Below are 115343 nucleotides of genomic sequence, written 5' to 3'. Positions count from 1 at the left end.
GGGAAAGTCGACATAGAGCTCGGCCTTCGGATGGCGGTCGAGGAACCGCTCACGCAGTTCCGCGAACTCCGGTGCATCTCGTGGCACGGCCCGGGCGGTTGCGAAGATCGTCATCCGGGGATGGGCGAGGGGATCGCCCTTCCCGGTTCGCCCGACGAGGATCGAGCATCGCGCGTCCGCCTCCAGTGCCTGGCTGTGCAGGGACAGGCCCGAAATCAGGATCACGGGGCGGCCCAGGAAGTCCGTCGCCAAAAGCGTCCGGCTCGCGGCCGGAACGCCGTCGGATGGTCGCTTGACGGCCAGCGCACCATCCCGTGCGGCGCGTAGCAACGATCTTGCCAATTCTCTGCTGTGCTCGTCGACGGGCTGCAAGAGCCCCGGAGCTGCTGCAGGCCCGGGGGAGCCGTCTTTCGCGCCTTCGGAACCGGCGGGGCCTCGCGGCGCGGCCTGCGGTTCACTCGCTTGATCGGATTTCATCATCACACTCACGCGGGTCGGCGAACATTCGGTCTCATGCAATGGCCTGTCTGGTGCAACGTAGTCTAGGCGACAGGCGGCTGTCGGAAACGGTGGGCGTAAAAATTGCCGTCTCTTTGCTTGCGTCGATACCCATGTGGCTGAAATCCTCGGCAGGATGGCCATATCTGGCGCAGCATTTGCAGACGGCCACTGCGACGATGGCCGCAAGATCCAGATGATCGTGGAGTTCCCGCTTTGGCAGACGAATTGAAGACGCGCATTCTCGAAATCCTGAAGACCATGGAGGCCCCGGACGGCAAGCAGGACGTCGTCTCGCGCGGAATCGTCTCCGACATCTTCATTGCCGATGGCAAGGCGTTCTTCTCGCTGACCGTTCCCGCTGATCAGGCTCAGCTCTTCGAGCCCTTCTGTCGTCGCATCGAACAGCAGGTCGCCACGCTCGACGGCGTCACCAAGGCGATGGTTGCGTTGACGGCTGAGAAGACCGCCGGCAGTTCGGCCCCGCGGCAGAGCGCGCCTCGTCCCTCCGCACCCCCGCAGGGGCAGGGGCCCGCCGCCCCGCAGGGTCGCCGACAGGGGCCGGGCAAGGCCGGCGTCCCGGGCATCGAGAAGATCATCGCCGTGGCATCGGGCAAGGGCGGCGTCGGCAAGTCGACCACGGCCGTCAATCTGGCGCTCGGCCTGTCGGCTCTCGGTCTGAAGGTCGGCATCCTCGACGCGGACATTTACGGCCCTTCCATCCCCAAGCTTCTGGCGCTCCGGGACAAGCCGAGTTCGGCGGGCGGCCGCACGATCATTCCGCTCGAAGCCTACGGCCTCAAGGCCATGTCCATGGGACTTCTGGTCGACGAGGAAACGCCGATGATCTGGCGCGGACCGATGGTCATGTCGGCGCTCACCCAGATGCTGCGCGAGGTCGAATGGGGCGAGCTCGACATTCTCGTCGTCGACATGCCGCCGGGAACGGGCGACGCGCAGCTGACCATGGCACAGCAGGTGCCGCTTGCAGGCGCCGTGATCGTTTCGACGCCGCAGGACCTGGCCTTGATCGACGCCCGCAAGGGCCTCGCCATGTTCCGCAAGGTGGACGTGCCGGTTCTCGGTATCGTCGAAAACATGAGCTATTTCGTGGCTCCCGATACCGGCAAGCGCTATGACATTTTCGGCCATGGCGGCGCGAAATCCGAGGCCGAACGGCTTGGCGTCCCATTCTTGGGCGAGGTGCCGATCGAAATGGCGATTCGCGAGAGTTCCGATTCCGGGCGTCCTGTCGTGGCCGTGGAGCCGGATGGTCCCCATGCGAAATCCTACCGCGACATCGCGGCGCAGGTTCTCGCCGAACTCGATTCCGCCGGGGCGAAGACGGAGGCGCCCCGAATTGTTTTTGAATGACTGGTCAAAAATCGACTTGCCATGAAGGCCCAAACACGCTCCGATGGGATCATTCAGCGGACGGAAGACCCGCTAACATCCTGACAGGAGGCACCCTTCATGAAATCAATGACCCGGCTTCTCGCCGCGACGGCGCTGACGCTTGCTCTGGGCGGCGCGGCGTCGGCCAAGACGCTCGTGTATTGCTCGGAGGGCTCGCCTGAAGGCTTCGACCCGGCGCTCTACACCGCCGGCACGACCTTCGACGCTTCGTCCAAGCCGGTCTACAACCGCCTCGTCCAGTTCGTTCCAGGCACGACGGAACTCGAGCCGGGGCTGGCGGAAAGCTGGGAGGTCTCCGACGACGGCCTCGAGTACACCTTCAAGCTCCGGCCGGACGTCCAGTTTCATTCGACGGACTTCTTCACGCCCTCGCGGCCGTTGAATGCCGACGACGTCCTGTTCTCTTTCAATCGGCAGTGGAAGGACGACAATCCGTTCCACTCGTATGTGGACGGTGCGAGCTGGGAGTACTTCAACGGCATGTCGATGCCGGATCTGTTGAAGTCGATCGAGAAGGTCGACGATCTGACAGTGAAGTTCACCCTGAACCGTCCGGAGGCTCCCTTCGTCGCCAATCTTGCGATGGACTTCGCTTCGATCATGTCGAAGGAGTATGCTGATCAGCTCGCCGAGGCCGGGAATGAATCGGCGCTCAACCAGCAGCCGGTCGGCACAGGCCCGTTCAAGTTCGTCGCCTATCAGCCGGACGCCGTGATCCGCTATCAGGCCCATCCCGAATACTGGAAGGGCCAGCAGGCGATCGATGATCTCGTCTTCGCGATCACGCCGGAGACTTCGGTTCGCCAGCAGCGGCTTCTCGCCGGCGAATGCCAGATCATGCCTTATCCGAACCCGGCCGACGTCGAAAGCCTCAAGTCGAACGACAGTCTCGAGGTCATGGAGCAGGAGGGACTGAACGTCGGCTATCTCGCCTATAACACCAAGGTCGAGCCTTTTGACGATCCGAAGGTCCGCAAGGCCTTGAACATGGCGATCAACAAGGAGGCGATCATCGACGCCGTGTTCCAGGGCGCCGGACAGGTGGCCAAGAACCCGATCCCGCCGACGATGTGGTCCTACAACGAAGCCGTCGAAGACGATCCGTACGATCCCGAAGCGGCGAAGCAGATGCTGGACGAGGCGGGCGTCGAGGATCTCTCGATGAAGATCTGGGCGATGCCCGTTGCGCGGCCCTACAATCCGAATGCCCGGCGCATGGCTGAGCTGATCCAGAACGACCTTTCGCAGGTCGGCGTGACCGCCGAGGTCGTCTCCTACGAATGGGGCGAGTATCTCGAGCGCTCCAAGGCCGAGGATCGCGACGGCGCCGTGCTGCTGGGCTGGACCGGCGACAATGGCGACCCGGACAACTTCCTCGCCGTTCTTCTCGGTTGCGACGGCGTCGGCGGCTCCAATCGCGCCCAGTGGTGCAATGAGGAGTTCAACGACCTGATCATGAAGGCGAAGAGCGGTTCGCAGGAAGAGCGTGCCGAGCTCTACGAGGAGGCTCAGGTCGTCTTCAAGCGTGAAGCGCCTTGGGCGACGATCGCCCATTCGGTCGTCCACATGCCGATGTCCGAGAATGTCACCGGCTACAAGATGGATCCGCTCGGCGGCCACAGCTTCGAGGGTGTCGACCTCTCCGAGTGAGGTTGCAAGCCTGTTGATGAGGCGGGCGGGGGGCGATGGCCCTCCGCCTCTCATTGCATTTGGGCCGCCGCATGAAATGTTCGGCGGCTTTCAGGGCGAGAGAGTAGCGCGGTCCCATGGGCCGCGGCCTCCGAACGCGGCTGTGCCGCTCGTGTTCTCGCGCTCTGGCGCAGTTTCGACTTTGCTCTGACGACGGTCTGGTCTCCTCGCGTCATGCTTCGTTTCTTCTTTTCCCGCGTCCTCGTTCTCGTGCCGACCTTCATCGGCGTGTCGATCGTGGCCTTCGCCTTCATTCGGCTGCTGCCTGGCGATCCGATCACGCTGATTGCCGGCGAGCGCGGCGTCTCAGCCGAGCGCTATGCCGAGCTTCAGGCCGAATTCGGCTATGACCGGTCGATCGTCGTCCAGTATCTCGATTACCTTTTCGGTCTCGTCACCGGCGATTTCGGCACGTCGATCACCACCAAGCGCCCGGTTCTCCAGGAGTTCTTCACACTCTTTCCGGCGACGCTGGAGCTCGCCTTCTGCGCCATGGTCATCGCCATCGTGCTCGGCATTCCCGCCGGCGTCTTCGCGGCGGTCAAGCGGGGTTCCTGGTTCGACCAGACGGTGATGGGTGCAGCGCTCGTCGGCTATTCGATGCCGATTTTCTGGTGGGGGCTTCTCCTCATCATCTTCTTCTCCGGCGTCCTTCAGTGGACTCCGGTCTCCGGGCGCATCTCGCTCCTCTACTTCTTTCCGCAGGTGACCGGTTTCATGCTGATCGACAGTCTCCTGTCGGGCCAGGACGGGGCCTTCACCTCGGCGCTGTCGCACCTGATCCTGCCATCCGTCGTGCTCGCAACCATCCCACTGGCCGTCATCGCGCGGCAGACCCGTTCGGCCATGCTCGAAGTGCTCGGCGAGGATTACGTCCGCACCTCTCGCGCCAAGGGCCTCGCGCCGCGCCGTGTGATCGGCATCCATGCATTGCGTAACGCCCTGATCCCGGTGGTAACGACCATCGGCTTGCAGGTGGGCGTGCTTATGGCCGGCGCCATCCTGACGGAGACCATCTTTTCCTGGCCGGGCATCGGCAAGTGGATGGTCGACAGCGTGTTCCGGCGCGACTACCCGGTGGTCCAGGGCGGGCTGTTGCTGATCGCGATGATCATCATGTTCGTCAATCTCGTGGTCGATCTCCTGTACGGGGTGATCAATCCGCGCGTCCGGACGCGGTAAGGAGCGGCGCCATGAGTCATATTTCCGCACAGGAATCCGAAGAGGGCGTGGGCGCCGACATTCCGGATCGTGGCCCGAAAAAGAGCGTCCGCCGACAGATGCTCGAGGAGTTCTGGTTCTATTTCTCCGAGAACAAGGGTGCCGTTCTCGGCCTGATCGTCTTCGCTCTGATCGTGCTGACGGCGATCGCGGCGCCCCTGATCGCTCCCTATTCGCCTATCCTGCAGAACCGCGACGCGCTGCTGGTTCCCCCCGTATGGCAGGACGGCGGCAACTGGGCCTATCTGCTGGGCACCGATGCCGTCGGTCGCGACGTCCTCTCGCGGCTTCTCTTCGGCGCGCGATATTCGCTCTTCATCGGTATTGTCGTCGTGGTCATTGCGGTCACCGTCGGCATCTCGATCGGGCTTGTCGCCGGCTATTTCGGCGGCTGGCTGGACACGGTGATCATGCGGGTGATGGACGTGATCCTCGCCTTTCCGTCGCTGCTTCTGGCCCTGGTGCTCGTCGCCATCCTAGGGCCGGGCCTGACCAACGCGATGATCGCGATCGCGCTCGTCCTTCAGCCGCATTTTGTCCGACTGACTCGCGCGTCAGTCATGGCGGAAAAGCGCCGGGAATATGTGACCGCGGCCCAGGTCGTCGGCGCGAGCCCGCTCCGGCTGATGGTCGTCACCATCCTGCCGAATTGCTTGGGCCCGCTGATTGTCCAGGCAACGCTGTCGTTCTCGAACGCCATTCTCGACGCAGCCGCCCTCGGCTTTCTCGGCATGGGCGCACAGCCGCCCACGCCGGAATGGGGAACCATGCTGGCCGAAGCCCGCGAGTTCATCCTCGGCGCCTGGTGGGTGGTGACCTTTCCCGGACTGGCGATCCTGGTGACGGTGCTTGCCATCAATCTGATCGGCGACGGACTGCGCGACGCACTCGACCCGAAGATGAAGCGGAGTTGAAGGCGGTGTTTTCAGACCACTTCATTATTGGACGCGTCAGGGATCGCTCAGCTTGACCGTCTTCATCCTGAAACCTGACGATACGGATTTTGCGGTCAACCGCCAGGCGGCCTATGTCGGCTTTTCGCAAAAGGGTGATGAGGTTCGCCTTTTCGAACAGCCGGAGTTCGAGGCCCTCGAGCTTGATCAGGACAGTATCGTGATCGGCGGTATCGGCATTGTTCAGGCCGCCCTGCAGCGTATGGGACTCCCTGTGCCGGTCATCCAGACGATCCCCGAAGAACTGGCGGCTTTCGGGCGACGATCGATCTGGCGAGCGTCGATGGCGGAAGCGCGCGCTGCAGTCGAGCGGGGCGAAAGCCTGTTTATCAAGCCGCTGCCCACCGCGACCAAACTCTTTAATGGTCAGGTTCTTCGAACCTTCCAGGATCTGATCGCGACGGCTCACCTTGCGGACGATCTCATCGTCGAATGCGCGGAGGTAACTCCGTTCGTCTCGGAGTATCGGGCCTTTGTCCTGAGGGGCGATCTCGTCGGCTTTCGTCACTATAAAGGCGACCCGCTATGCTTCCCGGACAGCGGATTCGTTCGCGCAACCATCGCGGCGTACCGGTCGGCACCAGCCGGGTGTGCAATGGACTTCGGTGTCTGCGATGACGGCTGTACGCGGCTCGTCGAGGTCAATGACGGATACGCCACCGGCGCCTATGGCCTGTCCCCGCTGCGCTACGCTTCCGTTATCGAAGCCCGATGGGGCGAACTGCGTCGGAGCGTCCTATGACATCGTCCGATACGACCGTCCGGCAGCCATGCCCCCTTTGTCCCGACCCGTGGCTCAAGGCCTCCCAAAAGCTCGAAGGTTGAACGTCAACGAATCATGGCCCTTCTTTCCCTCCACAATCTCTCGGTGACCTTCGAGACCGCCTCCGGCCCGTTCAAGGCAGTGGATGGCGTCGACATCACTGTCGAACCTGGCGAAGTGCTCGGCATCGTCGGCGAATCCGGCTCCGGCAAGTCGGTTGCGATGCTGGGACTCATGGGTCTCCTGCCGCCGACGGCGACGGTGACCGCCGACGAGATGAGCTTCGAGGGCCGGGACATGCGCACGATGTCCGGCCGTGAGCGGCGCAAGATCATCGGCCGGGAGATCGCCATGATCTTTCAGGAGCCGGTGGCGAGCCTCAATCCGTGTTTCACCGTCGGCTTCCAGATCAAGGAAGCGCTGCGCGCCCATACCGACCTCGATCGCAAGGCGCGGCAGCGCCGGGCCGTGGAGCTTCTGGAACTGGTGGGGATGCCGGAGCCCGAGCGACGGCTCTCGGCCTTTCCGCACCAGCTTTCCGGCGGCATGAGCCAGCGCGTGATGATCGCCATGGCGACCGCCTGCAATCCCAAGCTCCTGATCGCCGACGAGCCGACGACGGCGCTTGATGTCACCATTCAGGCGCAGATCCTCGACCTTCTCCTGTCGCTCCAGAAGGATCACGGCATGGCGATGATCCTCATCACCCACGACATGGGCGTCATCGCCGAAACGGCCGAGCGGGTCATCGTGCAATATGCCGGCCAGCAGGTGGAGCGGCAGCCGGTCTCGACCCTCTTCGACGCGCCGCACCATCCCTACACGTCGGCGCTTCTCTCAGCGATCCCCGAACGCTCGACTGGGGGGCGTCTGCCGACGATCCCGGGTGTGGTGCCGGGGCAGGGCGACCGGCCCGACGGCTGCCTGTTCAACCCGCGCTGTCCGAAGGCCGATGACCGCTGCCGCACGATCGTGCCGCCCCGGCAGTCGCCGGCGCTGGGCGAGGCGCTCTGCCACTATCCCATGAACGACCCGGCCAGTGTGAGTGCTGCCTGATGAACGCCATCGTCACCGCCAAGGATGTCAGTCAGGTCTACGAGGTGCGCCGGGGGCTGTTTCAGAAGCCGCTCGGCCTGCGCGCCGTCAAAGATGCGAGCTTCGTTGTCGAGAAAGGCGAGACGCTCGCGATCGTTGGCGAGTCGGGCTGCGGAAAGTCGACGCTCGCGCGCATGCTGACCATGATCGAGACGCCCAGCGAGGGGCATCTGACGATCGACGGTGTCGAGATTTCGGCCGACAGCGCGAGCGATGCGAAGAAGCTGCGCTCGACGGTGCAGATCGTCTTCCAGAATCCCTATGGCGCGCTCAATCCACGCCAGAAGGTCGGCTCGATCATCGAGGAGCCGCTGAAGATCAACACGAAGCTCTCGGCCGCGGAACGGCGGCAGAAAGCCGAGCAGGCTCTCGCCGAAGTGGGCCTGCGTCCGGAGCATTACGGCCGCTATCCTCACATGTTCTCCGGCGGTCAGCGCCAGCGCATCGCGATCGCCCGCGCGATCATCATGGAGCCGAAGATCCTCGTCCTCGACGAGCCGGTTTCGGCCCTCGACGTGTCGATCCAGGCCCAGATCCTGAACCTCCTCGCCGATCTGCAGGAGCGGCTTGGCCTGACCTACATCTTTATCAGCCACGATTTGTCGGTCGTGAAGCACGTCGCGGACCGGGTCATGGTCATGTATCTCGGACGCCCCGTCGAGATCGCGCCGGTCGAGGCGCTCTACGCCAATCCGCTGCATCCCTACACGCGCGCACTTCTTTCGGCGACCCCGGCCACCGACCCGAAATCGAAGGGTCAGCGGATCCGTCTGACGGGTGAACTGCCGTCTCCCTTCGCGCCGCCGCCGGGCTGCTCCTTCAACCCCCGCTGCCCGTACGCCAACGAGCGCTGTCGCACCGAGCGGCCGGAACTGACCCGGCACGGCCCGACCATGGTCGCCTGCTTCGCCGTCGAAGAGGGGCGCATCGAAATACAGCCAGCTTGAGCTGGCGCAGCACTAAGCTCATGGCGGAATGAAATAACCAAGCGCCGCTCAGCAACACCGCATCCGATCCGATGCGCGATCAAAATAATTCGTTCGCTGCACACTGAGTTTTTGCGGAACGAAACGTCCCAAACCTTCTTGCGCCCAACAAGAGATGCGCACCGTTCCGTGTCGAGCGTTGCGCGCCAATTAAGGTCAGACAGGAAGGACGCCCACAATGAGACCTCTTTTCCTTGCAGCTTCGGTTGCTACAGCTCTCACCCTTACCGCCTGCGGCGATGACAATGCTGCGCGCGTGACCGAACTGGAGGGTCAGCTCCAGACCGCGCAGACCGAGAACGAGGCGCTGCAGACTCAGGTCCAGGATCTCGAAGCGGCTCAGCAGGAGGCGGCGGAGGCCTTCGACCCGGAGACACTGCGCGAGCCCTTGACGACGGCGTTCACCGCGCTGGGCGAGACCGAGCAGCAGCTCAACCGCTTCGCCGATGCGCTGGCGCAGGAAGGCTACCAGGACGTCTCGCTCGAGCCGCTGCGCGCGAACGTTCGTGAAGCAAGTCAGGCCGTCGCGGGTGCCGCGCGGGATGTCGGCGTCGACGTCGATGCCATCCTCGCCCAGGCACAGTCCGCGGTCGAGGGAGACAGCGAATCCGCCGCCGATACTGCCCAGCCGGAAGGCGGCGAGGCGGTCACTGGTGCCACGGACTCGGCAGCCGAGGGCAATGCAGGCGACAGTTCCACCGAAGATGCGGGGACTGCCGAGACATCGGGCGACGAAGAGACACAGTCGTCGCAGTAAGGGACGGCTCCGCAGCTAGGCACGCGGATTGGTTTTGAAGCGAAGGGCCGGAGAGACGCAAACTCTCCGGCCCTTCGCATTTCTATGCCAACCCACGGTGCCTGTGGCTGCCCGCCTGAGTGACGTGACCGCAAGCGATGCCACTGGCCAATCGTCGCGGCGAATGTTGGGACCGAGAGTATCGGGGATTGCCTGTGGAAAGCGGCAACCGCGTTCTCCAGGGCGCAATCGAAAATGCTAAGGCTTCAAGTCGAGCGCGGCTGGCGGACCCTGCGCTGCATGAACCAACGAGGCCTGTTTCCATGACCGTTGCCGTCGACCTCGGCACGACCCAGACCGGTGAGCCCGCTCATCTCGATCTGGAGGAGCTTCTTTCCACGCGCCTGCTTGTCCAGGGCAATTCCGGCTCGGGCAAGTCGCATCTCCTGCGCCGGCTTCTCGAGCGCAGCGCCGGCCATGTGCAGCAGGCGATCATCGATCCGGAAGGCGACTTCGTGACGCTGGCCGAGCGCTACGGCCATGTGGTCGTGGACGCCAACCGTACCCCGGCTGAACTTGCCCGCATCGCATCGCGCATCCGCCAGCATCGCGCCTCCGTCGTGCTCGATCTCGAAGGGCTCGACGCCGAGGTGCAGATGATGTGCGCGGCCGCCTTCCTCAACGGTCTGTTCGATGCCGACCGGGCCTTCTGGTATCCGATGTTGATCGCCGTCGACGAGGCGCATCTGTTCGCCCCGGCCATGTCCGGCGAGCACTCCGAAGAGGCGCGCAAGGCATCGCTCGGCGCGATGACTAACCTCATGTGCCGAGGGCGAAAACGCGGGCTTGCTGGCGTCATCGCAACCCAGCGCCTGGCGAAGCTCGCCAAGAACGTGGCGGCCGAGGCGACGAACTTCCTGATGGGCCGCACCTTCCTCGATATCGACATGGCCCGCGCGGCCGATCTTCTCGGGCTCGACCGCCGCGCGGCGGAGCGCTTTCGCGACCTCAACACCGGCGAGTTCGTGGCTCTTGGACCTGCGCTCTTCCGGCGTCCCGTGCCGATCCGGATCGGCCCGACCGAGACAGTGTCGAAGGCGGGACGGCCCACCCTCACGCCGCTGCCTGAAATGCCGCCGGAAGACCTCGCCGATCTCGTCTTCACCGCGAGCGAGGAGGAGCGGGAGGCTGAGCGCCGTCAGACCCGCCCATCCTTTGGGGCAGCTTCACCCTCCCGGCCGGAGCCTGCCGCGGGTGTGCCGACGCGGGCACTGCTCGAACGCGTCGAAAAGGCCCCCTCGATCAGCGAGCCGGTCGTCGATGACGACCCGCGCAGCGGGGAGGAGCGGGCGGCTGCGGTCGATGCGATCTTCGCGGAAATGCTCGAAGACCCCGAGGCCGCGTTCCGTCCGGTGCCGGTGCTCTATCAGGAATTCCTGACCCACTGCCGGCTGAAGCGAATTTCGGGCGCCGCAACCGACATGACGGCGTTTCGCCGCCGGCTGTCCCTGGCTCGTGCCGGGATTGGCGAGGCGGCCGACGACCCCGAGTGGCAGGACGTCATCGCGCGAGCCGGTGAACTTCCGGAGGAGATGCAGGGCGTTTTCATGATGCTCGCCCGCGCCGCCAAGGACGAGGCGGCGTGCCCGTCCGACGAGGCGCTGGCCCGGGCCTATGGCAGCCACTCGCCTTCACGAGGCCGATTTCTTCTCTCCTTCATGGCCGAGCGGGGTTTCATCACGGCCGATCAGGACTTTCGCGGCAATCGCGTGGTGACCGTCACGGGCACCGATTGGCGCACGAAACTGCCCGAAGTGAAGCTCGATGCGCTCGACGAGGCACGCGCAAGGCGCGCAGCGCGGATGTCGAGAAACGCGAGCTGACGAGGGTTGTCCCTCAGAAGAGGGAACCGAGCAGCGTGAGCACGCCGATGAGGAAGCCATCGCCGATCGCGAGGCTGACCGTGGCCTCGAGCCCCACCGCAACCGCGACGGCGGCCCAGGCCGGCAACCAATGGGCGAGGGTCAAACCGGCCACGACGAAGATCGTGTCGCCGGCGGCGTTCAACACGGAGTCGCCGGAATAGTTCTGGCCCATCTCATTGCTGAAGAGGGAAATCAGAGCCGGCATGTTTTCCATCGCTTCCCACGCGACGCTTGAAGCGACGGCCGTCACCATGAGAACTGCGAGCGACCAGCCGGGCTTCATCCAGGAGACGAAGCCATAGATGGCCATGCCGAAAATGACATGAAGCGCCGAATACCAGTCGGAGAATTGCTGGCTGTTCTCGGACGCGTTCAAATCACCCTGCCAGAATTCAACGACTCCGCAGGGGCAGGTCCAGGGGCGGCCCAGCAATCGCAGCCAGATGATCATCCCCGTCACCAGAGCGAGACTGGCGACCAGTGCGGACAGCGGCGAGAGGCGCGTCGGACGCGCATTTGTCTGCGGCAATGCGCAACCCGTCTCGCTCACGACTGTCGTCCTGGCAATTCGCAAAAATGGTCGGGGCGAGGAGGGCGGGGATCGGAGAGCATCAACGCAACATGTTCAGACGCGGCAAAGCATCTATGGTCAAAGTCGTGGCCTGCTGCCATTCTTGAGGCATAAGAATGCGTCGCAGCGCCCGCGATTCAAGCGGACAATTCTCAAAGCATTTCATCCATGACCCGTTTCGCATGCGTCTGTCCGCCCTTCTTCAGCCATCTCCGGCTGTTCGAGGCATTGGGCACGGAACTGCAACGGCGTGGTCACGGGATACACTTCATCGTCAATGCCGGCGCCTTTTCGATGTTTGCGGCGGGCGGCCCCGGTTTCCCTGTTCACGAGGTCGGTCGTCGATCGCGCGCGGAACTCGACCGGATCGTGGGGCGCGCTGCAGGCGGTGGAGGGCCGCTTTCCATCCTGCGGACCGTCGCCGATACGGCAAAACTCAGCGATGATCTCTGCCGGGAAGGTCCGACGCTTCTTCACGATCTCGGGGTGGAGGCCGTGGTCGGCGACCAGATGGAGCCTGCCAGTGGTCTCCTTGCCGAATTCATGGACCTGCCGCTGATCTCGGTCGCTTCGGCTCTGCCGGTGCACGATGATCCGACTGTGCCGCTGCCCTTCCTGCCCTGGTCTTACGACCCCTCCGAAGCGGGCATGAAGCGCAATCGTGGGGGCGAGATGGTCGCGCGCAAGCTTCTCACCCGGCAACGGCGCACGATCGCCCATTGGGCGGCGCGGTTCGGTCTGCCGGAGCGGGACTCCCTGTCGGCCTGCCTGTCCTCCCGCTACCAGATCAGCCAACTCGTGGAGAGCTTCGACTTTCCGCGTGTGCCGTCCCCCATCCGCCACGGAGTCGGTCCCATTCGCCCTGCAGTCGCGCAGGAGGCCGGTTCCGCGCCGATCTCCCGCCAGCCCGGTCGGCCGCTGGTGTTCGCCTCCTTCGGAACGTTGCAGGGGCACCGATTTAGATTGTTCAAGAAGATCGCCCGAGCCTGTCGGGACGTCGGCGCCGATTGCGTGATCGCCCATTGCGGCGGCTTGACCGCCGAACAGGCCGCCTCCCTCGACGCGCGGATCGTGACCGACTTCCTGCCGCAACGGCTCATCCTGAAGGAGGCCGATGTCTGCATCACCCATGCCGGCATGAACACCGTGCTCGATGCGCTTGAAGCGAATGTGCCGATGCTGGCGATCCCCATGGCCTTCGATCAGCCGGGGATCGCGGCGCGAATCGCCCATCACGGGGTGGGCCTTCGCCTTGGCCGCGGCCAATTGTCCAGCCGCTCGATCGCAGACTGTCTTGCGCGTTTGTTGGGGGAGGCTACTTTCAAGGAAAGTGCAAGTGTTATCGGGCGCGATATCAGGGCGTCCGGCGGGGTGAAATTGGCGGCCAAAATCATTGAGGAGGCGACGCGCAGTCCAGCGGGTCGGATCAAGGAAGGGCAGCCCGTATGAGTGGGTCAGGTCGCAGCGAGCCGATCGATATCGCTCTCGTGGGCGGTGGGCTGGCCAACGGCCTGATTGCCTGGCGCCTTGCCGAGCGTCGGCCCGAGTTGCGTGTCGAGCTCTTCGAGGCCGGGCCGAGGCTCGGCGGCAATCACACATGGTCCTTTCACGATGGCGACCTCACGCCGCAAGAGCATGACTGGTTCCAGCCGTTCGTGACCTATCGCTGGTCCGATAACGAAGTGAGATTTCCCAATCGGTTCAAGAGTCTTGGGACCGGTTATTGCAGCGTCACTTCAGAGCGGTTTCGTGGCCTGATCGAAAACCGGCTCGGGGAGCGGGTTCACTGCGGGTGCCCGGTCCGGGCCCTGACGCCAAAGTCCCTGGTGCTTGCCGACGGCCAGGAGGTCGCCGCTGGTGCCGTGATCGACGGACGCGGACATGCGGCGAGCAGGCACATGCGCATCGGTTTCCAGAAATTCCTCGGCCTCGAGGTCGAGATGACCGCGCCGCACGGGGTGACGCGCCCTGTCATCATGGACGCGACCGTGCCGCAGGCCGACGGATACCGCTTCGTCTATCTTCTACCGATGACTGACACCCGGCTGTTGATCGAGGACACCTATTACGCCGATGGCAGCGAACTCGATCAGGCCCGGCTGGAACGCTCCATTGCCGATTATGTCGCGGCGCATGGCTGGGAGATCGATCATGTCTGTCGCAAGGAGGAGGGGATTCTGCCGATCGCGATCGATGGGGATATCGAGGCGTTCTGGGATGAAAAATCCGGCGTCGCGGCAAGCGGTCTCGCGGCGGCCCTGTTTCATCCCACCACGGGCTACTCGCTACCCGATGCCGCCAAGCTGGCCGATCTCATCGCCGGATTGCCAAGCCTCGACGCGCCGTCGCTCTATCAGGCGACCCGCCATCACGCCGTTTCGACCTGGCAGGCACGCGGCTTCTTCCGCATGCTCAATCGGCTTCTCTACTTCGCAGGCAATGCCTCGGAGCGTTATCGGATACTGGAACATTTCTACCGGCTCGACGCCCGCCTCGTAGCGCGCTTCTATGCGGCTCGACTCAAGACCCGCGACAAGCTGCGCATTCTCACCGGCAAACCGCCGGTCCCCTTCGGCAACGCGATCAGGGTTCTGGCGAGACATCGCCTGACGGGAGAACTGGCATGAGCGCGACCCTCGATCGGGACGGGACGCGACCCTCAGAGGGGGCGCCGGCCAGAAAGCGAGCCGTTGTCATTGGCGCCGGGTTTGGCGGGATCGCATTGGCGATCCGGCTGCAGGCGGCAGGCATTGCCACCACGCTTCTGGAGAAACGCGACCGGCCGGGCGGACGGGCTTACGTCTATGAAGATGCGGGCTATACCTTCGATGCCGGACCGACGGTGATCACCGATCCGAGCGCTCTGGAAGAGCTATTCGAGGCGGCAGGTCGGAGCATGAGCGACTATGTCGAGCTTCTGCCGGTTTCGCCCTTCTATCGCCTGTGCTGGGAGGACGGCCGCGCTTTCGACTATGTCAACGACCAGGCCGAACTCGATCGGCAGATCGAACGTTTCAATCCGAAGGATGTCGAAGGCTATCGTCGCTTCCTCGCCTATTCGAAGGACGTTTTCCGGGAAGGATACGAGAAGCTCGGCACGGTGCCGTTCCTCAGCTTTCGCGACATGGTACGCGCGGGGCCGCAGCTCGCCCGGCTTGAAGCCTGGCGCAGCGTCTATTCCAAGGTCGCCCAGTTCATCGAGGACGACCATCTGCGGCAGGCCTTTTCCTTTCACTCCCTGCTGGTGGGCGGCAATCCCTTCGCTACCTCATCGATCTATGCGCTGATCCATGCGCTGGAGCGGCAATGGGGCGTCTGGTTTCCCCGCGGCGGCACGGGCGCGCTGGTGAGCGGCCTCGTCAGGCTCTTCACCGATATCGGGGGTCGCGTCGAAGTCTCCGCCGAGGTCGCAGAGATCACCATGGACGGGCAGCGGGCGACGGGCGTTCGTCTGAAGGATGGCCGAGCCTTCCCGGCGGACGTCGTTGCGTCCAACGCCGACGTGGTCCACACCTATGGCAACCTGCTCGGCGGTTCGGATCGCGGCGCCGAAGAGGCGAAGCGGCTCAAGGCCAAGCGCTGGTCGATGTCGCTCTTCGTCATCTATTTCGGCCTGAAGACGCACCGGCCGGACATCCAGCATCACACGGTCTGCTTCGGGGCCCGCTACCGCGAGCTTGTCAGCGAGATCTTCAAGGGACGGTCGCTGCCCGGCGATTTCTCGCTCTACCTCCACAATCCCTGCGTCACCGACCCGTCGCTCGCCCCGCCCGGGGCCGGGGCGTTCTACGTGCTGTCGCCGGTGCCGCATCTCGGCAATGCCGATATCGACTGGGAGCGCGAGGGACCGCTCTATCGCGACAGGATCCTCGACTATCTGGAGGCGCGTTACATTCCTGGCCTCAAGGCGGACCTCGCAACCTGCCGGATCTTCACGCCGGCCGATTTCAAGAGCGAACTCAACGCCCATCTCGGTTCAGCCTTTTCGCTTGATCCGGTGCTGACCCAGAGCGCCTGGTTCCGCCCGCACAATCGCGATGCGAAGGTTCCGAACCTATATCTTGTGGGGGCGGGCACGCATCCGGGGGCCGGCGTTCCGGGCGTCGTCGGGTCTGCCAAGGCGACGGCGGGGCTGATGATCGCGGACGTGAAGGCGAACTGAGCGCCCATGTCTCTCGCCACCGACCCGCTCCGTCTGCCTCTCGCTCCCGCCGACCGGGCCGATCTCGCCGCTCATGCCCGCGATACGATCGCCAAGGGCTCGAAGAGCTTCGCGGCCGCTGCGCGTCTTTTCGACCGCGACGTGCGTCAAAGCGCGATGATGCTCTACGCCTGGTGCCGGCATTGCGACGACGCGATCGACGGGCAGGTGCTGGGCTTCTCCCGTCGCTCCGCGGTCGAGGATGCGACACCGGCCGAACAGCTCGCCGCGCTCGAAGCGCAGACGCTGGCGGCCCTTGAAGGCGATCTGACGCTCGGACCGGCCTTTCGTTCCGTGGCCGACGTCGCCGCGCGCCATGGCATCGACCGGCAGCTCTTCATCGAGCATCTCGAAGGCTATCGCATGGACGTCGAGGGACGTCGCTACGCAACGATCGGCGATACGCTCGATTATTGCTACCGTGTCGCGGGGGTCGTCGGCGTGATGATGGCTCTCGTCATGGAAGCGAGAGGCGAGGATGCCCTCGACCGGGCCTGCGATCTGGGGATCGCCTTCCAACTGACCAACATTGCCCGTGACATCGTCGACGATGCGCGTGTCGGCCGGATCTACGTGCCGCGGGATTGGCTGCAGGAGGCGGGTCTGTCAGATGCCGACCTGCTCGACCCGAGACATCGCGGTGCTGTCGCTGGACTCGCGGCCCGTTTGGCCGACCTTGCGGAGCCCTATTACGCCTCGGCGCTTCAAGGCCTGCCGGCGCTATCTTGGCGTTCGGGCTGGGCGGTCGCGACCGCCCACGGTGTCTATCGGGAAATCGGTACCGATATCAGACGCTACGGGGCCGCGGCTTTCGATGGTCGGGTTTCCACCGGGCGCCTCGCCAAGCTGCGTCATGTCGGGCTCGGTTTCGCCAAGGTTGCCGTGAGCCGGATGAGACCGCGCGAGCCGCGTCCGCAGGAGCTTTGGACACGGCCTCGCCCCTTGCACGCTGCCTGACGACCCACGAGCCGCGGCTCACGCGCTCAGTGAGTTGCGCTTTGGGCAGTGTCCGTGCCCGCTCGGCGCCGTTCGGCCGCGACGGTCCCTTGGCTGCGAAGCTGCTTCGACAGGTCTTCGACCGGCGGCGCGTACAGGAATCCGAACGACACGCAGCCATCCTTGCCTTCGACGGCATGGTGAAGCCGGTGCGCCTGCACGAGCCGCTTGGCATAGCCGCGATGGGGAATATGGCGGAACGGCCAGCGCTGATGCACGAGCCCGTCATGGACGACGAAGTAGAAGACGCCGTAAAGCGTGATGCCAACGGCGATCGCACCGACCACCGGATAGCCCTGCGAGGCGACGATGAAGAGGGTGATGGCGATCACCGAAAACACCACGGCGTAGAGATCGTTCTTTTCGAAGATGCCCTCGCGTTCCTCGTGGTGGGACTTGTGCCAGCCCCAGCCGAAGCCATGCATGATGTATTTGTGCGCGGCCCAGGCGACGCCCTCCATGATCAGGAAGACGACGAGGGCAATCGCCGCCAGACCGAGATATGTCATCAGCGTCATGTCATTCTCCTGCCGGGACACCTCCCGGCTCGTCGTGACGGGCCTTATTTGGCGTGAGCGCCGGACTGGCTCAGGACGTCCGACGCCTTCTGCCAGGAGAGCGCTTCACCGAAGATGAAGTCGACGCAGGCATGCATCAAGCTCTCGCGTCCGACAGAGACGTTGAGTCGCTGGTGTGCCTCGGCCACATGCCGCGCGATCTCTTCGACGACGGAGTCCTGCCCGATCATCGAAACGATCGTCGACTTGCCGACATCCTTGTTGACGTCCTTGCCGGTCAGGCCGGCATTGTCGTCGCCGTCGAGGAGGTCGTCGAGAAGCTGAAAGGCATGGCCCAACTCTGCGGCGAAGGCCCTGAGTTCGGCCCGGACCGCATCGCTCGCACCGGCGACGACGGCGCCGATCTCGACGGCGGCGGAAAACAGCGAACCGGTCTTCAGGCCGTTGGTCTCGGCGATTTCGTTGAGGCCGCGCTTGTGTTGACCCTCGCGGAGATCGGCAAACTGACCGGCGACAAGTCCCCGGACGCCAACGGCCTGGGTGAGGATCGCCACGCACTCGGCGCGGGCACCGTCGTTCGCGCCGGGCAGTCGCGCCAGCGTCTCGAAGGCTGCCGACAGCGAGGCGATCGCTGCGAGAACCGCGACGTCTTCGCCGAAGGACACATGGATCGCCGGTCGCCCGCGGCGCAATGCCGAGTCGTCCATGCAGGGCAGGTCATCCAGCGTGAGGGACGAGGCATGGACCATCTCGATCGCGCAGCCAGCGTCCAGCGCCACCTTGGGATCGCCGCCGAGATCGGCGGTCACCATCATCGTCATCATCGGTCGAAGCCGCTTGCCCGGAGCCAGGATACTGGCGGCGATCGCCTCATCGAGAGCCGTCTGACCGGCGAAGGCACGCGGAACGAGTGCGTCCAGCCGACGATCGATCTTCGCTCTTTGCGCGGAGAGGCTGCGGATCATATCCGGCGTCATCGCGGCGCCACCCTGGCCAAAGAACACAATCCCCATCCTTTCGAGACGCTGAGGTCGCGACGAGAGTGGTTGCGATCTGTCTCCATCCGTCTGTACTCGATCACGCTAAACCCGGTGCCTCAAGTCAATTTTCCTCCGACGATCCGATCGGGTTCCTCGACGGTTGCCGCCGGCGTCCCGCATGCGGCGAAGGGCCGTTTCGGAATCGGCGAAGACAATGCTAACACGAACCCGCTGGAGTGAAACGACCCGGAGAGTTCATTGTAGAGCTTTCTGCGACGATAGGACCAACACCGCCGTGACAGAAGGCCGCGTCTCATCGAAGCCGGGCGACATTGCCGATCGCAAGAGCGACCATATCGACATCGTGCTGCGCGCCGATGCCCACAGGCAGGAATCCGATTCCGCGGACCGCACGGGGCTTTCCGCCGTCGTGTTCGAACACTGCGCCCTGCCGGAGATCGCTCTCGGCGAAATCGACCTGTCCTGCGAATTCTTGGGCAGGCGCTTGCAGGCGCCGCTCCTGATTTCGTCGATGACGGGCGGGCCGGAGCGCGCGGCTCGGATCAACACGCGTCTTGCCGAAGCTGCCGAAGCCCTTGGCATCGCCTTCGCCGTGGGGTCGCAGCGGATCGCCATCGAAGGCAGGGCTAGGGGGGGTCTGGACCACGGCCTGAGACGGCTGGCGCCGTCGGTCCCGATCCTGGCGAATGTGGGCGCTGCGCAGCTCGGCCTGGGGTACGGCGTGAGAGAGGTCGAGCGTGCGGTCGACATGATCGAGGCCGATGCGCTGATCATCCATCTGAACCCGCTTCAGGAAGCCGTCCAGCAGGGCGGCGACACGGATTGGCGCGGGATCCTGGGCCGCATCGCGGAACTGGCGACGACCTTGCGCGTGCCGATTGTCGTCAAGGAAGTCGGAGCCGGAATTTCCGGAGCGCTGGCCCGCCGGCTCGTGGAGGTCGGCGTGGCTGCGATCGACGTGGCGGGGGCAGGCGGCACGAGCTGGGCCGCCGTCGAGGCCGAGCGCGCATCCGACAGCCGTGCGCGCCAGAGCGCTCTGGTGTTTTCGCAATGGGGCATCCCGACAGCGCGGGCGATCGCCGACGTCCGCGCGGCCTGTCCCGACGCGCTGGTGATCGGCTCGGGAGGAGTGAGAAACGGGCTCGATGTCGCGCGCGCGCTCCGTCTCGGTGCCGATCTGGCGGGGCAGGCCGCTGCTTCCCTGCAGGCGGCCGATTCGTCGGCCGAAGCCGTGGCGGAGCATTTTCGGAGCGTCATCGAGGAGCTGCGGATCGTCTGCTTCTGCACGGGCTCTGCCGACCTCAAGGCGTTGAAGCGAGCGCCTCTTCTTGCTTCACCGGGCGCCTGAAGTCGCCGCGATGTCCATCAAGGACGGGCGCTCGGCCTCATGGAGGGCTCCAGCCCGACCGCCGCGGCCGGATAGAGGCGCTCGAAGAAGGGCAGGTGGCTCGCACCCTTCTCGACGAGAAACGATTTGAAGGCCCTTTCGGCCGGCGCCGGCATGCGCTCTTTGCGGCAGACCGCGTACCATTTCCTGCGAATCGGCATGTCGGTGACGTCGAGGATTGCGAGCCGCCCCGTCTCGACTTCGAAGGCGATCGTGTGAGCCGAAATGAAGGCGATGCCGAGGCCCGCCATGACGGCCTGCTTGATCGTCTCGTTCGACCCCATTTCGACCGCCTGGGACTCCAGTTCGACGAGGTGTTCGGCCATGAAGCTTTCGAGCGCCAGCCGGGTGCCGGACCCTTGTTCGCGGATGATGATCGTCTCTTCCAGAAGCCTGTGCCGCGGAATGTCGCGCATTCTGGCCAGAGGATGGTTGGGATCGGCGATCATCACCAGCGGATGGTCGCCGAAGAAGGTCGCATCGATCGGGAAGCCCGTCGGCGGTCGGCCCATCAGGGCGATATCAAGCTTGTAGTCCCGCAATTCGCTGATGATGTCCTGGCGATTGCCCACACGAAGCTTGATCTCGATGTCCGGGTATTCGTCGAGAAAGGCCGCGATCAGACGAGGGGCGAAATATTTCGCCGTCGAAACGACTCCGAGCTTGATCGTCCCACTTCTCACGCCCTTGATCGCATCGATCTCGTCCGACAGGGCCTTGAGCGTTGTCTCCACCGCATTCGCGGCGTCGAGAACGGCGGTTCCGGCAACGGTCAGCCGCATGCCCTCGCTGGTTCGGTCGAACAGGGCCAGGCCGACATCGTCCTCCAGCTGTTTTACCTGTAAGGTCACGGCGGGCGCGGTCAGTCCGACCTCGCGAGCGGCCGCCGCGATAGTTCCAAGTCGGCTGATCGCCTGGATGGACCGCAACTGGCGCAAGGTGAGGGTTCGCATGTCTCCGTAGTTATTTTGTTTTATGACACTCGTAAAGATAATAAATTTTACTTATCCAGCGGGCGCGCTCATGCTCTTCCCAATCCGGGCGAGCGGGGCGCAGAACCCCGACGCTTCGTAGGAGAGGAATGGGATGACTTCGTCACTCGACGCTTATCTGGGATCCGAATGTGGAGCGGATCCGCTGCGCCGGCAGGTCGGCGAGACGGTGCGCAATCTGTGTGCCGCCGCCGTGAAGGTGCGCAACCGGATCATCGCCGGCGGAGAATCCCTGGGACAGTCTCGCGGCGCCGAGAACGCCGGGGGCGATACGCAGAAGGAACTCGACGTTCTGGCTGACACGGTGTTTCTCGAAGCGGCCAAGGCCTCGCCGATCGCCTATTTCGGTTCGGAGGAACAGGACGAACCGGTCACGCTCAAATCCGATGCACCGCTGGCGATCGCGATCGATCCGCTCGACGGTTCATCCAACATCGAGACCAATGTCTCGATCGGCACGATCTTTTCGCTTCTGCCGGTCTCAGACGAGCATCGCGCCGATCCAGGCACGGTCTTCTGCCAGCCCGGATCCCGACAACTCGCGGCCGGCTTCTTCATCTACGGGCCGCAGCTCCTGCTGGTTCTTTCGGTGGGGAACGGCACGCAGACCTTCATCTTCTCGCCGAACTTCGGCGGGTTCGTCGAGATGGGTCCATCGCTTTCAATCGCCGACAAGGCAAAGGAGTTTGCAATCAATGCGTCGAACTACCGGCACTGGCCCCCGCAGATCCGAGCCTACATCGATGACTGCCTCGCCGGCAGCGAAGGACCGCGCGAGCGCGACTTCAACATGCGCTGGATCGCCTCCCTCGTGGCCGACTGTTACCGCATTCTGCTCAGAGGGGGGGTCTTTCTTTATCCCGGCGACGACCGGAAGGGCTACGCCAAGGGACGTCTGAGGCTCGTCTACGAGGCCAATCCGATCGCCTTCTGCGTCGAACATGCCGGCGGCAAGGCGACGGACGGCACCACGCCGATCCTGGAAAAAGTACCGGAGGGCCTGCACGAACGCACGCCGCTGGTCTTCGGATCGACCCGGGAGGTCGAGCGGGTCGGGCGCTACGTTGCCGATCCGTCCGCGCTCGCGGAGAAATCGCCGCTGTTCGGCAAACGCAGCCTCTTTCGCGTTTGATAGGGTCGACCTGGTCGCTCGGGGAGAGCGTGCGACCAGGTCGGGGAGGAATCAGGACAATGTCTGCCAAACATCCGATCGTTGCGATCACCGGCTCGTCCGGAGCCGGGACCACTTCGGTCAAGAACATATTCGACCAGATCTTCCGCCGCGAGCATGTGAATGCCGCCTTCATCGAGGGCGACGCCTTCCACCGCTACGACCGGCAGGCGATGCGGGAGAAGATGGCGGAAGAGGAAGCGAAGGGGAATCGCGACTTCTCCCATTTCAGCCCGGAAGCCAATGTTCTGGAGAAGCTTCAGGAGGTCTTTCAGGACTATGGCCGCAAGGGTCGCGGCGAAACGCGGCACTACATTCACGACGAGGAGGAGGCGCGCCTCTATGGCGCCGACCCGGGCACCTTCTCCGAATGGGCTCCGCTGCAGGACGACAGCGATCTTCTGTTCTACGAAGGCCTGCATGGCTGCGTGAAGACCGATACGGTCGACCTTGCGCCGCTGGCTGATCTCAAGATCGGCGTCGTGCCGGTGATCAACCTCGAATGGATCCAGAAGATCCATCGGGACAAGAAGACGAGGGGCTATTCGACCGAGGCCGTGATGGACACGATCCTCAGGCGCATGCCGGACTATGTGAAATACATCTGTCCGCAGTTTGCCCGTACCGACATCAACTTCCAGCGCGTCCCGGTGGTCGATACGTCCGACCCCTTCATCGCCCGCTGGATCCCGACGGCGGACGAATCGATGATCGTGATCCGCTTTGCCAATCCCCGTGGGATCGATTTCCCCTATCTGCTGTCGATGATCCACGGCAGTTTCATGTCGCGGGCCAATTCGATCGTTGCACCGGGCAACAAACTCGATATCGCAATGCAGCTCATTCTGACGCCGCTGATTCTCCAGCTGATGGAACGGAAACGCCGCGCGTCCTGAGCTCAATGACAGATTCCAAGGAAGACACGATGTCCCAAACTGCCGACCAATCGCCCGAAGAGCTGGCAGGCGTCACGACCCGCGACATGGCAAACGCTATCCGCGCCCTTTCGATGGACGCCGTGCAAAAGGCCAATTCCGGCCACCCCGGCATGCCGATGGGCATGGCGGACGTGGCCGCGGTCCTGTTCTCGAAATTCCTGCGGGTCGACTCCTCCCAGCCCGAATGGCCGAACAGAGACCGCTTCATCCTGTCGAACGGCCACGGCTCGATGCTGCTTTATTCGGTCATGCATCTCCTCGGCTTTCCGGAGATGTCGATCGAGGAGATCGAAAACTTCCGCCAGCTCGGTAGCCGGACGGCCGGCCATCCCGAATATGGTCACGCGGCCGGTATCGAATCGACGACGGGTCCGCTCGGCCAGGGCATCACCATGTCGGTCGGCATGGCGCTTGCCGAACGCATGCTCGCCAGCCGCTTCGGCGACGACCTCGTCGACCACTACACTTACGTCTTCTGCGGCGATGGCTGCCTGATGGAGGGCATCTCGCACGAGGCGATCGACCTTGCGGGGCACCTCAAGCTCAACAAGCTGATCTATTTCTTCGACGACAATCACATCTCGATCGATGGCGACACCAGTCTTTCCACCTCGATCGACCAGCGCGAGCGATTCGCCGCCCATGGCTGGAACACATGGTCCGTCGACGGACATGATCCGGAAGCGATCGAAAAGGTCATCGCGGAGGCGCGTCGCAGCGACAAGCCGGCTTTCATCGCCTGCCGGACGATCATCGGCTATGGCGCGCCGAACCTGCAGGGCACCGACAAGGTGCACGGCAACGCGCTCGGCAAGGACGAAGTCGCCGCGACCCGCAAGAACATCGGCTGGACGTCGGAAGCCTTCGTCGTCCCGGAGCCGATTACCAAGGCCTGGCACGAGGCGGCCAAGAAGGGCCGGGAAGCCCGCGAAGCGTGGGAAAAGAAGCGCGACGCTGCACCGAACCGCTCAGCATTCGAAGCGCAATATGCCACGACCCTGCCGGAGAACCTCGCCGAGCTGATGGCCAAGGCGAGAGCCGACATCGTGACCGACAAGCCGAGTGTCGCCACCCGCAAGGCGTCCGAAATGGCTCTGGAAGTAATCAATGCGGCGACGGATCTGACCATCGGTGGTTCGGCCGATCTCACCCCGTCGAACAATACCAAGACCAAGGGTCTCGAGGACATCAAGCCGGGCGACTATGCTGGACGCTATGTCCGTTACGGCGTGCGCGAGCACGGCATGGCGGCGGTGATGAACGGCATCGCGCTCCATGGGGGTTTTGTGCCCTATGGCGGTACCTTCATGTGCTTCACCGACTATGCGCGTGGTGCGATCCGCCTGTCGGCGCTGATGGGGATCCGGGTGGTCTATGTCATGACCCATGATTCCATCGGTCTCGGCGAGGACGGCCCGACCCATCAGCCGGTCGAGCATCTGGCGATCCACCGCGCGACGCCGAACACGCTCCTGTTTCGGCCAGCCGATGCCGTGGAAACCAACGAAGCCTGGGAAATCGCGCTTGGCGAGAACAAGCGACCTTCGGTGATGGCCCTGTCACGCCAGGGTGTGCCGACGGTTCGTTCCGGCTCGGTCTCCGAGAACATGACCCGCAAGGGCGCCTACGTTCTCAAGGATGCGGACGGCACGCGGGACTTCACCATTCTGTCGACGGGAACCGAGGTTTCCATCGCCCTCGAAGCCGCCAAGAAGCTTGAAGAGAAAGGTCTGAAGGTCGCTGTGGTCTCGATGCCCTGCTGGGAACTCTTCGAGGAGCAGGACGCCAGCTATCGCAAGCACGTGCTCGGCACCGCGCCGCGTATCGCCATCGAGGCGGCGGCACGTCTCGGCTGGGACCGCTGGCTCGGCGAGGACGGACATTTCATCGGCATGAACAGTTTCGGCGCCTCGGCACCGGGACCGGAGGTCTACAAGCATTTCGGCATCACGGCCGAGGCGGTCGTCGACGCTGCGGACGCAATGCTGAAGCGCTGATCAAAGGCCGGATCGGAAGGGCCGGCTGAAGAGGCCGGCCCGACGGAACGGAAGCGGCCTCGAAAGACAGATGAGGAAATGACAGGCGCGGGGAAGCTCTTTCCCGCGCACGGGAGAAGTGTGCGCGAAAAAGGAGGTCGCGTCGCCATGGCCAAGATCACGCTGAGACAATTGCTCGATCACGCTGCCGAACAGGGCTACGGCGTGCCGGCGTTCAACATCAACAATATGGAGCAGGGCCTCGCGATCATGGAGGCGGCGGCCGAGAGCTCTGCCCCGGTGATCATGCAGGCCTCCCGCGGCGCGCGCTCCTACGCCAAGGACGTGATGCTGGAAAAGATGATGGACGCGCTGGTGGAGATGTTTCCCCAGATCCCCGTCTGCATTCATCAGGATCACGGCAACAACGAGCAGACCTGCCTGACCGCGATCCGCCACGGCTTCACCTCGGTGATGATGGACGGCTCGCTCGAAGCCGACATGAAGACGCCGGCCTCCTACGAATACAATGTCGCGATCACCGAGCGGGTCACCCGCATGGCCCATTGGGTCGGCGCCTCGGTGGAAGGCGAACTCGGCGTCTTGGGGTCGCTGGAGACGGGCGAGGGTGAGAAGGAGGACGGTGTCGGCTTCGAGGGCAAGCTCGACCACGACAAGCTCCTGACCGATCCCGACCAGGCCGTCGATTTCGTTCGCCGCACGAAGGTCGATGCGCTGGCGATCGCCATGGGCACGTCCCATGGCGCCTACAAATTCACCCGCAAGCCCGACGGTGACATCCTCGCCATGCATGTGATCGAGGAAATTCACGCCAAGCTGCCGAACACCCATCTCGTGATGCACGGCTCTTCGTCGGTGCCCGAAGAGCTTCAGGAGATCATCAATCGCTATGGCGGCAAGATGCGCCAGACCTATGGCGTACCGGTCGAGGAGATCGTGCGCGGCATCAGGCATGGCGTGCGCAAGGTCAATATCGACACTGACTGCCGCATGGCGATGACCGGTCAGTTCCGGAAGGTGGCGATGGAAAAGCCGGAGGAGTTCGATCCCCGCAAGTTCCTTGCCCCGGCCATGGACGCTTTGAAGAAGCTCTGCCTCGAACGCTACGAGCAGTTCGGCTGCGCCGGCCAGGCCGCGAAGATCAGGCCGATGCCACTCGACAGGATGGCCGCCCGCTATGCCTCGGGCGAACTCGAACCCCGCATCGAGCCCGATGCGGCCGTCGCCGCCTGAGGGGTGAGGAAGTCCGTCCCGGCTGACGCGAGGGGCGGGAACGATTGAGAGAATCGAAATTGGCAGGGACGCCGCGGGAGAGAGCCTCGCGGCGAACGGGAGAACTGTGTCTTGCGTCTGGAACGGAAAACGGGACAGCGCCCAGTTTCGCGAAGAGGAGAAGGCAGAATGGACACCACGACGACGACCGTCACCGGCAAGGATCGCTACAAGTCCGGCGTGATGGAATACAAGAAGATGGGCTATTGGGAGCCCGATTACGAGCCCAAGGACACGGACGTCATCGCCTGTTTCCGGATCACGCCGCAGGATGGTGTCGATCCGGTCGAAGCGGCGGCGGCCGTCGCCGGCGAAAGCTCCACGGCCACCTGGACGGTCGTGTGGACCGATCGGCTGACGGCGGCGGAGAAGTATCGCGCCAAGGCGTACCGGGTGGACCCGGTGCCGAACACGAGCGACCAGTATTTCGCCTATATCGCGTATGATCTCGACCTCTTCGAGCCGGGTTCGATCGCCAATCTCACGGCCTCGATCATCGGCAACGTCTTCGGCTTCAAGCCGCTGAAGGGCCTTCGCCTCGAGGACATGCGTCTGCCGACGGCCTATGTGAAGACCTTCCAGGGCCCGGCCACCGGCATCGTCGTCGAGCGCGAACGCCTCGACAAGTTCGGCCGCCCGCTCCTTGGCGCGACGGTGAAGCCGAAGCTCGGCCTGTCAGGCCGCAACTACGGCCGCGTCGTCTACGAGGCTCTGAAGGGCGGGCTCGACTTCACCAAGGACGACGAGAACATCAACTCCCAGCCCTTCATGGATTGGCGCGAGCGCTTCCTCTACTGCATGGAAGCGGTGAACAAGGCCCAGGCCGCGACCGGCGAGATCAAGGGCACCTATCTCAACGTCACCGCCGCGACCATGGAAGACATGTACGAGCGCGCCGAGTTCGCTGCCGAGCTCGGGTCGAACATCATCATGATCGACCTCGTCATCGGCTGGACGGCAATGCAGTCCATGGCGAAATGGGCCCGCCGGAACAACATGATCCTGCATCTCCACAGGGCAGGGCACTCCACCTATACCCGGCAGAAGACACACGGCGTTTCCTTCCGCGTCATCGCCAAATGGGCCCGGCTGGCCGGTGTCGACCATATCCATGCCGGCACCGTGGTGGGCAAGCTGGAGGGCGATCCGGCGACGACGCGGGGCTACTACGACATCTGCCGCAACGAATTCACCGAGCAGCGGCTGGAAAACGGCATCTTCTTCGACCAGCCCTGGGCCTCGCTCAACAAGATGATGCCCGTCGCCTCCGGCGGCATTCATGCCGGCCAGATGCACCAGCTCATCGATCTCCTCGGCGAGGATGTCGTCCTGCAGTTCGGCGGCGGCACGATCGGCCATCCGATGGGGATCGCGGCTGGCGCGACGGCGAACCGCGTGGCACTCGAATGTATGATCCTGGCTCGGAACGAGGGCCGCGACATCGTGAATGAAGGGCCGGACATCCTGAACGAGGCGGCCAAGAGCTGCACGCCGCTGAAGCAGGCGCTCGAGACCTGGAAGGACGTGACCTTCAACTACACCTCGACGGATTCTCCCGACTACGCGGTGACCGCGACCGCCGCCTGATCGAATTATGACTTTGTTTTCAAGGAGAAGAGAACCATGCGCGTTACCCAGGGCACGTTTTCCTTCCTGCCCGATCTGACCGACGAACAGATCACCAAGCAGGTGCAATACTGCCTCGACAATGGCTGGGCGGTGAATCTCGAATACACCGACGACCCGCATCCCCGAAATACCTATTGGGACATGTGGGGCCACCCGATGTTCGACATCGAGGACGCCGCCGGCGTCATGATGGAGCTTCAAAGCTGCCGGAAGGCCTTCGGCGACCGCTACATCCGCATGTCGGCCTTCGATTCCAGCCATGGGTGGGAATCGGTGAAGCTGTCGTTCCTGGTCAACCGGCCGAAGGACGAGCCCGGCTTCCGCCTGCGCCGCCAGGAAGGCCACGGTCGCAACATGCGCTACACGACGGAGCCCTATGCCGACGCCAAGCCGGAGGGCGAGCGCTACGGGGTGTGAGCACTTCACGCACGCTTCGTCATCCTCGTGCGAAGCACGGGGATCCATGCCTCGGCATTTCCGTCATTCTTCGAAGCAGGAAAGAGCTGCGGCAGGGCGGCGAGGATGGCGGAACTTCGCCAGGATTTGCATCGGCTTGGCCGCGTCGCCGCTGAGGCATGGATCCCCGACCCTTCGGGTCGAGGATGACGAAGTCGAGGTCATTGCGGCAGGTCCTGCATAGCCTCAAAAGGGAAGGGTCTCAATGAGTTACCTCGACCAGTTGAACAAGCAGTCCAAGGAGGGTAGGGGCTCCGACTCGGAGCCGGCGACGGAGAAACCAGCCGTGGTCGAGACCGCCGACGAGGCCGACACCCCCACCACCGTTGACCTCAAGCGCGAATACGAGAAAGCGGGCGTCAGGGACGTCCTCGAAGAGCTCGATCGCGAACTGATCGGTCTGGCGCCCGTCAAGAAGCGAATTCGCGAGACGGCGGCGCTGCTTCTAGTCGAGCGCGCTCGCCGTCGCCTCGGCCTCGCCCACGAGACGCCGACGCTGCACATGAGCTTCACCGGCAATCCGGGCACCGGCAAGACGACTGTCGCGCTGAAGATGGCGAACCTCCTCCACCGGCTCGGTTACATCCGGAAAGGCCATCTCGTCTCGGTGACGCGGGACGATCTCGTCGGCCAATATATCGGCCACACCGCGCCCAAGACGAAGGAGATCCTGAAAAAGGCCATGGGCGGCGTCCTGTTCATCGACGAGGCCTACTACCTCTACCGGCCGGAGAACGAGCGCGACTATGGCCAGGAGGCGATAGAGATCCTGCTGCAGGTGATGGAAAACCAGCGCGACGATCTGGTCGTCATCCTCGCCGGCTATGCCGACCGCATGGACAGGTTCTTCGAATCCAATCCCGGATTCCGCTCCCGCATTGCCCACCACATCGACTTTCCCGACTATTCGGACAACGAACTCCTGCACATCGCGATCGGCATGCTCGAGCGGCAGAACTACCACCTGACGGAGGAGGCGAAGGCGACGCTTGCGAGCTATATCGAACACCGCCGCCAGCAGCCGCATTTCGCCAATGCCCGCTCGATCCGCAACGCGCTCGATCGGGCGCGCCTGCGTCAGGCCAACCGCCTCTTCGAAGGCGACACCGGACCGCTGGATGCCGAAAAACTGTCGGAAATCGCGGCCGAAGACATTGCCGCGAGCCGCGTCTTCCGCCAGAAGCCGGGCCTGAACGCGGAATATGTCCATCCCGAGCGGGACGAGGAGACTGAACGATGACAAGAGACCTGGTGATCGCGCCGTCGATCCTGTCGGCGGATTTCGCCCGCCTCGGCGACGAAGTGGCGGCCGTCGACGCGGCCGGAGCGGACTGGATCCATCTCGACGTGATGGACGGCCATTTCGTGCCAAACATCACCTTTGGCCCGCCGGTGGTAAAGGCGATCCGCGGCGCCTCGGCGAAGGTTTTCGACTGCCATCTGATGATCGAGCCCTGCGATCCTTACCTCGAAGCCTTCGCCGAGGCAGGTGCGGACCTCATCACCGTGCATGCCGAGGCAACGAGCCATCTCGACCGCTCGCTCCAGGCGATCAAGGCCATGGGCAAGAAGGCCGGTGTGTCCCTCAACCCGTCGACGCCGGAGAGCGTCATCGAATATGTCCTGGACCGGCTCGATCTGATCCTGTTGATGACGGTCAATCCCGGTTTCGGCGGGCAGGCCTTTATCCCGGCGGTTCTGGAAAAGATCAGGCGGGTGAAGCAGATGGTCGGCGACCGGCCGATCGATATCGAGGTGGATGGCGGCGTGACGCCGGACACGGCGCCGCGGGTCTTTGCGGCCGGAGCCAATGCGCTTGTGGCCGGTTCGGCCGTCTTCAAGGGTGGGACGCCGGAGCACTATCGCACCAACATCGCCGCGATCCGTGCCGCAGCCGAGGGCGCCAAGGCAAGAGCCGCCTGAAACGGACGCAAAACAAAAGCCCGCTTGCCGAACGACGAACGGGCTTTCGATGGAAATTCTTTGGGCCGGCTCAGCCGGCCTTCTTGTTGAGACGGCTGCTCTCTTCCTGAAGCAGGTCGATCAGCTGCGAGGCGTCCGCCTTCGTCAGCGTCTCGTCATAGGGATGGCCCGTCTCTTCGCACAGCGTCTTCAGATAAGAGGCCTGCGCGCCGGTCATCGGCTCGCCGCCGGTCGCCCATTGGGACGGGTCCTTTTCGGTGTTGGAGTCAGTGTCGGTCTTCGGGTCCGAGTTGTCCATCAACAATCTCCATTGTCGGATCATTGTTCTGGCAATGTTCTGGCCTGACATTCGTTCCCGGCCGGGCACTTGCCATGCCCGGCCTTCCACAAGGAAATGCCGCAAGGACGGATCAGCCGGAGGTCAGAGGCGAAATCGAGATCTCGACGCGCCGGTTCTGCGCGCGTCCGGACTCGGTCGCGTTGGAGGCGACAGGCCTGCTTTCGCCGAAGCCCTGCGTATTGAGGCGACGATAATCGACGCCCTGGCTCGCCAGATACTGGCTGACCGACGAGGCACGCGCCTGAGAGAGCTGTAGATTGTAGGCGTCGGAGCCCTGCGAATCCGTATGACCGTAGACGTCGACGATCGAGCGGTCGAACTCTCTGAGAACCAGCGCCACCGAATTCAGCGTCGGGTAGAAGGCCGGCAGAATCGAGGACTGGTCGGTCGGGAAGGTGATGTTCGACGGCATGTTGAGGATGATGCGGTCGCCGACGCGGGTGACCGAGACACCGGTACCCTGAAGCTGGGCACGAAGCTTGGCCTCCTGATTGTCCATGTAAAGGCCGATACCGCCGCCGGTCAGCGCTCCGACGCCGGCGCCGATCGCCGCCGCCGTCCCGGCGTCTGCGCCGGTCGCGCGGCCGATCACGTAGCCGCCCAGCGCGCCGACGCCAGCGCCGATTCCGGCGCCGCCCAACGTGTTGGAGATCTTTGATTGACCGGTATAGGGATCCGTCGTGCAGCCGGCGAAAGCAACCGTCAGGCTAAGAACGAGGGCAAGCTTCTTCATTGTGAGACCTGATCTCCAGCGCGTGGCAGACCGCCGTGCTTCGGCGGCTCTTCTTCTATTGCCCGACCTCGCTAGAAAAGGCCGATGGCCCAATTGCGGCGGTTCGAGGCGTTCCGCGGGTTTCGCCGACATGTTGCTGTTTTGATACAGATCTTGCGGTTGCTCAGACCTTCTCGTGCCGGCCGTCCTGGCAGGCGGCATGCGTGATTCCCTCTGCAAGCGTCTCCAGAAGAATCCGGTCGGATCGCGCAGTGGCGTCCTGATCGGCCAGGATGACATAGCCCCTGGGCACGACCGAGCGGGCGATCATCAGGGCGCGGCTCCATGGCCCTTTCATCACCAGGGAGGAGCCTTCGTCGCGCACACGGTTGTCACGGCCGATGCGGAAGCGGCAATTGGCGAGGTGAAAGCGCACCTTCCGCGGACTGCGGTCATCGCCATCCCACTGATGATAGATTCCCTCGAAGATTTCCTTTCGCACGTTGGAGCCCCCGGCCGTGAGGTCGGCGGCGATCTCTGCCAACCGGTCCATGCTCGTATTGGCGTCCAGTTCGCCATCCATGAGCGCGACGGGGGCACCCGTCGTCCGCGGATCGTCGAGACGCGGCACGGTGCAGCCATAATAGGAAACATGGGCCGAGAAGCGCGGTCCGTTCGGCAGAAACAGCGAGGCCATCTGTTCATAGGCCGTGAGCATGGCGATCATTCCGCCATAGGAAAACCCGGCCACGGCAATGGCGTCGGATCGAATTTCCGGGCGCACGGACAGATGCTCAAGAGCAGCGAAGGCATCGGCAAGAAGCATCGTCTCGGTCACCCGAAGCGCTTTCACCGGGTCCCCGAAACGATCCATGTTGCGTGAGACGAAGCTGTCGAAGACCAGCGTGGCGTAGCCGTGCTCGGCCAGAAACCGGCCATAGCGGTGTTCCCGGGCGGGTTTGGCACCGCCGAGCCCGTGGGAAATGACCACCGCGGGAACCGGTCCATCGCGATCCCGAGGCATATAGAGCTTCGCGTCGAGCTTGAAGTCGGGTGGCGCGTCGCGGTCCTGGGCCTTCATGTCGATCAGGGTGAAGGGCGATCGGCTCGGAATGGCCAGAGGCAGTGTCTCGAAATCAGTCATCCGGATGATGTGGTCAACGAAGAGGCAGGGAAAAGCAACAAGTTTCGCAGCCGCCCATCGATCCGAAAAGTTTTCGGCCTGCAGATGTCAGCCTGTCCTGCGACCATGCGAACGGCAGAACCGGAACGGCGGAGCCAGTTGCTCTGGTCCCGCCGTTCACGCCAATGCTCTATCAGGCAGCCTTGCGTTGCTGCAGAAGCCCGCGATTGACCAGGAGCTCGGCGATCTGGATCGTGTTCAGCGCCGCGCCCTTGCGCAGATTGTCCGCGACCACCCAGATGTTGAGCCCATTGTCGAGCGTCTGGTCCTCCCGGATACGGGAGATGTAGGTCGCATCCTCACCGGCCGACTCGAAGGGCGTCACGTAGCCGCCATCCTCATGCTTGTCGATGACGAGACAGCCCGGCGCCTCGCGCAGGATGTCGCGCGCCTCGTCGGCCGTGATCGGCTTTTCGAACTCTATGTTGACCGCCTCGGAATGACCGATGAAGACCGGCACGCGCACGGCCGTGCAGGTGACCTTGATCTTCGGATCGAGCATCTTCTTGGTCTCGGCCATCACCTTCCACTCTTCCTTGGTGGAGCCGTCCTCCATGAAGACGTCGATATGGGGGATGACGTTGAAGGCGATGCGCTTGGTGAACTTCTTCTTCTCGATCGGATCGGCGACGAAGACGGCGCGCGACTGCTCGAAGAGCTCGTCCATCCCATCCTTGCCGGCGCCGGAAACCGACTGATAGGTCGACACCACGATGCGCTTGATCGTCGCCGCATCGTGCAGCGGCTTCAGGGCGACGACGAGCTGCGCCGTGGAGCAGTTCGGATTGGCGATGATGTTCTTCTTGGTGAAGCCGGTGACGGCGTCGGCGTTCACTTCCGGCACGATCAGCGGAACATCCTGATCGTAGCGCCAGGCCGATGAATTATCGATGACCACGCAGCCCTGGGCACCGATCTTCGGCGAGTATTCCTTGGAGATGTTTCCGCCGGCCGACATCAGCGCGATGTCGACGTCGGAGAAGTCGTAGCCCTCGAGCGCCTTCACCTTGAGCGTCTTGTCGCCATAGGAGACTTCCTGGCCGACGGATCGGCGGGAGGCGAGCGCAACGACCTCGTCGGCCGGAAAACCCCGCTCTTCGAGGATCGACAGCATCTCGCGTCCGACATTGCCGGTGGCACCGACGACGGCAACCTTGTAGCCCATGGGATTTCAGACCTTCTTTCGCTCTCCCCTTGCCTGTCGGTCAAAGCACGCTCGTCCTCCGCCCCGGGGGAGACAAGCGGGGCGGCGGCGTCAGCTAATCGACGTTTTGATGCCAGACGGCATTGTGATGAAGGAGCGCACGGTCATGGCCGCGGATATGCGCCCGAAGGCCGGGGCTTGTCAATCGCGAGAAACCGAGAGATTGACCGCGGGAGTGGCTGAATCGCCGGCCGATCACCGGGGCGGGGCGATTGATGCTCAAGCTCGCAATTCTATCATTCGGACCGATGTCGCATTTCGCCATACTCCTCGCCGGCCGCGTCGCGGCGACGCCTGCTCTGTCCGAGGCCCTGCGGAGCGCACGCGTGATTGCCGCCGACGACGGCATCCGCCACGCCCGCGAACTCTCTCTCTCGCCAGAGCTGTGGGTCGGAGACTTCGATTCCGCCCCGACGGAGCCGCCGATCGCGCTTGCAGGCCTGAGCAGGGCACCGTTCCCCGCTGACAAGGATCAGACCGACGGCGAACTGGCGATCGAGGCGGCGGTTGCCCGGGGGGCAAAGAGGATCACCCTCGTCGGTGCACTGGGCGGTCCGCGTTCGGATCATGCCTTTGCCCACCTGGTTCTGATGCTCCGCTATTTCCACGCGGGGATCGAGATCGAGCTCAATGACGGGATCGAGGTCGCCTTTCCCTTGTCGCCGGAAACGCGGCGTTTCGAGCTCGAACCCGGAACGCAGTTCTCGATCCTGAAATTCGGGGCGATCGAGGGTCTCACCATTGAGGGGGCCAAATGGCCACTTGCGAATATCGATCTGCCGTTCAGTTCGATCCTCACCCAGTCGAACGAGGCGCTCGGGACCATCTCGGTGCGCGTGGGGAAGGGGGACGCCGTCCTCCTGGCCCAGACCGACCCGACGGTGCGTTGATTGCGAAGTTCCCAATCGGTCCAGGCTCCCCGGCATGCTGACACCCGCCAAGCGGGAGCTTCACGGGCCAGCCTGGCAATGGCGCTATCCATGCCCGGCAGCCTGGGGAAAATGGGCTTAAATCTTCCGGTGATCGCCCTTGGCGTCGGATTTCGCTTCCATTATGGTGCCGCTCGCATGGTCCCGTAGCTCAGCAGGATAGAGCATCAGATTCCTAATCTGAGGGTCACAGGTTCGAATCCTGTCGGGATCACCAGCGATTTCAGTGACTTACAGCATCAACTAATATCGTTTTAATCATCGGGGTAACGCTGAGGGTAACAAAAAGGGCGCCCGGTAGGGCGCGCCTCCGCACTCGGTACTATGGCGATTCTCACCATGCTTCAGTTCAGCGTGGTCGGACCGTCGCATGTTTGCGATGTTCCGATCGGCTTCGGAGGCGTCGTGGAAATCGCCGCGAAGGTCTGGCGTGTCATCACCATTTTGGCGACAACGACTCGCTCGGCCTCACCGTCGAGGGGCGAAATTTGCCGGGCATGGAAGGTCGCCCGGACCAATCCATCGCCCAAATCCTCGACACTCACGACGCCAGACACGAAGATGTCAGGGACAAAAGCGGGCTCAGTAACGCGGTGAAGATCAGTCATTTCAACCTCCCATGTTGACGATGTCAGCTCGCAGAACCACGAGCCCCTGCAACACAACGCGCTCGAAGGGAGCCATGTCCTTGTCAGCTGTGGAGGCATAGCGGATCAGGACATCCAGCTTGTCACGGATGATGCAAAGATGCCCGTAGGGAGCGCAGAAATTCAGGACGTCCAAGCCCATTTGGAGCCGTCGATCATCCTGTTCCCGGGCTTCCCAGTTCTTTCGCTCCTCAGATGAAGCGTCCGTTCCCGGCTCTATCTCAGCCAGCTTCCACTCCCGAAACAAACGATCGAATTGGTGCCGCCTTGCAAGTAGATCTCCTTCAGTGCCCGAAAGTCCGGCGCATGTTTTGGGCATAGCTTCGCCGATCGCCCCGGTGTGGGTCGTTGTCATGAAAATTGCTCCCTGATCACGTGATGTGATACCGTTAGTATCGATAGGGTAAGGGAGCATGTCAATACCAATGGTATCAATTCGTCAGGTGAAGGCCGCACGCGCCCTTTTAGGTTGGTCGCAAAATGACCTCGCCGACAGGTCAGGTGTTTCGCGCCCCACGGTCAAACGATTGGAGGCTAGCGACGGAGAACTCGGCGGTCGCGCTACAACTAGCGATGCGATACGCTCTGCCCTTGAAGCCGCTGGCGTCGAATTCATTGCTGAGAACGGTGGCGGGGCGGGGGTGAGGTTGCGATAGGTTTGGAAGACTATGCTGACTGATATTTTTGCTCACCGATACGAAGATGTCGAAATTTGGAAGTCAATCAACGAGCAGACTAGAAGACTTATTGTTCAAAGCTTTCGGCTATTGAGTGAGCAAGTTAGTCCATACTATATCGATGGCTATCCTACGGACGAAACTAAGCGGTTTTGGAAAAATTTGCATGATAGGATCGCAATGGAGTTGGGATTAAAGCATCTGTCGCCGATAGCATACAGTCATACGACGTCGGTTGCAGGAAAACCTTTTGTGTCTGGTGGATTGTGGGAAATGCACACAGTCTGCGAAAATTGGATGCTCGCTGCCTGTGAGCCAAATGCGCGAGCTGATGTATTCGTGAAGCAGCGATTGAGCCTTATAGAAATCGGCTTTCGACTGAGGGAGGATGAACTAAACACCGAGCGCCGAGGTCTGGAAGCACGGATTGACGCGGCTAGAAGGAGACCATTGGCAGGTCGTGGAATTCGCCTTCCTGGCGATATAGGTGACGGAATAAGGGCTCTCCTTGCCACAAACGAAGCGGCTTTCGACGACGCAGTCAATGAGCTTAACATCCGTTTCCGCAGCGCTCGTGCCCCTCTACATTACCATAACGGTTTGATTCAAATTTCGGAGGATGTTCTTACAGAACAGCAGATTGAGGGGCCGTTCTGGAAACTTCTCGCCGATTCGAAGTGGCAAAACGTCGACACTGACATGAAGGAGGCGTTCGATCGCCGCGATACTAATGGTCGCGATCCTGCCTTCTACGCGGCACGGGCTCTGGAAAGCACAATCAAAATTATCTCTGCCGAAAAAGGCTGGACCCACGGCCGGGAGCGTGGGGCGCACAATTTTATTGATAACCTGATGGCGAGTAAAAACGGTTTTATCGAGCATTGGGAAGGGGATGCCTTAAAAGCGTTCTTCACTAAGGTAAGAAATCCGCTCGGCCATGGTCCAGGCAATGAGCCGATGCCAAATCTATCTTTGCCGGCAACGACATGGGCAATAGAGTATTCTATGTCTTGGATCAAATCCTTGATAAACCGGACGTAAGCACGCAGCGTGGCGCGAAGAAGCCTATATTGCGTCGCACCCAGAAACGCGGCTAGCCGAGGCAAGATGATGGTTTTCGAGGTTGATTGGTCGCGAGAAAAGATTTGGCCTGAGCATTTGAAGCCCATCGGAGAAGATACGCTTCTCGAAAAAGAGAGCTTTGCCGAGTGGTGGAGCCGGCATCATGATGAACTCGACCACCTGCCCGCCATTGTCTGTGAGCAGTGGATCCATCGTCATTGGCTAAATTCTCCGTGGTCGTTTCTTCCTCTTGATAGCTTGCAGTGGGAGAGGACTACGGAGTCAGGAGAATACATCCTTCAAACCATTTATAGTCCATGGGACCGTCACACATGCCCCCAGTTCGACTATGAGACTTTCCAGCAAACGGGTGGGGAAGACCGCCTTCCTACTGCGAAGGCGCTGGACAGCGGAACTTGGGACTACCCTGTCGTAGCTATTCGAACACCCCATGGAATCAAAGAGATGGGTAAGAACCATCTAGGCGTTCGCCGTATGGTCGTAGAAGGGCATCAGCGCCTACGGTATCTGCGGGCGCTTCACATGCTGGGCCAGCCTCCGGTGGGACCACATGAGGTAATTACGCTCAGTTCACCACTTTTACGGTGAACAAGCCGCTCGCGAGTGCATGCTTTCCCTGCCGCCTTTCGCGCCGAGGCAGGCGGCGCCCGCTTCGGCTCAGATCTCGGACGGCAGTGCGTACTGCCAAGCGGCTTGTTGCTGCCGAAGAAATTCATTTCGACGCGCAAGGGTCTCTTGCCATTCCTGAGCTTCCCGATCCTTGAAGAAGTTTGCATCCGGCGCAAGCCTGGACACTGCTCGCTCCACTTCATCGAGGGTGACGCGGAAGAACTCCTTGCGCATGTTCACTCCGTTGATCCGACGGTCCGCGAACTCGCGGTGGAGGGCAGCCTCTAAGGCGGGCGCAGTCTCGCTGTAGATCATAGCGTGCGTGTCGAACGTGAAGGGAACGCTGGCGTCGCCGAGTTCGCGCACGCGATCATCAGGATCGAGGCGACGTGTCAGACCAATCTTGACGACGTCCTCGCCAAAAGATCCTGCATTCGAGATTATGTAGACGTAGCCTGAGGTGGTGAGTTCGGCCATCGCCCTTGCCCTCTCACTCGCTGCATGGGCTTCCGCAAGAGAAGACTCCAGCGCAGCGACACGCGCTCGCAGCTTGTCATTCCCCACGTCCATCTCAGCTTCTCGTCGCGCCTTGGCAAGAAGGGCTTGATACTTTTGCTCTTCCCTTTCGGCTCGCTCAGCGTCCGCCTGGAGCTTTTTCTCTTCTCGCTCCGCACGCGCAAGCTCGGCCCGCTCTTCCTTCTCTGCCTTTTGTTTTTCTCGCCATTCATGCGTTAGGCGAAGCTCCTTGAGCTTCAACTCGACATACCGATGGTCCAAGGTGAGCTCCATGGACTCATTCTCGCGATTAATGGCCGTTTCAGCGCTCAGGATGCGCTTCTCCATTGCGTTGATGTTGTTCCAGCGAACATTTGCGATTGCCGCTTCGCATTCATTGTTAAAAGCCCTCATACTCAACCGCACTTGGCGATTCATCATGGTTCGGCCCTTGGCGACGCTCCCGTCCACGGACCATTCCCTAGGGCAGTAGGTTGCGGTCTTGTTCTTGACCATCAGCTTTTGTTGTTCTCGGGCTGTGAGAATTGCGCGCTTGTATGCCTCGCCATCGCTGAACTCGAAATGGGGCTCGTAAACTCCCAACTCAGCGAAGGATAGTCGCTCGTCGTAAATCGCGACCTGTTTTTCAAGTCGGTCAAAAATTGCCCTCTTCTCAGCATAGGCAGCGCGCAGATTTCGGACGTCGGTTTTCAACCCCTCGACTTCGCCCTGCAGGCGCTTCACTTCATCCTCTTCCGAGATGATTGAGGAGTATCGTTCCCGTATTTCGCCGACGGCCCTGTCGGAGCGGTCTTTTGCCATGCGAGCATCGTCTTCGACCTGCCGCCGCCGCCGCCATTGAAATATCCACAAGGCAAGAAAAATTGGCGCCGCTCCCGCGCAAATGACGGCATAGACGATGATAGCGTCCATATCTCCTCCAGCCGGCGCCTTGGACCACAGCTAAGAGTAGAGGATAAGACTGTTTGACCTCAAGTCGAACGCAGCGCCGCCGAAGCGGGACTCGAAACCGCCCCCGCGGCTACCGCCTCGCCAACCGATCAAACGATGACACGCTATGGCGCCGCAGGGGCGTTAGCGACAGTCGGACGCGGAGCGACGCGGCGACCTGTGCCAAGGCTGATTCCTCGCCCTTCGATCGCCTTCATCCGGTTTTCGACGGCCGTAAGCTTCGCCATGGCGCTGTCGGTGTTGATGTCGACGCTGCCGACCACGGTACGGCCCATGTCCTTCATCAAGCCCGCGAGTTGCCCGACAGGCCCCAGAAACTGGGACAGCTCAAGCGCCTTCTGCCCCAGCCCGGCCATGCTTTCGAGAGCACCTTTCCCGCCATCGTCGAATGAGCCGCCGCGCCATCCGCTTGCCTGACGTCGAGGTTTCGGCGAAGAGCCGGAACCGGACCCCAGCCTGTCCATCAGCCCCATCACGAAATCATGCGGCGTCGTGATGTTGGCGTCTGCCCATTCGTTCATGGCCTTGCCGCGAGCCGCAGCCTTTTCGGGCGTATTGTCCGAGAGCATGTCGATCAGGCCCATGATGCCGAAGCCGGTCATCATTGCGCGCCCGGCACCGATTCCGCTCGCCTTGCCGCCCGGTTTCTTTCCGCTCGCTGCGGCAGTCGCAGCCGCCCCCGCGGCACCGGCCGCCGCTGTGCCCCACTTGATGCCAGCGAGACTGGCCAGAAGACCCACGGCCCATTTCGCGCCCTTCAGGAGCACCAGCACGCCCGCCAGGTTGCGGAGCGCGCCAGCAAAGAGGCTGACGCCGATCGCCGCTCCGGCAAGCCATGCGGCCGCCGTTGCCATGTCGCCGAGAACACCAGCGACGGCCTGCGGATCGGCGCCGAGGAAATTGGAAAGAGCGTTGACGAAATCGCCGATGTAGCTGTCGGCGCCCTCCATGTATTTCAGCCAGTCGTTCAGCGCCAAGGCAGCCGCAGCGAACAGTGAGGTTACGGGGAAGAGGCGAGCGAAAAGCAGACCCAGCACGGCAAGGAAGGGTTTGATCTTTCCCTCCCACTCGGCATCGCCGAGAAGGTTGGCAATGGTCCTGATGTTGTCGCGGATTTGCCCACCCAGGAAAGCGATTCCGTCGGCCGCCTTCGTGAACGCCCACGAAAGATTGGCCGCCCATCGGTTCAGCGTGCCATCCTTATCGAGAGCGTCGAGATAGTCGAGCAGCCCTTTCAGCCGATCCTTCACGGTCTGGAAAAAGCCGGCTTGGCCGATCTTGCGCTGGAAGTAGTCGAAATACTCCCAGGTGTTGGACCACAACCCAGCCCAGTTCTTGGATTGCGCCACCATCGCACCGCCGAAGCGGCCTTCGAGATTGTCGCGAACGAACTTGCCGATGGCCTCGCCGGTCTTGTCGACGGTTTGGCTGATCGTCTTGCCGTTTTCCTGCCAGCTGAAGGTGACTTGATCGCCGGCCACCGACGCCCTGATGCCGTAGGCTTTCAGCCGCTCGAATTCGCCGGTCACCGCGTCGTTATACATCTCGACGGCGGACATCAGGTCTTTGTTCAACGCCGATGCGCTATCGCCAAGCGTGCGCAACAGACCGTCCTGTGCGTTCTGTCCCTGGGCACGAAGCTGGATAAAAGCCTCGGTCACGCCGGCCAGTTCATAAGGCGTCTCGCGCGCGAACTTGGAGATCCATTCGAGCGAGCGCTTGGCCTTCTCTGACGAGCCCTCGATCGTAGTCAGGGCGGTTTCGAACCCTTCCCATTGCGCCGATGCGTCAATGACGCCCTTTCCGAATGCCGCCGCGAGCCCGCCGCCAATAAGTCCGAAGCTCGTCAGAGCCGATCGGGCGGTATCAGCCACCCTGTCGCCAAAGCGACCCACCGATTGAGCCGCCCGGTCGATTCCTGACTTGAAGCGTCTAAGTTCGCCTTCGCCGCGCGTGTCGAAGGCCAGAACGGCAATCAATTCGTCGATGACCATGACGACCTCAACTCAGGAAATGGGATTGTTTGCCGTGGCGAGTGGCAGTCGATCCAATCACCGCAAGGGCGACCAGATGCGCGTTCATCGTGCCGATGGCGTGTTGTGCGAGCCGATCGACGAACGCTTTGGGGATGCCGGAATCCACCAGAGCGACGCACTGCCTGATGTGCCTTTCGCACTCGCGTTCCAGTAATCGGCGCGCCGCACGACTCGCGGTGCCTGCATGGGAATTGTGGAAGCCGACCGCGATACCGCGCGCCATGTCCTCGCACTGCGAGACGACAAACGCGACACCGGTTTCGAGCTCGTCCAGATCGTTCATATTGCTTCCTTAGCGTTGCAAGGGCACCCACGAGAGAGCGCCCTTGAGAGCCGTTGCGCTATGCAGCAATGCGGAGTTTGCGGAGGGCTTCAGCCTTCACGACGTCGGCGCCGACACGACGGCGAGCATGGAAGCGAATAAGCCCCTTCGTCGCCATGGTGTAAGGATCACGAAGCAACGTCATCCCGACGCGATCCATGATCCGATAGGCCGAATTGAAATCGCCGACCGCAATGGGGGTGGCACCGCCCGCGACGTCAGGCATGTCCGTCGCATCGACGATCGGACGTCCAAGAAGCGTTTCGGGCTGACCTGCGGCGATACCGGGCTGCCACAGATATTGGCCCTGTCCATCCTTGAGCAGCCGGACCTTGCCGAGCGTGTCTGAGTTCATCATCCACGTCGCGCGGTTCCGGTACATGCTCGGCAGCGAGTAAAGGATCGAGATCAGCGAATCCGCCGTAACCGCTGTTGCCGAGCCGCTGTCGACGATCGCGACATCATCGTCGTTCATGAAGCCGAAGGGCTTCTTGACACCGTTGCCGGTGACAAACGCTTCGCCTTCGATCCTGCCGAATTCTTCCGCCAGATCCATAGAGACTTCGGCTTCGACGTCGACCGCAGCATCTTCGAGAAGCTGTTGCGACACGTCGACATAGCAGGCCGTCTCATGGGCGATGATCGACACCTGACCATAAGCGGCCTCGGTGCCCGTCCGATCCTCGGTCTCGCCGACCCAATAGGCCGTCGGGCGAGCCGTGCGCTTCGGCATGACGAATTCGCTGGAGTTCATCGTTCCGACGCGAGCCGCCTGTCGAACCGGCGAAATCTCGACGAGGTTCTTCAGAACTTCGGTCGAAAACTGCGACGTGACGAGATAGCCGCCCCGGGTGTTTTCGCCCACAGTCAGACTCTTGCGCTCTTCCGGGGCAAGGGCCTCGACGCCATGGCGAAGGAAGCCGTTGAACGCCTTCTGTTCGATCGTCGGCTCGTCGTTCTTCCGTTCGCCACCGGTCGGCGAGCGCTTGAAAGCCGTTTCCAGCTTGTCCGCGCGATCGTTTGCGGCCTTCAGTTCCTTGGCCAGATCATCGATGCGCTTCGTCACGGCTTCATCATGCGCGTCGAACGCGCTCTTAATCTCTTCAATGTCCATTTGGGACGCTCCTGTTCATGATTGCTTCGGCGCGCTGTTTGACGAGCTGCGCCAGTGAGGCGACCGCATCCGGATCGGCGTCCCGCAGATCAGGGGCGGCTTGGCGAAAGCCCTTCGAGAGAACTTTCGCCTGGGCACGGGTGAAACCTGCATCCCGCAGGAACACCTCGAATTCGCGTTGCGTCGTGATGTCGGCAGCCTTCACGGCCACGACCCGCGCTTCCGGGTTCATCGGAATCGCGACGACGCTGATTTCGAAAAGGTCGATTTTGGTCAGGGTCCGAACGCCGGTCTTCTGGTCGCGGGTGGACTCCCGTGTTCGAAAGCCGATGCTCAGGCCTTGAATGGCATTGTCCTTCAAGAGCGCCAGCGTCTCGGCAGCCTTGGCGACGGCGAGTGTCAGCTTGCCCTTCACCGAAAGGCCGGCGCTCGTTTCTTCCACGCTGGACCAGACGCCAATCACTTCGGACATATTGTGATCGCGAAGCATGATCGGTCGTGTGCCGCGCTTTACGTGATCCGCAAGGCTCGCCTTGAAGGCACCAGGCGCAACGATGTCGCCGCCAAGATCGACGGTCGGCGTCGAGGCAATGCCCTCGAAAGTGCCATCATCAGAAACGGCCTTCGTCTCGAAATGGAGTGGCTGGAAGCTCAATGCGTCGCCTCCCGCTTGCCAATGTCGCGGTATTTCTCGGCCATTTGGGCGAGAAGCATCCGGGCGTAGTCAGGCCGCCCCGCATCAATAAACTCGATCGCCGCTTCCAGGATCATCAGTGAGCCGAGACGAACGTCGGCAATCGCGCCGATCGCACGCGCCGTGATCTGCTTCGGCGTGATCTCGTCATCCAGCCCAGCTTCCAGCGCCGCATGATAGGCGAGAAGGTCGCTCATGACCGTCGCCGACAGTGGGACATCAGGAATGTGGTTCAGATCATTCGCCATTCGTCGCGTCCCCTTGTTCCGCTGATTCCAGGCTTCCATCCGGTTGAAGTTGGCTCGTCGTCGCCCGAGACGTACCATTCGAAAGGCGCCGGCTTTGCCGCGAGAAGGCGCTCGATCAGGCCAGCAACGGCGTTCGCCACGTCGTCATGGCCGCCAGGAGCGTGATCGATCGAGTCTCGACCACCGCGCGCCGTGCGCCGCTCCAATCCCACAAGCTGCGCAATCACTCGCTCGCTCTCGACAAGAGAGACCCGCCCACCGTTCAGAGCCGGCAACATCTCGCGATAGAGATCCGATTTCGGTTTGGCAGCCGGATCATATTGAATGCCGTGGACCTGAAAGCGCTCGCGTGGCCACTGGCCAGCGTACCGGTCGCCCTGAACCTCTGCGATGCGGTAGCTCTTCAGAAGCGCGGCGTATTCCTCGACAACCGCTTCGGGCGAGAATGGCGGCTTCCGCTCGCGCACGGCGTCAATGATCGCGTCCTCGCCATCACGATGCCCGATCGCCAGCGTGAAGCTGTCCGCAGACCCGCCAGACGGATCGACAAAGGCCTGATACTGAACACCATCGATCGGCGGGCGCTCGAACACGCCACGGTCAAGACAGGCCTCGACAATCTCGCGGGTCAGAAACGCTTCGATGTCGCGCCGGAACTGCCCGCCATATTCAGCCGCAGCGCTCGCAGGATCGCGCTCATAGGCCGCATCAATCACCGACTGCATGACGGACGGGTTCATGTCCTTCGTCGAGGCCTGCCAGACCAGGACGTCGGTATCGTCCTTGCCGTGGTAGCGCTTGAAGGCATCCCACAGGGCGCCGCGCCGCGCATAAGGCGAGGATGCGCACAGGAGAACGGAAGTCGGAATCGTCGACATCCCGGGGCGGATGGCGTCAAGGATCGCATAGTCGGGCTCTGCGGCATCGTCGGTTCGCCAGAACGCGATTTCGTCACAGAGAACCGCCGCGTAGCTGTAGCCTCTCGTCGAACGGTACGATGCCGTTCCCACCTCGATCGTCACCCGATTCGTCAGGTCGAAGCCTTCACTGGTGTCCCGCTCGATCATGCGATTGAGCATCGGGACGTTGCGCAGCATGGCGCCGACGAAACGGACGATGACGCGAGCCTGTTTCCGATCGGCAGCGATCACCATGACAGTGGCGCGCTCGCCTGGAGCGAGGAACTGGCGATATTCATGGAAGCAGGCCAGGAACACCGCGATAAGCGCCATGTGGAGCGACTTGCCGCCGCGCCGGCCAATCACAAGCCACGCCTCGCGAAACGCTTCCACCGGACTCTCTGAGCGTCCTGTATGGCGTTCGAAGATTTCCCGCTCGTCATCCGTCAACGACAGACCAAAGAGACCGGCGAGGAATGCGCGCCATGCCTTGAAGCTCGCGCGGTCTGCGAACCACGGCGCGAAGAGGTGCGGATCGTCGATGGCCTGAAGGATGTTCACGCCGCAGCCTCCCGGTTCGCCATGTAGGTTTGCAGGGAAGGCGTGACATCTTTGGAGCGGCGTTCCATGCCGATCGCTTCCAGGAGACGGCGAAGGTTACCGGCGGTTCGCTGGTAGAGATCGAGGTCCTTGGCGCAAGCTTCGCCTTTCGTGGCGAACTTGGCTTCCATCCGTTCCAACTCGACTGTCATGGTTGCGACGCGGCGGATGATCGAGTGCTCGGCTTCGGAGATGGCGTCTGGTCCGCCCAAATCGGACACATGGGCTGCGATCACGTCTCTCAAGCGGCGGACCCAAAGCGAGCGACCGTCGACACCCGGAAGCACGGCCGATCCGTTAGTGATCCGCGACCGGAAGGCTGCCTTACTCTCGCCTTTGAACGCACTTGGCATTTGCTTGATTTCCGCGCTTTTCGATACCCGAACGTTACCCTGAAGTCAGTTATGAGCCAAGAATCCAGTGCTGTAAAGCTTGATTAGACGGGGTTTTTGCGCCATGTTATGGCTTGCTAGCATCTGATATCAAATCAGGTGCAGGTAGCTGCAGCCGCAGCAGAGGGCGGGACTTCGAAGTCGAGAAATTCCGCCTCGCAGGGGAGGGACTCGGGAACCGACTTCAACCTGTCGGACAACTCACTTCGTCCGGGGCGGGACGCCGGGACACCCTTAGGGGTGTGTCCCGTCCCGTCCCGTCTGGCCTACCGGGACGCATCGGGACATGTCCCGTTTTGTCCCGTCTGTCCCGCTTCGGCTATGCGGCATCGGAAACCCGCCAAACATGTTGATCAAAGAAGGCGATGACGCCTCGCTCCTGAAGGGCTTCGCGAACTCGCTGAAACGCCTTCTTTCGGCTGTCGGGATTGTCTGTGTCGGCTACGATGCGACGGTAATATTCTGATCGCCAATGCTCGACGGGAACAACCTTGCACGGTGGCCAGTCATTTCCTGTCTTGCGTTCGCCATGAGCTTCAAGGGCATCGTCGAGGGCATGCATGGCGGTTCGCTGCTTCACGGTCAGGCTGCGGGCTCTGGACGCCTCGGCTTCAACGACAATGCAGGTCCTGACCGGATCGCCATCCTGATCGACTCCGATTTCGACATCCGAGAGAGCAAAGCCGAAAGCATCACCGCCCCGGTGGTCGCGCTGCTTCTGGACTGTCGCGGTGCGATTTCCCGCTTCGTCCAAGGTTATTTCGATTTCAGTGTCTGTGGCCGCCCGCAGGGATGAATGTCCCCGCGCACCCTTCGCCGTGTCTTTGCCGGTATGGTGGACAACCATGATGTGGGTGTTGGTCGCCAGCCGTATGCGATCGACGTTCTTCACGAACGCGGTCATGTCCGCCGGGCCATTCTCGTCGCCGCCCGCAAGGACACGGCTCAATGTGTCGATCACGATCAAGACGACTTTGCCGCGCGACTCCAGAGATGCGGCAAGGTCAATGACGCGCTGGACATCAGCTTGGGGATGTAAGAGGTCCAGTCCCGCGCGGCGTAGAGCAAGCGGAACATCGGTCGATCTATCCGATTGGCGGAGCGCGACAATGCGGTTAGCAATGCCGTTACCACCTTCTGCGGCGAGATAAAGCACAACGCCACTATTGACTCGGCGCCCTCGCCAATCCCGACCAATAGCAACGTGGTAGGCCAAATCTAGAGCAAAAAACGTCTTTCCGCTGTTTGACGGGCCATAGATGACCGACATCGCTGTTCTGTCCAGTAGCTCCTTTATGATGTACTGGGAAGTCAAAGATGGTGTCAGGTCATCAAACCACTCAATTTCGCCGATCATCGAGGGGGTGGCCTGACCTTGGACTGGTTGCGCACCCCCCAACTCAATCGGAGCGAATGGCCGCTCGTCATCCTGGCCTGCGTCGGCCATCGTCAGACTGCGCACGTTCAGGTGTTTGCGGATGCGCTCGGGATCGATCGTCATGCCGCAGCCCTCCGCAGCACGTCGTTCAAGTCGCCGGCCACCTTGGGCTCCACGACCATCACTTCTCGATCAGCTTCCAACCATCGACGAGCACACTGACGAACCGCCATTGCATTCGCGCCGCTGTCGTCGGTTTCGGCGAGGATCGTCAGAGCCTCGATGCCATTAAGGACAGGGAAGTTGGTAATCGCTCCGCATGATCCGAGAGCCCAAGTCGGCGCGAAACCGGCCATGCGCCCAGACAGGGCGCTTTCGATGCCCTCGGCGATCGTCAAACCGAGCGACACTTCGGGGTCGGCGTCGAGCTTGATCGCAGCGTCTTTGGCACGGCCGAGCATCCTCCGGCCAAGCTTTCTTCCTTCAAGGTCGAGAAAGGTCCGATGTACGCCGCAGGGCTGATCAGTGTGAATGTCGCGGTATAACGCGACCATCGCCGGTACCCTCTGACCATCGAAGAGCAGGCCAGGATGGTATCGTAAGACCGTGCCGCACATGCCCTCACCGAGGGCGAGATGACGGCTTTCGAGATAAGCCTCGACGACGGTCCCGCGCGGCTCCAGAGACGACCTCCAGATGTTGCCGGCGATGGTTTCGGTTTGCTGATCGTTCAAGCTTGCCTCGACGCGCTCTTTTGATTGCGTCGAGCGTAGATCCTCACTCCGGGCGTCATGTTTCCCGTGGTACGAATTTCGTCCGACCAAACCGAGCCGATCGCGAACGTGATCGCGGCAATCGCCGAAATCGTCGCCGGCATGACTATAGACCGTGAAGCCGTCGGTAGCGCTCGACGCAATCCGCACTGAAAGGCTTCGGTCCTTCAGGGAGTGACCAGGACCAGGGCAGAGAATCTGGTCACGCCCGGCGACATCGCCGCCGAGCTGTTGAGCGAGAGCGCGAAGGTCCATCAATGCGACCTCGCACGGATCAAATATGCTTCTTTGAGCGCCGCACATGCCGCCACCGGAGAAAGGCCGAACCGGTTACAGAGGGCGGGGATAATCGGCGAGGGCTTCTCGTGTGGCGGGAGAGTGGCAAGCCAGGCTGCTGCCTCGTCGATCGCTGCCGAATGTTCGTGTGACAGCCCGGTAGTTCCGCCAAGAGGGACAATGGTCACTGACGCGGCTCCTCTTCCGAACGGTCGAAGAGCCGAACACCTAGATCGCGAGCCCATGAGAGAGCGGCACGATCGGCTGCGTCGCGGTCGGGTCCAACGTAATCGGTGATTTCCCCGCCATCGCAATCAATGACGCTGACGATGAAGAGCCAGCGTCCGACCATAGTCGGGTCGTCGCCGCCGAAGCACCGGCCGGAATCAATACGGACGCATCCGGGGCTGAAGGGGATGACGCTCATTCTGCGCCTCCCATGGTGAAGGCGCTGACTGCGAACAATTTGCCGTCGCGCGGAACGATTGCGGAAATTTTGCCGCTGATTTCGGCGCTCGGCATAGATTTCCCAGGTCGGGCGCTGTATGTCTTGAGACTGAAAACGCTGCCCTGCGATTTCGCTTTGCCGCCGTTCCGGGCTCCGACCCCCGGTGCGGCGGCTTCCAATTTGAGAGCCACCATTACGCAGCCCTCCCAGCCTTGCGGCGCTCCCACGCCTCCAGGGGTGCAAGTGGCCAATATCTGCGCTTGTTGATGTATACTGGTTCAGGAAATTCGAGCCGGTCGTCTTTCTGCCAACGGTAGAGCGTCATCATGCTGATGCCGTACCGGGCTGCGACCATAGCGGCGGGAAGGTATCCGTCCGCGGGTGTTGCGATGTTTGACATTGTTGCCTCGCGTGATTGCTTGTCGCTTGCGAGGCGGAATGTGACGAGACCCGCGTCTCTCGTCTAAGGTGGGATCTCCGGAAAAAAATCGCGAGATCTAGGAGGGTGGCCTCAATATGCTGCGCAAGGCCTGCCGCCCAGCCTTTTCGTAACCTTGGTCAGTCAGCACAGCGTCTACAACCTTAGGGAAGACACTTTCTGATTCAGGACTTGCTGGCTGACCAAAGGATAAACTCCAAGCTTGCGCCAATTCATGGATAAGCATTCTTGCGATCCTTCCGGGCGATGGATCGTGAGGTCCTGGGCCAAGCTTGCCCGCAGTAGAAACAGCTTCGGCCGCTTCTAGCAACCTCTCAATGTCGTCTCTGATCTTTACGGTTTTTCGCTGCTCACGAAGCGTGCAATCGAATAAATCAAAATCGTCCTCCGAAAGATCAGATAATGCATCAAGCAGGAACTTGGCTTTTCGAGCCACTTTGTCGGCGCGCTGCGCTTCGATGCCGACCGGTTCCTCGGACCTTTTGGAACAATTCGCATGTTCAATTGCATATTTTAGCCGAGATAGAAACTCTTCTTGCGCATCGCGATTGCGATAAGATTTTTCTGTTCGACTGTTTAGTATTGATAAGATTTTCGAGCGCAAATCATGTGAAATCTCTATCAGCTCTATCCAGCCTGCACTTTCACGTGACATTCTGAGCCTCATGAAAAACGACGCTATTGCACCGACCTAATCTCAAGAACATTGCTTGGCTTCACCGTGACAAGCCCTTCGACAAAATTGGACCAAGCCTCTAAGGCCCGACGCCTTTCGTCGAGGAATTCGTGTCTCTGATAGACCGCGACGATGCCGCCGAAGGTGCCTGACGTGTGATTGAGAATCTTCTCGACGACAGCGATCCCGATGCCGAGGCTCGCCATTCCTGAGGCTGCAGTACGCCGGAGATCATGAAGCCGCCACGGCGGCACGCGGGAAGCTTCCTCTTCCTCGACGATCTCTCCGATTTTCGCGTCGAGCATAGCTTTCATCCGAGAAAAGCCAGACACGGCCGTCTTGCCGGTGGTGGTGAAGACGAAATCCGAGCCATTGAACTTCGGCACGTCTTTGAGGATCGTGACAGCCTGCGGCGACAGTGCCACTACATGCGCCTTATCGTTCTTCACGCGATCTCGGGGAATGGTCCAGGTTGCGGATGATAGATCGACCTCTGACCAGCGCATGCCGGCCACCTCGTCGCGTCTCTGGCCCGTGAGGAGAAGCAGGCGGACTAGAGGGCCGAAGGGATAGCCGAGATCGTCACTGGCTTTCCATACGAGCGCAACCTCGCGATCCTCAAGGACACGATCTCGCCGCAGCTCTGTCGCTGGCTTGGCCACGCCTTGGCAGAAATTGGCGTCTATCAGACCGCGACCGACACACCAGTTCGCGAATTTGTTCAGATTGGCGAGCGTTCGGTTCGCGGTGTACGGGGCAGGGCGGTCAACGATGTCGTCGAGCAACTTGACAACATCGCCCCGCTTGATCTCGCCCAGCCGCTTCGAGCCCCAAACCGGGATCACTTCCTTGCGGAATAGCCGTTCGACCTCTGATGCGCTTCGGTTCCGGGCAACGTGACGCTGCAGAAAGATGTCGACCTGCTTTTCGATGGTGTCGTCCGGGTCGATGTTCGTGACTGCCATCGCCTTCGCTTCGGCTTTCTGCCGGGCCGGGTCGGCGCCCTCGGAAGCGGCCCGTAAGAGCACGCCAGCTGCCTCCCGCGCGGCTTTGAGGTCGAAGGCAGGGTAGGAACCCACCGTGACCTTGCGGGGCTTTCCAGCGTGCCGATAGCGAACCGCCCATGATTTCCTCCCTGTCGGCTGGATGACGAGATAGAGCCCCGTCAGTCCACCGTCGGGAATTTCGCGCCGAACGGTCTCGGGTTTCAGCTTCTCGACAGCCGCCGCAGTGAGGGGCTTTGCCATGCTCGATCTCCGGGGTAACAGAAGGCCGGGGTATCAATTGGGTAACGGATCGAGCTTGTTATGGAACGTTATCCCGTGTCAATATCAGACGATAACATTCTTGCAAAAGGCTTATTATGTAGGGCCTTTGCGAAGACCTTATGTTAGGGTTTGTTACCCGATGAGAGGGTGTTGCACATTCTTCCTAATCTGAGGGTCACAGGTTCGAATCCTGTCGGGATCACCAGTCAAATCAGGAACTTGATGCTTCCTCTATCTTCGGCGTCGGGACCGAGTTGCGACAGGCCTTGCGCCTCTACGCTTTCGGCTCTTTCCGGGCGGCGATTCTGACCGCGGCAGCGGCGCGGGTCTTTTCGAGCGTGCCCCGAGCGTAGAAAGCCGTCGTCGGAATCTTTGTATGGTGGCGCGTCGTTTCCAGATCGTCGCCTGCCGACATTGCCTCGCTCGCCACGCCAGCGCGCGCCAAGGGTTCACCGTGTTGCGTCGGGAAACCGGCCTGGTGACCAAGGTCCCTGGCCGCAACCTTTCGCGAATTATCCCCTCGGCGTCGCCAAAAATTCAGCGACAAGCACAAGCGCCGCTGCGTATCGGGGTTCGCAGGAGATGATGACGCCTTCTCCGCCATCGCTTGATGCCGCGAGCCCGCAATGTCCCTGCGGCTGCTTTCGTGTGGCCAGGAAAGAACGCTCGGCGAATCGAATGACTGTCGGCCGCAGGCGATCTCCTCCTTTAAGAATAATTCTAAAAACATGGCAAACGAATTTAATACATAGAAATACAAAATTATTTTCAAAATACGTTTAAGTCGTATGATAACTAAAGTCGATTTGAATAAAATTCAAAGTATAATATTCAATTAAAGACGTTATAATATTTTTATTGCCACTCTCCATCGTTAAGTTTTGGTTTTGCAGATTGAAGGTGCTGCGTGCTGGTTCTGGTCGCAGGGGTTTTCCTGAATGCGTTCGTGCTGCTCGACGTCTTTCTGACCGTCCTCGACACGAATGGCCGGAGCCTCTTTTCGAACAAGGTTTATCGCGGGCTTTGGTGGGGGTTCAGGCAACTTGCCCGGCTCGTTCCGCCCCAGAGCCACCACGAAATGCTGAGCTTTGCGGCGCCCTTGATGATCCCGGTGGTGATCGGCGTCTGGACGATCGGGCTCGTTGTCGGCTTCGCATTGATCTACTTCGGGGGATTGCAGCCGGACGACTATTTCACTGGTGGTAACTCCCAACCGGATCTCGCCAACGCCCTACGTCTGAGCTTCGTCACCCTGTCGACGATCGGCTTCGTCGAGATCAGTCCGTCCAACATGGCCTACTCCGTGACGGTCGCGCTGGAGGCGATCCTCGGCAGCATCGTCATCACGCTGACCGTCACCTACTATCTCGGCGTCCAGAGTATCCTGTCCGGCTTCAGCCGGGCGGGAACGCTGCTCATCCAGCGGCTTGACGTCGCGGGCGGAGAGCCTTCCCCAGCGCTCGCATCCGCCAAGGGGCATGACGAAGCGGCTCTCAAGGCGCGCCTTCAGGAGATGCAGGAGCTCGTGGTCGATCTGCACGAAGGCCTGCATCGCTACCCGATCGTCTATTTCTTCCGCCCGAAACGCCAGGAACGCGGCTATCCGCAGACCCTGCGCCGCATCGCGGAATCATGCGCCGCCCTGTCCTGGCAGGTCTCCTCGAACCGGATGGAGAGCCTGGAGCCCCTGCTGACGGGGCTGCGCCGGTCGCTCCTGGAACTCGCCGATGATTTGCGTGACGAGATCGTGCCGGTGCGCCGCCGCACACGGGCCGTGCCTGTTTCGCGCGAGAGCTTTGCTGCGGCGAGTCGCGGCGAGCTCTACGCGCCCGATCCATGGGTCGAACGGTTCCTGGGCGGGATGGTGGCCGTACAAGGCGGCATCGCCAACCGCGACGAGGAAGGTCTGGATGCCGCCTTCGCCGCTTATCGCCAGTGGCTCGGCTTCGCCGTGCCGATGCATGATCTCGAAGAGGCAATGCTGGCCGATCTCGGCTATTCCGAACGGCTGCGGCCGGGCCGGTCTTCTTCGCTCGTATCGATCATCGCGCAGGGACCGAAGGATCGGCCGCAGCCGCTCGAGCACATTGGCGGAGCAGGGCTGTGATCACGCGCCTGCGAGTCAAGACCCATTTGGCGCGCCTCAAGCTTGCCTTCGCCAACGCGGTGTGGGTGGTGCCGGTCACCCTGGCGATCACCGCTCTTTGTGCCGCTCAGGTGCTGATCGAGGTCGGCTTCACCATGCCAAGCCAGCTCAGCTTCTTCCTTTCGACGGGTGGCGCGGTCGGCGCTCGCGACTTCGTTCAGACCGTCGCCACCACGTCCTTGACCGTCGCGACACTGGTCTTCTCGATCGCCATGGTCGTGCTGCAGCTTGCCAGCTCGCAATACTCTCCCCGGCTGCCCGGACAGTTCCTGCGCAGTCGGGGCACGCAGATCATCATCGGCATCTTCATCTTCACCTTCGTCTACAGTCTGACGGTGGTGCGAGCGATCCGGGCGGACGAGTCCTTCGTGCCGAGCTTCGCGGTGACTGTGGCCTTCGTCCTCATTCTCTGCTGCATCGTCGCCCTGATCGTCTTCATCCATCACGTGGTGCAGTCCATTCGGGTGGAGAGCATCCTCGGCTACATCGAACGCAAGACCCGCAAGGCCATCGGCGCTGCCTATCAGCGCCGGGGCGACGACTGCGGCGAAGAGCGGGAAAGCCGGATCGAAATGCCGGAAGAGGCCGAACCGATCGTCCTCGATCAGTCCGGCATCGTTCGCCGGATTGACGGCAAGGATCTCGTCCGCTTCGCCAGGAAGCGCGGCGTCGTCCTCTGCCTGGTTCGCATGATCGGCGAGCATGTCGCCGCCGGTACTCCGATCGGCTGGATCTGGGCCGATGGCGAGGGGCAAAAACCGCCCCCGGCCGACGATACGCGCGAGGAATTCACGGTCGCCATCCAGCTGACCGCCGACCGCTCGCTCGAAGACGACGTCGCCTTCGGCTTCGTCCAGTTGACCGACGTGGCCTTGCGGGCTCTGTCTCCGGCCATCAACGATCCCACGACCGCCTGCAACGCGATCTCCTCGCTGGAGATTCTCCTCGTCAAACTGACCGGTTTCCGGCTCGGCAATCGGCAGTTCCATGACGAGGAGGGTATCCTGCGGGTCCTCGTTCCCCAGCCGACCTTTGCCGATCTTCTCGACCGCGTCATCACGCCGATCCGCCAGGCTGCGCCCGACGACATCACCATCGCGGTCTGCCTTTGCGACATGCTTTCCGACATCGCCCGAGCCGCACAGACCGACGAGCAGCGGAGCGCCGTGGCCACGCAGCTCGAGAGAATTGAGGAAGCGTTCAAGGGCGCAGCCCAGCAATCCGTCGACGTCGAACGTCTGATCCACGCTGCGAACCGGGTCAATTCAGCCCTCGAGGGCTACACGCCGAGGTCGCCATGACGCTGCGAACATGGATCGCCATCCGCGCGCTTCTCATCTATCTGATCGGCAATCTGACGAGCCGGGTCCTTCTGACGATCATTGCGATCGCCGTCGCGCTCATCCTGGTTCTTCTGTCGATCTGGGCCTACACCGAAATCCTCTGGTACGATGCGATCGGCTATCTCGAAGTCCTCCTGACGATGTTCGAGGTGCAGTTCTGGATGGCGGTCTGCCCGTTCGTGGCCATGAGCGCCTTCGTCATCGTCAACATGAACATCGCTCGCCGGGCGGCCCCGTTCGATCGCGTGATCTCGGCGGGAGAGCGGCGGATCGACCGCTGGCGGCGCATTCTCGCGCCGGTGGCCCGGCCGATCATCACAGCGATCGGCCTTCTGTGCGGCCTGATCATCGCGCTCGCGGTCTTTGTCCACTGGGACACCTATCTGTTGTGGTCGAACGGACCGGAATGGGGGCGCGACGACCCGCAGTTCGGGCGCGATCTCGGCTACTTCATGTTCCGCCTACCGATGTACACGCTCGTCCATCGCTGGACGTTCATCGGGCTTCTCGTCACGCTGGTCCTGACTGCCCTGACGAGCTACCTCTTCGGCGGTCTGCGACCGCAGGCGCCCGGCGCCAAGATCCCCTTCCTCGTCAATCTCCATCTCTCCGGGCTGATGATCGGTCTGATGGTCCTGCTCGGCTGGGGGATGGTCCTGGAACTCCATCTCCTCAGCTATTCAGAGCGCGGCGTGATCACCGGCCTCGGCTTCACCGACTCCAACGCCAGTCTCGTCGCCTACAAGTTCGTCGCGACGGCCGTGGTGACGGGTTTCATCCTGTTCCAGATCAACATCCGCAAACCCGGCTGGATCATTCCGACCGTCGCCCTGATCTGGCTGTTCCTGATCGGCCTTTCCATCGCGCGGTTCTACCCGAACATCTATCAGCTCCTCATTGTCGAGCCGCAGGAACTCGAGCGGGAATATCCCTTCATCGAGGATCACCTCGCCTTCACCCGTTACGGCTTCGATCTTGACCGGGTGGAGAGGCGCGCCGTGCGCGGCACCGCCGAGCTGACATCGACGGATCTCGAAACGTACCGGACGTCGATCGAGCGGACCCGGCTCTGGGATCCTGACACGATGACGATCAACTTCCGGGAGCTTCAGGCCCTCAGAACCTATTTCGACTTCCAAACGGTGGACGTCGATCGCTATGAGGTCGATGGAGAGAAGACCCTGCTTCTGATCGGCGCCCGCGAGGTTGCGCTCGATCGCCTGCCGGAAGATTCAAAACGGTGGGAGACGGCGCGGCTCATCTACAGCCATGGCTATGGGCTCGCCGCCGCCTCCGGCACCCGCTTCACCCCGGCGGGCCTGCCGGAATTCCTGGTGCGCGACCTGCCGGTGCAGGGGCTGGAGGCCATTCGCTCGGTCAATCCCCGTATCTACTACGGCGAGCGATCTCCGGAGCATTCCATCGTCACCACCAGCACGGTCGAGCTGGACAGGCCGATCGACGCCAGTTCGGTGTCGCCTCCCAAGAGGCGGCCCGACACTGCCGACAAGGAAGACGACTGCGCCGACGCTCGCTCGAACGAGACCACTGCAACGACGATGGACGGAGGGAAAGAGGGAACGCCGGCGGGCTGCAGGCCTGAACGGGTCGGTTTCGCGTTCTACGACTATTCCGGAACCGGCGGCGTCATGGTCGACGACCTGGTGCGCCGGCTCGTCTTCGCCATCCGCTTCTGGGATATCCGGCTGGCGCTGACTTGGTTGCTCGAAGACGACACGAAGGTTCTCTTCCACCGCGAGATCCGCGAGCGCGTCCACCGCGTGGCGCCTTATCTCAAGCTCGACCGCAATCCATATCCGGTCGCCGTCGACGGGCGGATCAAATGGATCGTCGAGGGCTACACCGTCTCCGACATGATGCCCTATTCGCGGCGGATCAATCTGACCGATCTGACCCAGGTCGATGAACCCAAGCAGGACACCGGTGGGCTCATCCCCGACGAGTTCGTCAGCAAGGAAGCCTCGCTCTCGGGAACGGCGAACTACATCCGCGGCAGCGTCAAGGCCGTGGTCGACGCCTATGACGGCTCGGTGACGCTCTATGTCATGGACCCGGACGACAAGGTCCTGGAGGCTTGGCGAAGAGTCTTTCCGGACACGTTCACGCCGCTTGAAGAAGCCTCGGCCGAGCTGAAGGCGCATTTCCGCTATCCGCAGGATCTCTTCAAGATCCAGTCCGTGATGTGGGGCGACTACCACATGCGCACGCCGGAGGCCTACTATACCCGGGAGGCTGCATGGCGAATCCCGCCGGATACCGCCTTCATCTCGCTTCGCCGCGAGCGCAAGACGGCGGATCACGAACGGCGGCGCCGGAGCCTGCGGCCATACTGGCTGATCGCACGCTTTCCCGGCGAAGAAGAAAACCAATTCGCCATCGTCCAGCCCTTCAGCCCGGACAAGCGCAATCTCCTCAGTGGCTATCTTGTCGGCTTCAGCGACGGGGCGAATTACGGGCGGATCGTCTCGTATGATTTCCCGCCGACAACACCGGTTCTCGGTCCCGCTCAGGCGCAGGCGCGGATCGATCAGGACACGCGGATCTCGGCCTGGATGACGCTGCGCATGCAGTCCGGATCGCGAGTCTCCCGCGGCCAGCTCGTCACGCTGCCGATCGCCGACACGCTTCTCTACGTCCAGCCGCTCTTCGTCCAGGCGGACAAGTCCTCGGTTTCGGAGCTTCTCGGAGCCGATCTCTCGTCGCTCCCGGAACTGAAGAAGGTGGTGGTGGTCAATGGCGACCGTGTGGTCATGCGCGACACGCTGAAAGCCGCCCTCGGCGCCGCCGTAGGAGAGGAAGCATCGGGTGCTGGGCCGTTGCGACGGCAGTCCTCGATCAAGCCATCCTCCACCTCCAGCGGGGAGGGCGCCACCGGCTTTTCGTCCGACCGACCGGTTTCGACAGACCCTCTCCATGACCAGGAACGAAGGTGACCGAAATGCTGACGCTCATCCTCGTCGTCGCGCTTCTCGTCCTTCTTGTCACCGTCCTGGTGGCAGCGATGCGGCGCTACGATGCGAACAACTATTTCGATCAGGACCGGCAGCCGTTCTATGCCGAGCCGGACATGCTGGTCGCTGCCGGGCTCCTCTATTCCCAGAAGGATCGGGATCGGAACGAGCAGCGCACCTATACCGTCACGCCCGCCGGAGAGGCCGGATTGCGAGCGTGGCTGAGGGAGCCTTCGAACGATCCGGGGTTCCTCGAACATCATTTCGCCGGGCTGGTCCAGCCGTTCGACAAGGCTCGCATCGCCCAGCGGCGCCTGGCGCTGCATCGATCGCGCCTCGCCGAATACGAACGGATCGAACTCCTCCTCGTGAATCGACCGGAATGGCGTTACGCGCTTTCTGCCGCCCGCATCGGTGTGCGCTTCGAGCGTCGCTGTCTGGACTTCTGGAGCGCCGTCGACAGCGAGAAGCCGATCGAGAAGCAGCCGGACGGGGGCGAGGGGGAAGCGGAGACGGATGGCTCGCCAAGCGATGCCGATCGAGCCGCGCAACTCGCCGAAAGCAGCATCAGGCCAAAGGCGGTCGAGGCCGGGCTCGATCCCGACGATCCACGCGGCCACGACGCAGATGAAGAGACGGTCGAGTCTCGCGGCAAGGAGGATGGGCAATGAAGCGCGTCATGCCCCGCCGCGACAAGGAAAGCCGCTTCAAGGTGAGACGCCGGCTGTTCCTCGCAACACTCTTCCTGTCGCTTCTGGTCGGCTGGATCGTCGTCGGTCTGCTGCTGCCCTGGTTCGACACGACCTTCTCGGTTCCCGCGCTGAACTGAGGCCATCCCGATCACGCCATAGCCCGTGGAACGATCCGAAAGGAGAAGCCAATGCTGGTCATCATCCTCATCGTCGCCTTCATGCTGCTTCTGATCATCTATCTGGTCAGCGCCGTGAGACGGCACGACCCCGACAGCTACGTCGACAAGGACCGCGATCCGTTCTTCTCGGAACTCTCCCGGTTGGCAGCGGCCGGCCTCCTTTACGAGCAGGAGGAGTCTTCCTTCGGCCGGCCCCGCAAGTCCTACACGATTACCCCCGCCGGCGAGGCGGCCCTTAGAACCTGGCTTCGCGAGCCGATGAACGATCCGGGCATGGTCCGACTCTACTTTGCCGGCATCGTCGCTCCGGCGGATGTGATGGCGCTCGCACGCCAGCAGCGGCAGCGCCACGAGGAGCGCCTGCAGAAATACGACGCCGTCGATGCGCTGCTCGACGGCCGCGAAGACGAATTCTCCTCCGCCGTCGAGACGGCACGTCTCGGACGCCGCTTCGAGGAAATGTGCGTCCGCTTCTGGGCGGACGAAGTGGATCTCCCGATCAACGCCGGCGCGACGGAAACGGAGGCAAGAGCGGCATGAGCATCGTTCGAACGACGATCCGAAAACCAGCCCACGGACGAGAGGATTTCGCCATGACCCGACAAATGAGAAGTTTCGCCGCCGTTGGCGTTACGGCTGTTGGCCTCTGCGCGGCACCGACGTCGCTGATCGCTCAAGAGAAACAGGCCGAGGATACTGCCAACCGGAAGAGCATCGTCCAGGCCGACGAAGAGACGCGCAAGGCCAGCACCGCTCGCATCGATCAGACGGGGGCGCTCAACCGCGCCGACGGCGACGTCGGCGACGCAGCGAACTTCACCTTTTTCGACGGCACCGGTCTTTCGCTCGAGCCGGCGAATGCCGGGATCTATCAGGACGGCGAGTGTTCGACTTCTCTCATCCGCCAGTTCGGAACGGCGAACCACGCCGCCATCCGGCAGGCCGATCCGGTGGGCGGCGGAGCCGATGCCTCCGTCGTGCGGATCCTGCAGGGCGAAAGCGGTGGCCGGTCCGAGGACGGTATCGCCCTCGTCGATCAGAAGGGCGACGGCAGCAGCGTCACGATCGAGCAGAACGGGACACAGAACCGCTCCTTCGCGGCGCAGACCGGCAATCTTGGTCCGGACGCTTTCGACGAGGCTGCCGTTCAAGAAGCGAAAGATGCCAGCGAAATTCCGGTTTCTCAGGGTGGTAACAAGCAGACCCAGAAGATTTCCGGCAATGCCAACGAGAGCCAGGTCGCCCAGGATGGAACCGGCCTCGAAGCCGAGGTGAGCCTTTTGAACTCCGAAGGTGATGCCGGTCGGATCAGCCAAAGGGGTGTGGGGCACAAGGCTTCCTATTCGGCAAAGAGTGGCGGAAGGCGGGAGGGTGAGATCGTCCAGAACGGCTCCGTCGCCAACAACGCCGATGCCGATATCACCGGCGACGATCATCGCGCCGAGATCCGTCAGGAAGGCAACGGCGGCCGCAGCACCGCGAGCCTCGTTCAGGCCGGCAAGAGGCACGAGGCCGCCATTCGCCAGGCCGGAGCGAAAGGGGACGAGAGCGGCAACGAAGCGTCGGTCGATCAGGCTGGCGACGGCAATTCCGGACGTGTGGCGCAGACGGAGGGGGCCGCCAATGTCGCGGATATCGGGCAGGAGGGCGAGACGTCCTCCGGGCTGACGGCCACCGTGCAGCAATCGGGGGCGGGCGGGACGAGCAAGGCCGACATCGACCAGACCGGCCGCAAGCAGTCGGCAAGGATCGAACAGTCGGGCAAGGGCGGTGGAAGCATCGCCGCCATCGACCAGTCGACGGACGGCAGCCGGGATAACGATGCGCGGACCTTTCAGGAGATCGATGCGACGGCCGGGACGGACACGATCGACATCGACCAGGGCGGAAACGCCAATCGCGCCAATGCACGCCAGACCCGAAGCGAGGGCGGGTCGGGAAGCGTCGCGACGCTCGCGCAGCCCGGCGCCGAAAATCGGGTCAATCTGCAGCAGGACGGTCCGGGCCATGTCGCCAATTCCAGCCAGGCAGGGACGACGAACAATGCGGAGCTCGCTCAAAAAGGCTCCGGCGGGCACAAGAGCGATCTCGACCAGAACGGCAGCGGCAATCGCGGGGTTATCGAGCAGAGGGGGACGGGCGGCACCGACGTCGCCGCCATCGACCAGTCCGCGGCGGATGCCAACAGCAACGAAGCGGTGATCGCCCAGTCCGGCAAGAGAGGCCTGAACACCGCTGACATCGACCAGGGCGAGGCGGACAATCGTGCCGAGATCCGCCAGGAGGGCGATGAGGGCGGGACGGGGGCGAAAGCGACGATCAGCCAGCCCGGCAGCGCCAGCCGCGCCTCCATCTCGCAGGACGGCCAGGCGCATGTTGCCAATGCCAGCCAGGCTGGAAAGGGTAACAAAGCGGAACTCTCGCAGAAGGGCTCCGGCGGGCACACGAGCGACCTCGACCAGAACGGCAGCAGCAATCGCGGCATCATCGCGCAGGATGGCGATGGCGGCGCGAACAAGGCGGCGATCGATCAGTCCGCGGTGGGCGCGAAGAGCAACGAAGCGGAGATTGCCCAGATCGGTGAAAGAGGTTTCAACACCGCCGACATCGACCAGGCGAAGTCGGACAATCGCGCCGAGATCCGCCAGGAGGGGGATGAGGGCGGAACGGGCGCCAAGGCGTCGATCAGCCAACCGGGGAGCGGCAGCCGCGCCTCGATCTCCCAGGACGGGCCGGCGCTGGAGGCGTCGATCGGTCAGAACGGCCAGAGCAACCAGGGCGCCATCGTCCAGGCCGGCAAGGGAACCAGCGGCAAGGCGCAGATTTCCACCGGAGGCGACGCGCGGGACAACTGGGCGCGCATCGAGGAGTCGACCGGCGGCAACATCGCTTCGATCGACCAGACGAGCGCCGGCAACCGCGCCGAGATCACGACGCGAAACGCCGCCCCTCAAAGGGCGAGCAACGAAGCCGACATCGACCAGGGGGGCGGCGACGACAACACGGCGCGCGTCGAAATTGGCGGTGACGGGGTCGGCCGCATCGTTGCCGTCACCCAGGATGCCGCGAACTCGCGGGCCGACCTCGTGCTTTCAGGCGCGGGCGACACGATCAAGTCGACCGTGCAGCAGAGCGGCGGCGACCACGAGGTCGTCTTCAGGGCCCGCGCCGGTGACAGCGGCGGACTGACGGGCGAACTGCAACAGGACGGAGCCAGCAACATCGCTCGGGCGAGGCTGGAAGGCGATGGGCTCAAGCTGAAGCTCAAACAGGACGGGGTTGGTCACAGCGCCGACGTCGTCCTGAAGGGTAGCGGCTATTCCGTGACGATAGAGCAGACCGGCGACGGTCGAGTGTTCAAGCGCGAGTTCGACGGTCCTGCCGAAGGCGGGGGCGACTACTCGATCGTCCAAAAGCCCTGAGGGTGCAGAGCCGGGAGGTCGGTCAAAGCTGTCGTCGTGGCTCGCTTGACGCCGCGCATAGTCTTGCGCGTTCACTCGTCGAGAATGGGACCGATCGCATGGGTGCGGCCTCATGTCGTGGAGGCGGGCTTATTGCATTGCTCTGCGCCGGGCCGGACGAGTGCCCATGGAATCCCTGTCGATGCTGCGGATATTGCACCGGTGTGGTGAAATCTGAGCTCGCGCCGAACTCAGCTCACATGCGAGCGCGTCACGCGGCGCAGATGTCAGCGGGAGCGCTCTCCTCAGCTTGCCTGCCCGGCCATGACTTCATGAACTGTCTCACGACCTCTTGAAGCTCTTCCGGTCTCGCGCCGCCGTTGGCCTGAACCACCAGGCCGTTCGCGACGGTGTTGACGTATCGGCCGAGGCTTTCCGTATCGGTGTCGGCCGGGAGGTCGCCTTCGGCCTTCCACCGCTCCAGTCGTTCACAGAGACGCTTCAGGTTCGACATGCGCCTCGACATCAGGTCGTCCTTGATGGCGTCTCCCTCCGGGCTGCAGACCAGCGCGCCCTGAACCATCAGGCAACCGCAGGGGGTTCCCTCGGGGGCTTCAGCGCCGGTGAACATCATCAGGAAACATTCGATGGCACGCCGCGAGGAGGGTTGGCTCAGAAGCTCGTCGAGAAAGGCGCCACGCCGTTCGGCGTAGCGATCGACAGCCTTCTTGAACAGCTCTTCCTTGTTGCCGAAGGCGGCGTAGAGGCTGGGCTTGGTGATGCCCATGGCGGATACGAGATCGGCGAGCGACGTCCCTTCGTAGCCCTGTCGCCAGAACAGCAGGACTGCCTTGTCGAGAGCCTCGTCGACGTCGAATTCCCTCGGCCGCCCCTTGGCCATCTCGGTGCTCCTGCTGCCTTGCGTCTATTTTGTACGTGTCATCATTATGTAAGAATTTCCTTGCGATTTCAAAGTATGCCGCCGACCCGCCGATGCTTCCCGACGGTGGCCGAACGAGCAAGCAAAGCCCTATGAATGAACGGCGGGCGTATTCTCAATCGGCTCTTGCGGGACCCGTGTCAGCGGACGCCCGCCTGCCATCGCCCGCACCAGAACGTAGAACACCGGCGTCAGGAAAATCCCGAACAGCGTGACACCGAGCATGCCGGAAAACACTGCGACGCCCATGGCCGCGCGCATCTCGGAGCCCGGGCCGCTCGAAAGTACCAGAGGCACGACACCCATGATGAACGCGATCGAGGTCATCAGGATGGGGCGGAGCCGCAGCCGGCTCGCTTCGATCGCCGCCTTGCGGGTTTCCATTCCCGAGATTTCGAGGTCTCGGGCGAATTCCACGATCAGGATCGCATTCTTGGCCGACAGGCCGACCAGCACAATGAAGCCGATCTGGGTGAAGATGTTGTTGTCGCCATGGTCCAGCCAGACGCCGAGCAGGGCTGCGAGAATCCCCGTTGGCACGATCATGATGATCGCGAAGGGCAGCGTCAGGCTTTCATACTGGGCCGCGAGCACGAGAAAGACGAGGAAGACCGCCAGCGGGAAGACGATCAGCCCGGAATTGCCTGCGATGATCTGCTGGTAGGTCAGGTCCGTCCATTCGAAGCCGATGCCCTTTGGCAGGGTTTCGGCGGCGACGCGTTCGACGGCCGCCTGCGCTTCGCCCGAGGAATAACCCGGCGCCGGGCCGCCATTGACGTCGGCGGCGAGAAAGCCGTTGTAGCGGCTCGCGAGTTCCGGCCCGGCGGACGGACGAACCGTCATCAGCGCAGCGAGCGGCACCATCGCGCCGTTCGACGAGCGCACCTTCAGGCGCGCAATGTCCTCGGGCTGGCTGCGGTCGGCCGCATCGGCCTGAACGCGCACCGAATAGGTGCGGCCAAACGCGTTGAAGTCGTTGACGTAGAGCGAGCCGAGATAGATCTGCAGCGTCTCGAACACATCAGTCACTGAGACGCCCAGTTGATGCGCCTTGGTGCGATCGAGATCGGCGAAGAGTTGCGGCACCGAGATGCGGTAGCTGGAAAACATCCCCGCAAGCTCGGGCGCCTGTCGGGCCTTGGCCAGGAAGGCGTTCGTCGCATCGCTCAGCGCCTCGTAGCCGAGGCCGGCGCGGTCTTCGATCTGGAGCTTGAAGCCACCGATGGTGCCGAGACCCTGAACCGGGGGCGGCGGGAACATGGCGATCGTCGCCTCCCGGATGCCGGCATATTGCTGGTTGAGGGCCCCGGCGATAGCGCCGCCGGGAAGCCCCTCACGCTCCTCGAACGGCGCTTCGGTGACGAAGACGACGCCAGCGCTCGATGAGTTGGTGAAGCCGTTGATCGAGAGGCCGGGGAAGGAGACCGTATCCGTGGCTCCCGGCTGCGTGAGGGCGATCTCGTCCATCCGCCTGATGACGTTTTCGGTTCGGTCGAGGCTGGCACCGTCGGGAAGTTGCGCGAAACCGACGAGATAGCCCTTGTCCTGCGCCGGCACGAAGCCGCCGGGAACCTGGTTGAACATGTAGACCGTCGCACCGACGAGGACGAGATAGACCCCCATGACGAGGGTCTTGTGTGAGAACAGCCGACCCACGGAATTGCCGTATTTGCGCGAACTGTAGCCGAAGACCCGGTTGAAGCCACGGAAGAACCAGCCGAAGAGAAAGTCCATCGCTCGGGTGAGGACATCCTTCTTCGCGCCGTGGCCTTTCAGCAGCAGAGCGGCGAGGGCCGGTGATAAGGTCAGCGAGTTGATCGCCGAGATCACGGTCGAGATCGCGATCGTCACGGCGAACTGGCGATAGAACTGGCCGGTCAGACCGGAAATGAAGGCGAGCGGCACGAACACAGCCACGAGCACGAGCGCGATGGCGATGATCGGGCCGGAGACCTCGCGCATCGCCTTGTAGGTCGCCTCGCGTGGTGCGAGCCCTTCCTCGATGTTGCGTTCGACATTCTCGACGACGACGATCGCGTCGTCGACCACGATGCCGATCGCCAGCACCAGGCCGAAAAGGCTCAGCGCATTGATCGAGAAGCCCAGCACGTAGAGCGCGCCGAACGTGCCGACGATCGAGACGGGCACGGCGATGAGCGGGATGATAGAGGCACGCCAGGTCTGCAGGAAGACGATGACGACGATGACCACCAGCACCACCGCCTCGAGCAAAGTGTGGATCACGGCTTCGATGGAGGCACGGACGAACTGCGTCGTGTCGTAGACGATCTCGTATTTCACGCCTTGCGGCATATTGGCCTGCAACTCGTCCATGGTCGCGTTGATCGCGTCGGAGACGGCAATCGCGTTGGAGCCAGGCGCTTGGAAGATCGGCAGGGCGACCGCCGGTTTGCCGCTCAAGAACGAGCGGAGAGAATAGCCGGATACACCGAGCTCCACTCGTGCGACGTCGCGCAGCCGGACGACGGCACCGTTGGGCGCGGTCTTGACGATGATGTTGCCGAAGGCTTCCGGCGTGTTCAGCCGGCCTTCGGCATTGACGGAGAGTTGCAGTTCGACACCGCTACCGGCGGGCGGTGCGCCGATCTGGCCGGCGGCGGCCTGAACATTCTGCTCGCGGATCGCGGCGACGACGTCGCTCGCGGCCATGCCGTTTTCCGCGACCTTTGCCGGATCGAGCCAGACCCGCATGGCATAGTCGCCCGAACCGAAGACCTGCACGTCGCCGACGCCGGCAATCTGCGCCAGCCGGTCCTTGACGTTGATGACCGCATAGTTGCGGAGATATTTGACGTCGTAACGATCATCCGGCGAGACGAGGTGGACGACCATCATCAGATCGGGCGAACTCTTCTTCGTCGTGATGCCGAGCGCGCGCACCTCTTCCGGCAGGCGCGGCTCGGCCTGGCTCACCCGGTTCTGGACGAGCTGCTGGGCCTTGTCCGGGTCAGTGCCGAGCGCGAAGGTGACGGTGAGCGTCAGCGCGCCGTCGGCGGTCGCCTGGCTCGCCATGTAGAGCATGCCCTCGACGCCGTTGATCTCTTCCTCGATTGGTGTCGCCACCGTCTCGGCGATGACCTTGGGGTTGGCGCCGGGATAGGCGGCCCGCACCACGATCGAAGGCGGCACGACCTCGGGATATTCCGAGATCGGCAGAACCTGCATGCCGAGCAGGCCGCAGATCAGGATGAGGACCGACAGGACGCCCGCAAAGACCGGACGATCGATGAAGAACCGCGAAATGTTCATGGAATCTCTCCGGATCGCCGGGGCGTTGCCGTGCTAGGGCACGAGGGATGGACGCCAGATATCCAACGCTCGCCGAGGCAGGTGTGACGGCGGGCAGGGCGGGTGACGAAGCACTTGTCTTGATTGCGGAACGACGGTCCGGCTCCTGGGGGGAAGAGCCGGACCGTCTAACGCCGTCGCGGACTCATCGGGCGGAGGCCAACGCGACGGGTTCAGGGTCGACGAGTGTGCCGGGGAGGAGGGACTGGATTCCCTCCGCGACGATCTGCTCGCCGGGTTTGAGGCCATCGGCGACGACGCGCAGGCCATCGACCGAGGCGCCGAGTTCGACCGTGCGGTATTCGACCTTATGGTCCGTGCCGACGACGAGCACATATTTGCGGTCCTGATCCGTGCCGACGGAGCGTTCGCTGATCAGCAGTCTCTCCTCGGGTTTCGGCTGACCGAGGCGGATGCGGACGAATTCGCCGGGAACCAGCGATCCTCTGGGATTGTCGAGCGCGGCCCGTATCCGCAAGGTCCCGCTGTTGGGATCGACCTCGTTGCCGATGAGCTGGACATGGCCCTGGACCGGCTTCTGTTCGCCCTTGACGTCGAACCTCTGTACCTCGACCGGGATGTCGCCATAGGCGGGCAGCGGGCCGTCCTGATCGGGCAGGGCGGAAAGTAGCTCGGCGACGTCGCCGGCATTGACGTCGAATCCAGCATAGATCGGATCAACCGAGACCATTGTGGTCAGCGCCGGGGACGAAAGCCCCGCGGCCACGAGATTGCCGGCGGTCACCGCGATCTGGCCGATGCGACCGTCGATCGGAGCGCGGACTTCTGTATAGCCGAGATCGAGCTCAGCGGTTCGCAATGCGGCCTTCGCCGCTTCAGCGTTGGCAACGGCCTGGTCGTAGTCGCTCGATCGCTGGTCGAGCGAGCTTTGAGAGACGGTGCGAGACGTCACCAGCGATGTGGCGCGCCTGACCTCGATCTCGGCCAGACGGACCTGCGCCTCGGCCGCTTCGACTTCGGCCCGGGCGCGTGCGACGGCCGCCTGATAGGGCGCCGGATCGATGGTGGCGAGGAGGTCGCCCTTCTTCACCAGTGCGCCTTCGCGAAAGTGGAAGGCTTCGATGGCACCGGCAACCCGGGGCCGGATCTCGACCCGCTCGACCGGTTCGAGCCGTCCGGAAAACTCCTTCCAGAGTGTGACCGAGCGCGGCTTCACCTCTGCAACGGAAACCTCGACTGCGGTGGGTGGCGGCGAGGTCTCGCTCGCGATTGCGTGCTCGGGCTCGTTCGTGGCCACGGTAGCCACAGCCCCAACCATCACCAAGGCAAAGCTCGAACTCCACAGGAGCCGACGAAAGACTGTGCGTTTCATGGGAACCTTCACCGAAGAATTATGAGACCCCGCGGCGACTGGCTGCGAGTGTTGAACCGGATGGTTCGAGGCATCGCCCTCAGCTTGATGGCCGAGGCGGCCTACCGACACTGTCGGGCGACGCGGCCAAACGCGAAGGGGGCGAGGGCAAGGATGATGCCGTTCGGGCGCGGATATGCGCCCGAACGGGAACGAGGGTGCCAACAGGTTGCAGCAGTCAGAAGCCGCCGGCGCCCCGGGGCTTCAGGACGCTCGCGCGGGCGGCTTCTTCTGCCCGCTTTCGCGAAGCGTCGGATCCGGGAATGCCGAACGAACGCTGACTGGCGGTGGGAAAGCCATAGCCGTAGGTCGTGTTGCGAGGCGAAGATGATGAGGCGGCGGCGTCTCGATACCCAGCGGCAACCTTCTGCCGTTCCGCGGAATCACTGGCGCGGATGCTGGCTTCCGAGCCGGGCACATTTTGGGCCGAAGCCAGCGAGCTACCGAACAGGACGAGCGCAACTGCGCTGGCAGTGAGAAGACGAGGCATGATCGTGTCCTTTGAATGAAAGTCGCACGAGGTCTCTCCATCACGGTCGGAGGCCTCGAGAATATGATCGGCATTATTTGTACCGATCGGTAGTCAATAGATAGATGGCGCTGAAAAAAGGATCAAGGCTTTTTATACCGAGCAGGATAAAAATAAACTGCCTTCCAAGCACGGCTCGTCCACAGGCGAGGCGAAAAAGGCTGTGAGCACGCCCCCAAGCCCGGCGGCCGCTCGACCCCGGGGGGCGCATCGGCCGCGGTAAGCGGCACTGCCGTCCGCAGCTTTCTCACGTATCCTCGATCGTGAAACGGGGCGGGAAGTAATCCCGCCCCCTTGGTTGGCCGATCAAGCCTTCGCGAAAGCAAGCATGTCGGGGTTGATCACCTCCGGATGGGTCGCGAACGGTGCGTGCGACAGGCCGGGATAGGTCTTCAGCGTTCCGTTCTGCAGGAGCTTGATCGCCTTGTGGGCAGAGTTCTCGATCGGCACGATCTGGTCGTCCTCGCCGTGGATCAACAGGACCGGAATGGTCAGCGCCTTCAGGTCCTCGCTGAAGTCGGTCTCCGAGAACGCCTTGATGCAATCATATTGCGCCTTGGCGCCGCCCATCATGCCCTGCCGCCACCAGTTCCGGATCTGCCCCTGACTGACCTTGGCGCCGTCGCGGTTGAAGCCGAAGAACGGACCCGAGGGGACATCCAGGAAGAACTGCGCCCGATTGGCGACGAGAGCGGTCCGGAACTCATCGAACACCGCGATCGGAATGCCATCGGGATTGCTCTCGGTCCTGGCCATGACCGGCGGCACGGCGCCGATGAGCACGGCCTTCGCGATGCGACCGGCTTCGGCCCGGGCCGCATAGCGGACGACCTCGCCTCCGCCGGTGGAGTGGCCGATGTGGATGGCGTTCTTCAGGTCCAGTGCCCGGACGAGTTCCACCACGTCCTGCGTATAGGTGTCCATCTCGTTGCCCGTGTCGGTCTGATCCGACCGCCCGTGGCCCCGCCGGTCATGGGCGATGACGCGGTAGCCCTCTTGAAGGAAGTAGAGCATCTGGTTGTCCCAATCGTCGCTCGACAGCGGCCAGCCGTGGTGAAAGACGACAGGCTGTGCCTCGCGAGGGCCCCAGTCCTTGTAGAAGAGACTGGTCCCGTCCTGGGTCTTGATCGTTGCCATGACACATTCTCCTTGGGGTTGATCGAAACGGTGCTGGTCAGGGTGAGAACGGTGGGGCAGCGGTCCATCTGGTGATCAGGACGAGGCCTGTGTTCGTCGCCGTGCCCATCCGTTCGATGTGGACAAGTTAAGCTCGCCGGGTGCAGAAAGGGATTGGCGTAAACGACAATAACAGAGGCAAATCGGCCAGGATGCAGCAGCCGAAACTTGCAGCCGAAATCGGTCTGCTGATCTATCCCGACTGCCAATTGGCGGCGATCCACGGTCTGACCGACCTGTTCCGCATTGCGGGGCAATGGGCGGGCGAGGACGCAAGCGAGATTCGGCTTTCTCACTGGCAGGCGGACGACACGGGCGTCACCTGCGTATGGGACAGCCATCCCGGCCGCGTGCATCGCCTGACGCATGTGATCGCGCCGCCCAGCATCGTCATGCCGGACCGGATGGTGCCATCGCCCTCGACAGCGGGCTGGTTGCGCGACCAGCACGGCGGCGGGGCGACGCTCTGCTCGGTCTGTGCGGGAGCCTTCGTTCTGGCCGAAACCGGTCTGATCGACGGCCGTCGCGCCACGACCCACTGGGCCTTTGCCCGCGAGCTGGCCGAGCGGTTTCCGAACGTGCATCTTGCCGATGAACACATGGTGGTGGATGAGGGCGACATCATCACCGCAGGCGGCATTCTCGCCTGGGTCGATCTGGGGCTGACCCTGGTCAGCCGCCTGCTCGGGCCCGCCACGATGCTGGCCACCGCGCGGTTCCTGCTGATTGAGCCGCCCCGGCAGAGCCAGCGGCCCTTCGCGCAGTTCGTGCCGCGCTTCGACCATGGCGACGACGGGATCCGAAGCGCCCAGCACCACATGCATGCCAATGCAGCGACACTTCAGAATGTCACGGATCTGCCCGCCCAGGCGGGGTTGACCACCCGCACGTTTCTGCGGCGGTTCAGCGCTGCAACGGGCTTCACACCGCTGGAATATCTGCAGCAGATCCGCATTGCGAACGCGCGGCAGGCCTTGGAACGGACGCATACCCCGGTCGACCGTATCGCCTGGGAGGTCGGCTATGCCGACCCCGCGGCGTTCCGCAAGCTGTTCCGGAAATTGACCGGCCTGACGCCGGCAGCCTACCGGCAGCAATTCGGCATCCCCGGCTGACGCAAGGCCATGGCCGATCAGGCGAATCCCGGTGTCGTTCGCAAGGCCTGCCATCGAAGCCGCCTCCGTATCCGCCGCGCCCTCGGAAAGTCGACTTCGACATTCTCGACACCGGCGAAGCCGACCCCTTGGCCAACGACCACCAGCAAAGGACTTGCGAGCGAGTTCGCTCATGTGGGGCCGGCTCAATGGACTGGTCCGAGAATGCCCTGCCATTTCCTGGCGCCTCTGGGTCAGACCGTCGGGACCGTGCCGCCGTCGATGACGAACTCCGAGCCCGTAACGCTGCCGGCACGATCAGAGGCGAGGAAGGCGATCAGGCTTGCGACTTCTTCGGGCGAGGTCGGCCGCCCGATCGGGATGCCGCCGAGCGAGGCCATGATCATGCGTTTGCCTTCTTCGACATCCGCACCGGCCTCGGTCCCAAGACGCTCGGCAAGCTCGACAGCGGCCTCGGTTTCGATCCAGCCCGGCGAGACGCGAACGACACGCACACCCTTTGGCGAAACCTCTTTCGACAGGGCTTTGCTGTAGGTCGAGAGCGCAGCCTTTGCCGCGGCGTAGGCGGTCGTCGCCTCCGGTAGCGGCATCGTCCGCTGGATGGAGGTCACGTGAATGATGACACCCCCATCCCGGGCGAGCATATCTGGCAGCAGGGCTCGATCAAGCCGCACTGCCGGCATCAGGTTGAGGTTCAGCTCGCGCATCCACGTGCCATCGCCGGGCGCCGCGAAGCCACCGGCGGGTGCCGACTATCCCCCGAGCATGTGCACGACGATGTCCACGCCGCCGAGACGATCCGAGACGGCGGCGGCCAAGGTCTCGCAGCCTTCGGCCGAGGTCAGATCCGCCGCGACGAATTGGACGTCGTCGTCAAGCGTGTCAGGCTTGCGACGGGCGCTGGTCAGCACCTTCGCCCCGAGTTCGCGAAACAGCCTGACCGTCGCGGCCCCGGCCCCCCGCGTCCCCGACGTGACGAGGGCGCGTTTGCCTTCCAGTGACATGAACGGGATCACGGCACGATCTCCAGTTCGGCGATCCTCTCGTCCTGAAGAACGAAGAAATACCGAAGGTCCAGCGGACTGCCGGGGAAGTCGCCCACGAGCTGGCTCGTCACCACCGTGCGATCTCCATCGGCCTCGATCGCAAATGGTTCGACCGTGTAGGAAAACTGGGTCGACGCCTCCGACTTCCAATGACGGATCGCCTGTCGCCCGTGGTGCGTCTTGTGCTCGTCTTTCACCACGGCGTTCTCGGTAAAACACTCAGCCACGGCGTCGGCGTTTCTTGTCCGGTCGGCTTCGAAATAGGCGGCGATCGGCTCGGGTAGCTGCATGGCCATGTCAAATCTCCATCTCTTTGAAATCGTGGAGGCCGGAACCTCGGCGGTCCGGCTTCGATGGCAGCAATCTAAGGCTGGACCTTTGTCGTAATAACGGGGACAAAGCGGGATGTGAGATTGCGGAAAGCAGGACAATGGCGCGACAGGGACTGATCGAGCTCGAAGCGGTGCTGGCGATCGCGGCGCGCGGGTCCTTCCGAGCTGCGGCGCCCGAACTCGGGCTTTCGACAACGGCGCTCAGCAATGCGATCGGAAAGATCGAACGGGAGCTCGGCGTCAGGCTGTTCAACCGCACCACGCGCAGCGTCTCGCTGACGGACGCCGGTCGAACCTTCGTTGAGCAGGTGGCGCCGGCCGTCCGCGACATCAGGGATGCGATGCTGACGGCCCGCTCGCAGCAGGCGACGCCGACCGGAACCCTGCGCATCAATGCTTTTGCCTCGGGCGCCCGCGAGATCCTGGCGCTGCTCGTCCTGACTTTCCTGCGGCGCTATCCGCAGGTCCATGTCGATCTCGTCACCGAGGGGCGCATCGTCGACATCGTCGCCGAAGGTTTCGATCTGGGCATTGGCGCTGCTGATCTGGTGCCGAGCGACATGATCGCCGTCCCGGTCGGCGCGCCTCGCAGTTTCGCCGTCGTCGCAACCCCGTCTTACTTCGAGGCGCATGGAAGACCGCAGGTACCACCCGATCTTCTGGCTCATCGATGCATCCGCATCCGAATGCCGAATGGCGCGCCCTATCGCTGGCACTTCGAGAGGGATGGGGAGCCGATCCAGATCGACGTCGACGGCCCCATCACTCTTGACGAATCGTCGCTTGCCCGGATCGCCGTTGCCGAAGGCATCGGCATCGGCTTCTTCATGGAAGCCGACATACGCGACGAAATTGCGGGCGGGCGCCTCGAACGCGTGCTTCAGGACTGGACCCCGCCAACCGCACCGCTGTGCATCTACTATCCAGGACGCAAGAACCCGTCCGCTGCGTTCCGCGCCTTCGTCGACATGGCGCGGGACTTCGGAAGGGCATCAGCGCGCGGCGCGTAGCCCGACTTGCGAAGACAGCATCCCAATTAGGTGATCGGTTGCGGACCTCCGGCAGGGCCACGGATGAGTGCTGGGGACGTGTCTTGTCCTCGGTCGCGTCGGTCGCCCCAGTGAGTATGGAGTTCTCTCCTGTTCGCGGACAATCAGGGGCGTACAGCCTGGAATGCGGCTACGAGGCTTCGTTCGTCGTCGATCGGTGATTTGTCACCGAGGGTCGAAGTCCAATCACGGTGTTTTCGGAACGTTCCATCTCCGATGGTTCCAAGGGCAGCCCGTCGTCAAATCTGACGCGGCTGCGATCTCAGTCGCCGACGCGCCCGCGTATGGCTTCGATCGATCGCCGGGCTTCCTGCTGGGCCGCATCCATGTCGGCCCGCGTCATTTCGTGGTCGGATTTGAGCCTTTCCCCGGCCACCATCACCATGCGGACATTGCGCGGTTGCGCGGAGTAGACGAGGAGGGCGGACGGATCGCCGCCGTCATAGGGCTGCAGATTGATGGCGTCTGGATCGATCGCGATGAGGTCCGCGGCCTTGCCCGGCTCGATCGAGCCGATCCGATCTGCAAGGCCCAGCGACCGCGCGCCCTCGATCGTGGCCATTTCCAGAAGCCGGCGCGGCGAGACGATCAGCTCGTCGCCTGCGGCCCCTGATGACGTCAGGGCGAGCAGACGCATCTGTTCGAACATGTTCGCCGTGCCCGCCAAGGCGTTGCCGTCGATCCCGAGCGACAGTCGCTCGACATTGGCGAAATCCTGAAGCGTCGTCAGGCCGAAACCGACGCGTTGCTCGGTGACCGGCGTCAGCGTAATCGACGATCCCGCTTCGTTGACGACGGCAACCTGATCCCGGGTGATCCCGGTTGCGTGGATGAGCTGCATGTCCGGGCCGAGGACGCCGGCCTTGATCAGGGCGGCGATCGAGCCGGGGCCCGTCGTCGTCGTTCGCGCGTGGACGCCGATCGGCAGCCCGCGCTCGCGCGCCGCCGTCAATTCGCTCTTCAGAAGGTCGTTGGCGTCGGGGTTCTCCAGCGAAAGCCCGCGCCAGCCCAGGCCGAGCCGGACGCGGTCGGTGGCCTGACGCGTGTCCGCGAGGCTCAGGAAATGGTCGAGGAGCATTGGCTCGTCTGCGCCGAGATCATCATGCCCGGCATAGAGGAAGCGGGCACGGATTCCGGTTTCGTCGAGCGTCTCGACGGCCGCGTCGGCGAATTCCGGTTCGCGGGCGTTGTCGAAGAAGGGCGTGGTAAAGGTGATGCCTGCATGCAGCGCTTCGAGGGCGCCGAGGCGGATGCCCGCCGCGATGTCATCGGCGCGGAAACCGCGCGACAGCCGCTCCACGAGCGGGAAATAAGCGGATGCGGACGTGTTGCGAAAAAGACCGCGCATCTGGGTCAGCCAGAGATGCATGTGACAGTCGACGAAACCGGGCAGCAGGAACTGGCCCGAGAGGTCGAGTGTCTTGGCGTTCTCGCCCGCGGTCAGGCGGTCGCCGATCTCTGCGATCTGCCCGTCGACGATCCTGATGTCGGCCTCGGCTAGGTCGCCCTCCGGTCCCATCGTCATGACATAGGCGCCGCGCAGCAACTGTTCGCCAGCCGCGCCCGGACCTGTCGGACTCGCCTCCTGCGCCACTGAAACGCGAGGCAGGATGGCGGCGGCAGCAGCGGAGCCGGCAAGAAAATCGCGGCGGGAGAATCTCATGGCATCACCTTTGGGTCCCTGATCGGAAACCGCCGCAGCCGTGCCGTATGACGCCTGCATGCGATCGGTTCGTCTCAAGTTCAACGCAAGGGGGAGGGAAGCCGTTGCCTGCCAATCGACGCCTGCCGGATGCTTGACGCTCCCCCGGCTCGACGGAAAACGCTCAACAAGAGCGCGTGCTCCTTTACGCCGCGCTCATCTTAAGGCCGCTGCCCTGGCGCCGGACCGGTCTTTCAATAGCCGTGGGCTGTCATTCGCTCGCAATACCAGGTCGCGAAGTCGTCGAGCGCACCTTCCGTGAAACGCGAATAGGGCCCCGGACGATAACCGGCCGAGTGGGCACCGGCATGGGCAAGGCCGACCAGGTGGGCATCCTGCGCGTTGGTCGCGATCCAGATCGACGTGAGGTGGTCGAGATCGTAGTCCACACCCTCGACCGCGTCCTTGTGGACCAGCCATTTGGTGCGCACCAGCGTCTTGTCGGCCGAAAGTGGGAAGATCGTGAAGATCACCGCATGGTCGCTCATCACGTGGTTCCAGGAATTGTTGCCCCACAGATGGATGTCGCCCGTGTCCTTGCGGGTCATGGAGCCGAGCAGCTTCTTCGACGCGGCGCGTGCGTCCGGCGTCTGGGATTCGCCGGCGCCAGCGATGATCAGCCGCTGGGTGCGGAAATTCGTCGCCTTGCCGACCACGTGCTCGACGGCGCGTGAGGGGAAGCCATCCTGCTCCCAACCCCTGGTACGCTCTTCGTACATCGCCCCGTGGCGCGCCGCTTCCTCGCGGTCCTCGTCGGAGAGCTGATCCGGGTCGAAACCGAAATCGAGATCGATGAAGGAGACGCAGAGCTCGGGATGGTTCGAGGCGCAGTGATAGCACTCCCGATTGTTCTCCATCGTGAGCTTCCAGTTGCCGTCCTCGACCAGTTCGCTCTCATAGGCGATCCTGGTGTTCCTCAGATCGTAGGGCTGAAGCCGGGGCTCCATCACCTCGGCGAGAGCATCGATGTCCGCCGGAGCCTCATCGGCGAGGCAGACATAGATTATGCCACCGATCGAGCGCAGATTGACCGGCCGCAAATGATGGAGTTCGTGGCGGAAGTCCTTGCCCATATGCGGCGCTTCCAGGAGCTCGCCGTCGAGTTCGTAGATCCACTGGTGATAGGGGCAGACAAGCTTGCCGACGGTCGAGCGCCCAGCTTCGACGAGCTTGGCGCCCCGATGGCTGCAGACATTGTGGAAGGCGCGCACGACGCCGTCGTCGCTGCGAAGGATGACGATCGAGGACCGCCCGATATCGACGCCGTAGACGTCGCCCTCCTCGGGAACGTCGGCTTCGACGGCAACGGCGATCCAATGGCGGTGAAAGATGACCTCGAGGTCCGCCTCATAGACTTCCGTCCGGGTATAGAGGCCCGCCGGGAGCGAATAGCCTTGTTGGCGGGCGCGGATGAGGCCCGAAATGGCGTCTTTGGGTGATTGCAGCATTGCGCCCTCCCAGGCTCACGAGGTTCCGGATTAGCCCTGTTGCTCGTCTTCATCCGCGTCGCGTCTTGTGCAGCGAGTACGATATTCAAACATCTGCAGGCATTTCGGTTATCGGTATTCGGCTTGGTCAAATTTCGGCAACATCTTCCGCATTCGGCCAGCCAGTTTGCTTCGTCGATTCCCAGGCAGCCGCGGGAGCCACCGGGGTCATAGCGTTCTGGTCAGCCGAAGCGCGTCGTAGATCGCGGCGTGGGTGTTGCGGGCCGAGACCGCATCGCCGATGCGGAAGAGACGGAAGCTTCCGTCGGCATTCTTCTCCACGCTCTGGCTCGCGCTTGCGACAAGCGCCTCGTAGTCGACTTCGCCGAGATTGCGCGATCGCGGCTTGAGATCGAAATAGACATCGTCGAGCGGCCGCGTCCCGTGGTTGACAACCACCTGATCCACCAGCCGTTCGCGGGTGAAGTCGCCATAGTCCGAGCCGAGCACGGCCTTGAGCTTGTTCCCCTCGCGGACCACGGACATGAGCCGCCAGGTCACGGTGAAGGTCGTGTCCCGCTTCTGCAGATTGCGCATGTAGGGTACGAGGTTCATGGCCATGACCTCCGGCGCGAAGCTGCGATCCGGGGTCACGATCTCCACCCGCGCGCCGGCCGCGGAAACCTTGTCCGCCGCCTGCAGGCCGGCATGGTCGCCCGCATCATCATAGATCAGCACGTTCTGGGCGGGCCTCACGTCACCCGAAAGAATGTCCCAGGCCGAGACGACCAGGTCGTTGCCCTCGCTGAGAACCTCGGTGTGGGGCAGACCGCCGGTGGCTATTATCACCTCGTCGGGCTCGCTGCCCAAGATGTCTTCGGCTTCTGCGAAGGTGTTGAAGCGGAAGGAGACGCCCAGCTTTTCGCATTGCTCGAGGCGCCAGGCGATGATCGAGGACATTTCGCGCCGGCGCTCCTGAAGGGCAGTCAGGCGGATCTGGCCGCCCGGCTCGTCCGCCGCCTCGAAGACGATAACCTCATGTCCGCGCTCGGCCGCGACACGGGCCGCCTCGAGGCCGGCAGGACCCGCGCCGACGACGGTGACACGCTTCTTCGTCTCCGCCTTCGCGATCACGTGCGGCTGCTCCAGCTCGCGGCCGGTCGAGGGGTTGTGGAGGCAGAGCGCCATGCCGCCCTGATAGATGCGGTCGAGACAATAGTTCGCGCCGACACAGGGGCGGATGTCGTCCTCGCGGCGCTCGAGGATCTTTCGCACCAGATGCGGGTCGGCCATGTGTGCGCGGGTCATGCCGACCATGTCGAGCTTGCCGCTGGCAATGGCGTAGCGCGCCGTGGCGACGTCCGGGATCTTCGCCCCGTGGAAGGTCGGGAAGTTCGTCGCCGCGCGGATTTCGCCGGCGAAATCGAGATGCGGCGCGTTGCGCATGCCCTGGATCGGGATCACGTCTGTAAGGCCCGCATCCGTGTCGATGTGCCCCTTCACGACGTTGAGAAAGTCGACCAGGCCGCTCTCCTTCAGCATGTGCGAGATTGCGAACCCGTCTTCGCGGGTGAGGCCGCCCGGCACGTCCTCGTCGCCCGTATAGCGGACCCCCACCAGAAAGTTCTCGCCGCAGCGTTCGCGAATGCCGGCCAGCACCTCGAAGGTAAAGCGCATGCGGTTTTCGAGGCTGCCGCCATAGGCGCCGTCGAGGTCGTTGGTCAGCGGCGACCAGAACTGGTCCATCAGATGCCCGTAGGCCTGGATCTCGATGCCGTCGAGACCGGCGGCCTGCATCCGCTCCGCCGCGTCCACGTAGTCCTCGATGATGCGGGCGATGTCCCAGTCTTCCATCTTCTTCGGGAAGGCCTTGTGGGAGGCTTCGCGCTCGTGGCCGGGCGAGACGACCGGCAGCCAGTCTGCCTTGTCCCAGCGGGTGCGGCGGCCGAGGTGGGTGAGCTGGATCATCACCGCACAGCCTTCGTCGTGGCAGGCGTCGGTGAGCGCCTTCATGTGGCCCACCACCTCGTCCTTCCAGGCGAGGATGTTGTTGAAGACCGGCGGGCTGTCGCGGGCGACGCTGGCCGAACCGGCCGTCATCGTCATCGCCACGCCGGCCTTCGCCCGTTCCAGGTGATAGGCCCGATAGCGATCCTTTGGCATCCCGTCTTCGGGATAGGCCGGCTCATGGCTGGTGATCATGATCCGGTTTTTCAGCGTGAGATGTTTCAGCTGGTAGGGCTGCAGTAGGGGATCGTGGAACATGACGGGCTCCTGTTCAAAGCCGGAGAGCGAGCGATCATGAGATTTCCAAAAATGTTCACTTGTGTCAAGAGAGAAGACACCTATGTAACGCGATTTGAAAGACGTCGTGTCGGCCGTCGGTCGCAGGCGCGGGAGCGCCGCGAAAGGCGAGGGCGACTTTTCTGTCAGAGCGGGAGCGCGCCGTCCGTGCGCGCTTGCCCGAAGGAGCGCACGTGAATATCCACCGGCCCATGAATGACGAGAATCACGACGACAAGGGCTGGCGGGGTTCGCGCGAGGTTTGGCTCGACGCGGCCTATGAGGCTCTGATCGAAAGCGGTGTCGAGGCGGTGAAGATTCAGCCGCTCGGCAAGAGACTGAATTTGTCGAGAACGAGTTTCTACTGGTTTTTCAAGGACCGGCAGCAATTGCTTGATGCTTTGCTCGAGCGCTGGGATCAAAGCACGACCGGGCGTCTGCTGGCTGCAACGACAGAATTCGCTGCCACCGAGACCGAAGCGATGCTGAACGTGATCAGCACCTTCCTCGGAGAAACGAGTTTCGATTCCCGTCTGGAACTCGCCGTTCGGGCCTGGGCGCAACAGGACGCAAGAGTCCTCGATCGTGTTCAGGAGGCTGATGCCAGGCGCCTCGAAGGACTTGTGACCATGCTCAAGGCCTGGGGACATGACGGCGACGACGCCGACGTCAGGGCTCGCACGATCTATCTCGTCCAGGTGGGCTACATCTCGATGCGCACGGAAGAGACCCTGGAGGAGCGGCTGAAGCGGTTTCCGAACTATGTCGAGATCTACACGGGCAAACGCCCGCCGCAGATCGAAATGGCGCGCTTCGAGGCAAGGCTGGCCGAACGGGACGCGTGAGCCACCGCGACCATTGAGAGATTGGATAACCTTCGGGTGAGGCCGAAGCGGACAGACGAACGTCCGGGCTGACAGCAAGGCCGACGAGCGTCGCACGGGGCTTTCCATCGACAACTGCACGGTGCGTCTCTCCAACATGGCATTTCCGGCAATCCCGCGGGTGCTCCGGCCGCTATGGCTCCCCGGTGAAATCCATCAATCGAAGGCGCGATCGGATGCAGACGGGGTGAGGGCGGTCTGTGCCCGGAGACGGGCGGGCTCACGGAGGGCGCGGTTGACAGCCCCCGGGCCCATGATCGATAGTTTCCGCACTGGTCCGGTGGATGGACCAGAAGATCAAGGTAGTTTCGTCGCTGATGTCTCTGACCGAGTATGTCCTGGAGAACGCACCGCAACTGCGCGAAGCCATCCTGCGCCACAGCGTGCGCGACGTGGTGGCTGCAAAGCTCGCGGCGCTGATCGCCTCAGGCCTCCTCAAGGTCGGGGATTCCCTGCCGAGCGAGCGCGAACTCGCCGCCGCGCTTCAGGTGAGCCGCGAGACGGTGAGGGGCGGAATCCAGATTCTGGCCGCCAAGGGTCTGCTGGCCGTGGTCCATGGCGCCCGAACCAAGGTGATATCCGACGATGTCGGGGCGGATTTCGTCGGACTGCGCGAAGCCAAGCGCATCAACAGTTACGATATCGAGGACATTCATGCCTCGCGTTGGCTGGTCGAGCGGCAGGTGGTCGCCGATGCGGCGACGCGGATCGAGGATCAGACGATCGGCTTCCTGGAAGAGTCGCTCAAGGCGCAGCGCAAGGCGATGGAAGATCCGGTCCGGTTTCTGATCATCGACCGGGAATTCCACCTGGCGGTCTATCGTTCCTGCGGCAACGCAGCGCTCGCGGATTTCGTGGGTGATCTTTACGGGTTCATGATGGAGCACCGCCATCGGGCTGTTGCCGAGCCGGGTGCGATCGAAAGGAGCTATCGCGATCACCAGGCGATCGTCGGAGCGCTGAAGTCGCGCGATGCCGAGCGCACGATCCGTGCCTTCGAGATCCACCTCAATCGCATCTATCAGACCACAATCACCATCCTGACCGCCGGAGGAGGAATCGCCGGTCAGGATGTTTCGGTGCTTGATGGTGGCACCTTGCCGCCGGGGAGGCGCTGATCTGCCGAGGGTTCCCGGTCAAAGGAGCCGTGTCGAAAGGGAGGAGAAAAGACATGTTGAAACGCAATTTCCTGAAGGCGGCGGCCGCTGTGGCGCTGTCGGCCGGTATTGGCTTCGCAGGCATGGCGCCGGCGAGCGCCCAGTCGCAGGAGATCGTCTATCTGACGCCCGGCCTCGACCTGCCGTTCTGGCGCTACCTGTCGAAAGGCGTCGAGTCCGTCGCCAAGGAGAACGGGTACGGCTACCAGGCGCTGGATTCGCGCAACAACGCCCAGACGCAGCTTCAGAATGCGCAGGACGCAATCGCCCGCGGGGTCGCCGGCATCATCATCTCGCCGACCGATTCCTCCACGGCACCGAGCGTCCTGCAGCTTGCGAAGCAGAACGATATCCCTGTCGTGATCGCCGACATCGGCACCAATGAGGGCGAATACGTCTCCTTCATCATCTCCGACAACTATGAAGGCGCCAAGGGCGTCGGCGAGGCGCTTGCGGAGGCGATGAAGGAAAAGGACTGGGCGGACGGCTCGGTCGGCCTCGTCACCATCTCTCAGGCCCGCAAGAACGGTCAGGCCCGCACCAAGGGCTTCCGTGACGGGATTCAGGAAGGCGGCGTGACCGGCGAGGAGGCCGGTCTCCAGCAGATGCAGTCCTATACGGCCGACGAGACCTTCAAGTTCGTGCAGGACATGCTCACCGCCAATCCCGGCATGCGCGGTCTCTTCGTCCAGACCGATCAGCCGGCGATCGGCGCGCTCCGGGCGATCCGCGCCGCAAGGCGCCAGGGCGAGGTTCTGGTCGCGGCCTTCGACGGCATTCCGGAATTCGTCGATCTCCTGAAGTCCGGCGAGATCGTCGCCTCGGGCATGCAGCAGCCTTACCTGATGGGCCAGAAATCGGCCGAGGCTCTCTTCCAGCACCTCGACGGCGAAACCCCGGACAAGGAAATCGTCGTGCCGATCCTGGTCGTCACCTCGAAGAACATCGAGGACGTCCTTCCGACGGTGAAGGAAACCGTCTTCGCCAACGAAATGGAGTGAGCCTGAGGCTCGTCGGCTCCCGGCCGGCGGCAAGCCGGCCGGGTTTCTCTGTTGTCGGAAAGGGGCGCTCGGTGTCGTGTTCCCCTTTGCCGACGGGTTGTCGGGACCGATCGGGATGACCGCTCCATCGAATGCCGCCATGTCGACGGCACGAACCGGCGCAGCGAGGCACGAGCCGGCCGTGCTGCTCGAAGCCATCGATGTCGAAAAGAGCTTCGGCCGCACGCGGGCGCTGGCCGGCGCCACGTTCGATCTGCGTGAAGGCGAAATTCATGCGCTTCTGGGCGCGAACGGCGCCGGCAAGTCGACGCTCTCCAAGGTGATCTCCGGGCACATCCGTGCGGATGCCGGCAAGCTCGTCCATAAGGGTGAACCGCTGCATCTGCGCTCCACTCGCGATGCGCTGTCGGCCGGCATCGCAATCGTCATGCAGGAGACGACGCTTGCCCCGGATCTGAGCGTTCTGGAGAACATCTTCCTGCCGGAGCTCGGCACTAGCGGCTTCCTCTCCCGCGGCAAGATGCGCCGGCGCGCCACTGCAATTCTGGAAGACCTCGGCCAGGCCGATGTTCTGTCCCTCGACATGGAAGTCGCCAAGCTCTCCGCCGCCCAGCGCCAGCTCGTCGAGATCGCCAAAGCACTGGCGCTTGATGCCGAACTCATCATTTTCGACGAACCGACCGCCTCCTTGAGCGCCGGCGAGGTCGAGCGCCTCTTTGACGTGATGGCGCGGCTGAAGGAGAGCGGGCGCTCGCTGATCTTCGTGTCGCACCGGTTGGAGGAGGTGCTGGCGATCACGGATCGGGTCACCGTGATGCGCGAGGGCGCGACGGTCGCATCCGGGCTCGAAACTCACTCGCTGACCCAGGCCGAGATCATCCGCCTGATGGTCGGCCGTGAACTCGGCGCGATCTACACCGAGCGCGAAGTCGCACCGGACGCCGAGGGGGAACCGGTGGTTTTCGAAGTGAGGAACATCGCCGCGCCGCCGGTCGTCCATGACGTGTCCTTCGCCGTCAGGAAAGGCGAAATCCTCGGGCTCGGCGGGCTCGTCGGCGCGGGGCGGTCGGAGACGGCCGAGGCGATCTTCGGCCTGAGGCCCAAGAGTGGCGGCGAAATGTGGCTAGCCAGCAAGAAGGTCGATTTCCGTAAACCCGCCCAGGCCGTCAGGGCCGGCGTCGGCTTCGTGCCGGAAGACCGGCGGGTGCAGAACATCGTGCCGGACCTGTCGGTGAAGGAGAACCTGCTTCTCGCCCATCTCGGCGCCCATCGCGGCTTTGGCCTCGGTTACGGCGCACGACAGAAGAAGGTCGATGAACTCCTAAAGCTTCTCGACCTTCCCGGCCATCGGCTGTTCGACGCCTCGATGCTCAATTTCTCAGGCGGCATGCAGCAGAAGATCATCATCGCCCGCTGGCTGCTGCTGGAACCCAAGGTACTGATCCTCGACGAGCCCACCAAGGGCGTCGATATCGGCACCCGCCAAGCGATCTACGAGCTTCTCCAGAAGATTGCGGGGGAAGGTGTCGCCGTGGTCGTCATCTCGTCCGACTTCGAAGAGCTACTCGGCCTGTCGACCCGCATCGTCGTGATCAGCGACGGCCGGTCGATTGCGGACATGGCGAGTTCGGCGCTGGACGAGGAAAAGCTGACGCTCCTTGCCGCCCCGCGCACCTCGATGCGCAAGAACACCGCGGTTCTGAGCGCGCTCGCCGTCGACTGCGGCGGAGCGGGCTTCTGGGCGCTGATCGATGAGGACGATCTGATCTGCCTCAACAGCGTTGTCGCCAATCCCGAGGCCGCGCCTGGTTTCTCCTCCGGGGAAGCCAAGCGCTTCGAGGAAACCACCATTCCCAAGAGTCTCGCCTCGCGCGGGCAGGGCTTCGTGACGGAAGCCGACGGCAGCCGCTCGACCCTCATCGTCCCCATCCGCAGCCATCGCGGCCATGATTTCGGCTGGGTGGGGCTGACCGTGCCTGGCGGGGCAGAAGGGTACTCGGCGGAAGAGATCAGACAACGGATCGAGAGTCTCAATGGTTGAACAGACCAACACCGCGAGTGGCGCGGATCGGAGCCAGGCGGGCGCCAGCAGCACGAACGGTTTCGACATGGGCACCATGTTCAAACGCATCTTCACACGGCTCGAATTCCGCATGCTGGCGCTGGCGCTCCTCATCGCCGTCGCGCTGTCCTTCGCTTCGCCCTACTTCCTGACCCAGACCAACATCTTCAACATTCTCGACCAGTCGGTGGTGATCGGGCTCGTCGCGATCGGCATGACCTTCGTCATCCTGACCGGCGGCATCGATCTGTCCGTCGGCTCGGTCGCGGGGCTGACGGGCATCGTGCTCGGTCTGGCGCTGCAGGACTATCCGATCCCGGTCGCGATCATGATGGCGGTCCTGGCGGGTGCTGGCATCGGCCTCGTGTCGGGCATTCTGGTCGCCTATTTCGGGCTGGCCGCCTTCGTCGTTACCCTCGGTGTCATGGCGATCGGGCGAAGCCTCGCCTACATCCTCTCCGGCCAGACGGCGATTTCCGGCATTCCGTCGAGCCTCTCCGACATCGTCTACACGACAATCCTCGGCATCCCGGCGAATGTCTTCTTTCTCGGCGTGATGTACCTGCTGGCCTGGCTCTACCTCACCTATACGAAGGGTGGGCGGACGATCTATGCGATCGGCTCGAACAAGGAGGCGGCGCGCGCGGCGGGGCTCAGCGTCCTCTTCTATTCGATCCTGCCTTACGTGGTCTCCGGCGCCTTTTCGGCCGTGGCGATCACCTTCTCGATCGCCCAGATCCTGTCGGCCGATCCGCTCGCCGGCAATCTCATGGAACTCGACGCGATCGCCGCCGTCGTCATCGGCGGAGCGAGCCTCTATGGCGGGCGCGGCTCGATCATCGGCACGCTGATCGGCGTCTTGATCATGGTGATGATCCGCAACGGCCTCAATCTCATGGGCGTTTCGCCCTTCTGGCAGGGGTCGGCCATCGGCTCGATCATCATTCTGGCGCTTCTCGTCGAGCGCCTGGTGAGCAGCCGGACGGATCGCTGAGACCACGAGAGCTTCAAGAAAACGAATGACCTTGGGAGGAGAACATGAGCGAACCGAGCCTTGCCGTTCGACTGACCGGCACCGAGGAGATTGTCGCTCCGCCCCGCATTCTGAAGGCCGGCAAGCTCTCGGCGGAACTGGACAACGGCAATCTGCGAGCCATCCGCTACGATGGGATCGAGATCATCCGCGCCGTCTCCTTCATCGTTCGCGACAGGAACTGGGGCACCTACAACGCCGTCATCGACGAACTGTCGGTGGAGGAGGAAGGCGATCGCTTCACCGTGCGCTACAAGGCCAGCGCCGGCGATGACAGCCAGTCGTTCCGGTACACCGCCGAGATCGTCGGGACGCCGCGCATCCTCACCTTTCATGGCAAGGGCGAAGCGACCGGTGATTTCGTCACCAACCGCACGGGCTTCGTCGTCCTGCATCCGGTCAAGGGCGTGAGCGGCCAGCCCGTGACGATCGAGCATGTGGACGGGAGCATCGAGGAGGGGCGCTTTCCCGAGATCATCGACCCGCTTCAGCCGATGATGGAGCTCAGAACCCTGACCCATGAGCCGGTCGAGGGTCTCAAGGTGATCTGTCGGATGGAAGGCGACACCTTCGAGATGGAGGATCAGCGCAACTGGACCGATGCCTCCTACAAGACCTATGTCCGCCCGCTCGCGCTTCCCTGGCCCTATACGCTGAAGCCCGGCGACTTGGAGGACCAGACCGTCACGATCACGGTCGAGGGCGAACCGGCGAGATCCGGGGCTGCGGGCGGCGCCGATCCCGTTCGCATCGCACTCGGGGAAGACCAGGGGCCGGCGCCCAGGTTCGGCATCGGGCTGAGGGCGGAAGAGATTCTCACCACCCGCTCGGCCCTCGACACCATCGCCAAGCTGAAACCCGATTTTCTGGTCTACCATCACGATCCCCGCGAAAGCGGCGAGGCGGAACTCGCCGCAGCCGCCGAGATCGCCAGCCAGATCGGCGCCGAGGCCTGGCTCGAACTGGTGATCGACGAGGTCGACGGATACGCCGAACAGGTCGCGGAGATCGGCCGGCAGGTGGCGGCGATCGGCGAGCCCTTCGCGGTCGTGCGCGTTTCTCCCGCTTCCGACATGAAGGCGACGCTGCCCGGCAGTCCCTGGCCGCCGGCGGCTCCGCTTGCCGGTCTTTACACCGCAGCCCGGACGGCCTTCACGAAGGCGGCGATCGGCGGCGGCATGTTCTCCTACTTCACCGAGCTCAATCGCAAGCGTCCCCCGCTCGAGGATCTCGATCTCGTCGGCTTTACCACCTCGGCGATCGTCCATGCGGGTGACGACCGGACGGTCTTCGAGAGCCTGGAGGCGCTCCCCTATATCGGCCTCAGCGCTCGCGAGATCGCCGGCGACAAGCCGGTCATGGTCGGCCCGAGTGCCATCGGCATGCGCATGAACCCTTATGGCGACGCGCCGATGGAAAACCCGAAGAACATCCGCCAGGCGATGAACCGCAACGATCCGCGCCAGCGCGGTCTGATCGGCGCCGCCTTCACGCTCGGCTACTATGCCGTGATGGCGGAGAAAGGTGTCAGCGCGATCGCGTTCGGCGACACCACCGGCGCCCATGGCGTCGTCTCGGTGAAGCAGGACTGGCCGCAGCCCCATTTCGAAGGCGAAGGCGGGCTCTTCCCCGTCTATCATGTGGAACGTGCACTCGCCCGGCTCGGCGGTCGCAAGCTCCTTGCCACCGCGCCGTCCGACCGCGGCCGCATCCTGGCGGTGGCGGCGCGCAATGACGAGGGTGGTTTTGAGCTTCTTGTCGCCAATCTGACATCGGAACTCCAGTCGGTGGCGATGCCGGGCCAGATTTCCGCGATGAAAATCCTCGATGCCGAGCACTTCGTGGAGGCCGCCGGATCGCCTTCATTCATGGATGATCTTGTCCCCGCCTCGGGAACCAATCTCGATATCGATCTCGACGCCTATGCCGTCGCCCGCGTCATGCTTTCCTGAGTGTTCCGTTGGGTTTTGGGGAAAAGTGACCATCAAGGAGCGCTCAGAATATGAAAGTCCTTATCATTGGCGCGGCCGGCATGCTCGGACGCAAGCTTGCCGAGCGGCTGGCCGCAGATGGCCGGATCGGCGCCAGCCCAATCGGGACGATGCATCTCGTCGACGTGGTTTCCCCGCCGGTCAATGAGGGCAGACCGGCCGTCGAGACCGAGGTTGCCGATCTGTCGTCGCAAGGCACGGCCGAGAAGCTGATCGCCGCGCGTCCCGACGTGATCTTTCATCTGGCGGCCATCGTCTCCGGCGAAGCGGAGGCCGATTTCGAGAAGGGCTACCGGATCAATCTCGACGGCACGCGCGAACTGTTCGAAGCCGTTCGCCGCGCCCATGAGGCGGACGGCTACCGGCCCCGCCTGGTCTTCGCTTCCTCGATCGCCGTCTTCGGGGCGCCGTTCCCGGAGCGCATTCCGGATTCCTTCCATCTGACGCCGCTGACAAGCTACGGCACCCAGAAGGCCATCGGCGAACTGCTGCTGGCCGACTATTCGCGTCGGGGTTTCTTCGACGGCATCGGCCTGCGCCTGCCGACGATCTGCATTCGACCGGGCCAGCCGAACAAGGCGGCCTCAGGCTTTTTCTCGAACATCCTGCGCGAACCGATCAACGGCGAGGAGGCGGTTCTGCCGGTGGGCGAAGATGTGCGTCACTGGTTCGCAAGCCCGCGCGCGGCGGTCGAGTTCTTCATTCACGCCGCGACGCTCGATCTGGAGACAGTCGGGCCCCGGCGCAATCTGACCATGCCGGGTCTCGCCGCCACCGTCGGCGAAGAGATTGCGGCCCTGGAACGCATGGTCGGACCCGAAGCCGCCGGGCGCATCCGGCGCGAGCCGGACGCCACCATTGCCGGGATCGTCGCGGGCTGGCCGAGGGCTTTCGAGGCGCAGCGCGCCTGCGAACTCGGCTTTGAGGCCGAGACCGATTTCGACGAGATCATCCGCGTTTATCTGGAAGAAGAGGGCGGGGGCTCGGCGGTCTGAGCCTCGATTGAAGGAAACGAAAGGGCGCTCCCATGCTTCTTGGCTGCATCGGCGACGACTTCACCGGCTCCTCCGACCTTGCCAATACGCTGGCGAAGGGCGGGATGCGGGTGGTGCAGTATTGCGGGGTTCCGACCGGCCCGGCCGACCCGGCCGTGGAGGCAGGCGTCGTCGCGCTCAAGTCGCGCACCATTCCCGTCCATGAAGCGGTGGAGAAATCTCTGCGCGCGTTGGACTGGCTGGTCGCGCAGGGCTGCCGGCAATTCGTCTTCAAATATTGCTCGACCTTCGATTCGACGCCCCAAGGCAATATCGGTCCGGTGATCGACGCGCTGATGGAGCGGCTCGGCGCCGAGTCGACCATCGTCTGCCCGGCCTTTCCCGCCACCGGCCGCAGCATCTATCAGGGGCACCTCTTCGTGAAGGACAGGCTCCTCAGCGAGAGCGGCATGGAAAATCATCCGCTGACGCCGATGACCGATGCCGATCTGCGTCGGTGGCTGACGCCACAGACGAAACAGGGCGTCGGCCATGTGGCATCGGAAACGGTGTTTTCGGGGCCGGAGGCGATCCGAGAGGCCTTCGCCCGCGAGACCAGGGCCGGCCGGCCGGTCATCGTGGTCGACGCGATCCGCGACGATGATCTCTTCGCGATCGGCACGGCGGTGCGTGACATGGCGCTTGTCACCGGCGGCTCAGGCATTGCACTCGGTCTGCCGGCCAATCTGATCGATCCGGCGACCTTGAAAGAGCGCCGAACGCCCTGGCATGGTGATGGCGGACTTGCGGCGATCCTCTCGGGCTCCTGCTCGACCATGACGCGGGCGCAGGTCGAGCGCTACCGCGCCGACCATCCGTCCCTCGAGATCGACGCGGACAGGCTGATCGCCGGCGACCTGAAGCCGGAAGAGGTCGCGGACTGGGCGTCCTCGCAAGCCTCGAAGGCCGCCCCCCTGATCTATTCCTCCGCCGATCCCGAGACCGTCAAGGCGGCGCAGGAACGCCATGGCAAGGAGCGCGTGGCCTCGGCCATCGAAGGCTTCTTCGCCGAAATCGCACGGCAGCTCACGAGCACGGGCATTACCCGCCTCGTCGTGGCGGGCGGCGAGACGTCGGGCGCCGTCGTCGAGGGCCTGGGTCTGACGGCGCTCGAAATCGGCCCGGAAATCGCGGCCGGCGTCCCCGCCTTGAAGGCGAGCGACCGGCCGCTCTGGCTGACGCTGAAATCCGGAAATTTCGGCGCGGAGGACTTCTTTGCCGAAGCGCTCGCCGTCCTGAAGCGGAGGCCCGAATGAGCGAGATGGCCCGACTGCGCGAGTCGATGTGCGAATTCGCGCGTTCGCTCTTCGATCGCGGCCTGACCCATGGTTCGACCGGCAACATCTCGGTGCGGCTGGAAGATGGCGGAGCGCTCGTCTCGCCGACGGGCTCCTCCTTCGGCAAGCTCGATCCCGCTCGCCTCAGCCGGCTCGACAGGGACGGCAATCTCCTTGACGGAGACAAGCCGACCAAGGAAGTGCCGCTCCATCGCGCCTTCTACGAGACCCGCTCCACGGTCGGAGCGGTGGTCCATCTTCATTCTTGCCATTCGGTTGCGCTGTCGATGATGCCGGACGTCGATCCCAACGACATGCTGCCGCCACTGACGCCTTACGCGATCATGCAGCTCGGCAAGGTGAAGCTTCTGCCCTTCATCCTGCCAGGAGATCCGGCGATGGGCGATGCCATCCGCGGCCTTGCCGGCAAGCGCTCGGCCGTCATGCTCGCCAATCACGGGCCGGTGGTAGCGGGCAAGGATCTCGGCTCGGCGGTCAACGCCATGGAGGAGCTGGAGGCGACCGCGCGGCTTGCCCTGATCACCCGCGGTCTGGGTCCAAGGCTTCTGACCGGCGAAGAGGTGAGCCGGGTCGTGCGCCAATTCGATGTGGAGTGGGAGTGACCATGCGCTTTTCCGCCAATCTCGGCTTTCTCTGGACCGAACTCGCTCTGCCGGACGCGATCTGCCGCGCCAAGGCGGCCGGCTTCGACGCAGTCGAATGCCATTGGCCCTATGACGCGGATCGCGAGGCGGTGAAGGCGGCGCTCGCGGAGACTGGCCTGCCGATGCTGGGTCTCAACACGCGCAAAGGCTCGAAGGAGGGCGACTTTGGCCTGTCGGCCGTGCCCGGCCGCGAGGCGGAAGCCCGCTCGACCATCGACGAGGCGTTCGACTATGGCTCGGCGATCGGGGCTCAGGCGGTGCATGTCATGGCCGGCAAGACCAGCGATCCTCAAGCAGCCGACGTCTTCGACGCCAATCTCCTGTACGCTTGCGATCGCGCCCGCGACACCGGCATGATCGTCCTGCTCGAACCGCTCAATCCGCGCGATGCCGCCGGCTATTTCCTGATCGGTCTCGACAAGGCCGTTGCCATCATCGAACGGCTCGGCCGGCCGGAACTCAAGATCATGTTCGACTGCTACCACATGCAGATCACCGGCGGCGATCTCCTCGAACGCTTCAAGGCCCATCGCGCCCTGATCGGCCATGTGCAATTCGCTGCCGTCCCTTCACGCGCCGAGCCGGACGAGGGAGAGATTGCCTATCACCGACTGCTCCCGGCGCTCGCGGCCGCTGGCTACGCCGGGTCATTCGGCGCCGAGTACAAGCCACGCGGGGGCACAGATTCGGGCCTCGACTGGTTGAGAGATTTCCGAACGTCCCCCGGGACGGGGCGCGTTTAGCGACAGGGTCGCGGACGAGGGCGACGTCCGGCTGCCGACACACAAGCTCCATTTCGCGATGCCTTGCGTCAAAGCCTGCGCTCTCGCGCTCGCACAAGCCAGGGGTTTTGACGGCGGGGAGATTTCGTCTGTATCGCAAGATGCGGTATGGGCGGCCGTCGCTAATGTCATGAGTTCCGCAAATGTTTCGCGCCTTCCTGATCCTGACTTTGAGCCTTGCCGCCGCCGTATCGCCCGCTGGCGCGCAGACACTGCCGGATGTCGAACTGCTTCCGGAGACGAAACTCGGCCGGATACTCATGCCGAACGGCGTCCCCGTGGACTGGAGCCTTGGACAGCGAGCGCAGGGCCGGACGAAGTCCGACAGGCTGGACGACCTCATCGTCCTCGCTCCAGGCAATTCCGTCGGCTATTGCTCTGTCCTGGGGTGCATTCCGACGGGATCGCCGCAGGCGGCGGGAGACGGCCGCTGGCGGCACATGATTTCCTCTCTGCTAATCAGCTCCGAAACGCGCCTTCTCGATCCCGACAATCCGGCGGGCTCCGGCGCGGAGGCCCAGCAGAACACTTTGGGGATCGAGACCGTTGTCAATTCCGGTGCAGTTCGCCGCTGGTCGGCGAATACGAGCTATCGCAGGGGCGAAAACATCAAGATCTCTTTCGCCGACGGTCTGGGCGATCGCACCTACAGGGTGGAGGAGAGCGGCACGTCGGGAACCACGGCTCCCACCGACACGAGTGGTCAGATCTTTGCCGATGGAACGGTGAAGCTCAGATGGATCAACTACGGCGCCACCACGGCTCAGACATCGATCTACAACGCGGTCGTCTTCGCCAAAGGCGGGGGACCTGGCTGGGCGGCCGCCCACAATGTCGATCTGGAGTCCGGATATTCGTCACCCCTTGCCGTCAACCATGAGTTCGATTTCACCAACAACTCGGGAATGGATTGCGAGAGGGAATCGACCTGTACCGTGATCCTCATCACGCCGAAAGGCGCCACCACGTCCACCAACGCCATCGCGATCGGGACCAAGAACCAGCCGCGTTACAGGACGGTGGACGGTCGGAAGGTCGACGGCACCCCGGCTCTACGGGATGGTCTGTCCGTCTCCGCCGCACTCGATCAGTGGCCGGTTCGCCGAGCGGCGATCGCGGTCGCTGCCAATCATGCCCTCCGCGGGGTCGACGTGGGAACCAATATGGGAGTGGATGCGATCACCTTGGGGGAGGCCGCCTTCCGCAACAGCGCGAAGGCCATCTACGGCTTCTGGAACAAGGGCACCCAGTCAGGCGCAGGATTCCGGGACGACACGATGTCGCCGGTGGCGTTTCTGGCAAACGGTTCGAACCAGGTGGCCGCGTTCCGGACGACGGGCAACTCCTTGCGTGGCGTCGACGTTGCCGGAACGAACAGCGAGGCGGGAGTGCGCGCTGCCAGCAAGACACCCAGCGGCGTCTTGATCGAGGGTTCGAACAGCACCGCTGCGGTCAATGTCAGGAGTTCGACCCCCGTCGGCGTCAAGCTCGACGAAGGCACCTTCTCCTCCTATCAGATCGAAGGAAATGGCTTCAGCGTCGATGCAACGGGCGGGGTGTCGGGGGAAGCCGTCTCCTCTCTTGCCTTCTTCAAGTTCCTGAAGGCGGCCACGGTCGAGTCTCTGACGGCGGATTTTCCCTGCAACCGGGAGCGCAAAGGGGAAGTGCGCCGCGTCGATGGCGTCAGCAATCCGAACGCGTTTCGAGGGCGGCCCGTCGGAGGCGGCAAGGCCAGCAGCCTCGTCTACTGTGATGGGGCTGTGTGGCATATTTCCGGGTGATGGCTGACCGTGCTTCTTCGCCGCTCGGCACGTCGGCAGGCTTCATGCCTCGATCGACTCCGGTTGCTCGCTCAAGCCCGTGAATGCCTCCCTCATCGTTCCGTCGGATTTATTGGCGAAACGCATAAGTTGGATTTGCAAAAACAATTTGGCCCGGGATGACAGCTGCTCGTAACCTCCCTGAGTGGGAGGAGATCTGAAAAGCAGAGCATCCTGGCGGAGGCAAAGAGAGCCGGCAGAGAGTGCGGTCGTTTCACGATCGATCCTTCTGCCAACAAAGGCCCCAAAGATCGCCGAGGACCCTCTGCCGGAAGAGAAGGCACGTGTGAACTGTCAACGCGAGCCGTCTTTTCGCTTTCTCCTTCCGCTTGAAACGAATGCGCACGCCCAAGAACGGCGCTCGGGAGGAAAAGCACATGACCATCAGGCCTGATCCGACATTTCACGCCAACGCACGCCTCGCCATGGAGGCGCCGGCGGAAACGCTCGCCTACACGCTCATGCTGAGCCCGGACGGTTCCCAGCCCGACGGGCTGGCCGTCGTCGACGTCGATCCGAAGTCACCGGACTATGGCAAGATCGTTCATCAGGTGATCATGCCCTACAAGGGCGACGAGTTTCACCATTTCGGCTGGAACGCGTGCTCTTCGGCGCTGTCGCCGCTGTCCGGCCATGCGTTTCTCGAGCGGCGTTATCTGATCATCCCCGGCATCCGCTCGTCGCGGATCTATGTGATCGACGTGAAGGGCGGACCGAAGGCCGCGAAGATCCACAAGATCATCGAACCGGAGGAAATCTTTTCCAAGACCGGCTATTCACGGCCGCATACGGTCCATTGCGGGCCGGAGGGGATCTACATCTCGACGCTCGGCGGCGGTGGTGCGGATGGCACCGACGGACCGCCGGGGATGTTCCTGATGGACTGCGAGACCTTCGAGGTCATCGGCCGCTACGAGATGGATCGCGGCGTCCAGGACAAGCAGTATGATTTCTGGTGGAATCTGCCGCGCAACTACATGGTCTCCAGCGAATGGGGCCTGCCGCCGCAATATGAGAACGGTATCGTTCCGGAGGATCTCCTCGCCAACAAGTATGGCCACCGCCTGCATTTCTGGGATCTGCGCGAACGCCGCAACATCCAGACGGTCGATCTCGGGGCCAATCATCAGATGGCGCTGGAGGTGCGTCCCGCCCACGATCCGGTGAAGGAGTACGGCTTCTGCGGAGTCGTCGTCGACACCACCAATCTGGAGGGATCGATCTGGACCTGGTGGCGTGACAAGGACGGCAAGTTCCACGCCAAGAAGACCGCGACGATCCCGGCCGAGCCTGCCGATCCTTCCGATCTGCCGGATCTCCTGAAGGGATTCGGTGCCGTGCCGCCGCTGGTCACGGATATCGACCTCAGCCTCGACGACCGCTTCCTCTATGTCGCCTGCTGGGGCACCGGGGAATTGCGCCAGTACGACGTCACCGATCCGATGGAGCCGAAGCTGACCGGCTCGATCCATGTCGGCGGCATCGTGCGGCGCGAGGCGCATCCGAGCGGGCAGGTCTTTGCCGGCGGCCCGCAGATGCTGGAGATCAGCCGTGACGGACGCCGGGTCTACTGGACCAATTCCCTCTACTCGTCCTGGGACGACCAGTTCTATCCCGCCGGCGTGCCGGCTGCGATGGTGAAGGCCGACGTGGGCGAGAATGGCGGCATCACGCTCGACCCGGACTTCTTCATCGACTTCCCGAAGGGCTACCGCTCCCACCAGATCCGCCTTGAGGGCGGGGACTGCTCCACCGACAGCTTCTGCTATCCCTCGGTGAAGTAATGGATGCACAGATGACCGCGACGGCCCTTTGGTGGGCCGTCGTCGCGTCCGGTCTCTATCACGGCGTCAACCCGGGGATGGGCTGGCCGCTCGCTGTCTCGGCGGCGATGTTCGAACGGAATCGCACGGCGCTCATGAAGGCGGTCGCGATGCTGGGCATCGGGCATTTCCTGGCGACGGCTCTCGTCCTTGCGCCCTTCGCGCTACTGACGGCGTTGGTCGAGTGGGAACGGCCGATCCGGATCGTGAGCGGCATCTTCGTGTTCGCACTCGGAACCTGGGTCATGGTCACAAGGCGTCACCCGCGCTTTCTTGCGCGCGTCGCGCCGCAGCGTCTGATCTTCTGGTCCTTCCTCGTGGCGCTCGCTCATGGCGCGGCGTTGATGCTGGTGCCGATCTATCTTGGCCTGTGCACGGTGGAGGAGGGCGACACGGGCCACCAGGCTGCCTCGACCCTCATCAGCGGTGGGGCCGGGGAGGCGCTGGCGGTGGCGGGCGTCCACACCCTTGCGATGGTGATCGGCGGCGGCCTCTGCGCCGCTCTGGTTCATGCCTGGCTTGGCCTGAGAGTTCTCTCGAAGGCCTGGATCAATCTGGAAACCATCTGGGCCGGCAGCCTCATGGCTGTGGGCGCGCTCGCCGCGGTCGAGGCCGCCGTGTAGCCCTGGAGCGGAGCCCGCGATCCGGAGCGTTCAGGCGGACGCTTCGACGGCGGGGCGGACATGCTCCACCATTCGCTCGGCTGCGGCCGGCGCAGTTTCGCGCAGATAGCGGATGAACTGCCGGACCGGTTCGCCCTTCGCCGCGTTGGCGTTCCACACTGCGTCGAACTCGACGAGGAGCGGGTGGCCCTGCTTGTCGATGATTCCGCGGGCGCGATCCACCGAAGCGAGCTTCGAGGAGGGCAGGATCGCCGCGCCGATGCCAAGCGCCGCCCACTGCTCCAGAACCTGATAGCTCAGGGCCTCGCCCGGATACTCGTGAAGCGGACGACGGTGGCTGCGAAAAATGTTGCGAACGGTTCGCGTCAGTCCGCAGGCATCGGGAACCATCACGAAGACGTCGCCGGCAATCTCGTCGAAACGCACAGGAAGCGCGCCGCCTGGCAAGGGCTGCTCGCGGCCCTTGGGCACGTACATCAGAGTCTCGCGGTATAGGAACGCGCGATTGCGCTGTTCCTTTTTCGGCTCCGCCACACCGAAGATGAGGTCGAGTTCCTCCCGCTCGAGCATGGCATGAAGGTCCGCCATGTTCATTTCGTAGAAGATGAGGTCGATGTCGGGCGAACTCTCTCGGAAGGGTTCGATCAGGAGATCGAGGAACCGGGTGCTGAGGAGCGGCGACGTGCCGATCCTCACAGATCGGGGCTGAGGATGCCGCAGAGCCTCGGCTCGCCGGAGAAGATTCTCCTGTGCAGAAAGAACCCGCTCGATCTCGGGCATCAGTTTTGCCCCAAACGGGCTCAGCGACACGTGCCGTGTCGTGCGCAGGAAGAGCTTTTCGCCGAACTCCTCTTCCAGATAGGCGATGGCATTGGAGAGCGTCGGCTGGGTGACGGCACATTCTTCGGCCGCTCGCGTAAACGATCCCTGTCGCGCCAGCGCGCTCGCAAAGCGGAGTTGATTGAGATTCATTGCTGCACGAGCGCCATGTGTTTCCAAACCGCGCCACGCCGCAGGTGAGCCGGTCTCCCAGTCGGGCACGTCGTCGAAGCTTAATCCAGAGGCAGCGGCATCGCCAATGGCAGATTGGCCGAAAAGGCTGGGTGCCTGCGGACCGCGCGGCGCTACGCCCCAACCCTGGACAGCATGGGCTTGGTGATCGACTGGCGCAGTTCGCTGGCCTCTTCCCACGGGTCCGGATCGGCGAGACGCTCGATCACAGCGTCGATCGAAAACCCGTTGGCGGCGTCCAGCCCGCGCAACTCATCCCAGGAAACCGGACAGGCGACCGGCGCCCCCTTGCGCGAGCGCGTCGAATAAGGCGCGATTGCCGTCGAGCCGCGCTCGTTGCGCAGCCAGTCGATGAAGATCCGCCCCTTGCGCTTCGCCTTCGACATGGTGGCGGTGAAGCGCTGCGGCTCCTCCTCGGCAAAGCGTGCGGCAAGGCCCTTGGCAAAGCCCTTGAGTTCGTCCCAGCCCTGCCGCCGTTCCAGCGGCGCGATCACGTGGACGCCCTTGCCACCGGTGACCAGAGCGACGCTTGCAAGCCCCAGTTCGTCCAGCGCGGCGCGGACGTCGAACGCCGCATCGCGCACATCCTCAAAGCCGAGACCCTCGTCGGGATCGAGATCGAAGACCAGCCGGTCCGGCCTCTCGAGTCGGTCGCTGCGCGCGCCCCAGATATGGAATTCGAGCGCATTCATCTGCACCGCGCCGACGAGCCCCGGAACACTGTCGACGGTCAGATAGTCGGCTTTGGATCCGTCCTTTTCGGTCAGGGTGACCGAGCCGACTTCCTTGGGAAAGCCCTCCTTGGCGTGTTTTTGGAAGAAGCAGTGTTTCGCCGGTCCTTGCGGGCAGCGAACCAGGGAAAGGGGGCGCCCGGCGACATGCATGAGCATGCGCTCCCCGACCGCTTCGTAGTATTCAGCGAGCGCGCGTTTCGTGACGCCCTGATCGTTAAAGACCACCCGTTCGGGATGGCTCAGCCTGATGCCGGCAATGGTGACCGTGTCGTTCGAAGCCATGCGGCGCTCTCCTTTCGACGCATGTCTTGCCTCCGATCCCCTATGACCGCGGGTCTTTGCCTGATCGCCTCCTGAGTTCTCGGCATCGGTCGCCTCGGACGGCTTCTCGTCCACGACTGCCGAGGCCGCCTTGTCCTCTCGCAGGCCCTTGAAGACGCCGTGACGGATCTGGCCGTCGGCGGTGAATTCGGCAAAATCGATCTCGGCGACGAGATCCGGCGTCACATACCGGGCGCTTCGCGCGATGCTTCCCGGGAGGTCATCGAAGGGGGATGTCTTGCGCGCGCGGTCCTTGAAGCGCTCGGCGAGAGCGGTCAGCGTCTCCTCGTCGAAGCCGGTCCCGACGCGGCCGCGATAGGCGAGCTTGCCGTCTTTCGAGGGAACGCCCACCAGGATCGAGGAGAAGGCGCGCGCCTTCTTGTCGGATGGCGACCATCCGCCGATGACGAATTCCTGACGCCGGGTGCACTTGACCTTGAGCCAGTCCTTGCTCCGTCCGCCGCGATAGGGCGCATCGGCCCGCTTGGCGATGATGCCTTCATGCCCGTTCTCGCACACATTCGCGAAGACCTTCGGTCCGCTCCCGGTGACATCTTCGCTGAACAGCAGGACGTCGCCGTCGCCGGAACGGTCCATGAGTTCCCGCAGCACGTCCTTGCGTTCCTTGAGCGGCCGTTTCCGCAATTCCTCGCCATCGAGTTCCAGAATGTCGAAAACGAAGCAGGCGAGGGGACCGCCGTCGCTCAAATGGTTCTGCAGGGTGGAGAAATCGGTGCGTCCATTGTCATCGAAAGCCACGACCTCGCCATCGAGAAGCGCACTCTCGCAGTCGAGTTTCGACGCGGCGTCGGCGATCTGGCCGAACTTCTCCGTCCAGTCTTTCTTGTTGCGCGTCCAGCAGGTCGCCTTGCCACCGCCAACGGCCATCAGAACCCGATAGCCGTCGAACTTCATCTCGTTCAGCCACTCGCGCCCTTCCGGCGCCTCGTCGACCAGCGTCGCAAGCTGGAGTTCGCGAAAGGCCGGTCGGGCGCCGCTGGGCTTGCCGTCTTTGTTCTTGGGACGCTTCGGGGCGGGAGGCGTGGGATCGCTCTTCTTCTCCAGATCGACATCGTCGAGGCTTTTGCCGGACTTGGCGATCTGGCGCATGGTCCGACCGGAGCCGACGCTCTTGTCGGCTTTCAGAATATTGCGGCGCCGGTCGGCCGCCTCGTCGTTTTCCTTGATCAGCAGCCAGTTCTCGCGCTTTTCCTTGCCCTTCATCCGCACGAGCGCCCAGTCGCCCTGCAGTTTCTGACCGAAGAGCCGCATCTTCAGGCTCCCGCGTCGGAAGCCTTCGTCCGGGTCCTCGCGCGGCTCCCAACTGCCGGCGTCCCAGAGCATGACCGTGCCGCCGCCATATTGGCCTTCGGGAATCGTGCCCTCGAAGTCGCCATAGGAAAGGGGATGGTCTTCGGTGAGCACCGCAAGGCGCTTGTCAGAGGGGTCGAGGCTCGGGCCCTTGGTCACCGCCCAGCTCTTCAGCACCCCGTCCCACTCGACGCGGAAGTCGTAATGCAGACGGGTGGCGTCGTGCTTCTGGACACAGAAATAAAGACCGTCGCCTTGGCGATTTCCCTCACTGTCGCCTGACGGCTCGGCGGTCTTCGCGAAGTCGCGCTTCTGTCGATAGGTTTTGAGGAGTTGGTCGGCCCGGCTTGCCATGACGCCTCACGCGGATTTCTTGGCGTTCTTCGAGGAAGAGCTCTTGCGTGTCTTGCTCGACGAGCGGGAGGAGCTGGATCGCTTGCTCGACGACTGGCTCTTGCGCTCTCGCGACGGCGAGCCGTCATCGCCCTCCAGCGATTTCTTCAGAGACGCCATCAGATCGGACGCACCGCGGTTCTTGCCGCCCTTCGTCTGGCTGTCGTCCTCGGTGTCGCTCTGGCCGCCTGACGACTTGCCGCCGGACTTGCGCTTCGCCGCGATCAGCTGCTTCAGCGCTTCGGTGTAGTGGTTGGTATAGGCGCTCGCATCGAACGGGCCGGATTTCTTTTCGATCAGGGCTGTGGCGACCTCGAGAAGATCCTCTTCGGGCGGCTCGTCGGCAATGTCCTCGAAGATCGTCTTCGACTTGCGAATCTCCTCCTCGTAATGGAGCGTCTCCAGCAGGAGGCCGTTTCCGCAGGGACGCAGCGCGCAGAGATATTCCTTGCCGCGCAGTGTCAGCTGACCGAGACCGGTCTTTCGCGAAGTGCGCAGGGCATCACGAACCACGCGAAAGGCGTCTTCGGCGAGATCGTCCTGCGGGACGACGTAATAGGGCTTGTCGAAATAAAGCGGCGGGATGGAGTGCGTGTCGACGAACTGGACCAATTCGAACGTCTTCTTCGTCTCGAGCTTGATGTCATCGATCTCCTCGTCGCTGAGGAGGATGTACTCGTCCTTGCCGGTTTCATAGCCCTTGACGATCTCGTCGCCGTCGACGGGTCCGATGCCCGGCACGATCTTCTGATTCCGCACCCGCTTGCCGCTCTCGCGGTGGATCTGACGGAAGCTGACGGATGTGCCCGAGGTGGTTGCCGAATAGATCTCGACGGGAATCGAAACGAGCGAGAGGCGGACCTGACCTTTCCAGACGGGACGGGGCGCCATGCTCAAACCTCACTTCATACGCAGTTACAAGGCAGATCGCTCGAAGGCCCCTCAGGTCCTCTCTCAAAGCAACGCTACCACACGGTCAGAGAGCGCGATCGAGATTGGATCACAGGTCTCGCTCGACAGCTCAGCTCTACAGAAGCGTCTCTGCGCTGCCACGCGACGGCGACGCGCAATCTGCTCCTGTGTGCAAGCCAACAGAGTTCGGTGAGACTGAGGGGCCACCGCTCTCTGGGCTGATAACAGCCGGAGCAGGGGCCGGTTCCATTCCGACATCAAAATCAGGAATGGAGAGTGGTACGCCCAACGGGACTCGAACCCGTGTTTCCGCCGTGAAAGGGCGGCGTCCTAGACCGCTAGACGATGGGCGCGGCGGGGCGGTGTATACGGTGCTTCGTCTGGGATCGCAAGCGAGGATCGGCGGTTTTTCTGCATCAATTTCGTCGCGGCGATTTTCGGTCGCAGAGGCGCGGAGTTTTCGGGCCTGGCGATCATTGATCCGCCGCAGGAGGCACGGTTTTCAGCGCTTCGCACCGGCTTGCCCAAGCCATGCACTCGGGTATGGTTCTTTCGAAGTGGGCGCGAAACAGGCCGACTCGCCGTGCACTCTTGCCGCGATGCCACGTCATCGCGGGCGCAAACCGCCGAATGATGATCTTCGAACTCCGATTCGGCCACGAATGCCGAGATCTCATCCCCGCCCGTTGGAGAAGTGGCCCCCTACTTGCCGCGGCGGCGGCAGCGCCAGTTCCAGTCGCGCTTCGGGCCGACGTCGACGTGAATCGCCTGGGTATGGCAGTAGGTGCCCACACCGCCACGCCCTGGCAGCGAGCGGGCAAACGCCGCGACCTTGAAACGGTCGGCGCCCGGAATGATCAGATCCGCCGCCTTGCAGGACATGTGCTGGGAACGCTTGGCGCCGTTGACACGTCGGTTGTGGGTGGGGCTGCGATAGCCCGAGGTGATGACCACCTTGGTGCCGAATCGCTGCTCGATCGCCCGGATGTGCTGAACCAGCTTGGCCGGGAAACAGGAAGTCTGAACTTCCTCACGTGCGACCTTCAACCCGTTGGGCGCGAGGCGAGCAAATCCGCCGAGCGAAGCCACCTTGTAGGAGCTTACCACATCGTCGATCGCATCCTCATCATCGGCAGAGGCACGCTGACCGATTTCGAACAGGGAGGAGGGGTCGACACCCGGAAGATCGCTTCCGCCTTCGCTCGCCGCCTCGCGCTTCAGGATGACGCGACGGCTCTTGCTGCGCTCGGCATTCTTGATCGGGGTTCGGGCCTCGGAGCGTGCGAACAGGGAGGCGAAGAGGGATTTCTGCGGCTGGCCCGCGGAGTTCGACGAGGCCTGATCGCCCTCGCTCACCGTGCCGCCGGCATAGGCCGCGACCGGGCGTGCTTCGGTCAGGCGTTGATCGACAGGCTCGGGCTCTGCGGAGGGCTCGGCGGCGGCAACCTGTGTCGCCGAGGCGGCGGCGTCCGCGATCTGCGCGGCGGAGGCCTCCGTGTCGGCCGAAGCCGCAACGTCCGCGTCCCCGGAATTGGACGATGCAGCGTCGGCGAGTTCGGTTGTCGAAGTGGGAGAAAAGCCGAACGCCGTGGTGTCGTCGATCGCGGAAACGCAGGAACTCATCAGCGGAATCGCCGCAACCAGCATTCCTGCAAGGAGTTTGCGGCCGACATTTTCGACGGACGCGACCTGTTGATTGGTCGTCAAACTGCCACCCTCTCCGCGACGAACCTGCAACGGGCCCGTCTGCCCCCTTTTTCGCGGCATTCGCCGCTTATTTCATTTGCCGGGACAAATCGTAGAATGTGAACCCAGCGTCCCGCTTGCCGCCCCTTGGAAGCGTCGATCGGTCCTGATCCCCATCAAAGGCTGCGAGCCTGAACTCGCAGCCGGACCGATCCCGCTTCTTCCACTATTTCATTACATGGCTGAAATGTGGCCTAGGGAGAGTGCCGGACGATTGCCGGCCTTGCAAGTTCTTTTACCACGATCCGGTGTTTTCCATCGAAGCCCACGGTTCTGCCGGCTCCTTGGATTCGCCCTTTTGCAGAAGTTCGAAAGAAATGTTGTCCGGCGACTTTACGAAAGCCATGTGTCCATCGCGCGGTGGACGGTTGATCGTCACCCCGGCATCCATAAGTTTCTGACAAGTTTCGTAAATGTCGTCGACCTCGAAGGCGAGGTGGCCGAAGTTGCGCCCGCCGGTATACGTCTCGGGGTCCCAATTGAAGGTCAGCTCCATCAGTGGAGCCTTGGTCTCGGCCGCTTCGGGCATGTCAGCCGGGGCAGCCAGGAAAATCAACGTATAACGGCCCTTTTCGCTGTCCATGCGCCGGGTTTCGACGAGACCCAGCTTGTTGCAGTAAAAATCCAGCGACTCGTCGATGTCCGTAATTCTCACCATGGTGTGGAGATAACGCATCACTTACTCTCCCTGACTTATCAGTTCGTCGATGTCCCATAACGCCTTTCACCCGCGGTCGCGGGTTGCCTGTGAAACCTGGCTTCGTGCGTTGGAACGGTTGCGGGTTGTCCTGGCGAAATGAGGGTAGGGTGGCGCGGCGTTCCGCCAAGCCCGTCGGGGCGGGCGCGCTTCTTTGTAGCAGCCGTCGCGGTGTGCGGGCACAAAAAAGCGGGCGTCCCGAGGACGCCCGCTCCTAATAAAACCGTTTCGTAGTCCGGGGCAGGTGAGACCCCGCCGTGATTACATTGCCATCCGCGCGGCTTCGACGGCCTTCATGCAGGCCTCTTCGTTACCGGCGTCCAGAGCGTCCTGTGCGGCCGCAAGGTGCTCGGACACCATTTCATTGTTGTTCTGGCCGGAGTCCGGGCTGGTAGAAGCCGTGGTCATCTCGGCATCGTCCGAGGCGGCGCTCGCCTGGTCCTGAGACGACTCGCTGTCAGCCTGAATACCGCCGGCGGCCTTTTCCATGGCTGCTGCCGGCTCGATCCCCGTCAATTCGCGCGTGGCGCCTTCCTTCTTGGTCGGATCAAGTGGCGTGTCCTGGTTCATGGCCACATCACCATGCCCGGCCGCAGCGTCCTGATCGTAGTCGGCAGGCGTCTTGTCCGCAGGCATCTTGCCGCTCTGCGAGTCCTGAGAGGTCATCCCGTCGGTCTGCGTTGCGGCCGACTGCATCTGGCTGCCGCCGTCACGAAGGGCGGAAAGCTCCGAGGCGCAGTCCGCCAGAGCGGTGCCGGAAGCGAAGGTCGCAGCGGCGATGGTGGCGGCGGAAGCGAAAATCTTGAACTGTTTCATAGCGTTTTCTCCCTTGTTGTGCGTTGTGGTGTTCCGCCGGTGAAAGTCGTGACCCGGCCGATTGTTCCCCAATTTCTGGGGCCGGTCACCTTTGGCCATCGTCTGTGCGCAGTCTGAGGATCATCCTTACGCAAGCGTTTTGTAGTCATTAGTGTTTCCGCTCATCCACCGTGGCGTGATCTGTGCTTGCGACGGTTACGCATCCGTACGATTTCTATTTGAATAAGCACTTTTCCGCTGCGGCCCCTTGCCCGACATGGCACAGTTAATGCTAAGATTTGTTCTCGCGATTCGGTTGGCGTAAAAGGCGGAACCCCCGAATGCCGGAAAGACTCTATGCAAGGACGCGAACCGGCCGCGATACGGCTAACAGCGCCGAGGTCGGGCTGGACGTGGTATCGGGGCATATCAAGTGGTTCGATGCTTCGAAGGGATTTGGTTTCATCATCCCCGACGACCGGGGAGCTGACATTCTCCTCCATGTGACCTGCCTGCGGCGGGACGGGATCTCGACCGCGCCAGAGGGCGCGCGCGTGGTCTGCGAAGTGCAGAGGGGCGAAAAGGGCCGGCAGGCATTCCGGATCCTGTCGCTCGATTCCTCCACGGCTGTCCATCCGTCACAACTGCCCCCCTCCCGGACCCATGTGACCGTCGTGCCGTCGAGTGAGCTGGTGCCCGCAACGGTCAAGTGGTTCAACCGGACCAAGGGCTACGGGTTTCTCACGCGCGGCGAGGGTACCGAGGACATCTTCGTGCACATGGAGACATTGCGTCGGTTCGGCCTCACGGAACTGCGCCCCGGCCAGGAAGTGCTCGTTCGATATGGAAGCGGCGCCAAGGGGCTGATGGCCGCCGAGGTGCAGCCGCGCGAGGGGGCGCCGGGGCAGGCGACGCACTGAGCCGCAGGTTCCCGACGAAGCTTCCGTTGGGCCGTGGCGCGGCGGGGAAGGTGACGTCCGCCCGGGACGAAGCGATTGCGCGCAAGGCCGCCGCCCTCTATGCCTTGACCCATTGCAAGCACTGGTTCGCGCGCCCGGCAGCGGCAGGGCCGGGATCCGCGCAGAGGGAGAGGTGTTCTGGTGGCTCCGAAGAAGCTTGTGGGCGGCGCAGCGGTGCTTCTGGCCTCGCTCATGGCAGCCTATTTCGCGTTCGCCGCAGGCGATCTGTCTCCGGCAACGCTGGTGACGGATAGTGGACGGCATGAGATCATGGTCGAACTCGCCCGCACGCCCGAAGCGCGCCAGGTCGGACTGATGAACCGGGAATCGATGCCCGAAGGGCAGGGCATGCTGTTCGAGTTCGACGAGACCCGGCCGGTTTCCATGTGGATGAAGAACACGCTGATCCCGCTCGATATGCTGTTTCTTGACGAAGGCGGCACGGTCAGGCGGATCCACACCAACGCCCAACCGCTTTCGCTCGACATCATCCCGTCGGGCGAGCCGGTCCGCTACGTTCTGGAACTGAACGGCGGCGCTTCTGCGCGATACGGCGCGTCGGTCGGCGACACGCTCGAGCACGACATCATTCCGGCCGAGTGATCATCAAGAACGGCAAGCCATGGCTTCCGTCCGCACTTGCGGTTTTTCGCAGCCTGCTCGGCTTGACTTGGCGGGCAAAGCCCGGCAGATCGCAGTCTGTGTGCGGGTCACTGCATTCGGAGCGTAGCGCAGTCTGGTAGCGCATCTGGTTTGGGAGCTCCGATGCCATCGCGGAAATCTTGATTTCCTTCAATGGCTTGCGCGCTTCACTCGGCTTTCTTCAGGCGGTTTCCGGGACTATTCCGGGACGGCGCGTTCAGGCCTTCGAAGAGATCGTCGTCGAGAACGTGGGCGTAGCGCATCGTCGAGGTGATCGAGGAATGAGCGAGTGCCTTCTGGACGAGGGCGATGTCGCGGGTGGCGCGCAGGAGCTTGGTCGCGAAGTCGTGGCGCATGTCGTGGCGGCGGAAATCGGTGATGCCGGCCTTGCGCAGCGCCGTCTCCTGGCTGCGGCGGTAGCCGTTGAGCGTCAGCGGGCGGCGCATGCCCTTTTCGCGGCCGCGCTGGACCTCGTATGTCCAGACCTCCGGCAGCGGTGACTTCTTCATTTCCCCTTCGATCAGCGCCGCGTCGTCGTTCGAGATCGGCACCCAGCGCATGCCCTTGCCCTTGATCCAGACGCGGATGCGGCGGCGGGGCAAGTCGACGTCGTGCTTCGTCAGGGCGAGCGCCGCGTTGAGGCGCAGGCCCCGGCCGAGCAGGAAGGCGGTAAAGGGGTGGAAGTCGGCGCGCAGTTCGCGCCAGAAGCTCGCCGCCTCCTCGTCCGAAAGTTCGCGCTCGCGCGGCGGCGCCTCGCGGCGCCTGAGCTTCGGCCAGTCGATGCGGTGCGGCTCGCAGCCGACGCCCCAGACCCGGGCCGCGCGGAACATCAGGGCGCGCATCGGCTCGATGACGTTGCGGTTGACGGTGGCGCCGGAGACGAGCTTCGGGTTTGTCTTGCCGTGGGTCTCGGCCGCGCGGCGCAGGACGGCCTCGGCGATGTCGTTGGCGGTGATGTTGGCGAGGCGGCGATCGCCGCCGAAGAGTCGCTCGCAATGCTGCAGGCCGATCACCGTGTCGAGGCCGCCCGGCTTGTCGGCGAGGACCTCGCGGGCGTAGCGCTCGATGGCGTCGGTCAGGGTGAGGTGGTCGTTCGGCCCGGCGCGGAGCGCGCGCTTGCGTTCCTTCTTTTCGAACGCTTCAGCTGCTCGAGGAGTTCGCTCCCCTGTCGACCCGTGAAAGCGACGACGTTCGCCGTCGACCTTGACCGTGAAATCGAAGTGGTAGTACGGCGATTTGAAGCTGCCGTCGCTGTTTTTGGGTCTGTAGACGGACACGCCGCATCCCTCCGGAAATAGGCCTCGAGATCCTCCCGGGCGTAGACCCGACGCTTGCCGCGCAGGCGAAAGCCGATGTTCCCCGCTTTTCGCTCGCGCCGCAAGCTGGCGGGGGAAAAGCCGATGATGCGAGCCGCCTCGGCCTCCGTCACCAGCGGCGCGTCGCGGAAGGCCGCGTCGAGGCGGGCGCGCAGGGCTTCGGGGAGGTCAGCCATGGCGCGCCTCCGGCCAGGCGTCGTGGACGACGCCGTCGAGGGCGCGACCTGCGGCGGTCTTGCCGACGCGGTGGTAGATCACGTGACCCGGCGGCAGCGAGATCCAACGTGGGTCTTCTCGGCCAATCTCTTCCGGCTGATATTCGCCCCACTGCTTGAACAGGAACGGCACGCCGGCGGCGGCGCATTGGTCGCGGATCGCGCGGGCCCAGTCGGGATGCATCGGCCGGGCGCCGGGACCGCTCTCGCCGCCGAGGACGACCCAGTCGAGAAAGGTGCACCACGCCCCGACAAGTGCTTGACGCTTCAGGCCGCATTCGGCGCCGGCGGCCTTCGCCTCAGCGTAGCTCTTATGCGGGCCTCTCCACCATCCATGGACCGGCCACATGAACTTGCTGAAATCAATCGGCCCGAGCAGCGGCTCGGCCGAGACCCAGCGCACCGCCGCCGGCGTGTCGAGCAGGATCGGGATGCGCTCGTTGGCACGGGTCTGGTCTTCGACAGAAACGCCGAGCCAGACATTGGGGAGCGGCCAGGGCACCGAGCAATAAAGGCTGTATATGTTGCCGTGCTCTTTCAGCGCGTCCATGAATCCGCCGTCTCCTTCCATGTGACCGGCGGCTGCCAAATGGATGCGCTCCAGCGGCATTCTGCCCAGGTAAGGAATGTTCGACGGAGTGCCTTTGAGGTATTCCCGCATCCGCTCCGGCCGCTTGGTCAGCACCTGGAAGACGTGCTGCGGGCAGAGCGCCATGACGGCGAAGACCTGGTCGATCCAGGCGTCTTCGACCCCCTCGGCGAAGAGATCGCCGTGGGCGCAGACGAAGATCCGGCGCGGGCGGCGCCAGCGCAGGGGCTGGTCCAGCCATTCTTCGTTGAAGCGCACCTCGCCGGTCCAGACCGGTCCGGCCTTCGACGGCCGCGTCAGGCCCGCGCGGGACGGGTGATGCTGCAGGCGCGTGCCGGCGAGCCGCATGGCGTAGCAGTTCGTGCAGCCGGGGGAGACGACCGCGCAGCCGGTGACCGGGTTCCAGGTGGCGTCGGTCCATTCGATGCTGGTGTGGTCAGCCATCGTCGCTGCCTCCGTTGTTGGGGAGACCGGCGAGGGTACGCAGCGTCTTGGATGCGTACCTCTTTGAAACCCGGTCGTTCGAACCTGTGGCTATTCGCTCTAGTGCCGCGCGCAGCATCTCGGTCTGTTCGCGGGCGTCATCGCGCTCTCGCTTCATCTGCCGAACGCTTTCGCTCTGCGCCGCAACTCCCCGCGCGTAAGCCATACCCACATCGCTTTGCAGAGAGGCCTTGGCAGGATCGATTTCCGTCTGTGCGGGCGCTGCCTGAAGGCAGGCAAGGACGACGCCCTCGTAATGGGTTTGCGCTGCGGTCTTGGCTTCATTTGCCGTAGGCCAGCTGCCCGGAACGAGCGTGTCCGTGATCCCTGGCACCGACCACGTGACTGCGTAGTCCTCACCGTAATGATCGACGCGAATGTTTCCGAAGAGCGGCGCTGGTGCTCGCCAAAAGTCACCGCCGAGATGCTCGAACTGAAGAGGTTTCACGTTCACCCGAAGGACAGCGTCGATCTGCTTCAGGAGTTCGTCGGCGTCTTCGTGAGAGATCGGGTCAAACGTCTCCGGGTCGTGATGCCAGAGCCGCAGCCGATCAATCGCAGTCGTCGGGCGATCGAGGGTTGCCGCGATCTCCTCGTTCGTCTTCTCAGCCATCATCACCCTCATTTTCCGGGTCTGCGCAATCGCCCAGTTCGGGTCTCAGAAGGCAGATCGTCGCCTTCTGGGTCGCCAGGGTCTGTTCCTGTGTCTCGATCGTCGCCTTCTGGATCGCGATGACCGTCCGATAGCCCTCCACGATGTCCTGCCAGACCTCGGCGTCGCGCCGGGCCGCGTCGGCGGTGCAGGCTGCGACGGCAAAACCGGCCGCTGCGACGATGCAAGCCAAAGCCAGCACCCCCTGGTTCGGTCGGTCAGCCACGGCGCGCCTCCCCGGCGATCTCCGCGATCGCGCTGCGGACAGCCTTTGCCGCGGTCAGGCGGCTTTCGGCGCGGTGGCGCTCGTGCCAGTAGCTGTCGGCCAGGTGCTGCTTGTGTTCGGCGGCAAATCCGATCGTCTCGGCCTCGTCGCGCCGCAGTCTTTCGCAGTCGGCGGCGCGGGCCGCTTCCTGCCGGGTCGCCGCCTGCGACAGGGCGGCCAGCATCCGGTTTTTCATCCGCGGGTCTCCATTTCGGCGACGGCGTCGAGGAGCACGTCGGCGTGGCAGGGTTGGCCGGCCTGGCACCAGCAGGCGAGGTTGTGGCCGGCAAGCTCGCGCCAGTCGGCGCGGAAGGCGACGATCGCGTCTTCCTGTTCCTCCGTCGTCGGCTGGGCGACGCAGGCGATCAGGCTCGCGCCGATCAGCTTGGCGTAGAGGTCGACGCATTCGGCGGCCGAGCCGTTGCGGGGAACGGTGAAGGGGTTGCCCCATTTCGTCGGCCGCGCGACGACGATCGCGGGCAGGCCGTTGGTCTCGCGGGACAGGGCCTGGAGGTCGAAGCCCCGGGCGCGGGACAGGCGGAGGCGGGCGGGGCGGGTCATCTTTGCCGCCAGTCCCGCGGCGCCGGAATGCGCGAGGCAACGATGAAGTGGGCCTTGAGGATCGCCCGCGTGTCGGGATGGTTCTTCGGCGCGACGCGTCGCGCGAGGAAGATGAGCTGTTCGGCGATCGCCAGCCGGATCTGATCGAGGCAGTCGCGCATCAATTCGCGCCCGCGCAACAGACGAACCGGCCCTTGCCGTCTTGGTCGATCTCGAAGCGAAAGGGGAGCGAATCGGACCAGCGGTAGATCTGAATCTGATGTTCGCCTTTGTTCAGCGGTTCGCCCCAGCCGTAACCGTCGACGAGGCCCTCCATCGAATCGGCCAGCGTCTCGATGTCGTGATTGGCGACGAAATGCGTGGTCGTGTCCGGCACCGGATCGTGGACGGTGAACTCGTCCGGCGCCTCGCCCACGGTGACCCGCACCTCGCCGTAATCCTCGAAGAAGCGCCACTTCACGACGCGGCCGGGTTCGAGCACCTCGTGAAAGAAGTCGTTGTCGCGATCGGACTCGTTTTTCGGCCGCAGATGCCAGGAGCCGTCGGCGTCCTGCTCGATGAAGTCCGACGGGTCGTCGGCGAGGCCGGGGACGATTTCGTCCATCCATTCGCTGGGAAGCCATTGGCGCGTCGTCATCGGATGTCCTCCGTTGGAATTGCCGCCCCCGCCGGCGCCTCCTGGAGCCCTCGCCCTTCGACAGGCTCAGGGTGAGGGGTGCTGTGCGAAGGGCTGCGCAGCGCAGAGACGGTCTTCAGGGATCGGAAGAGCGCGAGAAGCAGGGAGAAGGCTTCGCCGGTGTCGTGTTCGCCGGCGCCCAGGGCCTCGTCGGTGCCGAACAGGAAGACCGCGGCGTAGAGCGGTTCACCCGCTCGAATCCGCCCCTTCGCAGCGTGGTAGAATACGCCCGGCACCTGTCTTTCGGCCTCGGTCTTCACGGCGTCGGCGCTGGCGGTGAAGTTCGGCACTGGCGAATCGGGGTGATCCATCCACCAGTTGGATTCCGGCATCCTTCGGCCGACCACCTGACGCCCGAATGTCCTGTGCTCCTCGATCGAAACCTCGTAGCCGTAGAGCGCCGCGTAGACCCGGCAGTCCAGTTCGCGGTTCGGCTCGGTCGCGTCCGCAATCCGTTGAATGATGTCGTCGTAAGTCATCGTCACACCCGCATCGGCATCAGGACCAGCGTGCGGCGGGGATCGGCGGGGTCGGAGACGAGGGCCGGGGCGCTGGGGTCGGTGAGGCGGAAGACCACTTCGGGGCCGGCGAGCGAGCCCAGGAGGTCGGCGAGGTAGCGGGCGTTGAAGCCGATCGAAAAGCCGCCCTCGAGGATGCAGGTGGATGGTTCGCCTTCGGTCCCGGCGGGCAGGGTCTCGTCGCCGGTGCCGGTGTCGGCGCTTTCCATCGTCAGCTGGAGTTCGCCCGGCGTCAGGGTCCATTTGACGCCGCGCCCGCGCTCGCTGGAGACCGTGGCGACGCGGTCGACGGCGGCGGCCAGCGCCTCGCGATCGAAGGTCGCCGAGAGCGGCGCCGTCTGCGGGATGACGCGGCCGTAGTCCGGGAAGGTGCCGTCGATCAGCTTGGAGACGATCGTCAGATCGCCGGCGCAAAACCGGATCTTCTGCTCGGTGATCGCCAGCGACACGGGAGCCTCGCCGGCGCTCTCGGCGAGGAGGCCGAACAGGCCGACGGTCTTTCGCGGAATGATGACGCCGGGAAAGTCCGGCAGGTCGTCCGGCGGGGCGAGGTCGAGGCGGGAGAGGCGGTGGCCGTCGGTGGCGACGGCGGTGAGGGTTTGCCCTCCTTCCGACCCTTCGCCCCTCGACAGGCTCGGGACCTCAGGGTGAGGGTGGCTTGCGGGCTCGGCGCGGTGGAGGAAGATGCCGTTGAGGTAGTAGCGGGTTTCTTCGGTGGAGATAGCGAAGCCGACGGCGGCGGCGATTTCGGTCAGCGTCGCGGGGGCGATGTCGAAGCTTGGCGCCTCGACCGCGGGCAGGTCGGGGAAATCCTCCGGCGGCAGTCCGTTCATGGCGAAGCGGGCCCGGCCCGCCGACAGGGTGGCGCGGGCGCCGGCCTTGTCGAGCGTCAGCCTGACCGCGCCGTCGGGAAGCTTGCGCAAGACGTCATGGAAGAGCTGCGCCGGCAGGGCGACGCGGCCCGCGCTCGCGACCTCGGCCCGGGCGCGCGCGGCGGGCAGGGTTTCGCGGCACCAGATGTCGAGATCGGTCGCCATGATCTCGACCGTGCCGTCGGCCGCGGCGGTGAGCACCAGATGGCCGAGAATCGGAATCGTGTTGCGGCGCTCGACCACCTTCAGCGTGCGGGCGACGAGGGGCAGAAGCGCGGAGCGGGAGGCGGTGAGGGCGAGGGTCATCAGATCAGGCCGCGTCCCCGTCTTCCCGCGACGCGTCGCCGTCGGATCGGCCCTTGCTGCGGGGCGCGCCGCCTTTGACGACATCGACCGCGCTGCGGAACGTCGCGAGGTCGACCGGCGGCGTCGTGACCGTCTCGCCGTTTTCGTCGGTGAACGACATCGACACCGTGGTGTCGTCGCTGTCGCGACGGCGGCCGGTGCCGGGCTTCGCAGCGCGCCCCTTGCGCTGGATCGGCAGTTCGTCGTCCCCGAAGGGCAGGTCCGGCCGCATGCCGAGCGCGTCGAGATAGAGGTCGAGAATCGCCTCCTGCTCCTGGCGCTCGTTCTGATCCTGCTTGCGCAGGCTGACCACCTTGCGCAGCACCTTGGTGTCGAAGCCGTTGCCCTTGGCCTCGGCGTAGACGTCCTTGATCGTGTCGCTGACGTCCTTCTTCTCTTCCTCGAGCCGTTCGATCCGCTCGACGAAGGACTTCAGCTGATCGCGCGCGACACCGTTAACGTCGCTCATGCGGCATCTCCTTCGAGGGTTCTTCCGGCCACCGCGGCGGCGTCGGGGCAGAGGCGGCCGAGCGCCTGGCTGAAGCGCTCGAAGGCGCGGCCCGGGGGCCAGGGGCGGATGCGCCCGGCGCGGAGCGGCAGAGGTTCGGTGTCGGCGGGAAGGCCTGGCCAGGGTTTCGATCCCGAAAAGAGGTCGCGCTTTTCGGTGGCGAGGGCGCGCAGATCATAGGCGGCGATCGCCCGTTCCATCGCCGCGTCGGGCTCGGCGAGGCCGGCGGCGCGCCAGATCGCCCGGTCGAGGCGAGTCTCGCCCCGGCGGCCGTCGCCGCGCCACCGGGCGATCCAGGCCGTGACGATGTGATCGGGGATGGCGTTGTCGGCGGCGAGCGCGCGGAACTCCGCCTCTTCCAGCCGCTTGCGCGGGCTCGTCTTGTCGCCGAGAAAGGCCTCGTGGGCGTCGTGCAGCAGGCAGTGGGCGGCGAGCGCCGGATCGCCGGTCTCGTCCTCGGCGGCCTCCGCCATCAGGACGCAATGCTGGGCGATCGAGTAGGCCGTCGCCGTCTGCCCGGCAAAGCGCGCCAGCTGCGACAGCCCGTGCGCCACCTCGCTCCACAGATGCTCCGGCGCGATCTCAGGCGCCGTCAGATCGACGAGGCGGCCGGTGACGGTGGCGGCGAAGACGCTCACGCGGCACCTCCGGTCGAGGTGCCGCTGCCCGTGCTTCCCTCATCCTGAGATCCTGAGCTTGTCGAAGGGCGAAGGGTGGGGGAAGCACCCGTTGCCGTCCTCTGGAGCCCTCGCCCTTCGACAAGCTCAGGGTGAGGGGCGTTGGGGGAATGGTCGCCGTCGATCGTCAGCATCGGCAGGGCTTGACCGGGGCGGCGTGCGTAGAGGTGCCGGAAATCCGCGCCGATCGTCGGCTTGCCGGCCTGCGCGTAGACGTCGGCGCCCGTTGCCGTCCACAGGGCATCCGCCGCGTCGAGAAATCCGACGCACTGGCTCTCCGTGGTGTTCCAGACCAGATAGATCGGCCCCTCGACCTTCATGGCCGTGGGCGGGCACGGGACGGCACCGCCTTCCGGAGGTGTGCCGCCCGTGCTTCCCTCATCCTGAGCCTGTCGAAGGGTGGGGGAAGCCCCCGCATGTCCGGCGAGGAGGGCGTCGCAGCGCTGTCCTTGCGCACGCAGTTTCTCGGCGAAACCGCTCAGCCCCTCGGCCAGCTGGCGCAAGGCGGATTTGAGCTCCGGGGCGAAACTCGGATCCGCCTCCTCCAACCCCGCTGCGACGTTGGCGAACATCGTCTTGAGCGATCCGAGAGCGCTGATGCTGTCGTCGAGGGCGGACCGCAGGAAGGCGGCCGCCGCCCGGGTTTCCGCCGCAGGCTCCGGCGCCGCATTCATCCCCGCCGCGAGTTCGGCGGCGAGGGCGGCGCGGTCCTTCGCCAGACAGTTCAGGGCGTGGGCGACCTCGCGCGCCTTGTCGGGGGTCGCCGTCCAGGCAATCGTGTCGACCGCCTTCTCACCTTCATAGGCGAGGATCGCCGTCTCGCGCAGCTTTCCGCCCGGGGCGTAGCGGCGGGATGGGGGTGTCTCGCTCACGGCCGAACTCCCGTTCTGTCGCGCTTGACCTTGGTGATGAGGACGCCCGGGCGCTTCGCCGTGGCGCGCGCGGCGTCGGCGTCCGCCACCTCGACAAGGCGGCTGGTGCCGTCGGAATAGTGGACGCGGAAGACGACGGGCGGCGTTGCGGCCTGCAGCGCCGCGCGCCGGGGCCTAGGAGCCGACATCGTCTACGTCCTCCTCGGCCGTGATCTGCGGGCGGTAGTCGACCGGGCGGACCGGGCGCGGGTCGGCGCCGTAGCGCTCGCGGGCGGAGGTTCGGGCGATCTCTTCGGTGGTCGGGCGCAGGCTGTAGACCGCGCCGCCGCCGTAATATTCGGTGACGTAGTCCTGGCTCGGCTCGCCGTTCGGCCCCTCCGCGCCGACCGGAATGTCGATCCGCAGCATCTTCGACGCCGCGATCTCGACTTCCTTGACGTAGCCGGACCGCACGCGGTGGCCCATCAGTTCGAGAATCGCCCAGCCTTCGAAGGCGGGCGCGGTGGTTTGCGTGGTCATGATGCGGCCCTTTCCGCGCTTCGTGCCATCTGACGGCGGCGGCGAGCCTTCTCCTGCTCGCCCTGATGCGGGACGTAGCGGCTCGGCTTGCGCGGCTTGAAGCCGGATTCGCGAGCCGCGTGCCCCGGATTTTGCCGGACCGGAAACATCCATGGTCCAGACGAGACGGACAGCGAGGTGATGGCGGCGAGAAGGCCTGAATATCTCACGACACCCTCCTCTCGCTCTGCCCGTAGGCGAGCTGCCGGGCGGTCTCGGCGTCGCGGGCGAGGTCGTGGGGGGTGAAGCCGGCCTCGATCAGCTCGGCGTCGGTGCAGGCGCCGGCGATCGACGCGCGCTCGATCATCACCGCCGCCATCCGCTCGGCTGTCTCCGAGACGTCGGGGATCGCCTTGCCCTCGGGCAGGGTGGTGTGCGCTCTGGAGCCCTCGCCCTTCGAGGCGCCCTGCGGGCGCACCTCAGGATGAGGGTGTCGCGGGTGATTGCCACAGCTGTCGCGACGTCCCATCCCCTCATCCTGAGCTCCTGAGCTTGTCGAAGGGCGAAGGGCGAGGGGATGGGGTCCGGCCTGTGCCGCCGCCCCGTCGCGGCACCGGCGGTGCAGCGCGCCCAGACGCTGGCGATCGGCTGTCGTGAACTCGATCATCCTCAGCCTCCCAGGAACGGAAAGCGGGTGAAGCCGACCGCGACGCCGTAGCCGGCGAGCCAGGCGCCGAGCGCGCAGGCGGCCACCAGCGCCAGCACGGACAGGCGGAACTTCAGATCGCCCCGCCGCCGCGCGGCCCGCGCCGCCGCGACGTCGAACCCGCCAGAGCGCAGCACCGTCTCGGGATTGTGCGGAGCCGCCGGAAAGCGGGCGTCCGACCGGTCCCCCGGGAGGAGGAAGGAAGACCGGCCGGAACGCCCTGTCGCCCGCGCGTGGGAGGACGTGCCGGCGATGGGATCGGCAAGAGGCGGTAAGGCCGCAGGCCGAACGGGGAAGGAAGAAGCGGGCGGTGAGGCTGCAGGCCGAACAGGGAAGGAAGAAGCGGGCGGTGAGGCCGCAGGCCGAACAGGGAAAGAAAAAGCAGGCGGTGAGGCCGCAGGCCGAACGGGGACGCGGGAAAGTGCGGCCTGCGCCGGGGGCAGCGCAGGCCGCGTCGCCGCGCCGCGGCCGGGCTCCGGGGATATGGCGGTCCCGGAGGCGGCGTCGTTGCGGGCGGCGGGGGGAAGCGCGATCGTCTCGCGATCGGCGGTGTCGGCTTCGAACACGGAAAAGCTCCCATCGGGTGGTGGCCGGATCGGCCTCGAATGGGAGCGGAAATTAGAACGGCATTTTTTCCGCGTCAACGGGGTTAACGGAAAAAATGCCGGAGAACGTTCCGCTTGCGCCTCCGGAGCGTTGGCGGCAGCTTTGCCCGCAGGGATTGCGGGAGGTTCCGGTGAGCGATGTTCGATCGATGATCGCGGCCGCGATCGGCACGGGCGAGGTGCTGTCGATCCGGTATCACGGCGGCAGCAGGCCGGGTTCGCTGCGGGAAATCCTGCCGATCAAGATCGAGAGCGACGCGAAGCTGCGGGCGCGCTGCACGACCTCGGGCGCGGTCAAGCAGTTCCTGTTCGCCAAGATCGAGCTCTGCGCGCGGCCGGTTTCTGGCGAGGAAAGCGATCTGTGGTCGCGACAGGCCGTCGCCGCGCCGCCCGATCCGGCCTGTTCCGGCGACATCTGCGCCGATCGCCGGGCGGCCTGGGAGGCGCTGGGCTGGCGGGTCGCCTGCGGCGACGAGGGCGATTTCTTCTTCCTCGGCCTGCATCGGCGCCGCAAGGACGGCAAGGCGTTTCTGAAGACCCCTTCGATCCAGATCGTGAGCGAGCGACCCTGGACGGTCGCGGGCCGGGATCTGACGACGCGCACCTTCCGCCACTACGCCAAGGCGCTGGCGGCCTTCCTCGCGGTGGCCGATCGCGGCCCGGCCTAGACCCCGAACATCTCGTTGACCGTCAGCACCCGGTGGATCGCCTTGACGTAGGAGAGGGTGAACTCGACGGTGGCTTCCGGGTTGAGCTTGCGGATGTAGACCTTGTCGGCGTTGCGGCGTTCGTAGAGGCCGAGAAAGGCCTCGATCCCCCGATGCTCGGCATATTGCGCCTGGACGACGACCGTGTCGCCCTGGCGCGCCGGCTTGTAGGGGTGCACGAAGCGCAGATCGCCGGGATTGTGCACCGGCACCATCGAATGGCCCGCGACGTAGAAGGCGTAGGCGTCCGGCACGCTGACCAGGCTCGGGGGCCGCCGGACATATTCGATGACCCGCGTTTCCATCTCGAAGGCGCCCTCGTGGTGGAAGGCGAGGGAGGCGGCGACCGTGCCGTAGATGGGCAGGTTCGCCGGCAGGGCGTCGCCGATGTTGTCGAGACGGGGCGTGGCCGAGCCGACCGCCGCCCCGACGATCCGGTTTCCGGTCAGCGCGGCCTTCGGCTCTTCGCCGTGCAGCAGCCAGCTTTCCGTCGTGCCCAGGACGCGCGCGACGGCCGCCAGATTCGCGCCGCGCGGCGACGAGCCTTCGTTGCGCAGCACGCCCCGGACATAGTCCGGACTGAGGCCGGCCTTGATCGAGACCTTCCGTCCGTTGGTGCGCAGCTCTTCCATCCGCTGCCGCAGTCTGTCCTGCAGGGTTTCCGCCATATCGCGGAACATATGCCGCGACACGTCGTCAGTCATCCGGAAGAAATGCCGTTGACACTGCGGAATTAATGCCGCATTTTCCGCCGTCATGAACGCGACCCTTTCCCTTTGCGACCAGCTCCTTGCCGTCGCCGACCGCTATTGCGAAGCGACCGGCAAGCGGCGCGGCACGGTCT

109 protein-coding genes, 2 tRNA genes and 3 pseudogenes (2 of these 114 cut by a window edge) are annotated in these 115343 nt (G+C 63.6%); 53 read left to right on the top strand and 61 right to left on the bottom strand.

Annotated features, from left to right (window positions below; translation table 11 throughout):
• Positions 1-342: the 5' portion of a HugZ family pyridoxamine 5'-phosphate oxidase gene (locus MF134_RS02655; protein ID WP_255337830.1), read on the bottom strand. Its footprint begins 351 nt before the window's first position; 342 of the gene's 693 nt are visible here — the first part of the coding sequence; the start codon lies at positions 340-342; its stop codon lies beyond the left edge, outside the window.
• A 372-nt stretch (positions 343-714) separates the two neighbouring features.
• On the opposite strand from MF134_RS02655, the gene MF134_RS02650 reads away from it, so the two are divergent.
• From MF134_RS02650 to MF134_RS02610, 9 genes are all read left to right on the top strand, one after another.
• Positions 715-1872: an Mrp/NBP35 family ATP-binding protein gene (locus MF134_RS02650; protein ID WP_255337829.1), complete on the top strand. Its 1158-nt coding sequence runs from the start codon at positions 715-717 to the stop codon at positions 1870-1872.
• Between the two features lie 99 nt (positions 1873-1971).
• Complete coding sequence (locus MF134_RS02645) at positions 1972-3564, top strand: ABC transporter substrate-binding protein (protein WP_255337828.1); 1593 nt, start codon at positions 1972-1974, stop codon at positions 3562-3564.
• 213 nt (positions 3565-3777) lie between these two features.
• The gene (locus tag MF134_RS02640) at positions 3778-4785 is read left to right on the top strand and encodes an ABC transporter permease subunit (RefSeq protein WP_255337827.1); all 1008 of its coding nucleotides are present in this window, start codon (positions 3778-3780) and stop codon (positions 4783-4785) included.
• A gap of 98 nt (positions 4786-4883) precedes the next feature.
• The gene (locus MF134_RS02635; protein ID WP_255338016.1) at positions 4884-5738 is read left to right on the top strand and encodes an ABC transporter permease subunit; all 855 of its coding nucleotides are present in this window, start codon (positions 4884-4886) and stop codon (positions 5736-5738) included.
• A gap of 199 nt (positions 5739-5937) precedes the next feature.
• Entirely contained in the window at positions 5938-6519 is a 582-nt protein-coding gene (locus MF134_RS02630) for an ATP-grasp domain-containing protein (protein ID WP_369695401.1), read from the top strand.
• Between the two features lie 96 nt (positions 6520-6615).
• Complete coding sequence (locus tag MF134_RS02625; RefSeq protein WP_255337825.1) at positions 6616-7596, top strand: ABC transporter ATP-binding protein; 981 nt, start codon at positions 6616-6618, stop codon at positions 7594-7596.
• Positions 7593-8582 (top strand): ABC transporter ATP-binding protein, encoded by a 990-nt coding sequence (locus MF134_RS02620; RefSeq protein WP_304363606.1) that lies wholly within the window; start codon positions 7593-7595, stop codon positions 8580-8582. Before MF134_RS02625 ends, MF134_RS02620 begins: the two co-directional genes overlap by 4 nt.
• Positions 8583-8799: 217 nt before the next feature.
• Positions 8800-9378 carry a hypothetical protein gene (locus MF134_RS02615; RefSeq protein ID WP_255337823.1) on the top strand — a complete coding sequence of 193 codons (579 nt, stop codon included), beginning with the start codon at positions 8800-8802 and terminating at the stop codon, positions 9376-9378.
• A 302-nt stretch (positions 9379-9680) separates the two neighbouring features.
• Entirely contained in the window at positions 9681-11240 is a 1560-nt protein-coding gene (locus MF134_RS02610; protein WP_255337822.1) for an ATP-binding protein, read from the top strand.
• Positions 11241-11253: 13 nt separating this feature from the next.
• Here the strand turns inward: MF134_RS02610 and MF134_RS02605 are convergent, their stop codons facing one another.
• Positions 11254-11832: a DUF2585 family protein gene (locus MF134_RS02605; protein ID WP_255337821.1), complete on the bottom strand. Its 579-nt coding sequence runs from the start codon at positions 11830-11832 to the stop codon at positions 11254-11256.
• A 189-nt stretch (positions 11833-12021) separates the two neighbouring features.
• On the opposite strand from MF134_RS02605, the gene MF134_RS02600 reads away from it, so the two are divergent.
• The 4 genes from MF134_RS02600 to MF134_RS02585 are packed head-to-tail and all read left to right on the top strand — an operon-like array spanning position 12022 to position 17011.
• Positions 12022-13302 carry a glycosyltransferase gene (locus tag MF134_RS02600; protein WP_255337820.1) on the top strand — a complete coding sequence of 427 codons (1281 nt, stop codon included), beginning with the start codon at positions 12022-12024 and terminating at the stop codon, positions 13300-13302.
• Positions 13299-14480 (top strand): lycopene beta-cyclase CrtY, encoded by a 1182-nt coding sequence (gene crtY, locus MF134_RS02595; protein ID WP_255337819.1) that lies wholly within the window; start codon positions 13299-13301, stop codon positions 14478-14480. Before MF134_RS02600 ends, crtY begins: the two co-directional genes overlap by 4 nt.
• A complete protein-coding gene (locus MF134_RS02590) occupies positions 14477-16015 on the top strand; it encodes a phytoene desaturase (protein WP_255337818.1) in 1539 nt (512 codons plus the stop codon). Before crtY ends, MF134_RS02590 begins: the two co-directional genes overlap by 4 nt.
• A gap of 6 nt (positions 16016-16021) precedes the next feature.
• Entirely contained in the window at positions 16022-17011 is a 990-nt protein-coding gene (locus MF134_RS02585; RefSeq protein WP_255337817.1) for a phytoene/squalene synthase family protein, read from the top strand.
• 26 nt (positions 17012-17037) lie between these two features.
• Here MF134_RS02585 and MF134_RS02580 read toward each other — a convergent pair whose 3' ends face one another.
• A complete protein-coding gene (locus MF134_RS02580) occupies positions 17038-17568 on the bottom strand; it encodes a sterol desaturase family protein (RefSeq protein WP_255337816.1) in 531 nt (176 codons plus the stop codon).
• A gap of 44 nt (positions 17569-17612) precedes the next feature.
• The gene (locus tag MF134_RS02575; protein ID WP_255337815.1) at positions 17613-18545 is read right to left on the bottom strand and encodes a polyprenyl synthetase family protein; all 933 of its coding nucleotides are present in this window, start codon (positions 18543-18545) and stop codon (positions 17613-17615) included.
• Between the two features lie 298 nt (positions 18546-18843).
• Here MF134_RS02575 and fni point away from each other — a divergent pair, with 298 nt between their 5' ends.
• Positions 18844-19917, top strand: a complete 1074-nt coding sequence (gene fni / locus MF134_RS02570; RefSeq protein WP_255337814.1) for a type 2 isopentenyl-diphosphate Delta-isomerase — start codon at positions 18844-18846, stop codon at positions 19915-19917.
• A gap of 17 nt (positions 19918-19934) precedes the next feature.
• Here the strand turns inward: fni and MF134_RS02565 are convergent, their stop codons facing one another.
• The gene (locus MF134_RS02565) at positions 19935-20909 is read right to left on the bottom strand and encodes a LysR family transcriptional regulator (RefSeq protein ID WP_255337813.1); all 975 of its coding nucleotides are present in this window, start codon (positions 20907-20909) and stop codon (positions 19935-19937) included.
• 133 nt (positions 20910-21042) lie between these two features.
• On the opposite strand from MF134_RS02565, the gene MF134_RS02560 reads away from it, so the two are divergent.
• From MF134_RS02560 to rpe, 8 genes are all read left to right on the top strand, one after another.
• A complete protein-coding gene (locus MF134_RS02560; RefSeq protein ID WP_255337812.1) occupies positions 21043-22080 on the top strand; it encodes a class 1 fructose-bisphosphatase in 1038 nt (345 codons plus the stop codon).
• A gap of 59 nt (positions 22081-22139) precedes the next feature.
• A complete protein-coding gene (locus MF134_RS02555) occupies positions 22140-23015 on the top strand; it encodes a phosphoribulokinase (protein WP_255337811.1) in 876 nt (291 codons plus the stop codon).
• 29 nt (positions 23016-23044) lie between these two features.
• Positions 23045-25054: a transketolase gene (gene tkt, locus MF134_RS02550; RefSeq protein WP_255337810.1), complete on the top strand. Its 2010-nt coding sequence runs from the start codon at positions 23045-23047 to the stop codon at positions 25052-25054.
• 147 nt (positions 25055-25201) lie between these two features.
• A complete protein-coding gene (gene fba, locus MF134_RS02545) occupies positions 25202-26287 on the top strand; it encodes a class II fructose-bisphosphate aldolase (RefSeq protein ID WP_255337809.1) in 1086 nt (361 codons plus the stop codon).
• Positions 26288-26455: 168 nt separating this feature from the next.
• The gene (locus tag MF134_RS02540) at positions 26456-27913 is read left to right on the top strand and encodes a form I ribulose bisphosphate carboxylase large subunit (RefSeq protein ID WP_255337808.1); all 1458 of its coding nucleotides are present in this window, start codon (positions 26456-26458) and stop codon (positions 27911-27913) included.
• A gap of 36 nt (positions 27914-27949) precedes the next feature.
• A complete protein-coding gene (locus tag MF134_RS02535) occupies positions 27950-28372 on the top strand; it encodes a ribulose bisphosphate carboxylase small subunit (RefSeq protein ID WP_255337807.1) in 423 nt (140 codons plus the stop codon).
• A 244-nt stretch (positions 28373-28616) separates the two neighbouring features.
• On the top strand, positions 28617-29651 hold the full coding sequence (gene cbbX, locus MF134_RS02530) for a CbbX protein (protein WP_255337806.1): 1035 nt from the start codon (positions 28617-28619) through the stop codon (positions 29649-29651).
• Positions 29648-30334 (top strand): ribulose-phosphate 3-epimerase, encoded by a 687-nt coding sequence (gene rpe, locus MF134_RS02525; RefSeq protein WP_255337805.1) that lies wholly within the window; start codon positions 29648-29650, stop codon positions 30332-30334. Before cbbX ends, rpe begins: the two co-directional genes overlap by 4 nt.
• A gap of 70 nt (positions 30335-30404) precedes the next feature.
• Here the strand turns inward: rpe and MF134_RS02520 are convergent, their stop codons facing one another.
• The 4 genes from MF134_RS02520 to MF134_RS02505 form a co-directional block, all read right to left on the bottom strand.
• Positions 30405-30632, bottom strand: coding sequence for a DUF3072 domain-containing protein (locus MF134_RS02520; protein WP_255337804.1), 228 nt, complete (start codon positions 30630-30632; stop codon positions 30405-30407).
• A 112-nt stretch (positions 30633-30744) separates the two neighbouring features.
• Entirely contained in the window at positions 30745-31407 is a 663-nt protein-coding gene (locus MF134_RS02515) for an OmpA family protein (RefSeq protein WP_255337803.1), read from the bottom strand.
• Between the two features lie 163 nt (positions 31408-31570).
• On the bottom strand, positions 31571-32530 hold the full coding sequence (locus MF134_RS02510) for a dienelactone hydrolase family protein (RefSeq protein ID WP_255337802.1): 960 nt from the start codon (positions 32528-32530) through the stop codon (positions 31571-31573).
• A 172-nt stretch (positions 32531-32702) separates the two neighbouring features.
• The gene (locus MF134_RS02505) at positions 32703-33734 is read right to left on the bottom strand and encodes an aspartate-semialdehyde dehydrogenase (protein ID WP_255337801.1); all 1032 of its coding nucleotides are present in this window, start codon (positions 33732-33734) and stop codon (positions 32703-32705) included.
• A gap of 254 nt (positions 33735-33988) precedes the next feature.
• Between MF134_RS02505 and MF134_RS02500 the strand changes: the two genes are divergently transcribed.
• Both MF134_RS02500 and MF134_RS02495 read left to right on the top strand, forming a co-directional pair.
• A complete protein-coding gene (locus MF134_RS02500) occupies positions 33989-34663 on the top strand; it encodes a thiamine diphosphokinase (RefSeq protein ID WP_457589932.1) in 675 nt (224 codons plus the stop codon).
• Between the two features lie 179 nt (positions 34664-34842).
• Positions 34843-34919: transfer RNA gene (locus MF134_RS02495), tRNA-Arg, on the top strand.
• Positions 34920-35311: 392 nt separating this feature from the next.
• On the opposite strand, the gene MF134_RS02490 is transcribed toward MF134_RS02495, so the two are convergent.
• Positions 35312-35704: a hypothetical protein gene (locus MF134_RS02490; protein WP_255337800.1), complete on the bottom strand. Its 393-nt coding sequence runs from the start codon at positions 35702-35704 to the stop codon at positions 35312-35314.
• Between the two features lie 58 nt (positions 35705-35762).
• Here MF134_RS02490 and MF134_RS02485 point away from each other — a divergent pair, with 58 nt between their 5' ends.
• The 3 genes from MF134_RS02485 to MF134_RS02475 all read left to right on the top strand — a co-directional run bounded on the left by MF134_RS02485 (position 35763) and on the right by MF134_RS02475 (position 37697).
• Positions 35763-36005 (top strand): helix-turn-helix transcriptional regulator, encoded by a 243-nt coding sequence (locus MF134_RS02485; protein WP_369695400.1) that lies wholly within the window; start codon positions 35763-35765, stop codon positions 36003-36005.
• A 12-nt stretch (positions 36006-36017) separates the two neighbouring features.
• A complete protein-coding gene (locus MF134_RS02480) occupies positions 36018-37067 on the top strand; it encodes an AbiJ-NTD4 domain-containing protein (RefSeq protein WP_255337799.1) in 1050 nt (349 codons plus the stop codon).
• A 66-nt stretch (positions 37068-37133) separates the two neighbouring features.
• Positions 37134-37697 carry a hypothetical protein gene (locus MF134_RS02475; RefSeq protein ID WP_255337798.1) on the top strand — a complete coding sequence of 188 codons (564 nt, stop codon included), beginning with the start codon at positions 37134-37136 and terminating at the stop codon, positions 37695-37697.
• 69 nt (positions 37698-37766) lie between these two features.
• On the opposite strand, the gene MF134_RS02470 is transcribed toward MF134_RS02475, so the two are convergent.
• The 15 genes from MF134_RS02470 to MF134_RS02400 all read right to left on the bottom strand — a co-directional run bounded on the left by MF134_RS02470 (position 37767) and on the right by MF134_RS02400 (position 51508).
• Positions 37767-39146, bottom strand: coding sequence for a DUF4041 domain-containing protein (locus MF134_RS02470; RefSeq protein WP_255337797.1), 1380 nt, complete (start codon positions 39144-39146; stop codon positions 37767-37769).
• Positions 39147-39289: 143 nt separating this feature from the next.
• Entirely contained in the window at positions 39290-41179 is a 1890-nt protein-coding gene (locus MF134_RS02465; protein ID WP_255337796.1) for a tape measure protein, read from the bottom strand.
• Between the two features lie 7 nt (positions 41180-41186).
• Entirely contained in the window at positions 41187-41504 is a 318-nt protein-coding gene (locus tag MF134_RS02460; protein ID WP_255337795.1) for a hypothetical protein, read from the bottom strand.
• 58 nt (positions 41505-41562) lie between these two features.
• Positions 41563-42657, bottom strand: coding sequence for a phage major capsid protein (locus MF134_RS02455; protein WP_255337794.1), 1095 nt, complete (start codon positions 42655-42657; stop codon positions 41563-41565).
• Positions 42647-43312, bottom strand: coding sequence for an HK97 family phage prohead protease (locus tag MF134_RS02450; protein ID WP_255337793.1), 666 nt, complete (start codon positions 43310-43312; stop codon positions 42647-42649). The genes MF134_RS02455 and MF134_RS02450 overlap by 11 nt, the downstream gene beginning before the upstream one ends.
• Positions 43309-43599: a hypothetical protein gene (locus MF134_RS02445; RefSeq protein ID WP_255337792.1), complete on the bottom strand. Its 291-nt coding sequence runs from the start codon at positions 43597-43599 to the stop codon at positions 43309-43311. Before MF134_RS02445 ends, MF134_RS02450 begins: the two co-directional genes overlap by 4 nt.
• Positions 43584-45059: a phage terminase family protein gene (locus MF134_RS02440; protein ID WP_255337791.1), complete on the bottom strand. Its 1476-nt coding sequence runs from the start codon at positions 45057-45059 to the stop codon at positions 43584-43586. The genes MF134_RS02445 and MF134_RS02440 overlap by 16 nt, the downstream gene beginning before the upstream one ends.
• Positions 45056-45451, bottom strand: coding sequence for a hypothetical protein (locus MF134_RS02435; protein ID WP_255337790.1), 396 nt, complete (start codon positions 45449-45451; stop codon positions 45056-45058). Before MF134_RS02435 ends, MF134_RS02440 begins: the two co-directional genes overlap by 4 nt.
• Before the next feature lie 358 nt (positions 45452-45809).
• Complete coding sequence (locus tag MF134_RS02430; RefSeq protein ID WP_255337789.1) at positions 45810-46991, bottom strand: helicase RepA family protein; 1182 nt, start codon at positions 46989-46991, stop codon at positions 45810-45812.
• Positions 46988-47896, bottom strand: coding sequence for a DUF7146 domain-containing protein (locus MF134_RS02425; RefSeq protein WP_255337788.1), 909 nt, complete (start codon positions 47894-47896; stop codon positions 46988-46990). Before MF134_RS02425 ends, MF134_RS02430 begins: the two co-directional genes overlap by 4 nt.
• Positions 47897-48101: 205 nt before the next feature.
• Positions 48102-48344 carry a hypothetical protein gene (locus tag MF134_RS02420; RefSeq protein ID WP_255337787.1) on the bottom strand — a complete coding sequence of 81 codons (243 nt, stop codon included), beginning with the start codon at positions 48342-48344 and terminating at the stop codon, positions 48102-48104.
• Positions 48341-48559 carry a hypothetical protein gene (locus MF134_RS02415; RefSeq protein ID WP_255337786.1) on the bottom strand — a complete coding sequence of 73 codons (219 nt, stop codon included), beginning with the start codon at positions 48557-48559 and terminating at the stop codon, positions 48341-48343. The genes MF134_RS02420 and MF134_RS02415 overlap by 4 nt, the downstream gene beginning before the upstream one ends.
• A gap of 303 nt (positions 48560-48862) precedes the next feature.
• Positions 48863-49459 carry a hypothetical protein gene (locus MF134_RS02410; RefSeq protein WP_255337785.1) on the bottom strand — a complete coding sequence of 199 codons (597 nt, stop codon included), beginning with the start codon at positions 49457-49459 and terminating at the stop codon, positions 48863-48865.
• A 23-nt stretch (positions 49460-49482) separates the two neighbouring features.
• Positions 49483-50727, bottom strand: coding sequence for a tyrosine-type recombinase/integrase (locus tag MF134_RS02405; protein WP_255337784.1), 1245 nt, complete (start codon positions 50725-50727; stop codon positions 49483-49485).
• Between the two features lie 295 nt (positions 50728-51022).
• Positions 51023-51508, bottom strand: a complete 486-nt coding sequence (locus MF134_RS02400) for a hypothetical protein (RefSeq protein WP_255337783.1) — start codon at positions 51506-51508, stop codon at positions 51023-51025.
• A 147-nt stretch (positions 51509-51655) separates the two neighbouring features.
• Between MF134_RS02400 and MF134_RS02395 the strand changes: the two genes are divergently transcribed.
• Genes MF134_RS02395 through MF134_RS02365 form a run of 7 tightly spaced genes read left to right on the top strand, consistent with a single transcriptional unit; the run spans position 51656 to position 61502 of the window.
• Positions 51656-52855, top strand: a complete 1200-nt coding sequence (locus tag MF134_RS02395) for a hypothetical protein (protein ID WP_255337782.1) — start codon at positions 51656-51658, stop codon at positions 52853-52855.
• A 26-nt stretch (positions 52856-52881) separates the two neighbouring features.
• Complete coding sequence (locus MF134_RS02390; protein ID WP_255337781.1) at positions 52882-54195, top strand: DUF2254 domain-containing protein; 1314 nt, start codon at positions 52882-52884, stop codon at positions 54193-54195.
• Positions 54192-57191: a UPF0182 family protein gene (locus MF134_RS02385; RefSeq protein WP_255337780.1), complete on the top strand. Its 3000-nt coding sequence runs from the start codon at positions 54192-54194 to the stop codon at positions 57189-57191. The genes MF134_RS02390 and MF134_RS02385 overlap by 4 nt, the downstream gene beginning before the upstream one ends.
• 5 nt (positions 57192-57196) lie before the next feature.
• Positions 57197-57880 carry a hypothetical protein gene (locus tag MF134_RS02380; protein ID WP_255337779.1) on the top strand — a complete coding sequence of 228 codons (684 nt, stop codon included), beginning with the start codon at positions 57197-57199 and terminating at the stop codon, positions 57878-57880.
• Positions 57877-58038 (top strand): hypothetical protein, encoded by a 162-nt coding sequence (locus MF134_RS02375; protein ID WP_255337778.1) that lies wholly within the window; start codon positions 57877-57879, stop codon positions 58036-58038. Before MF134_RS02380 ends, MF134_RS02375 begins: the two co-directional genes overlap by 4 nt.
• Before the next feature lie 51 nt (positions 58039-58089).
• Positions 58090-58620, top strand: coding sequence for a PadR family transcriptional regulator (locus MF134_RS02370; RefSeq protein WP_255337777.1), 531 nt, complete (start codon positions 58090-58092; stop codon positions 58618-58620).
• Positions 58621-58673: 53 nt separating this feature from the next.
• Positions 58674-61502, top strand: a complete 2829-nt coding sequence (locus MF134_RS02365; protein WP_255337776.1) for a hypothetical protein — start codon at positions 58674-58676, stop codon at positions 61500-61502.
• Between the two features lie 250 nt (positions 61503-61752).
• On the opposite strand, the gene MF134_RS02360 is transcribed toward MF134_RS02365, so the two are convergent.
• The 5 genes from MF134_RS02360 to MF134_RS02340 all read right to left on the bottom strand — a co-directional run bounded on the left by MF134_RS02360 (position 61753) and on the right by MF134_RS02340 (position 68768).
• Entirely contained in the window at positions 61753-62382 is a 630-nt protein-coding gene (locus MF134_RS02360; RefSeq protein WP_255337775.1) for a TetR/AcrR family transcriptional regulator, read from the bottom strand.
• Between the two features lie 129 nt (positions 62383-62511).
• Entirely contained in the window at positions 62512-65691 is a 3180-nt protein-coding gene (locus MF134_RS02355) for an efflux RND transporter permease subunit (RefSeq protein ID WP_255337774.1), read from the bottom strand.
• Positions 65692-65875: 184 nt separating this feature from the next.
• The gene (locus tag MF134_RS02350) at positions 65876-67063 is read right to left on the bottom strand and encodes an efflux RND transporter periplasmic adaptor subunit (protein WP_255337773.1); all 1188 of its coding nucleotides are present in this window, start codon (positions 67061-67063) and stop codon (positions 65876-65878) included.
• A gap of 217 nt (positions 67064-67280) precedes the next feature.
• Complete coding sequence (locus MF134_RS02345; RefSeq protein ID WP_255337772.1) at positions 67281-67592, bottom strand: DUF2059 domain-containing protein; 312 nt, start codon at positions 67590-67592, stop codon at positions 67281-67283.
• A gap of 345 nt (positions 67593-67937) precedes the next feature.
• Positions 67938-68768, bottom strand: coding sequence for an alpha/beta fold hydrolase (locus tag MF134_RS02340; protein ID WP_255337771.1), 831 nt, complete (start codon positions 68766-68768; stop codon positions 67938-67940).
• A 191-nt stretch (positions 68769-68959) separates the two neighbouring features.
• Here MF134_RS02340 and MF134_RS02335 point away from each other — a divergent pair, with 191 nt between their 5' ends.
• A complete protein-coding gene (locus tag MF134_RS02335) occupies positions 68960-69922 on the top strand; it encodes a GlxA family transcriptional regulator (RefSeq protein WP_255337770.1) in 963 nt (320 codons plus the stop codon).
• A 233-nt stretch (positions 69923-70155) separates the two neighbouring features.
• Here the strand turns inward: MF134_RS02335 and MF134_RS02330 are convergent.
• Together MF134_RS02330 and MF134_RS02325 are read right to left on the bottom strand one after the other, a co-directional pair.
• Positions 70156-70926: pseudogene (locus tag MF134_RS02330) on the bottom strand (SDR family oxidoreductase).
• 8 nt (positions 70927-70934) lie between these two features.
• On the bottom strand, positions 70935-71264 hold the full coding sequence (locus tag MF134_RS02325; RefSeq protein ID WP_255337769.1) for a nuclear transport factor 2 family protein: 330 nt from the start codon (positions 71262-71264) through the stop codon (positions 70935-70937).
• A gap of 134 nt (positions 71265-71398) precedes the next feature.
• Here MF134_RS02325 and MF134_RS02320 point away from each other — a divergent pair, with 134 nt between their 5' ends.
• Entirely contained in the window at positions 71399-72310 is a 912-nt protein-coding gene (locus MF134_RS02320) for a LysR family transcriptional regulator (RefSeq protein WP_255337768.1), read from the top strand.
• 301 nt (positions 72311-72611) lie between these two features.
• On the opposite strand, the gene MF134_RS02315 is transcribed toward MF134_RS02320, so the two are convergent.
• The 3 genes from MF134_RS02315 to hpbA form a co-directional block, all read right to left on the bottom strand.
• Positions 72612-74012: an amidohydrolase family protein gene (locus MF134_RS02315; RefSeq protein ID WP_255337767.1), complete on the bottom strand. Its 1401-nt coding sequence runs from the start codon at positions 74010-74012 to the stop codon at positions 72612-72614.
• A 233-nt stretch (positions 74013-74245) separates the two neighbouring features.
• On the bottom strand, positions 74246-75499 hold the full coding sequence (locus tag MF134_RS02310) for an aromatic ring-hydroxylating oxygenase subunit alpha (protein WP_255337766.1): 1254 nt from the start codon (positions 75497-75499) through the stop codon (positions 74246-74248).
• Between the two features lie 207 nt (positions 75500-75706).
• Positions 75707-77743 carry an N-methyl-L-proline N-demethylase HpbA gene (hpbA, locus tag MF134_RS02305; protein WP_255337765.1) on the bottom strand — a complete coding sequence of 679 codons (2037 nt, stop codon included), beginning with the start codon at positions 77741-77743 and terminating at the stop codon, positions 75707-75709.
• 230 nt (positions 77744-77973) lie between these two features.
• Here hpbA and MF134_RS02300 point away from each other — a divergent pair, with 230 nt between their 5' ends.
• The 13 genes from MF134_RS02300 to MF134_RS02240 all read left to right on the top strand — a co-directional run bounded on the left by MF134_RS02300 (position 77974) and on the right by MF134_RS02240 (position 93913).
• Entirely contained in the window at positions 77974-78606 is a 633-nt protein-coding gene (locus MF134_RS02300; protein WP_255337764.1) for a TetR/AcrR family transcriptional regulator, read from the top strand.
• Between the two features lie 356 nt (positions 78607-78962).
• Positions 78963-79763, top strand: a complete 801-nt coding sequence (locus MF134_RS02295) for a FadR/GntR family transcriptional regulator (protein WP_255337763.1) — start codon at positions 78963-78965, stop codon at positions 79761-79763.
• 53 nt (positions 79764-79816) lie between these two features.
• Positions 79817-80803 (top strand): substrate-binding domain-containing protein, encoded by a 987-nt coding sequence (locus MF134_RS02290; protein ID WP_255337762.1) that lies wholly within the window; start codon positions 79817-79819, stop codon positions 80801-80803.
• A 115-nt stretch (positions 80804-80918) separates the two neighbouring features.
• Entirely contained in the window at positions 80919-82844 is a 1926-nt protein-coding gene (locus tag MF134_RS02285) for a sugar ABC transporter ATP-binding protein (RefSeq protein ID WP_255337761.1), read from the top strand.
• Positions 82837-83859: an ABC transporter permease gene (locus MF134_RS02280; protein WP_255337760.1), complete on the top strand. Its 1023-nt coding sequence runs from the start codon at positions 82837-82839 to the stop codon at positions 83857-83859. Before MF134_RS02285 ends, MF134_RS02280 begins: the two co-directional genes overlap by 8 nt.
• Positions 83860-83903: 44 nt before the next feature.
• Positions 83904-85850 (top strand): hypothetical protein, encoded by a 1947-nt coding sequence (locus MF134_RS02275; protein WP_255337759.1) that lies wholly within the window; start codon positions 83904-83906, stop codon positions 85848-85850.
• Between the two features lie 50 nt (positions 85851-85900).
• Positions 85901-86884: a D-erythronate dehydrogenase gene (gene denD, locus MF134_RS02270; protein ID WP_255337758.1), complete on the top strand. Its 984-nt coding sequence runs from the start codon at positions 85901-85903 to the stop codon at positions 86882-86884.
• A gap of 32 nt (positions 86885-86916) precedes the next feature.
• Positions 86917-88179 carry a 3-oxo-tetronate kinase gene (otnK, locus tag MF134_RS02265; protein ID WP_255337757.1) on the top strand — a complete coding sequence of 421 codons (1263 nt, stop codon included), beginning with the start codon at positions 86917-86919 and terminating at the stop codon, positions 88177-88179.
• Complete coding sequence (gene otnC, locus MF134_RS02260; RefSeq protein ID WP_255337756.1) at positions 88176-88823, top strand: 3-oxo-tetronate 4-phosphate decarboxylase; 648 nt, start codon at positions 88176-88178, stop codon at positions 88821-88823. Before otnK ends, otnC begins: the two co-directional genes overlap by 4 nt.
• 2 nt (positions 88824-88825) lie before the next feature.
• Positions 88826-89608, top strand: a complete 783-nt coding sequence (locus tag MF134_RS02255) for a hydroxypyruvate isomerase family protein (RefSeq protein WP_255338013.1) — start codon at positions 88826-88828, stop codon at positions 89606-89608.
• Positions 89609-89790: 182 nt separating this feature from the next.
• Complete coding sequence (locus MF134_RS02250) at positions 89791-91428, top strand: hypothetical protein (RefSeq protein WP_255337755.1); 1638 nt, start codon at positions 89791-89793, stop codon at positions 91426-91428.
• A gap of 416 nt (positions 91429-91844) precedes the next feature.
• A complete protein-coding gene (locus tag MF134_RS02245; RefSeq protein WP_255337754.1) occupies positions 91845-93251 on the top strand; it encodes a selenium-binding family protein in 1407 nt (468 codons plus the stop codon).
• A gap of 11 nt (positions 93252-93262) precedes the next feature.
• Entirely contained in the window at positions 93263-93913 is a 651-nt protein-coding gene (locus MF134_RS02240) for a hypothetical protein (protein WP_255337753.1), read from the top strand.
• A 30-nt stretch (positions 93914-93943) separates the two neighbouring features.
• On the opposite strand, the gene MF134_RS02235 is transcribed toward MF134_RS02240, so the two are convergent.
• The 7 genes from MF134_RS02235 to MF134_RS02205 form a co-directional block, all read right to left on the bottom strand.
• Positions 93944-94885 carry a LysR family transcriptional regulator gene (locus tag MF134_RS02235; protein ID WP_255337752.1) on the bottom strand — a complete coding sequence of 314 codons (942 nt, stop codon included), beginning with the start codon at positions 94883-94885 and terminating at the stop codon, positions 93944-93946.
• Between the two features lie 152 nt (positions 94886-95037).
• Positions 95038-97644, bottom strand: coding sequence for a DNA ligase D (ligD, locus tag MF134_RS02230; protein WP_255337751.1), 2607 nt, complete (start codon positions 97642-97644; stop codon positions 95038-95040).
• A 6-nt stretch (positions 97645-97650) separates the two neighbouring features.
• Positions 97651-98574 (bottom strand): non-homologous end joining protein Ku, encoded by a 924-nt coding sequence (gene ku / locus MF134_RS02225; RefSeq protein WP_255337750.1) that lies wholly within the window; start codon positions 98572-98574, stop codon positions 97651-97653.
• Positions 98575-98872: 298 nt separating this feature from the next.
• Positions 98873-98948: transfer RNA gene (locus tag MF134_RS02220), tRNA-Glu, on the bottom strand.
• A gap of 349 nt (positions 98949-99297) precedes the next feature.
• Positions 99298-100302: a YcbK family protein gene (locus tag MF134_RS02215; RefSeq protein WP_255337749.1), complete on the bottom strand. Its 1005-nt coding sequence runs from the start codon at positions 100300-100302 to the stop codon at positions 99298-99300.
• Positions 100303-100576: 274 nt separating this feature from the next.
• On the bottom strand, positions 100577-101017 hold the full coding sequence (locus MF134_RS02210; protein WP_255337748.1) for a VOC family protein: 441 nt from the start codon (positions 101015-101017) through the stop codon (positions 100577-100579).
• A gap of 282 nt (positions 101018-101299) precedes the next feature.
• Positions 101300-101854, bottom strand: coding sequence for a hypothetical protein (locus MF134_RS02205; protein WP_255337747.1), 555 nt, complete (start codon positions 101852-101854; stop codon positions 101300-101302).
• Positions 101855-102174: 320 nt separating this feature from the next.
• Between MF134_RS02205 and MF134_RS02200 the strand changes: the two genes are divergently transcribed.
• Complete coding sequence (locus tag MF134_RS02200) at positions 102175-102753, top strand: cold-shock protein (protein WP_255337746.1); 579 nt, start codon at positions 102175-102177, stop codon at positions 102751-102753.
• Positions 102754-102984: 231 nt separating this feature from the next.
• The gene (locus tag MF134_RS02195) at positions 102985-103395 is read left to right on the top strand and encodes a DUF192 domain-containing protein (protein ID WP_304363604.1); all 411 of its coding nucleotides are present in this window, start codon (positions 102985-102987) and stop codon (positions 103393-103395) included.
• 206 nt (positions 103396-103601) lie between these two features.
• On the opposite strand, the gene MF134_RS23955 is transcribed toward MF134_RS02195, so the two are convergent.
• The 18 genes and pseudogenes from MF134_RS23955 to MF134_RS02105 form a co-directional block, all read right to left on the bottom strand.
• Positions 103602-104711 carry a tyrosine-type recombinase/integrase gene (locus MF134_RS23955; RefSeq protein WP_255337744.1) on the bottom strand — a complete coding sequence of 370 codons (1110 nt, stop codon included), beginning with the start codon at positions 104709-104711 and terminating at the stop codon, positions 103602-103604.
• 20 nt (positions 104712-104731) lie between these two features.
• Positions 104732-104926: pseudogene (locus MF134_RS23950) on the bottom strand (helix-turn-helix domain-containing protein); the annotation flags it as partial.
• Complete coding sequence (locus tag MF134_RS02180; protein ID WP_255337743.1) at positions 104919-105998, bottom strand: DUF5131 family protein; 1080 nt, start codon at positions 105996-105998, stop codon at positions 104919-104921. The gene MF134_RS02180 and the pseudogene MF134_RS23950, both read right to left, overlap by 8 nt.
• Complete coding sequence (locus tag MF134_RS02175) at positions 105991-106650, bottom strand: hypothetical protein (RefSeq protein ID WP_255337742.1); 660 nt, start codon at positions 106648-106650, stop codon at positions 105991-105993. Before MF134_RS02175 ends, MF134_RS02180 begins: the two co-directional genes overlap by 8 nt.
• The gene (locus MF134_RS02170; protein WP_255337741.1) at positions 106643-106915 is read right to left on the bottom strand and encodes a hypothetical protein; all 273 of its coding nucleotides are present in this window, start codon (positions 106913-106915) and stop codon (positions 106643-106645) included. Before MF134_RS02170 ends, MF134_RS02175 begins: the two co-directional genes overlap by 8 nt.
• A complete protein-coding gene (locus MF134_RS02165) occupies positions 106908-107150 on the bottom strand; it encodes a hypothetical protein (RefSeq protein WP_255337740.1) in 243 nt (80 codons plus the stop codon). The genes MF134_RS02170 and MF134_RS02165 overlap by 8 nt, the downstream gene beginning before the upstream one ends.
• Complete coding sequence (locus tag MF134_RS02160) at positions 107147-107515, bottom strand: DUF4326 domain-containing protein (protein WP_255337739.1); 369 nt, start codon at positions 107513-107515, stop codon at positions 107147-107149. Before MF134_RS02160 ends, MF134_RS02165 begins: the two co-directional genes overlap by 4 nt.
• On the bottom strand, positions 107512-107676 hold the full coding sequence (locus tag MF134_RS02155; protein WP_255337738.1) for a hypothetical protein: 165 nt from the start codon (positions 107674-107676) through the stop codon (positions 107512-107514). The genes MF134_RS02160 and MF134_RS02155 overlap by 4 nt, the downstream gene beginning before the upstream one ends.
• Positions 107676-108152, bottom strand: coding sequence for a hypothetical protein (locus MF134_RS02150; protein WP_255337737.1), 477 nt, complete (start codon positions 108150-108152; stop codon positions 107676-107678). The genes MF134_RS02155 and MF134_RS02150 overlap by 1 nt, the downstream gene beginning before the upstream one ends.
• Positions 108149-108676 carry a hypothetical protein gene (locus MF134_RS02145; RefSeq protein WP_255337736.1) on the bottom strand — a complete coding sequence of 176 codons (528 nt, stop codon included), beginning with the start codon at positions 108674-108676 and terminating at the stop codon, positions 108149-108151. The genes MF134_RS02150 and MF134_RS02145 overlap by 4 nt, the downstream gene beginning before the upstream one ends.
• On the bottom strand, positions 108673-109887 hold the full coding sequence (locus MF134_RS02140) for a DNA polymerase III subunit beta (protein ID WP_255337735.1): 1215 nt from the start codon (positions 109885-109887) through the stop codon (positions 108673-108675). Before MF134_RS02140 ends, MF134_RS02145 begins: the two co-directional genes overlap by 4 nt.
• Before the next feature lie 262 nt (positions 109888-110149).
• A pseudogene (locus MF134_RS02135) lies at positions 110150-110395 on the bottom strand (DUF2312 domain-containing protein); the annotation flags it as partial.
• Positions 110392-111072, bottom strand: coding sequence for a hypothetical protein (locus MF134_RS02130; protein WP_255337734.1), 681 nt, complete (start codon positions 111070-111072; stop codon positions 110392-110394). The pseudogene MF134_RS02135 and the gene MF134_RS02130, both read right to left, overlap by 4 nt.
• Positions 111069-111983, bottom strand: a complete 915-nt coding sequence (locus MF134_RS02125; protein WP_255337733.1) for a hypothetical protein — start codon at positions 111981-111983, stop codon at positions 111069-111071. Before MF134_RS02125 ends, MF134_RS02130 begins: the two co-directional genes overlap by 4 nt.
• Complete coding sequence (locus MF134_RS02120; protein WP_255337732.1) at positions 111980-112171, bottom strand: hypothetical protein; 192 nt, start codon at positions 112169-112171, stop codon at positions 111980-111982. The genes MF134_RS02125 and MF134_RS02120 overlap by 4 nt, the downstream gene beginning before the upstream one ends.
• Complete coding sequence (locus tag MF134_RS02115; RefSeq protein ID WP_255337731.1) at positions 112158-112502, bottom strand: hypothetical protein; 345 nt, start codon at positions 112500-112502, stop codon at positions 112158-112160. The genes MF134_RS02120 and MF134_RS02115 overlap by 14 nt, the downstream gene beginning before the upstream one ends.
• Positions 112503-112707: 205 nt before the next feature.
• Complete coding sequence (locus MF134_RS02110) at positions 112708-113010, bottom strand: hypothetical protein (RefSeq protein WP_255337730.1); 303 nt, start codon at positions 113008-113010, stop codon at positions 112708-112710.
• Positions 113011-113150: 140 nt separating this feature from the next.
• Positions 113151-113324: a hypothetical protein gene (locus MF134_RS02105; RefSeq protein ID WP_255337729.1), complete on the bottom strand. Its 174-nt coding sequence runs from the start codon at positions 113322-113324 to the stop codon at positions 113151-113153.
• A 599-nt stretch (positions 113325-113923) separates the two neighbouring features.
• Here MF134_RS02105 and MF134_RS02100 point away from each other — a divergent pair.
• Positions 113924-114460: a hypothetical protein gene (locus MF134_RS02100; protein WP_255337728.1), complete on the top strand. Its 537-nt coding sequence runs from the start codon at positions 113924-113926 to the stop codon at positions 114458-114460.
• Here MF134_RS02100 and MF134_RS02095 read toward each other — a convergent pair.
• A complete protein-coding gene (locus MF134_RS02095) occupies positions 114457-115179 on the bottom strand; it encodes a S24 family peptidase (protein ID WP_255337727.1) in 723 nt (240 codons plus the stop codon). The genes MF134_RS02100 and MF134_RS02095 overlap by 4 nt on opposite strands.
• Before the next feature lie 76 nt (positions 115180-115255).
• On the opposite strand from MF134_RS02095, the gene MF134_RS02090 reads away from it, so the two are divergent.
• Positions 115256-115343, top strand: partial view of a hypothetical protein gene (locus MF134_RS02090; protein ID WP_255337726.1) — the 5' end (the start) only. It continues 488 nt past the right edge of the window; only the first 88 of its 576 coding nucleotides appear in the window; it begins with the start codon at positions 115256-115258; the stop codon falls past the right edge of the window.

The sequence above is a fragment of the Jiella marina genome (assembly GCF_024359545.1).
Classification (GTDB): Bacteria; Pseudomonadota; Alphaproteobacteria; order Rhizobiales; family Rhizobiaceae; genus Jiella.
The sequence above is the reverse complement of the archived record's forward strand: the minus strand, read 5'-3'. Positions and strand labels throughout refer to the sequence as shown.

Coding starts and splice junctions, on each gene's coding strand:
- MF134_RS02155 (WP_255337738.1), bottom strand. CDS start 107,676: ATGCGCGACTGCCTCGATCAGATCCGGCTGGCGATCGCCGAACAGCTC.
- denD (WP_255337758.1), top strand. CDS start 85,901: ATGAAAGTCCTTATCATTGGCGCGGCCGGCATGCTCGGACGCAAGCTT.
- MF134_RS02350 (WP_255337773.1), bottom strand. CDS start 67,063: ATGAAACGCACAGTCTTTCGTCGGCTCCTGTGGAGTTCGAGCTTTGCC.
- MF134_RS02290 (WP_255337762.1), top strand. CDS start 79,817: ATGTTGAAACGCAATTTCCTGAAGGCGGCGGCCGCTGTGGCGCTGTCG.
- MF134_RS02240 (WP_255337753.1), top strand. CDS start 93,263: ATGACCGCGACGGCCCTTTGGTGGGCCGTCGTCGCGTCCGGTCTCTAT.
- hpbA (WP_255337765.1), bottom strand. CDS start 77,743: ATGTTCCACGATCCCCTACTGCAGCCCTACCAGCTGAAACATCTCACG.
- MF134_RS02485 (WP_369695400.1), top strand. CDS start 35,763: ATGTCAATACCAATGGTATCAATTCGTCAGGTGAAGGCCGCACGCGCC.
- MF134_RS02115 (WP_255337731.1), bottom strand. CDS start 112,502: ATGACCACGCAAACCACCGCGCCCGCCTTCGAAGGCTGGGCGATTCTC.
- MF134_RS02360 (WP_255337775.1), bottom strand. CDS start 62,382: ATGGCCAAGGGGCGGCCGAGGGAATTCGACGTCGACGAGGCTCTCGAC.
- MF134_RS02250 (WP_255337755.1), top strand. CDS start 89,791: ATGTTTCGCGCCTTCCTGATCCTGACTTTGAGCCTTGCCGCCGCCGTA.
- MF134_RS02095 (WP_255337727.1), bottom strand. CDS start 115,179: ATGTTCCGCGATATGGCGGAAACCCTGCAGGACAGACTGCGGCAGCGG.
- MF134_RS02435 (WP_255337790.1), bottom strand. CDS start 45,451: ATGCCAAGTGCGTTCAAAGGCGAGAGTAAGGCAGCCTTCCGGTCGCGG.
- MF134_RS02255 (WP_255338013.1), top strand. CDS start 88,826: ATGCGCTTTTCCGCCAATCTCGGCTTTCTCTGGACCGAACTCGCTCTG.
- cbbX (WP_255337806.1), top strand. CDS start 28,617: ATGAGTTACCTCGACCAGTTGAACAAGCAGTCCAAGGAGGGTAGGGGC.
- MF134_RS02505 (WP_255337801.1), bottom strand. CDS start 33,734: ATGGGCTACAAGGTTGCCGTCGTCGGTGCCACCGGCAATGTCGGACGC.
- crtY (WP_255337819.1), top strand. CDS start 13,299: ATGAGTGGGTCAGGTCGCAGCGAGCCGATCGATATCGCTCTCGTGGGC.
- MF134_RS02540 (WP_255337808.1), top strand. CDS start 26,456: ATGGACACCACGACGACGACCGTCACCGGCAAGGATCGCTACAAGTCC.
- MF134_RS02415 (WP_255337786.1), bottom strand. CDS start 48,559: ATGGTGGCTCTCAAATTGGAAGCCGCCGCACCGGGGGTCGGAGCCCGG.
- MF134_RS02300 (WP_255337764.1), top strand. CDS start 77,974: ATGAATGACGAGAATCACGACGACAAGGGCTGGCGGGGTTCGCGCGAG.
- MF134_RS02160 (WP_255337739.1), bottom strand. CDS start 107,515: ATGACCCGCCCCGCCCGCCTCCGCCTGTCCCGCGCCCGGGGCTTCGAC.
- MF134_RS02320 (WP_255337768.1), top strand. CDS start 71,399: ATGGCGCGACAGGGACTGATCGAGCTCGAAGCGGTGCTGGCGATCGCG.
- MF134_RS02245 (WP_255337754.1), top strand. CDS start 91,845: ATGACCATCAGGCCTGATCCGACATTTCACGCCAACGCACGCCTCGCC.
- otnK (WP_255337757.1), top strand. CDS start 86,917: ATGCTTCTTGGCTGCATCGGCGACGACTTCACCGGCTCCTCCGACCTT.
- MF134_RS02310 (WP_255337766.1), bottom strand. CDS start 75,499: ATGCTGCAATCACCCAAAGACGCCATTTCGGGCCTCATCCGCGCCCGC.
- MF134_RS02590 (WP_255337818.1), top strand. CDS start 14,477: ATGAGCGCGACCCTCGATCGGGACGGGACGCGACCCTCAGAGGGGGCG.
- MF134_RS02335 (WP_255337770.1), top strand. CDS start 68,960: ATGCAGCAGCCGAAACTTGCAGCCGAAATCGGTCTGCTGATCTATCCC.
- MF134_RS02180 (WP_255337743.1), bottom strand. CDS start 105,998: ATGGCTGACCACACCAGCATCGAATGGACCGACGCCACCTGGAACCCG.
- MF134_RS02430 (WP_255337789.1), bottom strand. CDS start 46,991: ATGACGATCGATCCCGAGCGCATCCGCAAACACCTGAACGTGCGCAGT.
- MF134_RS02345 (WP_255337772.1), bottom strand. CDS start 67,592: ATGCCTCGTCTTCTCACTGCCAGCGCAGTTGCGCTCGTCCTGTTCGGT.
- MF134_RS02515 (WP_255337803.1), bottom strand. CDS start 31,407: ATGAAGAAGCTTGCCCTCGTTCTTAGCCTGACGGTTGCTTTCGCCGGC.
- ligD (WP_255337751.1), bottom strand. CDS start 97,644: ATGGCAAGCCGGGCCGACCAACTCCTCAAAACCTATCGACAGAAGCGC.
- MF134_RS02600 (WP_255337820.1), top strand. CDS start 12,022: ATGACCCGTTTCGCATGCGTCTGTCCGCCCTTCTTCAGCCATCTCCGG.
- MF134_RS02175 (WP_255337742.1), bottom strand. CDS start 106,650: ATGGCTGAGAAGACGAACGAGGAGATCGCGGCAACCCTCGATCGCCCG.
- MF134_RS02405 (WP_255337784.1), bottom strand. CDS start 50,727: ATGGCAAAGCCCCTCACTGCGGCGGCTGTCGAGAAGCTGAAACCCGAG.
- MF134_RS02380 (WP_255337779.1), top strand. CDS start 57,197: ATGCTGACGCTCATCCTCGTCGTCGCGCTTCTCGTCCTTCTTGTCACC.
- MF134_RS02365 (WP_255337776.1), top strand. CDS start 58,674: ATGACCCGACAAATGAGAAGTTTCGCCGCCGTTGGCGTTACGGCTGTT.
- MF134_RS02535 (WP_255337807.1), top strand. CDS start 27,950: ATGCGCGTTACCCAGGGCACGTTTTCCTTCCTGCCCGATCTGACCGAC.
- MF134_RS02465 (WP_255337796.1), bottom strand. CDS start 41,179: ATGGTCATCGACGAATTGATTGCCGTTCTGGCCTTCGACACGCGCGGC.
- MF134_RS02120 (WP_255337732.1), bottom strand. CDS start 112,171: ATGTCGGCTCCTAGGCCCCGGCGCGCGGCGCTGCAGGCCGCAACGCCG.
- MF134_RS02315 (WP_255337767.1), bottom strand. CDS start 74,012: ATGAGATTCTCCCGCCGCGATTTTCTTGCCGGCTCCGCTGCTGCCGCC.
- MF134_RS02560 (WP_255337812.1), top strand. CDS start 21,043: ATGACTTCGTCACTCGACGCTTATCTGGGATCCGAATGTGGAGCGGAT.
- MF134_RS02645 (WP_255337828.1), top strand. CDS start 1,972: ATGAAATCAATGACCCGGCTTCTCGCCGCGACGGCGCTGACGCTTGCT.
- MF134_RS02355 (WP_255337774.1), bottom strand. CDS start 65,691: ATGAACATTTCGCGGTTCTTCATCGATCGTCCGGTCTTTGCGGGCGTC.
- MF134_RS02520 (WP_255337804.1), bottom strand. CDS start 30,632: ATGGACAACTCGGACCCGAAGACCGACACTGACTCCAACACCGAAAAG.
- MF134_RS02110 (WP_255337730.1), bottom strand. CDS start 113,010: ATGGGACGTCGCGACAGCTGTGGCAATCACCCGCGACACCCTCATCCT.
- MF134_RS02325 (WP_255337769.1), bottom strand. CDS start 71,264: ATGGCCATGCAGCTACCCGAGCCGATCGCCGCCTATTTCGAAGCCGAC.
- MF134_RS02510 (WP_255337802.1), bottom strand. CDS start 32,530: ATGACTGATTTCGAGACACTGCCTCTGGCCATTCCGAGCCGATCGCCC.
- MF134_RS02455 (WP_255337794.1), bottom strand. CDS start 42,657: ATGGACATTGAAGAGATTAAGAGCGCGTTCGACGCGCATGATGAAGCC.
- MF134_RS02475 (WP_255337798.1), top strand. CDS start 37,134: ATGATGGTTTTCGAGGTTGATTGGTCGCGAGAAAAGATTTGGCCTGAG.
- MF134_RS02410 (WP_255337785.1), bottom strand. CDS start 49,459: ATGTCACGTGAAAGTGCAGGCTGGATAGAGCTGATAGAGATTTCACAT.
- MF134_RS02375 (WP_255337778.1), top strand. CDS start 57,877: ATGAAGCGCGTCATGCCCCGCCGCGACAAGGAAAGCCGCTTCAAGGTG.
- ku (WP_255337750.1), bottom strand. CDS start 98,574: ATGGCGCCCCGTCCCGTCTGGAAAGGTCAGGTCCGCCTCTCGCTCGTT.
- MF134_RS02420 (WP_255337787.1), bottom strand. CDS start 48,344: ATGAGCGTCATCCCCTTCAGCCCCGGATGCGTCCGTATTGATTCCGGC.
- MF134_RS02370 (WP_255337777.1), top strand. CDS start 58,090: ATGCTGGTCATCATCCTCATCGTCGCCTTCATGCTGCTTCTGATCATC.
- MF134_RS02280 (WP_255337760.1), top strand. CDS start 82,837: ATGGTTGAACAGACCAACACCGCGAGTGGCGCGGATCGGAGCCAGGCG.
- MF134_RS02640 (WP_255337827.1), top strand. CDS start 3,778: ATGCTTCGTTTCTTCTTTTCCCGCGTCCTCGTTCTCGTGCCGACCTTC.
- MF134_RS02150 (WP_255337737.1), bottom strand. CDS start 108,152: ATGACGACGCGCCAATGGCTTCCCAGCGAATGGATGGACGAAATCGTC.
- MF134_RS02425 (WP_255337788.1), bottom strand. CDS start 47,896: ATGGACCTTCGCGCTCTCGCTCAACAGCTCGGCGGCGATGTCGCCGGG.
- MF134_RS02275 (WP_255337759.1), top strand. CDS start 83,904: ATGAGCGAACCGAGCCTTGCCGTTCGACTGACCGGCACCGAGGAGATT.
- MF134_RS02200 (WP_255337746.1), top strand. CDS start 102,175: ATGCCGGAAAGACTCTATGCAAGGACGCGAACCGGCCGCGATACGGCT.
- MF134_RS02565 (WP_255337813.1), bottom strand. CDS start 20,909: ATGCGAACCCTCACCTTGCGCCAGTTGCGGTCCATCCAGGCGATCAGC.
- MF134_RS02445 (WP_255337792.1), bottom strand. CDS start 43,599: ATGGCGAATGATCTGAACCACATTCCTGATGTCCCACTGTCGGCGACG.
- MF134_RS02140 (WP_255337735.1), bottom strand. CDS start 109,887: ATGACCCTCGCCCTCACCGCCTCCCGCTCCGCGCTTCTGCCCCTCGTC.
- MF134_RS02615 (WP_255337823.1), top strand. CDS start 8,800: ATGAGACCTCTTTTCCTTGCAGCTTCGGTTGCTACAGCTCTCACCCTT.
- MF134_RS02165 (WP_255337740.1), bottom strand. CDS start 107,150: ATGAAAAACCGGATGCTGGCCGCCCTGTCGCAGGCGGCGACCCGGCAG.
- MF134_RS02340 (WP_255337771.1), bottom strand. CDS start 68,768: ATGGCAACGATCAAGACCCAGGACGGGACCAGTCTCTTCTACAAGGAC.
- MF134_RS02555 (WP_255337811.1), top strand. CDS start 22,140: ATGTCTGCCAAACATCCGATCGTTGCGATCACCGGCTCGTCCGGAGCC.
- MF134_RS02580 (WP_255337816.1), bottom strand. CDS start 17,568: ATGACGCTGATGACATATCTCGGTCTGGCGGCGATTGCCCTCGTCGTC.
- tkt (WP_255337810.1), top strand. CDS start 23,045: ATGTCCCAAACTGCCGACCAATCGCCCGAAGAGCTGGCAGGCGTCACG.
- MF134_RS02490 (WP_255337800.1), bottom strand. CDS start 35,704: ATGACAACGACCCACACCGGGGCGATCGGCGAAGCTATGCCCAAAACA.
- MF134_RS02500 (WP_457589932.1), top strand. CDS start 33,989: ATGCTCAAGCTCGCAATTCTATCATTCGGACCGATGTCGCATTTCGCC.
- MF134_RS02460 (WP_255337795.1), bottom strand. CDS start 41,504: ATGAACGATCTGGACGAGCTCGAAACCGGTGTCGCGTTTGTCGTCTCG.
- otnC (WP_255337756.1), top strand. CDS start 88,176: ATGAGCGAGATGGCCCGACTGCGCGAGTCGATGTGCGAATTCGCGCGT.
- MF134_RS02470 (WP_255337797.1), bottom strand. CDS start 39,146: ATGGACGCTATCATCGTCTATGCCGTCATTTGCGCGGGAGCGGCGCCA.
- MF134_RS02205 (WP_255337747.1), bottom strand. CDS start 101,854: ATGAAACAGTTCAAGATTTTCGCTTCCGCCGCCACCATCGCCGCTGCG.
- MF134_RS02235 (WP_255337752.1), bottom strand. CDS start 94,885: ATGAATCTCAATCAACTCCGCTTTGCGAGCGCGCTGGCGCGACAGGGA.
- MF134_RS02210 (WP_255337748.1), bottom strand. CDS start 101,017: ATGCGTTATCTCCACACCATGGTGAGAATTACGGACATCGACGAGTCG.
- MF134_RS02195 (WP_304363604.1), top strand. CDS start 102,985: ATGGCAGCCTATTTCGCGTTCGCCGCAGGCGATCTGTCTCCGGCAACG.
- MF134_RS02635 (WP_255338016.1), top strand. CDS start 4,884: ATGCTCGAGGAGTTCTGGTTCTATTTCTCCGAGAACAAGGGTGCCGTT.
- MF134_RS02625 (WP_255337825.1), top strand. CDS start 6,616: ATGGCCCTTCTTTCCCTCCACAATCTCTCGGTGACCTTCGAGACCGCC.
- MF134_RS02610 (WP_255337822.1), top strand. CDS start 9,681: ATGACCGTTGCCGTCGACCTCGGCACGACCCAGACCGGTGAGCCCGCT.
- MF134_RS02295 (WP_255337763.1), top strand. CDS start 78,963: ATGTCTCTGACCGAGTATGTCCTGGAGAACGCACCGCAACTGCGCGAA.
- MF134_RS02585 (WP_255337817.1), top strand. CDS start 16,022: ATGTCTCTCGCCACCGACCCGCTCCGTCTGCCTCTCGCTCCCGCCGAC.
- MF134_RS02285 (WP_255337761.1), top strand. CDS start 80,919: ATGACCGCTCCATCGAATGCCGCCATGTCGACGGCACGAACCGGCGCA.
- MF134_RS02385 (WP_255337780.1), top strand. CDS start 54,192: ATGACGCTGCGAACATGGATCGCCATCCGCGCGCTTCTCATCTATCTG.
- MF134_RS02575 (WP_255337815.1), bottom strand. CDS start 18,545: ATGACGCCGGATATGATCCGCAGCCTCTCCGCGCAAAGAGCGAAGATC.
- MF134_RS02480 (WP_255337799.1), top strand. CDS start 36,018: ATGCTGACTGATATTTTTGCTCACCGATACGAAGATGTCGAAATTTGG.
- rpe (WP_255337805.1), top strand. CDS start 29,648: ATGACAAGAGACCTGGTGATCGCGCCGTCGATCCTGTCGGCGGATTTC.
- fba (WP_255337809.1), top strand. CDS start 25,202: ATGGCCAAGATCACGCTGAGACAATTGCTCGATCACGCTGCCGAACAG.